The sequence below is a fragment of the Amycolatopsis acidiphila genome, assembly GCF_021391495.1.
Classification (GTDB): Bacteria; Actinomycetota; Actinomycetes; order Mycobacteriales; family Pseudonocardiaceae; genus Amycolatopsis_E; species Amycolatopsis_E acidiphila.
On the sequence record NZ_CP090063.1, the window covers coordinates 1 to 113,134 of the forward strand.

The 113,134-nt window shown below is 70.3% G+C and carries 106 protein-coding genes and 4 tRNA genes (1 of these 110 cut by a window edge); 67 read left to right on the forward strand and 43 right to left on the reverse strand.

What is annotated here, in order from left to right:
- The 9 genes from dnaA (at position 1) to LWP59_RS00045 (ending at position 11,890) form a co-directional block, all read left to right on the forward strand.
- Positions 1-1,599, forward strand: a complete 1,599-nt coding sequence (gene dnaA / locus LWP59_RS00005; RefSeq protein ID WP_191334788.1) for a chromosomal replication initiator protein DnaA — start codon at positions 1-3, stop codon at positions 1,597-1,599.
- A 793-nt stretch (positions 1,600-2,392) separates the two neighbouring features.
- Entirely contained in the window at positions 2,393-3,526 is a 1,134-nt protein-coding gene (gene dnaN / locus LWP59_RS00010) for a DNA polymerase III subunit beta (protein WP_144637340.1), read from the forward strand.
- Between the two features lie 31 nt (positions 3,527-3,557).
- Positions 3,558-4,448 (forward strand): phosphogluconate dehydrogenase (NAD(+)-dependent, decarboxylating), encoded by an 891-nt coding sequence (gnd, locus tag LWP59_RS00015; protein WP_144637338.1) that lies wholly within the window; start codon positions 3,558-3,560, stop codon positions 4,446-4,448.
- A gap of 11 nt (positions 4,449-4,459) precedes the next feature.
- Positions 4,460-5,614, forward strand: a complete 1,155-nt coding sequence (gene recF / locus LWP59_RS00020; RefSeq protein ID WP_144637336.1) for a DNA replication/repair protein RecF — start codon at positions 4,460-4,462, stop codon at positions 5,612-5,614.
- Between the two features lie 100 nt (positions 5,615-5,714).
- Positions 5,715-6,353 carry a DciA family protein gene (locus LWP59_RS00025; protein WP_373299413.1) on the forward strand — a complete coding sequence of 213 codons (639 nt, stop codon included), beginning with the start codon at positions 5,715-5,717 and terminating at the stop codon, positions 6,351-6,353.
- 181 nt (positions 6,354-6,534) lie between these two features.
- A complete protein-coding gene (gyrB, locus tag LWP59_RS00030; RefSeq protein WP_144637334.1) occupies positions 6,535-8,499 on the forward strand; it encodes a DNA topoisomerase (ATP-hydrolyzing) subunit B in 1,965 nt (654 codons plus the stop codon).
- Positions 8,500-8,542: 43 nt separating this feature from the next.
- Positions 8,543-11,071, forward strand: a complete 2,529-nt coding sequence (gyrA, locus tag LWP59_RS00035) for a DNA gyrase subunit A (protein WP_144637332.1) — start codon at positions 8,543-8,545, stop codon at positions 11,069-11,071.
- A 9-nt stretch (positions 11,072-11,080) separates the two neighbouring features.
- Positions 11,081-11,785: a DUF3566 domain-containing protein gene (locus LWP59_RS00040; RefSeq protein WP_144637330.1), complete on the forward strand. Its 705-nt coding sequence runs from the start codon at positions 11,081-11,083 to the stop codon at positions 11,783-11,785.
- 31 nt (positions 11,786-11,816) lie between these two features.
- Positions 11,817-11,890: transfer RNA gene (locus tag LWP59_RS00045), tRNA-Ile, on the forward strand.
- 108 nt (positions 11,891-11,998) lie between these two features.
- Here LWP59_RS00045 and LWP59_RS00050 read toward each other — a convergent pair.
- Positions 11,999-13,033, reverse strand: a complete 1,035-nt coding sequence (locus tag LWP59_RS00050; RefSeq protein ID WP_144637327.1) for a MerR family transcriptional regulator — start codon at positions 13,031-13,033, stop codon at positions 11,999-12,001.
- Positions 13,034-13,290: 257 nt separating this feature from the next.
- On the opposite strand from LWP59_RS00050, the gene LWP59_RS00055 reads away from it, so the two are divergent.
- From LWP59_RS00055 to LWP59_RS00070, 4 genes are all read left to right on the forward strand, one after another.
- Positions 13,291-13,479, forward strand: coding sequence for a DLW-39 family protein (locus LWP59_RS00055; protein ID WP_144637325.1), 189 nt, complete (start codon positions 13,291-13,293; stop codon positions 13,477-13,479).
- A gap of 27 nt (positions 13,480-13,506) precedes the next feature.
- Positions 13,507-13,579: transfer RNA gene (locus tag LWP59_RS00060), tRNA-Ala, on the forward strand.
- 44 nt (positions 13,580-13,623) lie between these two features.
- Positions 13,624-14,130 carry a DinB family protein gene (locus LWP59_RS00065; RefSeq protein WP_186383191.1) on the forward strand — a complete coding sequence of 169 codons (507 nt, stop codon included), beginning with the start codon at positions 13,624-13,626 and terminating at the stop codon, positions 14,128-14,130.
- Between the two features lie 26 nt (positions 14,131-14,156).
- The gene (locus LWP59_RS00070; RefSeq protein ID WP_144637378.1) at positions 14,157-14,981 is read left to right on the forward strand and encodes a spermidine synthase; all 825 of its coding nucleotides are present in this window, start codon (positions 14,157-14,159) and stop codon (positions 14,979-14,981) included.
- Here LWP59_RS00070 and LWP59_RS00075 read toward each other — a convergent pair.
- Positions 14,978-15,925 carry a pyridoxal-phosphate dependent enzyme gene (locus LWP59_RS00075; RefSeq protein ID WP_144637323.1) on the reverse strand — a complete coding sequence of 316 codons (948 nt, stop codon included), beginning with the start codon at positions 15,923-15,925 and terminating at the stop codon, positions 14,978-14,980. The two genes, LWP59_RS00070 and LWP59_RS00075, sit on opposite strands and share 4 nt — an antisense overlap.
- A 54-nt stretch (positions 15,926-15,979) precedes the next feature.
- On the opposite strand from LWP59_RS00075, the gene LWP59_RS00080 reads away from it, so the two are divergent.
- Positions 15,980-16,501: a DUF2020 domain-containing protein gene (locus tag LWP59_RS00080; protein WP_144637321.1), complete on the forward strand. Its 522-nt coding sequence runs from the start codon at positions 15,980-15,982 to the stop codon at positions 16,499-16,501.
- Between the two features lie 135 nt (positions 16,502-16,636).
- Positions 16,637-17,089 (forward strand): DUF6918 family protein, encoded by a 453-nt coding sequence (locus LWP59_RS00085; RefSeq protein ID WP_144637319.1) that lies wholly within the window; start codon positions 16,637-16,639, stop codon positions 17,087-17,089.
- A gap of 61 nt (positions 17,090-17,150) precedes the next feature.
- Here LWP59_RS00085 and LWP59_RS00090 read toward each other — a convergent pair whose 3' ends face one another.
- Complete coding sequence (locus LWP59_RS00090) at positions 17,151-17,780, reverse strand: hypothetical protein (protein WP_144637317.1); 630 nt, start codon at positions 17,778-17,780, stop codon at positions 17,151-17,153.
- Between the two features lie 89 nt (positions 17,781-17,869).
- Between LWP59_RS00090 and LWP59_RS00095 the strand changes: the two genes are divergently transcribed.
- Both LWP59_RS00095 and LWP59_RS00100 read left to right on the forward strand, forming a co-directional pair.
- Positions 17,870-18,424, forward strand: coding sequence for a peptidylprolyl isomerase (locus LWP59_RS00095; RefSeq protein WP_144637315.1), 555 nt, complete (start codon positions 17,870-17,872; stop codon positions 18,422-18,424).
- A gap of 172 nt (positions 18,425-18,596) precedes the next feature.
- Positions 18,597-19,403, forward strand: coding sequence for a rhomboid family intramembrane serine protease (locus LWP59_RS00100; RefSeq protein WP_308431694.1), 807 nt, complete (start codon positions 18,597-18,599; stop codon positions 19,401-19,403).
- Here LWP59_RS00100 and LWP59_RS00105 read toward each other — a convergent pair.
- Complete coding sequence (locus LWP59_RS00105) at positions 19,392-19,796, reverse strand: PH domain-containing protein (RefSeq protein WP_186383190.1); 405 nt, start codon at positions 19,794-19,796, stop codon at positions 19,392-19,394. The genes LWP59_RS00100 and LWP59_RS00105 overlap by 12 nt on opposite strands.
- Positions 19,797-19,882: 86 nt before the next feature.
- Positions 19,883-20,149, reverse strand: a complete 267-nt coding sequence (crgA, locus tag LWP59_RS00110) for a cell division protein CrgA (RefSeq protein WP_144637311.1) — start codon at positions 20,147-20,149, stop codon at positions 19,883-19,885.
- A gap of 106 nt (positions 20,150-20,255) precedes the next feature.
- Here crgA and LWP59_RS00115 point away from each other — a divergent pair, with 106 nt between their 5' ends.
- Entirely contained in the window at positions 20,256-21,092 is an 837-nt protein-coding gene (locus LWP59_RS00115) for a class E sortase (RefSeq protein ID WP_144637309.1), read from the forward strand.
- Positions 21,093-21,248, forward strand: coding sequence for a hypothetical protein (locus LWP59_RS00120; RefSeq protein ID WP_186383189.1), 156 nt, complete (start codon positions 21,093-21,095; stop codon positions 21,246-21,248).
- Here LWP59_RS00120 and LWP59_RS00125 read toward each other — a convergent pair.
- On the reverse strand, positions 21,241-22,560 hold the full coding sequence (locus LWP59_RS00125; protein WP_144637374.1) for an FAD-dependent oxidoreductase: 1,320 nt from the start codon (positions 22,558-22,560) through the stop codon (positions 21,241-21,243). The genes LWP59_RS00120 and LWP59_RS00125 overlap by 8 nt on opposite strands.
- A 112-nt stretch (positions 22,561-22,672) precedes the next feature.
- Between LWP59_RS00125 and LWP59_RS00130 the strand changes: the two genes are divergently transcribed.
- From LWP59_RS00130 to LWP59_RS00140, 3 genes are read left to right on the forward strand one after another with little or no spacing between them, the layout of a single operon-like run.
- Positions 22,673-23,314 (forward strand): aminodeoxychorismate/anthranilate synthase component II, encoded by a 642-nt coding sequence (locus LWP59_RS00130; RefSeq protein ID WP_144637307.1) that lies wholly within the window; start codon positions 22,673-22,675, stop codon positions 23,312-23,314.
- A gap of 5 nt (positions 23,315-23,319) precedes the next feature.
- Positions 23,320-24,096 carry an ATP-binding cassette domain-containing protein gene (locus LWP59_RS00135; protein ID WP_144637371.1) on the forward strand — a complete coding sequence of 259 codons (777 nt, stop codon included), beginning with the start codon at positions 23,320-23,322 and terminating at the stop codon, positions 24,094-24,096.
- Entirely contained in the window at positions 24,093-24,728 is a 636-nt protein-coding gene (locus LWP59_RS00140; RefSeq protein WP_144637305.1) for a hypothetical protein, read from the forward strand. Before LWP59_RS00135 ends, LWP59_RS00140 begins: the two co-directional genes overlap by 4 nt.
- Positions 24,729-24,821: 93 nt before the next feature.
- Here the strand turns inward: LWP59_RS00140 and pknB are convergent, their stop codons facing one another.
- The 7 genes from pknB to LWP59_RS00175 all read right to left on the reverse strand — a co-directional run bounded on the left by pknB (position 24,822) and on the right by LWP59_RS00175 (position 34,234).
- Entirely contained in the window at positions 24,822-26,819 is a 1,998-nt protein-coding gene (gene pknB, locus LWP59_RS00145; protein WP_144637303.1) for a Stk1 family PASTA domain-containing Ser/Thr kinase, read from the reverse strand.
- Positions 26,820-26,856: 37 nt separating this feature from the next.
- Complete coding sequence (locus tag LWP59_RS00150; RefSeq protein ID WP_144637301.1) at positions 26,857-28,017, reverse strand: serine/threonine-protein kinase; 1,161 nt, start codon at positions 28,015-28,017, stop codon at positions 26,857-26,859.
- A 3-nt stretch (positions 28,018-28,020) separates the two neighbouring features.
- Positions 28,021-29,490: a peptidoglycan D,D-transpeptidase FtsI family protein gene (locus tag LWP59_RS00155; protein ID WP_144637299.1), complete on the reverse strand. Its 1,470-nt coding sequence runs from the start codon at positions 29,488-29,490 to the stop codon at positions 28,021-28,023.
- Complete coding sequence (locus LWP59_RS00160) at positions 29,487-30,977, reverse strand: FtsW/RodA/SpoVE family cell cycle protein (RefSeq protein ID WP_144637297.1); 1,491 nt, start codon at positions 30,975-30,977, stop codon at positions 29,487-29,489. The genes LWP59_RS00155 and LWP59_RS00160 overlap by 4 nt, the downstream gene beginning before the upstream one ends.
- The gene (locus LWP59_RS00165) at positions 30,977-32,332 is read right to left on the reverse strand and encodes a PP2C family protein-serine/threonine phosphatase (protein ID WP_144637295.1); all 1,356 of its coding nucleotides are present in this window, start codon (positions 32,330-32,332) and stop codon (positions 30,977-30,979) included. Before LWP59_RS00165 ends, LWP59_RS00160 begins: the two co-directional genes overlap by 1 nt.
- The gene (locus tag LWP59_RS00170) at positions 32,329-32,796 is read right to left on the reverse strand and encodes an FHA domain-containing protein FhaB/FipA (protein WP_144637293.1); all 468 of its coding nucleotides are present in this window, start codon (positions 32,794-32,796) and stop codon (positions 32,329-32,331) included. Before LWP59_RS00170 ends, LWP59_RS00165 begins: the two co-directional genes overlap by 4 nt.
- Positions 32,797-32,989: 193 nt before the next feature.
- Entirely contained in the window at positions 32,990-34,234 is a 1,245-nt protein-coding gene (locus LWP59_RS00175) for a DUF3662 and FHA domain-containing protein (RefSeq protein ID WP_144637291.1), read from the reverse strand.
- Between the two features lie 130 nt (positions 34,235-34,364).
- Between LWP59_RS00175 and LWP59_RS00180 the strand changes: the two genes are divergently transcribed.
- Positions 34,365-34,447, forward strand: a tRNA-Leu gene (locus LWP59_RS00180).
- Between the two features lie 49 nt (positions 34,448-34,496).
- Here the strand turns inward: LWP59_RS00180 and LWP59_RS00185 are convergent.
- The gene (locus tag LWP59_RS00185; RefSeq protein ID WP_144637289.1) at positions 34,497-35,393 is read right to left on the reverse strand and encodes a serine/threonine dehydratase; all 897 of its coding nucleotides are present in this window, start codon (positions 35,391-35,393) and stop codon (positions 34,497-34,499) included.
- A 74-nt stretch (positions 35,394-35,467) separates the two neighbouring features.
- On the opposite strand from LWP59_RS00185, the gene LWP59_RS00190 reads away from it, so the two are divergent.
- Positions 35,468-36,367, forward strand: a complete 900-nt coding sequence (locus tag LWP59_RS00190) for a LysR family transcriptional regulator (protein ID WP_144637287.1) — start codon at positions 35,468-35,470, stop codon at positions 36,365-36,367.
- Here LWP59_RS00190 and LWP59_RS00195 read toward each other — a convergent pair.
- Positions 36,364-36,738: an FKBP-type peptidyl-prolyl cis-trans isomerase gene (locus LWP59_RS00195; RefSeq protein WP_144637285.1), complete on the reverse strand. Its 375-nt coding sequence runs from the start codon at positions 36,736-36,738 to the stop codon at positions 36,364-36,366. The two genes, LWP59_RS00190 and LWP59_RS00195, sit on opposite strands and share 4 nt — an antisense overlap.
- 79 nt (positions 36,739-36,817) lie before the next feature.
- Between LWP59_RS00195 and LWP59_RS00200 the strand changes: the two genes are divergently transcribed.
- The 10 genes from LWP59_RS00200 to LWP59_RS00245 are packed head-to-tail and all read left to right on the forward strand — an operon-like array spanning position 36,818 to position 48,071.
- A complete protein-coding gene (locus LWP59_RS00200) occupies positions 36,818-37,864 on the forward strand; it encodes a trans-sulfuration enzyme family protein (protein WP_144637283.1) in 1,047 nt (348 codons plus the stop codon).
- A 32-nt stretch (positions 37,865-37,896) separates the two neighbouring features.
- A complete protein-coding gene (locus tag LWP59_RS00205) occupies positions 37,897-39,378 on the forward strand; it encodes an ABC transporter substrate-binding protein (RefSeq protein ID WP_186383188.1) in 1,482 nt (493 codons plus the stop codon).
- Entirely contained in the window at positions 39,375-40,319 is a 945-nt protein-coding gene (locus LWP59_RS00210) for an ABC transporter permease (RefSeq protein ID WP_186383187.1), read from the forward strand. The genes LWP59_RS00205 and LWP59_RS00210 overlap by 4 nt, the downstream gene beginning before the upstream one ends.
- Complete coding sequence (locus LWP59_RS00215; protein WP_144637281.1) at positions 40,316-41,122, forward strand: ABC transporter permease; 807 nt, start codon at positions 40,316-40,318, stop codon at positions 41,120-41,122. The genes LWP59_RS00210 and LWP59_RS00215 overlap by 4 nt, the downstream gene beginning before the upstream one ends.
- Positions 41,119-41,877 carry an ABC transporter ATP-binding protein gene (locus LWP59_RS00220; RefSeq protein WP_144637279.1) on the forward strand — a complete coding sequence of 253 codons (759 nt, stop codon included), beginning with the start codon at positions 41,119-41,121 and terminating at the stop codon, positions 41,875-41,877. Before LWP59_RS00215 ends, LWP59_RS00220 begins: the two co-directional genes overlap by 4 nt.
- Entirely contained in the window at positions 41,874-42,635 is a 762-nt protein-coding gene (locus LWP59_RS00225; RefSeq protein WP_144637277.1) for an ABC transporter ATP-binding protein, read from the forward strand. Before LWP59_RS00220 ends, LWP59_RS00225 begins: the two co-directional genes overlap by 4 nt.
- The gene (locus LWP59_RS00230) at positions 42,635-44,062 is read left to right on the forward strand and encodes an aldehyde dehydrogenase family protein (protein ID WP_144637270.1); all 1,428 of its coding nucleotides are present in this window, start codon (positions 42,635-42,637) and stop codon (positions 44,060-44,062) included. The genes LWP59_RS00225 and LWP59_RS00230 overlap by 1 nt, the downstream gene beginning before the upstream one ends.
- Positions 44,063-44,073: 11 nt before the next feature.
- Complete coding sequence (locus LWP59_RS00235) at positions 44,074-44,826, forward strand: SDR family NAD(P)-dependent oxidoreductase (RefSeq protein ID WP_144637365.1); 753 nt, start codon at positions 44,074-44,076, stop codon at positions 44,824-44,826.
- A 12-nt stretch (positions 44,827-44,838) separates the two neighbouring features.
- Positions 44,839-46,206 carry an amidase gene (locus LWP59_RS00240; RefSeq protein WP_144637268.1) on the forward strand — a complete coding sequence of 456 codons (1,368 nt, stop codon included), beginning with the start codon at positions 44,839-44,841 and terminating at the stop codon, positions 46,204-46,206.
- 29 nt (positions 46,207-46,235) lie between these two features.
- The gene (locus LWP59_RS00245) at positions 46,236-48,071 is read left to right on the forward strand and encodes a hypothetical protein (protein WP_144637266.1); all 1,836 of its coding nucleotides are present in this window, start codon (positions 46,236-46,238) and stop codon (positions 48,069-48,071) included.
- Positions 48,072-48,075: 4 nt separating this feature from the next.
- Here LWP59_RS00245 and LWP59_RS00250 read toward each other — a convergent pair whose 3' ends face one another.
- Positions 48,076-48,924 carry an HpcH/HpaI aldolase/citrate lyase family protein gene (locus LWP59_RS00250; RefSeq protein WP_267903755.1) on the reverse strand — a complete coding sequence of 283 codons (849 nt, stop codon included), beginning with the start codon at positions 48,922-48,924 and terminating at the stop codon, positions 48,076-48,078.
- Positions 48,921-49,991, reverse strand: a complete 1,071-nt coding sequence (locus LWP59_RS00255; RefSeq protein WP_144637264.1) for an HpcH/HpaI aldolase/citrate lyase family protein — start codon at positions 49,989-49,991, stop codon at positions 48,921-48,923. Before LWP59_RS00255 ends, LWP59_RS00250 begins: the two co-directional genes overlap by 4 nt.
- Positions 49,992-50,363: 372 nt before the next feature.
- Between LWP59_RS00255 and LWP59_RS00260 the strand changes: the two genes are divergently transcribed.
- Entirely contained in the window at positions 50,364-51,002 is a 639-nt protein-coding gene (locus tag LWP59_RS00260; protein ID WP_144637262.1) for a hypothetical protein, read from the forward strand.
- A gap of 21 nt (positions 51,003-51,023) precedes the next feature.
- A complete protein-coding gene (locus LWP59_RS00265) occupies positions 51,024-51,674 on the forward strand; it encodes an NAD(P)H-binding protein (RefSeq protein WP_144637260.1) in 651 nt (216 codons plus the stop codon).
- Here the strand turns inward: LWP59_RS00265 and LWP59_RS00270 are convergent.
- Positions 51,671-52,963 (reverse strand): D-arabinono-1,4-lactone oxidase, encoded by a 1,293-nt coding sequence (locus LWP59_RS00270; protein WP_144637258.1) that lies wholly within the window; start codon positions 52,961-52,963, stop codon positions 51,671-51,673. The genes LWP59_RS00265 and LWP59_RS00270 overlap by 4 nt on opposite strands.
- 83 nt (positions 52,964-53,046) lie before the next feature.
- Between LWP59_RS00270 and LWP59_RS00275 the strand changes: the two genes are divergently transcribed.
- Positions 53,047-54,234, forward strand: a complete 1,188-nt coding sequence (locus LWP59_RS00275) for an amino acid deaminase/aldolase (RefSeq protein ID WP_144637256.1) — start codon at positions 53,047-53,049, stop codon at positions 54,232-54,234.
- 41 nt (positions 54,235-54,275) lie between these two features.
- On the opposite strand, the gene LWP59_RS00280 is transcribed toward LWP59_RS00275, so the two are convergent.
- The gene (locus LWP59_RS00280; protein ID WP_186383186.1) at positions 54,276-54,896 is read right to left on the reverse strand and encodes a TetR/AcrR family transcriptional regulator; all 621 of its coding nucleotides are present in this window, start codon (positions 54,894-54,896) and stop codon (positions 54,276-54,278) included.
- Between the two features lie 121 nt (positions 54,897-55,017).
- Between LWP59_RS00280 and LWP59_RS00285 the strand changes: the two genes are divergently transcribed.
- Together LWP59_RS00285 and LWP59_RS00290 are read left to right on the forward strand one after the other, a co-directional pair.
- On the forward strand, positions 55,018-56,286 hold the full coding sequence (locus LWP59_RS00285) for a GH1 family beta-glucosidase (protein WP_144637254.1): 1,269 nt from the start codon (positions 55,018-55,020) through the stop codon (positions 56,284-56,286).
- Complete coding sequence (locus LWP59_RS00290) at positions 56,283-57,530, forward strand: MFS transporter (protein WP_144637252.1); 1,248 nt, start codon at positions 56,283-56,285, stop codon at positions 57,528-57,530. Before LWP59_RS00285 ends, LWP59_RS00290 begins: the two co-directional genes overlap by 4 nt.
- Positions 57,531-57,847: 317 nt before the next feature.
- Here the strand turns inward: LWP59_RS00290 and LWP59_RS00295 are convergent, their stop codons facing one another.
- Complete coding sequence (locus tag LWP59_RS00295; protein ID WP_144637250.1) at positions 57,848-58,258, reverse strand: hypothetical protein; 411 nt, start codon at positions 58,256-58,258, stop codon at positions 57,848-57,850.
- 10 nt (positions 58,259-58,268) lie between these two features.
- On the reverse strand, positions 58,269-58,598 hold the full coding sequence (locus LWP59_RS00300; RefSeq protein WP_144637248.1) for a hypothetical protein: 330 nt from the start codon (positions 58,596-58,598) through the stop codon (positions 58,269-58,271).
- A gap of 288 nt (positions 58,599-58,886) precedes the next feature.
- Here LWP59_RS00300 and LWP59_RS00305 point away from each other — a divergent pair, with 288 nt between their 5' ends.
- Together LWP59_RS00305 and LWP59_RS00310 are read left to right on the forward strand one after the other, a co-directional pair.
- The gene (locus LWP59_RS00305; protein WP_144637246.1) at positions 58,887-60,269 is read left to right on the forward strand and encodes a helix-turn-helix transcriptional regulator; all 1,383 of its coding nucleotides are present in this window, start codon (positions 58,887-58,889) and stop codon (positions 60,267-60,269) included.
- 28 nt (positions 60,270-60,297) lie between these two features.
- Positions 60,298-61,200, forward strand: coding sequence for a phosphotransferase enzyme family protein (locus LWP59_RS00310; protein ID WP_144637244.1), 903 nt, complete (start codon positions 60,298-60,300; stop codon positions 61,198-61,200).
- A 150-nt stretch (positions 61,201-61,350) separates the two neighbouring features.
- Here LWP59_RS00310 and LWP59_RS00315 read toward each other — a convergent pair whose 3' ends face one another.
- From LWP59_RS00315 to LWP59_RS00330, 4 genes are all read right to left on the reverse strand, one after another.
- Entirely contained in the window at positions 61,351-62,373 is a 1,023-nt protein-coding gene (locus LWP59_RS00315) for a copper resistance D family protein (RefSeq protein WP_144637242.1), read from the reverse strand.
- Entirely contained in the window at positions 62,370-62,906 is a 537-nt protein-coding gene (locus tag LWP59_RS00320) for a copper resistance CopC family protein (RefSeq protein ID WP_144637240.1), read from the reverse strand. The genes LWP59_RS00315 and LWP59_RS00320 overlap by 4 nt, the downstream gene beginning before the upstream one ends.
- Positions 62,907-63,641: a YcnI family copper-binding membrane protein gene (locus LWP59_RS00325; protein ID WP_144637238.1), complete on the reverse strand. Its 735-nt coding sequence runs from the start codon at positions 63,639-63,641 to the stop codon at positions 62,907-62,909.
- A 69-nt stretch (positions 63,642-63,710) separates the two neighbouring features.
- Positions 63,711-64,235, reverse strand: a complete 525-nt coding sequence (locus tag LWP59_RS00330; RefSeq protein WP_308431693.1) for a hypothetical protein — start codon at positions 64,233-64,235, stop codon at positions 63,711-63,713.
- A 267-nt stretch (positions 64,236-64,502) separates the two neighbouring features.
- Here LWP59_RS00330 and LWP59_RS00335 point away from each other — a divergent pair, with 267 nt between their 5' ends.
- The 4 genes from LWP59_RS00335 to LWP59_RS00350 are packed head-to-tail and all read left to right on the forward strand — an operon-like array spanning position 64,503 to position 68,062.
- Positions 64,503-65,150 carry an ABC transporter permease gene (locus LWP59_RS00335; protein ID WP_144637354.1) on the forward strand — a complete coding sequence of 216 codons (648 nt, stop codon included), beginning with the start codon at positions 64,503-64,505 and terminating at the stop codon, positions 65,148-65,150.
- The gene (locus tag LWP59_RS00340) at positions 65,137-66,330 is read left to right on the forward strand and encodes an ATP-binding cassette domain-containing protein (RefSeq protein ID WP_186383185.1); all 1,194 of its coding nucleotides are present in this window, start codon (positions 65,137-65,139) and stop codon (positions 66,328-66,330) included. The genes LWP59_RS00335 and LWP59_RS00340 overlap by 14 nt, the downstream gene beginning before the upstream one ends.
- Positions 66,327-67,103 (forward strand): ABC transporter permease, encoded by a 777-nt coding sequence (locus LWP59_RS00345; protein WP_144637236.1) that lies wholly within the window; start codon positions 66,327-66,329, stop codon positions 67,101-67,103. Before LWP59_RS00340 ends, LWP59_RS00345 begins: the two co-directional genes overlap by 4 nt.
- On the forward strand, positions 67,100-68,062 hold the full coding sequence (locus LWP59_RS00350; protein ID WP_144637234.1) for a glycine betaine ABC transporter substrate-binding protein: 963 nt from the start codon (positions 67,100-67,102) through the stop codon (positions 68,060-68,062). The genes LWP59_RS00345 and LWP59_RS00350 overlap by 4 nt, the downstream gene beginning before the upstream one ends.
- A gap of 6 nt (positions 68,063-68,068) precedes the next feature.
- On the opposite strand, the gene LWP59_RS00355 is transcribed toward LWP59_RS00350, so the two are convergent.
- Positions 68,069-68,533, reverse strand: a complete 465-nt coding sequence (locus tag LWP59_RS00355) for a DUF6474 family protein (RefSeq protein WP_144637232.1) — start codon at positions 68,531-68,533, stop codon at positions 68,069-68,071.
- 83 nt (positions 68,534-68,616) lie between these two features.
- On the opposite strand from LWP59_RS00355, the gene LWP59_RS00360 reads away from it, so the two are divergent.
- Complete coding sequence (locus tag LWP59_RS00360) at positions 68,617-70,248, forward strand: TM0106 family RecB-like putative nuclease (RefSeq protein ID WP_144637230.1); 1,632 nt, start codon at positions 68,617-68,619, stop codon at positions 70,246-70,248.
- Here LWP59_RS00360 and LWP59_RS00365 read toward each other — a convergent pair.
- Positions 70,245-71,003, reverse strand: coding sequence for an SDR family NAD(P)-dependent oxidoreductase (locus LWP59_RS00365; protein WP_144637228.1), 759 nt, complete (start codon positions 71,001-71,003; stop codon positions 70,245-70,247). The two genes, LWP59_RS00360 and LWP59_RS00365, sit on opposite strands and share 4 nt — an antisense overlap.
- Positions 71,004-71,157: 154 nt before the next feature.
- Between LWP59_RS00365 and LWP59_RS00370 the strand changes: the two genes are divergently transcribed.
- Positions 71,158-72,456, forward strand: a complete 1,299-nt coding sequence (locus LWP59_RS00370) for a UDP-glucose dehydrogenase family protein (protein ID WP_144637226.1) — start codon at positions 71,158-71,160, stop codon at positions 72,454-72,456.
- Here the strand turns inward: LWP59_RS00370 and LWP59_RS00375 are convergent.
- From LWP59_RS00375 to LWP59_RS00385, 3 genes are read right to left on the reverse strand one after another with little or no spacing between them, the layout of a single operon-like run.
- Positions 72,453-73,328, reverse strand: coding sequence for a VOC family protein (locus LWP59_RS00375; RefSeq protein WP_144637224.1), 876 nt, complete (start codon positions 73,326-73,328; stop codon positions 72,453-72,455). The genes LWP59_RS00370 and LWP59_RS00375 overlap by 4 nt on opposite strands.
- Entirely contained in the window at positions 73,321-73,839 is a 519-nt protein-coding gene (locus tag LWP59_RS00380; RefSeq protein ID WP_144637222.1) for an RNA polymerase sigma factor, read from the reverse strand. The genes LWP59_RS00375 and LWP59_RS00380 overlap by 8 nt, the downstream gene beginning before the upstream one ends.
- A gap of 53 nt (positions 73,840-73,892) precedes the next feature.
- The gene (locus LWP59_RS00385) at positions 73,893-74,324 is read right to left on the reverse strand and encodes an MFS transporter (RefSeq protein WP_144637220.1); all 432 of its coding nucleotides are present in this window, start codon (positions 74,322-74,324) and stop codon (positions 73,893-73,895) included.
- A 97-nt stretch (positions 74,325-74,421) separates the two neighbouring features.
- Between LWP59_RS00385 and LWP59_RS00390 the strand changes: the two genes are divergently transcribed.
- The 3 genes from LWP59_RS00390 to LWP59_RS00400 all read left to right on the forward strand — a co-directional run bounded on the left by LWP59_RS00390 (position 74,422) and on the right by LWP59_RS00400 (position 77,071).
- Positions 74,422-75,240: a helix-turn-helix transcriptional regulator gene (locus LWP59_RS00390; RefSeq protein ID WP_144637218.1), complete on the forward strand. Its 819-nt coding sequence runs from the start codon at positions 74,422-74,424 to the stop codon at positions 75,238-75,240.
- A 110-nt stretch (positions 75,241-75,350) separates the two neighbouring features.
- On the forward strand, positions 75,351-76,409 hold the full coding sequence (locus tag LWP59_RS00395) for a sensor histidine kinase (RefSeq protein WP_144637352.1): 1,059 nt from the start codon (positions 75,351-75,353) through the stop codon (positions 76,407-76,409).
- Positions 76,406-77,071 (forward strand): response regulator, encoded by a 666-nt coding sequence (locus LWP59_RS00400; protein ID WP_144637216.1) that lies wholly within the window; start codon positions 76,406-76,408, stop codon positions 77,069-77,071. Before LWP59_RS00395 ends, LWP59_RS00400 begins: the two co-directional genes overlap by 4 nt.
- A gap of 162 nt (positions 77,072-77,233) precedes the next feature.
- Here the strand turns inward: LWP59_RS00400 and LWP59_RS00405 are convergent, their stop codons facing one another.
- The 10 genes from LWP59_RS00405 to pdhA form a co-directional block, all read right to left on the reverse strand.
- A complete protein-coding gene (locus LWP59_RS00405; protein WP_144637214.1) occupies positions 77,234-78,526 on the reverse strand; it encodes an acyltransferase family protein in 1,293 nt (430 codons plus the stop codon).
- 76 nt (positions 78,527-78,602) lie between these two features.
- Positions 78,603-82,322, reverse strand: a complete 3,720-nt coding sequence (locus tag LWP59_RS00410; RefSeq protein WP_144637212.1) for an FkbM family methyltransferase — start codon at positions 82,320-82,322, stop codon at positions 78,603-78,605.
- Positions 82,315-83,475, reverse strand: coding sequence for a hypothetical protein (locus LWP59_RS00415; RefSeq protein ID WP_229857360.1), 1,161 nt, complete (start codon positions 83,473-83,475; stop codon positions 82,315-82,317). The genes LWP59_RS00410 and LWP59_RS00415 overlap by 8 nt, the downstream gene beginning before the upstream one ends.
- A gap of 143 nt (positions 83,476-83,618) precedes the next feature.
- Complete coding sequence (locus tag LWP59_RS00420) at positions 83,619-84,695, reverse strand: hypothetical protein (RefSeq protein WP_144637210.1); 1,077 nt, start codon at positions 84,693-84,695, stop codon at positions 83,619-83,621.
- 66 nt (positions 84,696-84,761) lie between these two features.
- Positions 84,762-85,577 (reverse strand): DUF72 domain-containing protein, encoded by an 816-nt coding sequence (locus tag LWP59_RS00425; protein WP_222425499.1) that lies wholly within the window; start codon positions 85,575-85,577, stop codon positions 84,762-84,764.
- 34 nt (positions 85,578-85,611) lie between these two features.
- A complete protein-coding gene (locus LWP59_RS00430) occupies positions 85,612-87,570 on the reverse strand; it encodes an ABC transporter ATP-binding protein (protein ID WP_144637348.1) in 1,959 nt (652 codons plus the stop codon).
- Positions 87,570-88,118, reverse strand: coding sequence for a TetR/AcrR family transcriptional regulator (locus tag LWP59_RS00435; protein WP_144637346.1), 549 nt, complete (start codon positions 88,116-88,118; stop codon positions 87,570-87,572). The genes LWP59_RS00430 and LWP59_RS00435 overlap by 1 nt, the downstream gene beginning before the upstream one ends.
- A 121-nt stretch (positions 88,119-88,239) precedes the next feature.
- Positions 88,240-89,490 carry a dihydrolipoamide acetyltransferase family protein gene (locus LWP59_RS00440; protein WP_144637206.1) on the reverse strand — a complete coding sequence of 417 codons (1,251 nt, stop codon included), beginning with the start codon at positions 89,488-89,490 and terminating at the stop codon, positions 88,240-88,242.
- A 3-nt stretch (positions 89,491-89,493) separates the two neighbouring features.
- Positions 89,494-90,522, reverse strand: a complete 1,029-nt coding sequence (locus LWP59_RS00445; protein ID WP_144637204.1) for an alpha-ketoacid dehydrogenase subunit beta — start codon at positions 90,520-90,522, stop codon at positions 89,494-89,496.
- Positions 90,522-91,730 (reverse strand): pyruvate dehydrogenase (acetyl-transferring) E1 component subunit alpha, encoded by a 1,209-nt coding sequence (pdhA, locus tag LWP59_RS00450; RefSeq protein ID WP_144637202.1) that lies wholly within the window; start codon positions 91,728-91,730, stop codon positions 90,522-90,524. Before pdhA ends, LWP59_RS00445 begins: the two co-directional genes overlap by 1 nt.
- Positions 91,731-92,100: 370 nt before the next feature.
- On the opposite strand from pdhA, the gene LWP59_RS00455 reads away from it, so the two are divergent.
- The 4 genes from LWP59_RS00455 to LWP59_RS00470 all read left to right on the forward strand — a co-directional run bounded on the left by LWP59_RS00455 (position 92,101) and on the right by LWP59_RS00470 (position 96,316).
- A complete protein-coding gene (locus tag LWP59_RS00455) occupies positions 92,101-93,519 on the forward strand; it encodes a M20/M25/M40 family metallo-hydrolase (RefSeq protein WP_186383184.1) in 1,419 nt (472 codons plus the stop codon).
- Positions 93,520-93,694: 175 nt separating this feature from the next.
- Positions 93,695-94,627 carry an ABC transporter substrate-binding protein gene (locus LWP59_RS00460; protein ID WP_229857358.1) on the forward strand — a complete coding sequence of 311 codons (933 nt, stop codon included), beginning with the start codon at positions 93,695-93,697 and terminating at the stop codon, positions 94,625-94,627.
- 4 nt (positions 94,628-94,631) lie between these two features.
- On the forward strand, positions 94,632-95,546 hold the full coding sequence (locus LWP59_RS00465) for an amino acid ABC transporter permease (RefSeq protein WP_144637196.1): 915 nt from the start codon (positions 94,632-94,634) through the stop codon (positions 95,544-95,546).
- Entirely contained in the window at positions 95,543-96,316 is a 774-nt protein-coding gene (locus tag LWP59_RS00470) for an amino acid ABC transporter ATP-binding protein (protein WP_144637194.1), read from the forward strand. Before LWP59_RS00465 ends, LWP59_RS00470 begins: the two co-directional genes overlap by 4 nt.
- Here LWP59_RS00470 and LWP59_RS00475 read toward each other — a convergent pair.
- On the reverse strand, positions 96,300-97,307 hold the full coding sequence (locus LWP59_RS00475) for a hypothetical protein (protein ID WP_144637192.1): 1,008 nt from the start codon (positions 97,305-97,307) through the stop codon (positions 96,300-96,302). The genes LWP59_RS00470 and LWP59_RS00475 overlap by 17 nt on opposite strands.
- Before the next feature lie 105 nt (positions 97,308-97,412).
- On the opposite strand from LWP59_RS00475, the gene LWP59_RS00480 reads away from it, so the two are divergent.
- Positions 97,413-99,749: an oxidoreductase gene (locus tag LWP59_RS00480; RefSeq protein ID WP_186383183.1), complete on the forward strand. Its 2,337-nt coding sequence runs from the start codon at positions 97,413-97,415 to the stop codon at positions 99,747-99,749.
- On the opposite strand, the gene LWP59_RS00485 is transcribed toward LWP59_RS00480, so the two are convergent.
- Complete coding sequence (locus LWP59_RS00485) at positions 99,667-100,728, reverse strand: alkaline phosphatase family protein (protein ID WP_144637190.1); 1,062 nt, start codon at positions 100,726-100,728, stop codon at positions 99,667-99,669. The genes LWP59_RS00480 and LWP59_RS00485 overlap by 83 nt on opposite strands.
- Before the next feature lie 236 nt (positions 100,729-100,964).
- Positions 100,965-101,037, reverse strand: a tRNA-Gly gene (locus tag LWP59_RS00490).
- 183 nt (positions 101,038-101,220) lie between these two features.
- Between LWP59_RS00490 and LWP59_RS00495 the strand changes: the two genes are divergently transcribed.
- The 12 genes from LWP59_RS00495 to LWP59_RS00550 form a co-directional block, all read left to right on the forward strand.
- Entirely contained in the window at positions 101,221-102,675 is a 1,455-nt protein-coding gene (locus tag LWP59_RS00495; protein ID WP_144637188.1) for a sigma-70 family RNA polymerase sigma factor, read from the forward strand.
- A gap of 90 nt (positions 102,676-102,765) precedes the next feature.
- Positions 102,766-103,206 carry a DUF983 domain-containing protein gene (locus LWP59_RS00500; RefSeq protein WP_144637186.1) on the forward strand — a complete coding sequence of 147 codons (441 nt, stop codon included), beginning with the start codon at positions 102,766-102,768 and terminating at the stop codon, positions 103,204-103,206.
- Positions 103,207-103,209: 3 nt separating this feature from the next.
- Positions 103,210-104,061 carry an Fpg/Nei family DNA glycosylase gene (locus LWP59_RS00505; protein ID WP_144637183.1) on the forward strand — a complete coding sequence of 284 codons (852 nt, stop codon included), beginning with the start codon at positions 103,210-103,212 and terminating at the stop codon, positions 104,059-104,061.
- Positions 104,062-104,226: 165 nt separating this feature from the next.
- Positions 104,227-105,501, forward strand: coding sequence for a GAF domain-containing sensor histidine kinase (locus LWP59_RS00510; protein ID WP_144637181.1), 1,275 nt, complete (start codon positions 104,227-104,229; stop codon positions 105,499-105,501).
- Positions 105,502-105,511: 10 nt separating this feature from the next.
- Positions 105,512-106,354: a S49 family peptidase gene (locus LWP59_RS00515; protein ID WP_144637179.1), complete on the forward strand. Its 843-nt coding sequence runs from the start codon at positions 105,512-105,514 to the stop codon at positions 106,352-106,354.
- Between the two features lie 48 nt (positions 106,355-106,402).
- Positions 106,403-107,230 (forward strand): LytR/AlgR family response regulator transcription factor, encoded by an 828-nt coding sequence (locus LWP59_RS00520; RefSeq protein WP_144637177.1) that lies wholly within the window; start codon positions 106,403-106,405, stop codon positions 107,228-107,230.
- Positions 107,227-107,730, forward strand: coding sequence for a hypothetical protein (locus LWP59_RS00525; protein WP_144637175.1), 504 nt, complete (start codon positions 107,227-107,229; stop codon positions 107,728-107,730). The genes LWP59_RS00520 and LWP59_RS00525 overlap by 4 nt, the downstream gene beginning before the upstream one ends.
- A gap of 213 nt (positions 107,731-107,943) precedes the next feature.
- The gene (locus tag LWP59_RS00530; protein ID WP_144637173.1) at positions 107,944-109,725 is read left to right on the forward strand and encodes a sodium/solute symporter; all 1,782 of its coding nucleotides are present in this window, start codon (positions 107,944-107,946) and stop codon (positions 109,723-109,725) included.
- Positions 109,726-109,975: 250 nt separating this feature from the next.
- On the forward strand, positions 109,976-110,356 hold the full coding sequence (locus LWP59_RS00535) for a DUF485 domain-containing protein (protein WP_144637171.1): 381 nt from the start codon (positions 109,976-109,978) through the stop codon (positions 110,354-110,356).
- On the forward strand, positions 110,353-111,969 hold the full coding sequence (locus LWP59_RS00540; protein ID WP_144637169.1) for a solute symporter family protein: 1,617 nt from the start codon (positions 110,353-110,355) through the stop codon (positions 111,967-111,969). The genes LWP59_RS00535 and LWP59_RS00540 overlap by 4 nt, the downstream gene beginning before the upstream one ends.
- A 53-nt stretch (positions 111,970-112,022) precedes the next feature.
- Entirely contained in the window at positions 112,023-112,370 is a 348-nt protein-coding gene (locus tag LWP59_RS00545; protein ID WP_144637167.1) for a rhodanese-like domain-containing protein, read from the forward strand.
- 5 nt (positions 112,371-112,375) lie between these two features.
- Positions 112,376-113,134, forward strand: the 5' portion of a protein-coding gene (locus tag LWP59_RS00550) for a DUF4328 domain-containing protein (RefSeq protein ID WP_144637165.1). The gene runs 153 nt beyond the window's last position; only the first 759 of its 912 coding nucleotides appear in the window; the start codon lies at positions 112,376-112,378; its stop codon lies beyond the right edge, outside the window.

Sequence of the window (113,134 nt, forward strand, 5' to 3'; positions counted from 1 at the left end):
GTGTCCGAGCACCAGATGAACCTGGGTGTCGTCTGGGAGCAGGTGGTCCGCGAACTGTCGGACGGCACGCTCTCCCCCCAACAGCGCGCGTGGATGCGCGTCACCCGTCCGATCGGCCTGCTCGACGGCACCGCGCTGCTCGCCGCGCCCAGTGACTTCGCCAAGGAAGCCATCGAGCGCGCGCTGCGCGAGCCGATCACCCACGCGCTGTCCCGCCGGCTCGGCCGGCCCGTGTCGCTCGCGGTCAAGGTCGACACCACCGAGGTCGCCCCGCCGCCACCCCAGTACGCCCCCTCACCCGCGCGAGTGGAAAACGTCGCCGCCGAGGCGCCGGCCCGCCCGCCGGTGATGCCGCCGCTGGACGACGGCATGCTGCCGCCCATGCGCCGCGGGCGCGTGCAGGCCGAGCCGAGCAAGCCCGTCCTCGCCGCCGAAGACGACGGGGACGAAGAGGTCGACGAGGAGGGCGAGGCGCTCGCGGCGGCGCACGAGATCTGGCCCATGTTCTCCGGCCAGCCGATCGCAGGGCAGCCCTACACGGCGCCCGCGCAACCGCAGACCTCCAAAACGCGCTTGAACGAGAAGTACACCTTCGACACGTTCGTCATCGGCGCCTCGAACCGGTTCGCGCACGCGGCCGCCTTCGCCGTCGCGGAAGCGCCGTCCCGCGCGTACAACCCCTTGTTCATCTGGGGCGAGTCCGGGCTCGGCAAGACACACCTGCTGCACGCGGTCGGGCACTACGCCCAGCGGCTGTTCCCCGGCATGCGCGTGCGCTACGTGTCGACCGAGGAGTTCACCAACGACTTCATCAACTCCCTGCGCGACGACCGCAAGGTGGCGTTCCAGCGTCGCTACCGCGACATCGACATCCTGCTCGTCGACGACATCCAGTTCCTGGAAGGCAAGGAAGGAACTCAGGAGGAGTTCTTCCACACCTTCAACACGCTGCACAACGCGAACAAGCAGATCGTGGTCTCCTCCGACCGGCCGCCCAAGCGGCTGGAGACACTGGAAGACCGGCTGCGCACGCGGTTCGAGTGGGGACTGATCACCGACATCCAGCCGCCGGAGCTCGAGACGCGGATCGCGATCCTCCGCAAGAAGGCCGCGCAGGATCGGCTCGCCGTGCCCGGAGAGGTGCTGGAGTTCATCGCCTCGCGGGTCGAGGCGAACATCCGCGAGCTCGAGGGCGCGCTCATCCGCGTCACCGCGTTCGCGTCGCTGAACCAGCAACCGGTCGACGTCGGGCTGGCGGAGATCGTGCTGCGCGACCTGATCCCGGATTCGCAGGCGCCGGAGATCAGCGCGCCGACGATCATGGCGGCCACGGCCGAGTTCTTCGACGTGACGATCGACGACCTGTGCGGCCCCGGGAAGACGAAGGCGCTCGCCACCGCCCGGCAGATCGCCATGTACCTGTGCCGCGAGCTGACGGACATGTCGCTGCCGAAGATCGGGCAGACGTTCGGCGGCCGCGACCACACCACGGTCATGCACGCGGACAAGAAGATCCGCAAGGAAATGGCCGAGCGCCGGCGGATCTACGACCAGGTGCAGGAACTGACCTTCCGCATCAAGCAGCGCGCCCGCCAGTAGGCGCGCACCTCCTCTATTTAGGACAGTCGAAGCGGCGTGCCACGGCACGCCGCTTCTTGCTGTGCGCGTCCTCTCCTGCTGTGCGCGTCCTCCTTGCCACCCGGCGGGATCGCCCGCTGTCCATCTAGGACAGTGCCGGCGGGCGCACCGCGTCATAGCGCGTTTCCCCGCGCGTCACAGGGGTATCCGAGGCGCCACAGCTTGTGACCCCGATAACGGACGCGCATCGAAAATCGATCACGGTCGCTCACAGGAGTGAAGTCGGGACCACCGCGGTCCTGTGCGGTGGCTGGGTACAAACCAGCCCACAGCTGGGGAAGAAAGTGTGGACAACTGTGGATGCCTGTGGACGGATTGTGAGCCGCCCGAAGTTGTCCACGGATCGCCGAAACTGTCCACCGCCGCGCACCCCCAGATGTCCACATGCCGCCGCGCCGTGGGACCTGCGACGACACTGGTTGTCCCCACAACCCACAGCCCCTATTACTGTTACTGCCCTTGTTCTTCTCAAGAAGATCTTCTAAAGCAAAAACAGGCGGCTGTGGAGTTGGGGACAAGCGACGAGATCCGATCGTCTTGTCGACAAGTCGATGGCCTGCCCCGAATGACGCCGGGCGGGGTCACGTTCTAACGTGGGTATCCACACCCAAGCCCGCACGTCGTTGGTGACATCGGCTCCGGGCTCCACCACACTGCGAGATCCCTGGTCAACGCGCTGCGCACCGCGCGTCCAGGGCCGTTTGTCGATCTTCTCGAGCCCAAGCCGTGGCTCGGCTGTCGAAAGGATGGGCGCATGAAGATCCGCGTCGAGCGAGACGGGCTGGCCGACGCCGTCGCTTGGGTGGCCCGCAGCCTGCCGTCGAGGCCACCCGTCCCGGTACTGGGCGGGGTGCTGCTCGACGCCGGTTCCGACGGGACGACCGACGCGCTGACCGTGTCCGGGTTCGACTACGAGGTGTCGGCCACGGTCGGCGTCCCCGCGACGATCGCCGACGGTGGGCGCCTGCTCGTGTCCGGACGGCTACTCGCCGACATCACCAAGGCGCTGCCCGCCCAGCCGGTCGAGATCTTCGTCGACGGCGCCCGCGCCTCGATCACGTGTGGCAACGCCCGGTTCTCCCTGCCGACCATGCCGGTCGAGGACTACCCCGCGTTGCCGGCCCAGCCCGCCCTCGCCGGCGAGGTCGCGGGCGACGCGTTCGGCCAGGCGGTCACCCAGGTCGCCGTCGCCGCGGGCAAGGACGACACCCTGCCGATGCTGACCGGCATGCGGCTGGAGATCTCCGGCAACTCGCTCACCCTCGTCGCCACCGACCGGTTTCGGCTCGCCATGCGCGAGTTCACCTGGGAGCCGGCCGAGGGGCTCGCCGACGCCGCCGTCCTCGTCCCGGCCCGCACGCTCGCCGAAGCCGCGAAGTCGCTCGGCGCGAGCGGCTCGAAGGTCGCGCTGAGCCTCGCCAGCGGCGAGGGCCTGCTCGGTCTCGCCGGCTCCGGTCGCTACACCACCTCCCGGCTCCTCGACGCCGAGTTCCCGCCGTACCGCCAGCTGCTGCCCGCGCAGCACACCTCCCGCGCGGTGATCGACGTCGCGCCGCTGTCCGAGGCGATCAAGCGCGTGTCCCTCGTCGCCGAGCGGGGTACCCAGGTCCGGCTGGAGTTCGCGGACGGTTCACTGCGGCTGTCCGCTGGTGGTGACGACGAGGGCAGTGCCGAGGAGGAGCTGCCGGTGGACTACGAAGGCGAACCGGTGACGATCGCGTTCAACCCGGGCTACCTCGTCGACGGCCTCGGCGTCCTGCACGCCGACCGAGCGGAGCTGACCTTCACCACCCCCAACCGCCCGGCCTTGATCAAGCCGGCGGACGAGCAGGGCCAGGTCGTTCCTGGTTACCTCTACCTGTTGATGCCGGTCCGCCTACCCGGCTGATCGGAAACGAGCGATAAAAGGGGATTTTTCGATGGTGCAGCTGGGACTCGTCGGCCTCGGCAAGATGGGCTTCAACATGCGCGAACGGCTGCGGGCCGCCGGGCACGAGGTGGTCGGCTACGACCGCAACGAGGCCGTGAGCGACTCCTCCTCGCTCGCGGACATGGTGTCCAAGCTCGCGGCACCGCGGATGGTGTGGATCATGGTCCCGGCCGGCGGCCCGACCCGGGACACCGTCGACGAGCTCGGCGAGCTGCTGTCCGAGGGCGACCTCGTGATCGACGGCGGCAACTCGAAGTTCACCGACGACAAGCGCAACGGCGAGGTGCTGGCCGCGAAGAAGATCGGCTACCTCGACTGTGGGGTGTCGGGTGGCATCTGGGGCAAGGAAAACGGGTACGGCCTGATGGTCGGCGGCGCCGCCGGGGACGTCGAGCGCGCGATGCCGATCTTCGACGCGCTGCGCCCGGACGGCCCGCGCGAGGAAGGCTTCTCGCACGCGGGCTCCGTCGGTGCCGGCCACTACGCGAAGATGATCCACAACGGCATCGAGTACGGCATCATGCAGGCGTACGCCGAGGGCTTCGAGCTGATGGAAGCCGCGAAGGTGATCGACGACGTGCCGGCCGTGATCAAGGGCTGGCAGCGCGGCACCGTCGTCCGGTCCTGGCTGCTCGACCTGCTCGTCCGCGCGCTGGACGAGGACCCGGAGCTCGACGACCTCGAAGGCTACGTCGAGGACTCGGGCGAAGGCCGTTGGACGCTCGAGGAAGCGATCAACAACGCCGTGCCCGCGCCGGTGATCTCGGCCGCGCTGTTCGCCCGGTTCTCCTCGCGGCAGAAGGACTCCGCCGCGATGCGGGCCGTCGCCGCGCTGCGCAACCAGTTCGGCGGACACGCGGTCAAGAAGGTCGGTCAGTAAGTAGGCGCACGTTGTACCTCCGTCATCTCCAGGTCACCGACTTCCGTTCGTGGGAGCTCGCCGACCTGCCGTTGACGCCGGGGCCGACCGTGCTGGTCGGCCCCAACGGACGGGGCAAGACCAACCTGCTGGAGGCGATCGGGTACCTGGCGACCCTCGGTTCGCACCGGGTCGCGACCGACGCGCCGCTGGTGCGGCACGGTTGTGAGCGTGCCCTGGTCCGGGCGGCCGTGGTCAACGACGACCGCGAGCTGACCATCGAACTGGAGATCACGCCGGGCAAGGCGAACCGCGCCCGGGTCAACCGCGGCGCGGTCGGCAAGCCGCGCGACATCCTCGGGATCCTGCGCACCGTGCTGTTCTCCCCGGAGGATCTGGCGCTGGTCCGTGGCGATCCCGGCGAGCGGCGGCGGTTCCTCGACGAGCTGTTGGTGCTGCGCGCGCCGCGGTGGGCAGGAGTGCGCTCGGACTACGAACGTGTGCTGCGGCAACGCAACGCATTGCTGAAGACGGCGGGCAGGAGAAAAGGAACACGCGACGATCCCTACGCGCTCTCGACCCTCGAGGTGTGGGACAACCACCTCGCGACGGCCGGCGCGCAACTGCTCGCGGCGCGGCTGGACCTGGTGGCCGACCTCGGTCCGCACACCTCCGCCGCGTACGCGGGGGTCGCGCCGGACTCGCGGCCGGCGACGATTTCCTACCGGTCCAGCCTGGGCGACGCACTGCCCGCCGGATACGGCAGACCGGACGGTGAACGAGCCGATCCGGACAAACTGACCGGTATCCTGGTGGCAGCGCTCGCCGACGCCCGGCAGGCCGAGCTCGAACGGGGGGTGAGCCTGGTCGGCCCGCACCGTGACGAGCTGGAACTGGTCCTCGGTGCGGCGCCTGCCAAGGGGTACGCCAGCCACGGGGAGTCGTGGTCGTTCGCGCTCGCGTTGCGGCTCGGCTCCTACGAGCTGTTGCGCAGTGAGAACGGAGAGCCGGTACTGCTGCTGGACGACGTGTTCGCGGAGCTCGACCGGCGCCGTCGTGCCCGGCTCGCGGAGGTGGCGGCCGCCGCCGAACAGGTGTTGATCACCGCCGCGGTGGACGAGGACGTGCCCGCAGAGCTATCGGGAACCCGCTTCACGGTCTCGAACGGGGAGGTCAACCTTGCGTGACGAGGATGCGGCAAGATCACCTCGGGCACCGCGAGTGACCGGCGCCACACAATTTACCCACCGATCTGGGGACAACTCTGTGGATAGTGTGGATAACACGGTGAACGAGTCATCGCCGCGGGTGAGCAAGCGGCCGAACGAGTCAGCTGCCGGGACACGAGCGGGGGGTCGCCCGGCAGAGGAGACCATATCCGCGACACAGAGTGACGCGACAACTGGGCCGAACGAGAACGCGCCCGGCCGCGATCTCGCGCGGCAGGCCCTGGCAGCCGCCCGCGCGAAGGCCGAGGCACGGGGTGTCGAGCCCGGCGTCCGCAAGCGTACGGCGGGCCAGTTCGGCCAGAACCCGCGGCGTCGCCGGTGGTCCGGGCCAGGCTCCGACGCGCGCGACCCGCAACCGCTCGGCCGCCTGATGTCGCGGCTGGCGACGGATCGTGGCTGGTCACAGCGTCTCGCGGACGGTCAGGTCTTCGGTCAGTGGGCGAAGCTGGTCGGCGAAGAGGTCGCCGAGCACGCCCAGCCGGTCTCGCTCAAGGACGGCGAGCTCACCGTCCGCGCCAGCTCCACGGCCTGGGCCACCCAGCTCCGGCTCCTCCAGGGGCAGCTCCTCACCAAGATCGCCGCCGCGGTCGGGCACGGCGTGGTCAAGCGCATGCGCATCCACGGGCCCACCGCGCCGAGTTGGCGCAAGGGCCTGCGGCACGTTTCCGGACGCGGCCCCCGCGACACTTACGGCTGAGATCTGAACGCGCCGTGATGCCTCGGCATGACGCAGAGCCACCCCGGCACCCGTCCGGGTTCGAGTTCGTGGCTCTGTGAGGAAATCAGGGGTGTCCTTGCCGCATGTCAGCGCGAGTGGCCAAGTAGACTGTACGAGGGAGCGGGGGCCCCTTGGGCGAGACTGAGGAGAAAGCAGGCCTGTGGCAGCCAAGAACGATTACAACGCGTCCTCCATCACCGTGCTCGAGGGGCTCGAAGCCGTCCGGAAACGTCCCGGCATGTACATCGGCTCGACCGGTGAGCGCGGTCTGCACCATCTTATCTGGGAGGTCGTGGACAACTCGGTCGACGAGGCGATGGCCGGGTACGCGACCAGGGTCGACGTGACCCTGCTCGCGGACGGCGGTGTCCGGGTCGTCGACGACGGCCGTGGCATCCCGGTCGAGGAGCACCCGGTGCACAAGCGGTCCACCCTGGAGATCGTGCACACCGTGCTGCACGCCGGTGGCAAGTTCGACAGCGACTCCTACGCGGTGTCCGGCGGCCTGCACGGCGTCGGCGTCTCCGTGGTGAACGCGCTGTCCGCCGCACTCGACGTCGAGGTCTACCGCGACGGCAAGATGTGGCGCCAGCACTACGACCACTCCGAGCCGGGCGAGCTGATCGAGGTCGGCCCGACCGACAAGAGGGGCACCACCACCACGTTCTGGGCAGACCCGGACATCTTCGAGACCACCACGTACAACGCCGAGACCGTCGCCCGTCGCCTGCAGGAGATGGCCTTCCTCAACAAGGGCCTGTCCATCACCCTGCGGGACGAGCGGGTCTCCGAGGCGGACGCCGAGACCGATGTCGACGGCCAGCAGGCCAGGGTGAAGGACCGTACCTACCACTACCCGGGCGGGCTCGAGGACTTCGTCAAGCACATCAACGGCAGCAAGGACCCGATCCACCCCAGCGTGATCTCCTTCGACGCCAAGGGTGAAGGCCTCGAGGTCGAGGTCGCGATGCAGTGGAACAACTCCTTCACCCCGTCGGTGCACACCTTCGCGAACACGATCAACACGCACGAGGGCGGCACGCACGAAGAAGGCTTCCGCGCCGCGCTCACCCGCGTCGTCAATGCGTACGCGCGCGACAAGAAGCTGCTGAAGGACAAGGACGAGAACCTCTCCGGTGAGGACGTGCGCGAGGGGCTCGCCGCGATCGTGTCCATCAAGCTCGCCGAGCCGCAGTTCGAGGGCCAGACCAAGACCAAGCTGGGCAACAGCGAGGCGAAGACGTTCGTGCAGACCAAGACGAACGAGTGGCTGGCCGACTGGTTCGAGCGCAACCCCACCGAGGCCAAGACGATCATCAACAAGTCGGTCGCGAGCGCGCAGGCGCGGATGGCCGCGCGGCGCGCGCGGGACCTGGTGCGCCGCAAGGGCGCGATGGACATCGGCGGCCTGCCGGGCAAGCTCAAGGACTGCCAGTCCACCAACCCGGAGGAGTGCGAGCTCTACATCGTCGAGGGTGACTCCGCCGGCGGTTCCGCCAAGGAGGGCCGCGAGTCGCGGTTCCAGGCGATCCTGCCGATCCGCGGCAAGATCATCAACGTGGAGAAGGCCCGGATCGACCGGGTGCTGAAGAACAACGAGGTCCAGGCGCTGATCACCGCGCTGGGCACCGGCATTCACGACGACTTCGACCTGTCCAAGCTGCGCTACCACAAGATCGTGCTGATGGCCGACGCCGACGTGGACGGCCAGCACATCCGCACGCTGCTGCTGACGCTGCTGTTCCGGTTCATGAAGCCGCTCATCGAGCACGGCCACGTGTACCTCGCGCAGCCGCCGCTGTACAAGATCAAGTGGCCGCGGGCGGAACCGGAGTACGCCTACTCCGACAAGGAGCGCGACGGCCTGATCGCCGCCGGCGCCGAGGCCGGCCGCAGGCTGCCGAAGGACGACGCGATTCAGCGCTACAAGGGTCTCGGCGAGATGAACGCCGAGGAGCTGTGGGAGACCACCATGGACCCGGCGCACCGGCTGCTGCTGCAGGTGACCCTCGACGACGCCGCCGCGGCGGACGAGCTCTTCAGTGTGCTGATGGGTGAGGACGTGGAAGCCCGCCGCTCGTTCATCACCCGCAACGCCAAGGACGTCCGTTTCCTCGACGTGTAGTCGCAAAACGCTCTACCAGCACTGTCCATACGAGAAGGACCCCATGACGGAAACCTTGCCGCCGGATCACGACCGTACTGAACCGGTCGACATCCAGCACGAGATGCAGCGCTCCTACATCGACTACGCGATGAGCGTGATCGTGTCGCGAGCACTGCCGGACGTGCGCGATGGCCTCAAGCCGGTGCACCGGCGCGTGCTGTACTCCATGTACGACTCGGGTTTCCGGCCGGAACGCGGGTACAACAAGTGCTCGCGCGTGGTCGGCGACGTCATGGGCAACTACCACCCGCACGGTGACTCGGCGATCTACGACGCCCTCGTGCGCCTGGCCCAGCCGTGGGCGCTGCGGTACCCGCTCATCGACGGGCAGGGCAACTTCGGCTCGCCGGGCAACGACCCCGCGGCGGCCATGCGGTACACCGAATCCCGGCTCGCTCCGCTGGCGATGGAGATGCTGCGGGAGATCGACGAGGACACCGTCGACTTCTCCGACAACTACGACGGCCGCACCCAGGAGCCGGACGTCCTGCCCGCCCGCATTCCCAACCTGCTGGTCAACGGCACGTCGGGCATCGCGGTCGGCATGGCGACCAACATCCCGCCGCACAACCTGCGGGAAGTCTCGGAGGGCGTCGTCTGGGCGCTGGAGAACTGGGAGGCCACCGACGACGAGCTGCTCGCGGCGCTACTGCAGCGGATCAAGGGCCCGGACTTCCCGACGAAGGGGCTGATCCTGGGCACGTCCGGGATCGAGGATGCCTACCGCACCGGCCGTGGCTCGGTGCGCATGCGCGCGGTCGTCGAGGTCGACGAGGACGTCAAGGGCCGCACGATCCTGGTCGTCACCGAGCTGCCGTACCAGGTCAACCCGGACAACCTGGTGGAGAACATCGCCGCGCTGGTGCGCGACGGCAAGCTCACCGGCATCTCCGACATCGCCGACGAGTCCAACAGTCGCCGCGGCATGCGGATCGTGGTCACGCTCAAGCGGGACGCGGTCGCGAAGGTCGTGCTGAACAACCTCTACAAGCACACCCAGCTGCAGTACAACTTCGGCGTCAACATGCTGGCGCTGGTCGACGGCGTGCCGCGCACGCTGCGGCTCGACCAGGTCGTGCGGCACTACGTCAAGCACCAGGTCGAGGTCATCGTCCGGCGCACCCGGTTCCGGCTGCGCAAGGCCGAGGAGCGGGCCCACATCCTGCGTGGTCTGGTCAAGGCGCTGGACATGCTCGACGAGGTCATCGCCCTGATCCGGCGGTCGCCGACCGTCGACGAGGCGCGCACCGGCCTGATCGAACTGCTGGAGATCGACGAGATCCAGGCCACCGCGATCCTGGACATGCAGCTGCGCCGCCTCGCCGCACTGGAGCGCCAGAAGATCGTCGACGAGCTGGCCAAGATCGAGCTCGAGATCGCCGACCTCAAGGACATCCTCGAGAAGCCCGAGCGGCAGCGGCAGATCATCAAGGACGAGCTGACCGAGATCGTCGAGAAGTTCGGCGACGACCGGCGCACCCAGATCATCCCGTTCGACGGCGACGTGTCGGTCGAGGACCTGATCGCGGTCGAGGACGTGGTGGTCACCATCACGCGCACCGGCTACGCCAAGCGGACGAAGACCGATCTGTACCGGTCGCAGAAGCGCGGCGGCAAGGGCGTGCAGGGCGCGGCGCTCAAGCAGGACGACATCGTGCAGCACTTCTTCGTGTGCTCGACGCACGACTGGATCCTGTTCTTCACCAACAAGGGCCGGGTCTACCGCGCGAAGGCGTACGAGCTGCCCGAAGCCAACCGCAGCGCGCGCGGGCAGCACGTCGCGAACCTGCTGGCGTTCCAGCCGGACGAGACGATCGCCCAGGTCATCGAGATCCAGAACTACGAGGTCGCGCCGTACCTCGTGCTCGCCACGAAGAAGGGCCTGGTCAAGAAGACCAAGCTGACCGACTTCGACTCCAACCGCTCGGGCGGACTGATCGGCGTCAACCTGCGCGAAGGCGACGAACTGGTCGGAGCCGTGCTCGCCGGCCCCGAGGACGACCTGTTGCTGGTCTCCGCTGAGGGGCAGTCGATCCGGTTCCACGCCACCGACGAGGCACTGCGCCCGATGGGCCGCGCCACTTCGGGCGTGCTCGGCATGCGCTTCAACGAAGGCGACGAGCTGCTCGCGCTCAACGTCGCCGTGCCCGACAAGTTCCTGCTGGTCGCGACCGACGGCGGGTATGCGAAGCGGACGCCGATCGAGGACTACCCGGTGCAGGGCCGCGGCGGCAAGGGGGTGTTGACCATCCAGCACGACCGGAAACGTGGCAGGCTGGTGGCCGCACTCATCGTCGACGCTGATGACGAGTTGTACGCCATCACCTCCAGCGGCGGGGTCATCAGGACCGCGGCCGGGCAGGTGCGCAAGGCAGGCCGGCAGACGAAGGGTGTGCGGCTGATCAACCTCGGGGAGGGCACTACCCTGCTCGCGGTGGCACGCAACGCGGACGAGCCCTCAGACGTCGGTAATGGTGAAGGCAACGGAGACGAGACCGAAGCGCAGGCCGAGCAGCCTGACGCCGGGTAAGGACTACTAGTGACTTCCCCCGAGAACGCGGAACCGCCCACGGTCGCCGAGGACAAGGCGACGCCGCCGTGGCAGCGGCTGAGCAAGGAGAGCGGCAACGGCACCGCGGACGGCCCGACACAGTGGCTGCCGACAGGCCGGACCGGGGAAAATGTGCTTCACTCGGAAAGCGCTGCCGGTGACCAGACGGTGGTCAGCGGCAGCGCGGCGGGCAGCCTGTTCGGCCCGCCGGGCGAGGCGCGGGAGGACGCACTGGCTGGGCTGAGGGGGCAGGAGACCGTGTCGGTGCCGGGCCCCGGGACCAAGGGGCGTGGCACGCCGAGCGCGTTGCGCCGCCCCGGCCGTGGCCCGCGTCGCGCGAGCCTCCAGGTCAAGCGGTTCGACCCGTGGTCCGTGCTGAAGCTGTCGCTCGTGCTCGGCGTCGCGATGTTCTTCGTCTGGCTGGTCGCGGTCGGCGTGCTGTACACGGTGCTCGACGGCATGGGCGTGTGGGACAAGCTGAACGGCACGTACTCGTCGCTGGTCTCCGGCGAGGGCGGCAGCGCCCCGTCGGACCCGCTCATCAGCGCGGGCCGCGTGTTCGGCATCGCCGCCATCCTCGGTGCGATCAACATCGTGCTGCTCTCGGCACTGGCCACGGTGAGCGCGTTCATCTACAACGTGTCCGCCGACCTGGCCGGCGGCCTGGAGGTCACCCTGTCGGAACGGGAGTAGAGGGCATCCTGTAGTCTTTTCCTCGTTCCCGGGGCCCATAGCTCAGGCGGTTAGAGCGCTTCGCTGATAACGAAGAGGTCGGAGGTTCAAGTCCTCCTGGGCCCACCGAACGCAAGAGGGCGGTTGACCTGCTGGTCAACCGCCCTCTTGCGTGCCTACTGACCACACGTCGATCCGGTTCGTGGCAAGGCATCTCGGGATCCGAGCCTGAGCTCAGGCCACGTCCGCGACGATGCACGCGACGTTGTCGGCGCCACCGTTGTGGTTCGCACGCTCGACCAGCTCGTGCACGGCTTCGGCGGGGTCGGCGATGTCGGTCATCACCTGGCGAAGCGCCTCGAGGGTGACCGCGGTGTGGAGACCGTCCGAGCAGAGCAGATAGCGGTCGCCCGGTTCGGCGTCGCGTAGCTCGACGTCCGGCTCGGCGGCGTTATCGCCGTGAAGTGCTTTCACCAGCAAGGCGCGCTGTGGATGCGAAGCGGCTTCTTCCGGCGTGAGGCGGCCTTCGTCGACCATCGACTGCACGAGCGTGTGGTCCTGGGTGATCTGGAACAGCTTGCCGTCGCGCAGCAGGTAGACCCGCGAGTCGCCGATGTGCACGAGCGCCAGCTGTGAGCCGGACCAGAGCAGGGCGGTGAGCGTGGTGCCCACGTCCGCGCCCAGTTCCCGGACCGCCACCCCGGCTCGCTCGACCGCGTCCGACAACACGTTGAGCAGGTCGCCCGCGGGGACGGTCGAGTCCAGGGGCTTGAGTGCGTCGATCGCGACGGAACTGGCGAGGCGGTCGCCCGGCCCGAACCCGTCGGCGACGGCGAGCAGACGGGATCCCGCGTAGGCCACGTCCTGGTTCGACGCGCGGACGAGACCGCGGTCGGAGCGGACGGCGTAGCGAATGTTCAGTGACGACATGTGTTCTTCCTTCCTCTGCAACTGGTCGATGAGGAAGGAAGCCAGCTTCGCCCGCGACCGGAAGTCCGCCTCGACCTCTCGCCAGTACGCGGCGACTTCCCCGGCGGCCGCCGAGCCGTCGAGTTCGCAGACCGTCTTGATCCTCGCGAGCGGCATGCCCAGCCGTCGGAGCCAGGCGATCAACCGGGCGCGGTCGAGCTGTTCCGGCGCGTAGAAGCGGTAACCGGAAAAGGGGTCCACGGACACCGGCTGCAGCAGTCCGAGCTCGTCGTACAACCGCAACGCCTTCGGCGACAGGCGGGCAGCCCGCGCGAACGCACCGATGGTCAACAGTCCCATGCTCGCCCTCCTCATGCCGACACCGTGCGGCTTCCCCCGAGGTCAAGGTCAAGCATGGTTCCACGTGGAACGGCCAGGGCCGACGGGGAACTCCGCCGCGACGGCCCTGGCCGTGAACCGTGGCCGACGAACGCCGGGCGACCTGCTGCGCCCTCCTCGTTCGTCGTCTTCAGTCGGCTACCCAGCCCTCCGGATCCCTATTCGTCCGGTCCGGTAGCATCTTGGGGTCAGCGGAAACGTCGAAAAAGGGGCTTCAGGTGAAGAAGCTGTTGGCGCTCGCGGTTGTCGCGGGTGGTGTGCTGTTCGTCATCAAGCGCAACAAGGACGCCAAGGCCGAAGCCGACCTGTGGCGGGAGGCCACCGCTCCGACGGGCAAGCCGCTGGGTGCCGTCTCGACGAACGGCACCGCCCCGGCGCGTGCCGCCGGCGCAGGCCAGAACAACTGAACCTCCGCGCGGGTTCGCCCGCGCCCCGGGGCTGTAGCTCAATTGGTAGAGCGCTGCTTTTGCAAGGCAGAGGTCAGGGGTTCGATTCCCCTCAGCTCCACACTCGCATCGTGGTTCTCGATCTCCTTTCCGTAGGATCACCCCGTGACCTGGACCGCCCCTGAGACCGAGTTCGCCGGCGGATCGACCGCGGCGGACGAACGCACGATGCTGGCGGGGTATCTCGCCTGGCATCGCAGCGTCCTGCTCCAGAAGTGCGCGGGCCTGACAGGCGAGCAGCTCGCCCAGCGCACCGTGCCGCCGTCGACGTTGTCCCTGCTCGGGCTGATCCGCCATATGGCCAAGGTCGAGCGCATCTGGTTCCGCGAGCGGTTCGCAGGCGAACCGGTGGAACGGCTGCACCCCGGCACCGACGTCGACTTCGACGAGCTCGACCCGTCGAGGGCGCGCGAGGAATACGAGCGGCTGGTCGAGGAGGTCCGCCTCGCGGACAAGATCCTCGCGGACGCCTCGCTGGAGGACACCTTCACCCACAACGGCGAGGTGTTCTCGGTGCGTTTCCTCCACCTGCACATGCTCCAGGAGTACGCCCGGCACAACGGCCACGCCGACCTGCTGCGCGAGCGCACCGACGGAGCCACCGGAGCTTGAGCAAACGCCGCAGGCAGCACGCTCCGATGCCCGGCGAGTACCCGGTGCGCTTCGGCACCGCGGAACTGCTCGCCGACGCCGACCATCCCGGCGGCTGGCAGCTGAGCGTCGACGGAACCCCACAGTCCTATGTGGACCTGGACGACCCGACGCATCTCGAGTTCGAGTACGTGCGGCGCATGGGCGACGTGATCGACTGTTTCGGCGCCGGCCGGGAACCATTGGTGGCACTGCATCTCGGCGGCGCCGGCTGCACCCTTCCGCGCTACATCGCGGCCACCCGCCCGGGTTCGCGGCAACTGGTGTTCGATGCCGACGGACCGCTCATCGAACTCGTGCGGGAGCAGCTCGACCTGCGCAGCGTGCCGCAGCTACGCGTGCGGATCTCCGACGGTCGCGCCGGTCTCGCCACCCGGCACGACGACAGCGCGGACCTCGTGATCACGGACGTTTTCAAACAGGCCAGCATGTCCAGCGACGTCGCGACCCTCGAGTTCACCACCGATGTCGCGCGGGTGCTGCGTCCGCCCGGCAGCTACCTCCTCAACGTCGCCGACGGGCCGGGTCTCTTGTTCACGCGCCGCGTCGTCGCCACCCTCGCCGCGGTCTTTCCGCACGTGCTCCTGCTCGCCGAGCCGGGGGTGCTGCGCGGCCGCCGTTTCGGCAACGTCGTGCTTGCCGCTTCGGCCGTCGAGCTGCCCGCCCAGGCCGTCACCGGACGTGCCGCATCCGCCGCGTTCCCGGCGCGCTGCCTGGCCGGTGACGACCTGAAATCCTTCTACGGCAAGGCAAAACCCCTCACCGACGCCGATCGGGTGAGCGCGCCGCTGCCCCCGCCGAACGCTTTCTAGCCCAGCAGTTCGCGGAAACGGTCCGCCGAGACGTTGCCGCCCGAAATGATGAGACCGACGCGCTTGCCGGGCGCCCGCACCCGGCCGGTCAGCAACGCGGCGGCGACCGTGGCCCCGCTCGGCTCGACGACCAGCTTCATCCGGTCGAACAGGAACCGCATGGCGTCGCGGATCTCGTCGTCGGTCACGGTCACGACCTCGGAGACCAGCTTGTGGTTGATCGCGAACGTCTGCTCGCCCGGCTCGTTCACCGCGAGGCCATCGGCGATCGTGCGCGGGACGTCGATGCGCACCCGACGGCCCTCCGCGAACGAGCGCTGGTGGTCGTTGCCCGCGGCGGGCTCCACGCCGATGATCTGGACGTCCGGGTGCAACGAGCTGGCCGCGACCGCCGTGCCAGCCATCAGCCCGCCGCCACCGAGGGGCGCCAGCAGCACGTCCACCGGCCCCGCCTCCTCCAGGAACTCGAGCGCAGCGGTGCCCTGCCCGGCCATGATGTCCGGGTGTTCGTACGGCGGGATGTTCGAATATCCGTACTGCGCGGCGAGTTCCGCCGCGAGCGCCGTCCGGTCCGCGGTGTAGCGGTCGAACCGGCGGACCTCCGCGCCGTAGCCGATTACGGCGTCCACTTTGGACTGCGGAGCGTCCTCGGGCATCAGGATGGTCGCCTTGGTGCCCAGCAGCGAGGCGGCGAGCGCCACCGCCTGCGCGTGGTTGCCCGAGGAGTACGTGCACACCCCGCGCCCCAGCTGCTCGCCGGACAGCTGCGACAGCGCGTTGTACGCGCCACGGAACTTGAACGCGCCCGTGCGCTGGAAGTTCTCGCACTTGAGCAGCACCTGGGCGCCGACCCGGGAGTCGAGCGTGTGGGAGGTGACGATCGGCGTCCGGTGCGCCTTTCCGGCGAGCCGACCGGCCGCCGCGCGGATGTCCTCGAGATTCACTCAGACAGTATGTCGAATACCCAGACTGTTTGTCGACATGGTTACTGTCGGGGCATGCGCCGACTCGTGCTCGCTCTCGCGACCGTCGCCGTGGTCGCGACCGGCTGCTCCCAGCAGTCCCCGGCACCTTCGCCCAGCACGCCGCCCGCGACCTCCACGGCCGCGCAGCCGCCGCCCGACCCGCAGCCGACCGGGCCCGGCCCGTGCCCGTACCTCGCGACCTCGTTCGTCGCCGACGCGAACGGCCAGCACGTGTCGAAGGTTCAGACCTCCGCGGACAAACCGCACCCGGCGTGCTTCTTCTACGCACTCACCGGAAAGCTGCAGCTGACCGTCCAGGTCTACGTCGGGGATGCGGCCGTCGCCAAGACGCTGGTGAACAAGGCGGCTCCACTGAACAGCAGTAATCCCGCCAGCAGCCCCGCCGGCTGGCAGGGCGGATACGAGCCGACGGACGCCGGCGCGGTGTACGCGGTGGGCAAGGGCGGCGCCGCGGTCGTGGTCAGCACGAACCAGAAGCAGACGGTCAAGGCGAGAACCGTTGCCGAGCAAACGATTTCGGCGCTCGGCCTGTAAACCCCGGGTGCTGAAGGCGCAAGTCGATCTTGTACTACGCTGACCCCCACCTGTGGCCGGGGAGGACCAGCCGCCATCGGCGCGCAACGGGCCGCAGCTATCCGTGTACCTCGAAGTGAAGAAGGACATACACCCGTGGCTGACACCCTCAAGGAAATCCTGCTCGACTCCAGCAGGCGTCCGGCCGTCGTGGCGGACCTGGAGACCCTCGTCGACGCTGAGGTCTCGGACAAGGGCGGCGTTTCCGGTGCCGTCATCAAGACCGGTTTCGCCGCGGTCAAGAAGATCAAGCCGGGCATCATCGGCTCCGCGGTCGACAGCCTCCTGGACGAGTTCACCGGTACCCTCGAGCCGTTCTACGCGGACTTCAAGGGCCAGGGCGGCGGCGACTTCGGCGCCTACCTGTCGGGTCGCGGCGACGCGGCTGCCGACGCACTGCTCGGCGTGACCGACGCCCGCGCGGAGAAGAGCAGCCGGGACAGCATCAAGAAGGTCTACTCGAAGCTGCGTCCGAACGGCAAGAAGAACGTCGAGGAAGCGCTTCCCCGGCTGGGCCAGCTGATCGACAAGCACGCCGCCACCGCCTGAGTGGCAGACAAACCGTGAGGCCGTCTCCGGGACTTCCCGGAGACGGCCTCATCGGTTCGCACTAGCTCTTCTTCTGTGCCGGAGACGGCGCCGAGGCCTGGCCGTTCGTGGCCGGCTTCGGGTCCGCCGGGGTCGGCGTCGCACGCGGCGGCTCGGTCGCCACCGGCGGCTCCTGCTTGGGCCGCAGCGCGTAGGCGGCACCAGCCGCCACCAGCCCGATCCCCAGCAGCCACGGCCAGCGGCGACGCTTGCGCTCGCCCTTCGCGGCGGTCCTGGCTTCGATGACCGCGGCCTTGAACTCCTTCTTCGCGGCCTTGAAGTCGCGCTTGCCCTTGCGCTTCGAGTCGCCGGCCGCCTTCGCGGCCTTGATGGCGGCCTTGCGGGCCTTCCGGCCCGGCGCACGCATCTCGGCGAGCCGCGCGGCCGCCTCCTTGCGCGCTTCCGCGCTGGCCTTCGCGAGCTCCTTGCGCGTCTGCCCCGACTTCTTGGCAAGCTCCTTGCGAGCCTTGCGGCCCCGCTTCGCAGCCTCCTTGCGAACCTCTTCGGTGTTCTCGGCGAGCAGTTGCTCGGCCGCCTGCGCGGCGCGCGCGGTCGCTCCTGCGCCCACCTTGCCGGCCTCGACGGCACGGTCACGCAGGCCCAGCAAGCCGGTCTTGACCGACTCACCGACCGAGTCTGCGGCTCGGGTCATGGCCTTCACCTCGTCAATCGTTGGGTTTACCGTTGTTTCCCTGTTATCTATCCTGCCCGTTTCCGCCGGATCCCGCTGCGGATGGCACGATGAGGCGCGTGACTGAGAGCAATGAATCCCTCGTTGGTGCGAAGGTCAAGGCCGTGCTGCACACCAACCAAGGCGACATCCGGCTGAACCTCTTTCCTGATCACGCGCCCAAGACCGTGGCGAACTTCGTGGGCCTCGCCGAAGGGACGAAAGATTACACCCAGCCCAACGCCAAGGGCGAGAAGTCTGGTCCGTTCTACGACGGCTCGATCTTCCACCGCGTCATCTCCGGTTTCATGCTGCAGGGCGGCGACCCGACCGGCACCGGACGGGGCGGCCCGGGCTACCGCTTCGGTGATGAGTTCCACCCCGAGCTGCAGTTCAATCGTCCGTACCTGCTCGCGATGGCGAACGCGGGGCCGGGCACGAACGGCTCGCAGTTCTTCATCACCGTCGCGCCGACCACCCACCTCAACTTCAAGCACACGATCTTCGGCGAGGTCGCGGACCAGGACTCGCAGAACGTCGTCGACACGATCGCCAACACGGCGACCGGGGTGGCCGACCGGCCGCTCTCCGATGTCGTGATCGAGAAGGTCGACATCGAGCGCTGACACCCGCGGGTATCTCGGAGGCTAGCCTGGAAGCACTGTGAACCAGCCTCCATCACCGCACACACCACCGGCGGCGCTACCTGGCTGCTGGTGGCATCCCAGCCGACAGACCGGGCTGAGCTGCACCCGTTGTGGCCGGCCTGCCTGCCCGGACTGCCTGCGTGAGGCAGCTGTGGGCGCACAGTGCATCGACTGTGTGCAGGCCGGTCGCCGGCAGGGCGCCGGCAGGCGGCAGGACCGCCCGACGGGGTCCGGTGCGCGCACGATCGCCGGCGCGCGGCTGTCCAACCGCCTGGTGGCCACCCCGGCCCTCATCGCGCTCAACGTGCTGGTCTACGCGATCACCGCGGTCGAGGCCAGGGACCCGATGAACAACCAGATCTCGGAACTGTTCCGTGCCTGGGTGCTGTGGCCGCTGGGCATCGCCGGCGGCGAGTGGTGGCGCCTGTTCACCGCCGGCTTCCTGCACTACGGGCCCATCCACCTCGCGGTGAACATGTTCTCGCTCTGGATCATCGGCCGCGAGATGGAGGTGCTGCTCGGCAAGGCCCGGTTCGTCGCCCTGTACGTGGTCTCGCTGCTGGGCGGCAGCGTGCTGGTCTACATGTTCAGCGCCACGAACGGCCCGACAGCCGGCGCCTCGGGCGCGATCTACGGCCTGCTCGGCGGCGTCCTCGTCGCGGTGCTGCGGCTGAAGCTGAACCCGGCGCCCGCGATCGGCACCATCGTGCTGAACCTGATCATCACGGTCTCGTTGCCCAACATCTCGCTGTTCGGGCACCTCGGCGGCCTGGTCGTCGGGGCGGCGGGCACGGCGGCGATGGTCTACGCCCCGGCGAAGAACCGCGTGGCCTGGCAGGTGGGCGCCCTCGTCGTGCTGGTGGTGGCGCTGCTCGCGGTGTACGTCTACCGGGACTCGCTGCTGGCGAGCGTGGCGTGCAGTGGTTCCGGGGCCCAGCTGCGCTGCTCAGGGTCGTAACGCGCTGAGGGTGTCCAGCACGTCCAGCGGATCGGCGCCGAGCTCGAGCCAGCCGAACACGAACAGCTGCTCGCCGGCGGAGATCTCCAGCGTCTTGCTGTCGCGTCCCATCCGTTTGGTGCTGCGCAGCGAGGTGTGCGCCTCCGGCCAGCTGAACCGCTGCTCGCCGTGCAGGGTCCGCACGCGCAGGCCGTCGATGTCCGCCGTCAGCCGGGGCCGGACCAGCAGGCCGTGCGCGGACAGCACGGCGAGCACGACGGTGACGACGCCGAAGAACACCTCGCCGAGCTTGTCGTCGTAGAGGAAGACGCCGGCCAGTGCGACGAGCGCGCCGAGGAGCCCGACCGCGACGAGTGCGGGTCGGGGAGCCCAGCTCGCCGAGGAGTTATCCACAGGGGTTATCCACAATGGGGATGAGTCACATCGGTGTAATTCGCTGTCAATCGGCCGTTCGGAGTATTCCGGTGAACTTCGTCGACCTAGCGCCACTTCATCGTCATCAGCAGACCGGAGATCATGAGTGCGAAACCGATCGCGAAGTTCCAGTTGCCCAGATCGGCCATGAACCCGATCTTGTCGCCTGCGATGTAGTTGACCACCAGCCAGACCAGTCCGACCAGCATGAGACCGAACATGACGATCTTGTAAATCGGGTGCGACGGCCCCGCGGCGCGCACCTTGACCGGCGTGCGCCGGTCGGTGGGCGGCGTGTACGCCGTCTTCTTGCGGACCTTGGACTTGGGCATCGGAACCTCGCGTACTTGGATGACTCGCCGGCGATGCGCGGCTCTTGGCGCGCAACCACCTCCAGCACCACACGTTAACGTAAGCGAGCACTCGAGAGGAGCGTGCGTGGCGATCCTGGAAGCACCGGCGCCGAAGACGCCGCGCGGGCGTGGCGCCAAGACCGTCCGGACGGTCGGTGAACTGCTGATCACGGCCGGTCTGGTCGTGTTGCTGTTCGTCGTCTACGAGCTCTACGTCACCGACCTCTTCTCGGCGCAGAAGCAGGCCAGCGCGGCCGCAGGTCTGGACCAGGACTGGTCGCAGGGCCGGGAGCTGCAGTCCGAACTGGTCGACGGCAAGGCGTTCGCGAAGCTCTACATCCCCGGCTTCGGCGCCGACTACCACTTCACCATCCAGGAGGGCACCGACGCGGCGGCGCTGGAAGTCGGCCCCGGGCACTACAAGGGCACCGCGCTGCCGGGCGAGCCCGGCGACTTCGCGGTCGCGGGGCACCGGGTCGGCAAGGGCGCCCCGTTCAACGACCTGGACCTGCTGAGCTCGTGTGATGCGATCGTCGTCGAGACCCAGACCGACTTCTTCGTCTACCGGGTCCTGCCGCACGCGGACGAGATCGCGGGCTGGGCGACGGGCAAGGGCAAGCAGCCGCAGTGCGCGAAGGTGAGCACCCTGCGCACCGACGCCCCCGGCGGCGGCCCGTACGGGCAGACCGTCGGGCGCGAGGTGGTCAGCCCCAACCAGGGCGACGTCGTGGCGCCGGTGCCACACCAGCCGGCCGACGTGCTGCCGGCGGCGCAGCAGGTGGCGCTGCTCACGCTCACCACCTGCCACCCGCAGTTCTCGGACAAGCAGCGCCTGATCGTGCACGCGGTGCTGACCAACCAGTTCCCGAAGACGCCGGGCGCCACCTACGCCCAGCTGCTGCAGGCGATCGGGGAGGCGTAGATGTACGCGTGGATCTGGCGTCACCTGCCGGGACCGGCCGGTGCGAAGCTGCTGCTCGCGATCGTGCTGGTCCTGGCGGTGGTGGCGCTGCTGTTGTTCGTGGTCTTCCCCTGGCTGGACCCGATGCTGCCGTTCAACCAGGTGTCGGTCAACTAGACCTGGAGACGCGCAGCATCTCCTCGCGCTCGACGACCTTGACTCGCTCGCGGCCCTGCGGCTCGCCGAGGGAGCGCTCGTGGGCGTCGAGCAGACCCCAGCCTTCCCAGGTGGTGAACGGGACGCCGCGGTCGGCCAGGAAGCCGAGGATCGCGTCCGGGTCGTCGTGCTTCGGCCGCTCGAGCGAGTCCGCGTCCGCCAGCAGGTTGGCGACCGTTTCGGCCGCGTCGCCCTTGGTGTGCCCGATCAGGCCCACCGGTCCGCGCTTGATCCAGCCGGTCACGTACACGCCGGGGACCTGGTCGTCGTCGATGTCCAGCACCCGGCCGCCCGCGTTCGGCACGGTGCCGCTCGCGTGGTCGAACGGGATTTCGGCCAACGGCGAGGACAGGTAGCCGACCGCGCGGTAGACGGCCTGCACGTCCCAGTCGTGGAACTCGCCGGTGCCGCGGACGTTGCCGTCCCCGGTCAGCTCGGTGCGCTCGGTGCGCAGGCCGGTGACCCGGTCCGCGCCGAGCACCTCGGCCGGTGAGTGGAAGAAGTGCAGGTGCAGCCGCTTCGGCCGGTCGCCCTGGTCGCGGATCGCCCACTCCTGCAACGTCTTCACGACCATGTCGGCCTGCTTGGACGAACGCAGCACCGCGACGCTTGCCTCGTCGAACTCGATGTCCTCCGGGTCGACGATGACCTCGACGTTCGGCGAGTGGTCCAGCTCCCGCAGCTCCAGCGGGGTGAACTTGGCCTGCGCCGGGCCGCGACGGCCGAAGACGTGCACGTCGGTGACCGGGCTGGCCTTGAGGCCCGCGTAGACGTTCGGCGGGATGTCGGTGGTCAGCAGCTCGTCGGCTGTCTTGGCCAGGATGCGGGCCACGTCGAGGGCGACGTTGCCGACGCCGAGCACGGCGACGCTGGTGGCTTCCAGCGGCCAGCTGCGCGGCACGTCGGGGTGGCCGTCGTACCAGGACACGAAGTCGGCGGCGCCGAAGCTGCCGGGCAGGTCGACGCCGGGGATCTCGAGTGCGCGGTCGCTGGTCGCGCCGGTGGCGAAGACGACCGCGTCGTAGAACTCGCGCAGGTCGTCGAGCTTGACGTCGGTGCCGTAGTCGATGTTGCCGAGGAGCCGGATGCCGGGCTTGTCGAGGACCTTGTGCAGGGCGGTCACGATGCCCTTGATGCGCGGGTGGTCCGGTGCCACGCCGTAGCGGATGAGACCGAACGGCGCCGGCATGCGTTCGAAGAGATCGACGCTGACCTCGGCGTCGGACTTGTCGAGGAGGTCGGCGGCGTAGATGCCGGCCGGACCGGCGCCCACGATCGCGATACGAAGAGTTCGGCTCACTCCTCCACGGTAAAGTGAGGTGACCCTAACAAGCACTGTGATGTGGCGTACGGTCCAGCATCCGGACCTCGGTAGGGTGGGTTACATGCGAGTACTCGTCGTCGACAACTACGACAGCTTCGTCTACAACCTCGTGCAGTACCTGGCGCAGCTCGGCGCCGACTGCACGGTGTGGCGCAACGACGTCGTGGACCTCGAGCGCGTCGGCGAGTTCGACGGGGTGCTGGTCTCGCCGGGGCCGGGCACACCCGAACGCGCCGGTCAGAGCATCGACGTCGTGCGCAGGTGTGCCGAGAGCGAGACCCCGGTGCTCGGGGTGTGCCTCGGGCACCAGGCGATCGGCGTCGCCTGGGGGGCGACGGTCGGCCGGGCGCCCGAGCTGCTGCACGGCAAGACCAGCCAGGTGCACCACGAGGGCGAGGGCGTGCTGGCCGGACTGCCCGACCCGTTCACCGCGACCCGCTACCACTCGCTGACCGTGCTGCCGGAGACGATCCCGGCCGAGTTCGAGGTCACCGCGCGTACCGAGTCGGGCGTCGTGATGGGGATGCGGCACCGCGAGCTGCCGGTCGAGGGCGTGCAGTTCCACCCCGAGTCCGTGCTGACGCAGCGTGGGCACCGGATGCTGGCGAACTGGATGGGCGCCGCGGGCCACCCGGTCGAAGAGTCCACTGTGGACAACCTGGTGCGCCAGGTGGAGGCCCTGCAGAAGGCCGCGATTGCGTGACAGCGCTGGTCCGGCTCCTCGGGGTCGGTAAGCGCTACGGCCGGGGGCGACCGGTGCTCACCGGTGTCGACCTGGAGATCCCGCGTGGGCGCGTTGTCGGTGTCGTGGGCACCAACGGGTCCGGGAAGTCCACCTTGCTGCGCATCCTCGCCAGGGTGTCGGAGCCTTCCGCGGGCACGGTCGAAGGCACGCCGTCGATCGGTTACGTGCCGGACCGGTTTCCCGCGTCGACGAGGATGACCGCGGTCGGGTACCTGCGGCATCTCGGCCGGATCAGCGGAGTGTCCGATGTAGACTCCCGCGCGGCCGCGCTGCTCGGCCGGCTCGCGCTGGCCGGCGGTCCGCGCGCGCCGATCCGGCAGCTCTCGAAGGGCAACGCGCAGAAGGTCGGCCTGGCACAGGCGTTGCTGACCGATCCGGACCTACTGGTGCTCGACGAACCGTGGTCCGGCCTCGATCCGGCCGCGCACGGCGTGCTGGGCGAGCTGATCGCGCAGACCCGCGACCGTGGGGCGAGCGTGGTGTTCACCGCCCACGACGAGGAGCTCGCGCAGCAACACGCGACGCAGGTCTACCGGATGACCGAAGGCGTGCTGCGTGTTTCCGCCGGCGGGCCGATGGTGCGGATCGTGCTGCGGGGTTCGGGTGACGTGCCGTGGCGGACAGAGCTGGTATCGCGGGACGGCGCGCAGGTCGAGCTCGTGGTCCCGGCCGACCGCGTCGACAAGGTGCTGCTCGACGCGTTGCAGCGCGGCTGGTCGGTGCTGGGAGTAACCCGGTGATCCGCTACCAGCTGGCCCTGCTCGGACATTCGCAGCGGTGGCTGCCGCCGTCGTTCGCGTTCCTGGTGCTGCTCGCGATCCTGTACACCGACCCGGACGCGCCGATCCTGCCGGAGCTCGCGGTGAGCACGGGTGCCGTGACGGTCGCGGCGAGCTGGCTCACGATCGCTCTGGTCGACGCCGAAGACCCGGTGCAGCGGCTCATCACGAGGGTGCACGCCCGGCGGCTGTCGACCGTGCTCGGTGGGGTGGTGGTGTCGGTACTGATTTGCTGCGCGGTGCTGACGGCAGTCTCGCTGGTGTGGTCCTCGATCCGGCACGGCGGCGACCCGGCCGGCGTGCTCGGGATCGGCGTGCTCGCGCACCTGGCCGGCGCGTGCACCGGGGTCGCGATCGGGCTGCTGTGCTCGCGACTCCTGGTGACACGCATCGGCTACACGGTTCTCGCCGCCCCGGCGGCGCTCGTGGTGGTGTTGTTGCTCCGGTGGGTGCCGCTGCTCAACCCGATGCTGCGCGCGATGTCCTCGGGCACGCCCGCGACAGGCGCGGTGGTGGTCGGCGTGGTGACGTCGGCGGTACTGCTGAGCGTCAGCGCCGTCGTCGTCGGCCTGCTCTTCCGCCGCCGAAGCTGAGCTCGATCCCGGCGCGGGCGGCATACCCCGGACAGAGGTGAGGCCAGGCTCCCGGCTCGGGAAACCTGGCCTCACCTCAGTGCCACGCGCGGGTCAGGGCCCGGGGATGATGCCGTGGCTGGACGACGTGGCCGTCGGGCTGGTGCTGTTGCCGCCGCCTCCGCCGTTGGTTTCGCCGACGAAGATCGTGATGGTCTGGTTCTTCGTGATCTGGACGCCCGCGCTCGGCGACGTCCGGGTCACCAGGCCTTCCTGGTCGCTGTCGAACACCCGATCCGCCTGGTAGTTGAGCTGGCCGTCCCAGCCCGCCTGCTGCAGCCGCGCCTGCGCCTGGTCCTGGGTCAGGCCACGCAGGTCCGGCATGGCGATCTGCTGCAGCGACCCGTCCGACACGTACACCGTCACCGTGCTGCCCTCGGGCTGCAGCCCGGCGTTCGGCTTCTGGTTGATCACCGTGCCCGCGGGCTCGGCCGACGCCTGGGTCTGCTTGGCCACCGTGAACCCGGCGCCCTTCAGCCCGGCCTCGGCCTCGCTGAACTGCTTGCCCGTGTAGTCGGTGACGTTGACCATGTTCTTGGTCTTGCCGACGCTGATGGTCACCGTCGTGCCCTCGTCGACCGTCGTGCTCGGGGCGACGCTCTGCTTCACGACCTTGCCGTACTGGTTCGGGTCGCTGACGTCGACCTGCGGCTGGTTCGGATCGACGTACAGCCCGACCGCCGCGAGCGCCGCCTTCGCGTCGTCCGGGGTCTTGCCCGACAGGTCCGGCACCTGGACCTTGGCGGGCGCGGCACCGACGCTCAGCTTGATCTCCGTCGAGGTGGTCACCGTCGCGCCGGCCGCCGGATCGGTGGACAGCGCTTTGCCGACGTCGTCGGGATTGTTGCAGGCCGGCTGCCCGGTCTGCAGCATCTTGCACGACACCGGCACGATCGTGACCTTGGTGAAGCCCTTGTTGCGCAGGGTGTCCACCGCGGTGTTCTGGACCTGGCTTCGCACGTCGGGCACCTGCGCCGACGTCGGCTTGGTGTCGAACGCGCCCGCGAGCCACATGATGAACGCGACCAGTGCGAGGCCGATGACCGTGAAGATCACCGCGGTCCACGCCCGGCGTCGCCGCCGGCGGGCCGGGTCCTCCTCGCCGTAGGCGTCACCGTACTCCTCGTAGTCGCCCGCGTGCCCGGGCGGGCCACCGCCGTTCATCACCTGGGTGCGCTCGTCGGCGGTCATCACCATCGGCGCGGACGGCCGCTGCCCGGACAGCACGCGCACCATGTCCGACCGCATCTCCGCGGCCGACTGGTACCGGTTCGCCGGGCCCTTGGCCAGCGCCTTCAGCACGATCGCGTCCAGCTCCGGCGAGACCGCCGGGTTCACCGTCGACGGCGCCTTCGGGTCCTCCCGGACGTGCTGGTACGCCACGGCGACCGGGGAGTCGCCGGTGAACGGTGGCTCGCCCGTGATGAGCTCGTAGAGCACACAGCCCGCCGCGTAGACGTCCGAACGCGCGTCGACGCCCTCGCCGCGGGCCTGCTCCGGGGAGAGGTACTGGGCGGTGCCGATCACCGCGGCGGTCTGCGTCATCGCGGCCTGGCCGTCGTGCATCGCGCGCGCGATGCCGAAGTCCATGACCTTGACCGCACCGTGGTTGGTGATCATCACGTTCGCCGGCTTCACATCCCGGTGCACGATGCCGTGCCGGTGCGAGAAGTCGAGCGCGGCGCAGACGTCGGCCATGACCTCCATGGCCCGCTTCTGCGACATCGGACCCTCGGTCTTGACGATGTCGCGCAGCGTCCGCCCGCTGACGAACTCCATCACGATGTAGGGCAGCGGACCGTACTCGGTCTGCGTCTCGCCGGTGTCGTAGACGGCGACGATCGCCGGGTGGTTCAGGGCGGCCGCGTTCTGCGCCTCGCGCCGGAAACGCTCCTGGAACTGCGGGTCGCGGGCCAGGTCGGCACGAAGGATCTTCACCGCGACCTCGCGCCCGAGACGGATGTCGGTGCCGTGGTGGACCTCGGACATGCCGCCGTAGCCGAGCGTGTCGCCCAGTTCGTAGCGGTTGGAGAGCAGTCGGGGTGCGCTCATCGGAGAAAGCCTGTCCATTCCGTCCAAGGTGTACTCATCATGCCCCGTAGGTCGTAACTTCAGTGGGAGGCGGCTGCTCCCGGCCGGGTACCAGGTCCGTGGTGCCGATCCGCCCCGGTTGCGACGGGTCGTCCGGCGGGCTGAGCAGCCGCGGCAGGATCAGCACCGCCGCGACGACGAGTCCCACCAGCACCACCACGAGCACCACCCACAGCGCTGTCAGGTTCCGCCGCCGGGGGATCGGCATCGGCAGCACCCCGCTGGGGTGCACCATCGGCGGCGGCGTCACCGGCTGCAGCACCGGATGCGAGATCGGCCCGACCGGGTTCGGCACGTACTGCGGGACCAGGCCGGAGGGCGCCGGGAGCGGGTGGCCGGACCGGACGGCGGCCACCGCGTTCGCGAACTCGCCGCCGTTGCGGTAGCGCTGCCGCGGGTCCTTCACCAGCGTCGCCTCGATCAGGGCCCGCACCCCGGGCGGCACGTCCGGCGGCAGCGGCGGCGGCAGGTCGCGGATGTGCATCATCGCGACCGTCACCGAGTGCTCCGACAGGAACGGCCGGTGCCCGCTGAGACATTCGTAACCGCACACGGCGAGCGAGTAGACGTCGCTCGTCGGTTCGGCGTCGTGGCCGAGGGCCTGCTCCGGCGCGATGTAGTGCGCCGTGCCCATGACCATGCCGGACCTCGTCACCGGAGCCGCGTGCGCCGCCTTCGCGATGCCGAAGTCGGTGATCTTGACCGTGTTGGTGGGCGTGACCAGGACGTTGCCGGGCTTGATGTCGCGGTGCACCAGGCCACGTTCGTGCGCGGCCTGCAGTGCCCGGCCCGCCTGCTCGAGGATGTCCAGCACCCGGTCGGCGGCGAGCCGGCCTTCTCGCGCGAGGATGCCGGCCAGTGGCTCGCCCTCGACGAACTCCATGACCAGATACGCGATCGAGATCTCGTCCGCGACGCTCTCACCGTAGTCGTGCACGGCGGCGATCCCGGGGTGGTTCAGCGAGGCCGTCGTCCGTGCCTCGGTGCGGAAGCGGTGCAGGAACTCCGCGTCACCGGAGAGCTCCGCCTTGAGCACCTTCACCGCGACGATGCGGTCCAACCGGGTGTCGCTGGCCTGCCAGACCTCGCCCATGCCCCCGACGGCGATCCGGCTGACCAAACGGTAGCGCTCGGCTACCAGCTGACCCGTGGACAGCATTCGCTACCCACCTCCGAGCTGGGCGTTGATCGCGGCCCGGCCGATCTCCGCGGCCACGGTGCCGCCGGTGGCCTCCAGGCCCCGGTTACCGCCGGACTCCACGATCACCGCCACCGCGATCTGCGGGTCGTCGGCCGGCGCGAACGCGGTGTACCAGGCGTGCGGCGGGGTGTTCTTCGGGTCGTTGCCGTGCTCGGCGGTGCCGGTCTTGGAGGCGATCTTGACGTTCGGCTTCTTCCCGCCACCCTTGGTGTTGTCCTCCGACGCCTCCATCATCTGCTTGAGGATCTCGGCGTTGGCCGAGGACAGCGCGGGGGTGCCGGTGAGCTCCTCCGGCGTGAAGCCCTCGAGGTCGGACAGGTCGGGCGCGAGCAGCTTCTTGATCAGCTGCGGCTTCATCGCCATACCGCCGTTGGCGACGGTCGCGGAGAGCAGGCAGTCCTGCAGCGGGGTGATCCGGACGTCCCGCTGGCCGATGCCGCTCTGGTACAGCGCGGCGGTCGAGTCCAGCGCGCCGAGGCTCGAGGGGGCGACCTTGGTCGGGATGGCCAGGTCGGTCTGCCCGATGCCGAAGTTCGCCGCGGTCTGCCGCAGCTTGTCGGCGCCCAGCTGCCCCGCGAACGTCGCGAACGGGACGTTGCACGAGTGCGCGAGCGCCTGCTCGAAGGTGTTGCCGGGGCAGGTCTCGCCGCCGTAGTTCTCCAGCGTGGTGCTCGTGCCGGGCAGCAGGACGTTCGGCGCGTTGCTCACCGGCGTGTCCGGGGTGGCGCCGTTCTGCAGCTCGGCGGAGGCGACGACCAGCTTGAACGTCGAGCCCGGCGGGTAGGTCTCCGAGATCGCCCGGTTCAGCATCGGGTTCTTCGGGTCGTCGGTGAACTGCTTCCAGGCGTTCCCCTGGTCCGTGCCGTCGTGTGAGGCCAGCGCGTTCGGGTCGTACGACGGCGTCGACACCATCGCCAGGATCTCGCCGGTCTTCGGGTTCATCGCGACGACAGCGCCGGTGTACCCCTTGGCCATCATCGCGTTGTAGGCCGCCTGCTGGACCGCCGGGTTGATGGTCAGCTGCACGTTGCCGCCACGCGGGTCGCGGCCGGTCACCATGTCCGACAGGCGGCGCACGAACAGCCGCGGGTCCGAGCCGGTGAGGATGTCGTCCTCCGACCGCTCCAGACCGGCCGAGCCGTAGCGCACCGAGTAGTAGCCGGTGACCGGCGCGTACATCGGGCCGTTGAGGTAGCGGCGCTTGAACTTGAACTTGTCGTTCGTCGGCTGGACGTCGGCGATCACCTGGCCGTTGAACTGGGACACGAAGCTGCCGCGCTGGCGGGAGTACTCGTCCAGCAGCACTCGCTGGTTGCGCGAGTCGGTCCGGTAGCTGTCGGCCTTCACCACCTGGATGTAGGTGACGTTGGCCAGCAGGAGCACCACCATGACGATCATGGCGATGCCGACGCGGCGCATCGGTTTGTTCATCGGGCACCCTCCGCTTCAGGGCCGGCGGGCGGCCGGTTGACCAGCACTGTGCCGGCCTCCGCGATCGGTGCCTGCTGCTGCGGCGCCTTCGGGCGCGGCTTCGTGGCCGGGCGCCGCGCGGCGTCGGAGATGCGCAGCAGCAACGCCACCAGGATGTAGTTCGCCAGCAGCGACGAGCCACCGTAGGACAGGAACGGCGTCGTGATGCCGGTCATCGGGATCAGCTTGGTGACCCCGCCGACGATCACGAACACCTGCATCACGATCGAGAAGGACAGCCCGCAGCCGAGCAGCTTGCCGAACGTGTCGCGCACGGCGAGCGCGCTGCGCATGCCGCGGGTGGCGAGGATCAGGTACACCATCAGGATCGCGCCGAGGCCGACGAAGCCGAGCTCCTCGCCGAGCCCGGCGGTGATGAAGTCGGTGTTGGCCTCGGGCACGATGTCCGGCCGCCCGGCGCCGAGACCCGTGCCGCCGACGCCACCGGTGCCGAGGCCGAACAGCCCTTGCGCGATCTGGTAGCCGCCACCCGGGTCCAGGTAGGTGGCCAGCGGGTCGATCCAGTTCGCCACCCGCTGCTGCACGTGCGTGAACAGCTTGAAGGCGATGAAGCAGCCCACCACGAAGAAGCCGAGGCCGGTGACCACCCAGACCGCGCGCTCGGTGGCGATGTAGATCAGCACCAGCACGATCGCGAAGAACAGCAGCGAGGTTCCCAGGTCCTTCTCGAACACCAGGACTAGCAGGCAGACGGCCGCGGCGATCAGCAGCGGGCCGAGGTCGCGAGCGCGCGGCAGCTCGACCCCGAAGACCTTCTTGCCCGCGATCATGAACAGGTCGCGCTTGGCCACCAGGAACGTGGCGAAGAAGATCATCAGCAGGATCTTCGCGAACTCGCCGGGCTGGATCGAGAAGAACGGCAGCTTGATCCAGACCTTCGCGCCGTTGACCTCGGACAGCGAGCTGGGCAGGATCGCGGGCAGCGCCAGCGCGGCGATGCCGACCAGCCCGCACGTGTAGCCGTAGCGGGTGAGCGTCCGGTGGTCCTTGACCAGGATCAGCACGGCGAGGAACAGCGCCAGCGCGAGTGCGGTGAACAACACCTGCTTGGGCGCGGCGGAGCTGTAGTCGTCACCGCTCTGGGTCGCCCGCTCCGCCAGCGCCAGGTCGATCCGGTAGATCATCACCAGACCGATGCCGTTGAGCAGCGCGACACAGGGCAGGATCAGCGGGTCCGCGTACGGCGCCCACCGGCGTACCGCCAGATGCGCCACCGCGAACAGGGCGAGATAGGCAAGGCCGTACCAGATGATGGAGAAGGACAGCTCCTGCTCCTGGTTGGCCTGCACCAGCACGAACGCGCAGGTGACGATCAGTGCGGCGAAACCGAGCATGGCCAGCTCGGTACCCCGCCGCGTCGGCAGCTCCCGCTGCGGGTTGCTCTGGTAGATCGCGGCTGAGGAGTCGGGCAACGCGGGCTGGCTCATCAACCACCGCCGCCCGGCGGGAACGAGGTCGTCTGGCAGTCCGCCCCCGTCTGCCCGCTCGCGGACGTCGTCGGGGACGAGGAGGTGCTCTGCTGCTGCGGGTCGGCCGGGCTCGTGGGCTGCGTGCTGCAGTCCTTGAGCGTCTTGTACCGCAGGAAGTTGTTGATGTAGTCGCGCGCGGCCTGCAGGGTGTCCTTCTTGACGCCGTTGCGCACCGCGCTCTGCGCGTCCTGCTGCAGCTGCGGCACGGTCAGCACGTCGCACATCGAGCCGCCCGGCGGGCACGAGCCCTCCGCCTGCTGGTGCAGCTGGATACCCAGGATGCTGCCCGGCACCCCGCGGAAGATGGCGACCTCGTTGTTGGTGCCCTCGCCCACGTAGTACTGGCTCAGCACGAAGTACCGGGTGGCGATGCCGCCCGCGGCGAGCAGCACGAGCACGAGCACGATGCCGACGAACCAGCGCCAGCGCTTGCGGCGCTTGGCCTTCGGGTTCTCCTCGAACGGCTCGGTCAGCTGAGGGGGCGGTGGCGGGGGTGCGGTGAGCGCCCGCGCGCGGGCCGCCGGTGAGTCGCCCTGGTGGTACTCGTCACTGCCGTCGCCTGCCGCGCCGCCCACGATCGGGGCGTCGTCGCCGAAGTCGACGTCGACCACGTCGGCGACGATCACCGTGACGTTGTCGGTGCCGCCGCCCTTGAGCGCCAGCTCGATCATCCGGTCCGCGCAGTCCTGCGGATCCGGGATCTGGATCGCCTCGGCGAGGGTCTCGTCGCTCACCATCCCGGACAACCCGTCCGAGCAGAGCAGGTAGCGGTCGCCGGCGCGGGCCTCGCGCACGGTCAGGCTCGGCTCGACCTCGTGCCCGGTGAGCGCTTTCAGCAGCAGCGAGCGCTGGGGGTGGGTCGCGGCCTGGTCGGCGGTGATCCGGCCCTGCTCGAGCAGCTCGTTGACGAAGCTGTCGTCGCGGGTGATCTGCGCGAACTGGCTGTTGCGGAACAGGTACGCACGCGAGTCGCCGACGTGCACCATGCCCATCCGCGAGCCGGAGAACAGCATCGCGGTCAGCGTGGTGCCCATGCCGTCGAGGTCGGGATCGTTCGCGACCAGCTCGGAGATCGCCGCGTTGCCGCCGCCGACAGCCTCTCTCAGCTGGGACAGCAGATCGTCGCCCGGCTCGTCGTCGTCGAGCGGAGCGAGGGAGGCGATGACCACTTTGCTGGCTACCTCACCCGCGGCATGGCCACCCATGCCGTCGGCGAGTGCGAGCAGGCGGGGTCCGGCGTACACCGAGTCCTGGTTGCTGGAACGCACCAGGCCACGGTCGCTGCGGGCCGCGTAGCGAAGGACGAGTGTCATGGGCGAAGCTCGATCACCGTCTTGCCGATCCGGATGGGGACACCGAGTGGAACTCGGAGGGGTGCAGTGACCTTAGCCCGGTCGAGGTAAGTCCCGTTTGTGGATCCCAGATCTTCCACGTACCAGTCCGGGCCGCGCAGCGAGATGCGCGCGTGGCGGGTCGACGCGTAGTCGTCGTCCAGCACCAGCGTCGAGTCGTCGGCCCGGCCGATCGTGATCGGCCTGCCGTCGAGTGCGATCCGGGTCCCGGCCAGCACACCGTGGGTCACGATGAGCTGGCGGGGAGTCTTGCCCGACCCTTTGGGCCGGTTGTTGTCCTTGCCCCGCCGCAGGCCGGGGATCGCCACTTTCAGCCCGGAGGCCGCGTACAGATCGGACCGCACCACGCGGAGTGCGGCCAGCACGAACAACCAGAGCAGGATAAGAAAGCCCACCCTGGTGAGTTGAACGACCAGCTCTGGCACCTGTTGTGTCAGCTCCCGCCTCTGTGCTCCCGCCCGTGACACCGGTGCGCCACGGGGCCCCGCCGGGGTAATTCTGCGGGACAGGGGATACCAGCTTCCCAGCGGCTACGCCAACCGGAACAGGCAGGTGGTTCTGACAGGTCCGCGGCGCGTCAGCGCTTCCGTTGAGGTGGTGGGGAAGCGGCCGGCCCAGTCAGCCCTGCGTACGGAAAACCAGCGACGAGTGCCCGACGCGGATGACGTCTCCGTCGGCCAGCTGCCAGGTCTGCACCGGGGTGCCGTTGACCGTGGTGCCGTTCGTGGAGCCGATGTCCGCCAGCGTCGCGCTCTGGCCGTCCCAGGTGATCTCCAGGTGGCGACGGGAGACGCCGGTGTCGGGCAGCCGGAAGTCCGCGTCCTGGCCGCGACCGACAACGTTGCCACCCTGCTTGAGCGAGTAGTTGCGGTTCGACCCGTCGTCGAGCTGCAGCGTCGCCGCCAGCTGACGGTTGCCGCCCTGGACCGCGGGCGGGGCGTAGCCCTGCTGGGCGTACGGGTCCGGCGTGCCCTGCGGCGGCGCGTAGCCACCCTGGGGCTGGCCGCCGTAGCCGCCGCCCTGGTCGTAGCCGGGCTGGGGCTGGCCGTAGCCGCCGCCCTGCTCGTAGCCGGGCTGGGGCTGGCCGTAGCCGGGCTGACCGTAGCCGCCGCCCTGCTCGTAACCGCCCTGCTCGTAACCGGGCTGGCCGCCGTAGCCGGGCTGGCCGCCGTAACCGCCGCCCTGCTCGTAGCCGGGCTGGGGCTGGCCGTAGCCGCCCTGGTCGTAACCACCCTGCTGGCCGCCATAGCCGCCCTGCTCGTAGCCGGGCTGCTGGCCGTAACCACCCTGGTCGTACCCCTGCTGGCCGCCGTAGCCGCCCTGGTCGTACCCGGGTTGTCCCTGCTGTCCGTAGCCGTACTGACCGCCATGCTGGCCGTACGGGTCACCCTGGTCGTATTGGCCGTAGCCGGGGGGCTGGCTCATTGCTGGGTCTCCTGCGTTGCTGGGTCGAGCTGGCCGTCCTGGACCCGGGCCGCCACTCGCGCTGACGTCCGGATCGACGGATGAACGGATCTTGAATTGTCCAGTATGCAGCGCCTCGTTGCGCGCGAGCGAGACTACGACGTCACCATAGGTGTCCCAGCCGTGCTCGGCGAGATGCTGTCCCACCGCTTCCGCGAGCACCCCGGTGACGCGCTGTTCGTCGCCGGCCATGCGGTCGTGATCCGCCCGGCCCAACGAGACCACGTAGTGGTTCGGGGCAAGCAGCCTACCGCCGGCCAGCTCACGGACGTTGTCCTCGCTCTCCCGCTCCAGGGCTTGCGCCACCTCCTGGGTGACGACATTGCCTCCGAACATCCGCGCGAAGGTGTTGCCAACCAGGCTTTCCAGGCGTCGATCAAACCGTTCAACGCGGCCCACCGGGACTCCTGGCCTCCTTCACGCGTGTGCTTTCGCACCCGATCCTATCGGCATCGGGGGCCTTCGACACGGCCCCGGGGGAAACCGTCCGGAACGCCCTGATACAGTTTCCTGGCTGTCGCGGTTACTCGGGCGAGTGGCGGAATGGCAGACGCGCACGGTTCAGGTCCGTGTGTCCGAAAGGACGTGAGGGTTCAACTCCCTCCTCGCCCACCTCGATGAGGGCCCCGGTTCCGACCGGGGCCCTTTCTCGTGGGGCTCATCACATCGACGGGGTCCAGTCCGCGTTCGCACCGCAGAGCACCAGGCAGGGCAGCTCGCCGGAGACGTGGCCCGCGAGCCAGGCGGCGAACGGGGTCGCGGCGGCCGGCTCCACCGCCAGCCGGAACTCGTGCCACAGTAGGTCCCGCGCGGCGAGGATCTCCTCGTCGCCGACCAGGACCGAGCGAACCGGATGGCTGGTCAGGACCTCGAACGGCACGTCGCCGACGCGGGTCGCGCCCAGTGCGGACGACGCGACCGAATTCACTTCCGCGTCCACCGGGTGCCCGGCCGCCAGTGCCTGGTTCAGGCAACAGCAGTGCTGCGGCTCGGCCGCGACCGTCTGCCGTCCGCCGGAGCCCAGCGCGATACCCGCCGCGAGACCGCCACCGCCCACCGCGACCGCGATGACGTCGGTCTCCGGCACGTCTTCGACGATCTCCGCCGCCACCGTGCCCTGGCCGGCGATCACCGTGCGGTCGTTGTACGCCTCGACATACCGGGCGTTCGTCATCTCGTGCGCGGCCGCGGCGGCCTCCGCGTAGGTCGTGCCCACGCGGACGAGGCGGGCGCCGACCTCTTCGATCCGGCGCGCCTTGCTCTCCGGGATCGACACCGGCGCGTACACGGTCGCGGGCAGGCCGAGGATCGACGCGGCCGTCGCCACACCGATGCCGTGGTTGCCCCCGGAGGCGGTGACGACCTGATCCGGGCGCGGCCCGCTGAGCAGGGCGTTGAGCGCGCCCCGCAGCTTGAACGAGCCCGTCCGCTGCAACTGCTCCAGCTTGAGCACCAGCGGCCTGCCGTCGAACTCGGTGCGCAGGACCGGGGTGTGGCGGACGTAACGGCGGATCCGCTCGGCGGCGGCGGTGACCTCGGCGGAGAGGGTGGCTGTCATATCCCTACTGTGCGCGCGACGGGCAATTAGCTGTTAGCGCCTTCCCCTAAGCCGAGTTAAGCGATACTTATGGCGTGCTCTCCGCCGAACGCCTGCGTGTGCTGGTCGAGGTCGCCCATGCCGGTTCGATCGCGACGGCCGCCCGCCGGATGGGCTTCACGCCGTCCGCCCTGTCGCAGCAGCTGTCCCGGCTCGAACGCGAGGTGGGCTGCGCATTGCTGGAGCGGCGGCCGACCGGGGCTTCGCTCACGGCGGCGGGCCGGACGCTGGTCGGCCACGGCGAGATCGTCGCGGGCGAGCTGCGCGCGGCCGAACAGGCGCTCGCCGAGCTGCGGCGACAGCCGGCGGCGGAGCTGGGCATCGGCACCTTCGCCACCGCGGGCCAGGTTCTCGTGCCGCCGGCGCTCCGGGCGTTCCGCGCGGCACATCCGCGCACCCGGCTGCGGCTGGTCGACCTCGAACCCCCCGACGGCTACGACCTGGTCGTCGCGGGGGAGCTGGACCTGCTGATCACCCACCGCTATCCGGGGGTCCGGCTGCCGCCGTCGCGGGGCCTGGCCCGCCGGGCGCTGCTGTCCGACCGGCTCCGGCTGGTCCTGCCCGGGGACCATCCGCTCGCCACCGCGCGGCAGATCCGGTTCGACGACCTCGCGGGGGAGGACTGGATCTCCGGGGACGCCCAGGCGCCCAGCCGGATCTGCCTGGACAGCCTCATCGCGGAGACAGGCGTCGAACCGCGGGTGGCCTACGAGACACGCGACTACGCGGCGATCCTCGCGCTGGTGCGGGCCGGTCTCGGTGTCGCGTTCGTACCGGAGAGCCTGCTCGGCACCGCCGCCCGCGACCGGATCGTGGTGCGGGACCTGCCCGGGCGGCGGCCGGTGCGCGAGGTGCTCACCGTGCATCGCGAACGGCCTCCCGCGCAGGTCACGACCATGGTGACGCTGCTGCGGGAGGCCGGCGACGCGCGCTAGCCGACCTCGACGAGGTCGACCACGAAGATCAGGGTCTCGTTGGGCTTGATCACGCCGCCCGCGCCGCGCTCGCCGTAGGCCAGCTGCGGCGGGATGACCAGCTTGCGCCGGCCGCCGACCTTCATACCCTGCACGCCCTGATCCCAGCCTGGGATGACGTGGCCCTGGCCGAGCGGGAAGCGCAGCGGCTGCCCGCGGTTCCAGGACGCGTCGAACTCCTCGCCCGTGGAGTGCGAGACCCCGACGTAGTGCACGGACACGACCTTGCCCGCGGTCGCCTCGGGGCCTTCGCCGACGGTCACGTCGAGCACCTCGAGATCGGCGGGCGGCGGCCCGTCGGGGCGGTCCACCTCGGGCTTCTGCAATGCCATGGTCACTCCTCGTTTTCCGGTCGCTGCACCGTATCGACCCTATGCCCGGGTCGCACCCCGGCGGCTTAGGCTGGGCTGCATGAACGACTGGTCACCACGTACCCGTGCGGTCGCCGCGGGCCGTCCGAGTGGGCCGGGCGAGCCGCTGAACACGCCGATCGTGGCGACCAGCACGTACGTCGCCGGTGGCGGCTTCACCTACGCGCGCGAGAGCGGCACGCCGACCTGGGTCGCGCTGGAGGACGCCGTCGGCGCGCTCGAAGGCGGCCACGCGACGGCGTTCGCGTCCGGGATCGGGGCCATCGCGGCGGCGTTCGAGCTGTTCCCCATCGGCGCCGAGGTCGCCGTGCCCACGTTCTCCTACTCCGGCACCCGCGGGTTGCTCCAGCACGCCGAGAAGCAGGGCCGGTTCAAGGTCCGGCAGCTCGACCCGGAGGACACCCCGGCCTGGCAGGCCGCGGCCGACGAGGTGGACGTGCTGTGGATCGAGTCGCCGACGAACCCGACGCTGCACCTGATCGACATCGCACCGCTCACCGGTCGTCGCGCGAAGGTCGTCGTGGACAACACCTTCGCCACCCCGCTCGCGCAGCAGCCGCTCGCGCTGGGCGCGGACATCGTCGTGCACAGCGCGACCAAGCTCATCGGCGGGCACAGCGACCTGCTGCTCGGCATCACCATCGCCGCGGACGAGACGCTCGCGCAGGAGCTTCGCGACGCCCGCACCCGCAATGGCGCGACGCCGGGCGCGCTGGAGGCGTGGCTCGCGCTGCGGGGGCTGCGCACGATGCCGGTGCGGCTGGCCGAGCAGTCGAAGACCGCCGCGCTGCTGGCCGAGCGGTTGTCCGCGCACGAAGCCGTGACGAGGGTCAGCTATCCCGGACAGGGCATGATGATCGCCTTCGAGCTGGCCGACGCCCCGGCGGCGGAGCGGTTCATCGCCGGGCTGGAGCTGATCGTGCACGCGACCAGCCTCGGCGGCGTGGAAAGCCTGGTCGAGCGGCGTGGGATGTACGCGCTCGAGACGCACGTGCCGCCGGGCCTGATCCGGTTCAGCGTCGGGCTCGAAGATCCCGAGGATCTGTGGCGGGACCTGGCGAGGGCGCTCGGTCAGCCCTCGTCTTGACCTTGTTCGCGCCCGGGTGCGAGCCTGCGTGGGTGAGGGTCCGGAACGGCGCGTTGGCGCTTGTGCTGCTGGTGCTGGCCGGCTGTTCGGCGGGCTCCACCGCTTCGGTGAGCACCGGTCCGGACACGTTGTCCGTCGGGTTCGCCGCCGAGCCGGAGAACTTCGACTTCACCCGCACCGACGGCGCCGCCATCCCGCAGGCCCTGCTCTACAACGTCTACGAGGGCCTGGTGAAGCTCGACGCCGACGGGAAGATCGTGCCGCTGCTGGCGAAGTCGTGGACGATCAGCCCGGACCGCACCAGCTACGACTTCCAGCTGCAGCCCGGCGTGAAGTTCAGCGATGGCGCACCCTTCACGGCCGCGGACGTGAAGTTCTCCATCGACCGGGTCAAGACCGCGTGGACGATCTCGATCAAGTCCAAAATGGATGTCGTCGACCACGTGGACGTCGTCGACCCGCTGCACGTCCGCGTCGTGCTGAAGAAACCCAGCAACGGCTGGCTGTTCGACATGACCAGCCGGGTCGGCGCGATGTTCAGCCCCACCGGGATCGCCGATCTGGCGAACAAACCCGTCGGCACCGGCCCGTACGTGGTGGCGGAGCGCCGGCGCGGGGACTCGATCATCCTGCGGCAGAACACCGCGTACTGGGGCGCGAAACCGGCGTACAAGACGGTGGTGCTCAAGTACATCAAGGACCCGACTGCGCTCAACAACGCCTTGCTGAGCAATGGGATCGACGTCATCTCCACGATCACCGCGCCCGACTCGATCCCGCAGTTCGAGACCGACAACCGGTTCACCGTCCTGCAGGGCACCACGAACAGCGAGGTGGTGCTGTCGTTCAACGGCGACCGCGCACCGCTGAACGACGTCCGCGTGCGGCAGGCGCTCACGCTCGCGATCGACCGCAAGGCACTGCTGGCGACGGCGTGGGCGAACCGCGGCACCCTGATCGGCAGCATGGTCCCGCCGACGGACCCCTGGTACGAGGACCTGTCCGGCTACTACCCGTACGACCCGGCGAAGGCCAAGGCGCTGCTCGCCCAGGCGGGGCAGCCGAACCTGTCGCTGCGGCTGCGCATCCCCAACCTGTCCTACGCCGTGTCCGCCGCGCAGGTGGTCGCTTCGGACCTCGCCGACATCGGGGTGCGGGTGAGCATCGAGCCGCTCGACTTCCCCGCGGTGTGGCTCAAGCAGGTGTTCACCGACCACGACTTCGACATGTCGATCGTGCAGCACGTCGAAGCGCGGGACATCACCACGTTCGGCGCCCCGACGTACTACTGGGGCTACCACAACCCGCGGGTCCAGCAGTTGCTCGCGAAAGCCGATGCCGGCACCCCGCAGGAGCAGGTCGAGGACATGAAGCAGGTGGCCAGGACGATCACGGCCGACGCGGCCGCCGACTGGCTGTTCCTGTTCCCGAACGTCGTGGTGGCGAAGAAGAAGGTGCACGGACTCGCGCGGAACCAGGTCAGCGAGTCCTTCGATCTCACGGGGCTGTCATGACCGCCCTGTTGCGCCGGACGGCGATCCTCGTCGTCAGCGTGTTCGTCGCGTCGACCATCGTGTTCGCCTTCATGGCCGTGCTGCCCGGTGACCCGGCGCAGGTCGCGCTCGGGGTGAACACGACCCCGGAGCTGCTCGCGCGGACGCGGCACGACTTCGGGCTCGACCGCCCGCTGGTCACGCAGTACCTCAGCTGGATGGGCGGGGTGCTGCACGGCGACTTCGGGCGCTCCTACGTCACCGGCGAGGCGATCGGGCCGCAGCTGGTCGACCGGCTCGGCGTGACGCTGTGGCTCGTCGGGGCCGGGATGCTGGTCGCGCTCGTGCTCGCGATCCCGTTCGGCACGCTCGCCGCGACCTGGCACCGGCGCGCGTCCGGTGCGGCGATCTCCGGGCTTTCGCAGCTGGGGGTCGCGGTGCCCGCGTTCCTCGCCGGAATCCTGCTGGTGCAGGTGTTCGCGGTGCAGCTGCGCTGGTTGCCCTCGGGCGGCTGGACGCCACCGGACCAGAACGCGGGCGAGTTCGTGCGCGGGCTGATCCTGCCCGCGCTGTCGCTGGGCATCGTGCAGGCCGCGGTGCTCACCCGCTACGTCCGCTCGGCGGTGCTCGACACCCTCAACCAGGACTACCTGCGCACCGCGCGGTCGAAGGGGTTGCGGCCGTATCCCGCGTTGCTGCGCCACGGGCTGCGCAACGCCGCGGTACCCGTCGTGACGGTGCTGGGCCTGCAGCTCACGACGCTGCTGATCGGTGCGGTGGTGGTCGAGCGGGTGTTCGTGCTGCCGGGGCTGGGCAGCATGCTGCTGGACTCGGTGTCCTCGCGGGATCTGCTGACCGTGCAGGGGATCGTGCTGGTGCTGGTGGTCGCGGTGCTGCTGGTCAACTACCTCGTCGACGTGCTGTACGTCGTGATCGACCCCAGGTTGCGGGTGCGGCGATGAACCGGAACCTCTGGCTCGGGTCGGTGCTGGTCGGGCTCGTCGTGCTCGCGGCGCTCGTGTCGTTCGTCTGGACGCCCCACGACCCGCTGAAGGTGGACGCCGCCGTCCGGCTGACGGGGCCGAGCGGTGACTACTGGCTGGGCACCGACAAGTTCGGCCGGGACGTCCTCTCGCAGATCATGGTCGGCGCGCGGACGACGTTGTACGTCGGGGTGATCGCAGTCGGGGTCGCGGCCGTCATCGGGACCCCGCTGGGCATCCTGGCCGGGATGTCGAAGCGCTGGCTGGGCGAGTTCGTCATGCGCGTCAACGATCTCGTGCTCGCGTTTCCCGCGCTGCTGCTGGCGATCATGTTCGGCGCGGTGTTCGGGGCGAGCACGGTGACCGCGATGATCGCGATCGGCATCGCGACGATCCCGTCCTTCGCGCGCATCGCGCGGTCGGGGACGCTGCAGGTGATGAGCACCGAGTACGTGCTGGCCGCGCGCTCGGGCGGGCGGTCGCGGCCGTTCATCGCGCGCCGGCACGTGCTGCCGAACATCGCCGGGCTCGTGACCGTGCAGTGCTCGGTGTCGTTCGCGATCGCCGTGCTCGCCGAGGCCGCGCTGTCGTTCCTCGGCTTCGGCACCCGGCCGCCGACGCCGTCCTGGGGGCGGATGCTGCAGGAGTCGCAGGAGCTGCTGACCGTGCAGCCGCGGCTGGCTCTGGTGCCCGGCATCGCGATCGCCGTCGCCGTGCTCGGGTTCAACATCCTCGGCGATGGGCTGCGGGACCGCTTCGACCCGCGACTGGAGCGCCGATGATCAAGGTCGAGGGGTTGTCGGTGTTCGCCGGGGACACGCCGCTGGTCCAGGACGTGTCGTTCGAGGTCGGGGCGGGCGAGCGGGTCGGGCTGATCGGCGAGTCGGGCTCGGGCAAGTCGCTCACGGCGTCGGCGGTGATGGGCCTGCTGCCGGAGGAGCTGCGGGCGACCGGGTCGGTTCGGTTCCACGGGAAACAACTGCTTTCCGCCGGCGAGCGCGAGCTGTCGCGGCTGCGCGGAAACGACCTGGCCATGGTGTTCCAGGAGCCGATGTCGGCGCTCAACCCGCTGATGCGGGTCGGTCGGCAAGTCGCCGAGTCGATTCGGCTGCACACCGCGAAGTCGAGGCGCGCCGCCGCCCGGGTCGCGCAGGAGCTGCTGGAGTCGGTCCAGCTGCCCGACGTCCACCGCGCCTATCCGCACCAGCTCTCGGGCGGGCAGCGTCAGCGCGTGCTGCTGGTGATCGCGCTCGCGAACGACCCCGCGCTGCTGATCTGCGACGAGCCGACGACGGCGCTCGACGTCACGGTCCAGGCCCAGGTGCTGGACCTCGTCCTGGCCGGGGTCGCGGAGCGCGCCGCCGCGCTGTTGTTCATCACGCATGACCTCGCCGTGGTCGCCCGCGTGTGCGAGCGGGTGCTGGTGATGTTGGAAGGGCGCATCGTGGAGGAAGGCACCACCCGCGAGGTGCTGACGAACCCTCGGCACGAATACACCCGGCGGCTGCTGAAGGCGTCCGACCTGGAGGCGGCATGACTCTCATCGAGCTGCGTGACGTGCACCGGCGGTACGACCGGGCGCACGCGCTGCGCGGTGTCTCGCTGAGCGTCGGGGCCGGTCAGCGCTTCGGCATCGTCGGCGAGTCCGGCTCCGGGAAGTCGACGATGGTGCGCCTGCTCGCCGGGCTCGACCGGCCGACCTCCGGCGAGATCCTGTTCCAGGGCAAGCGGATCGACACCCTGCCCGAGCGCGGGCTCGGCTTCCTGCGGGCGGCGCTGCAGGTCGTGTTCCAGGATCCGATGGGCTCGCTCGACCCGCGGATGCGCGTGCGGGACATCATCTGCGAACCGCTCGGCCGCATCGACCCCGCCCGCGTCGCCGAGCTGCTGGACGCCGTCGGCCTGCCGTCGAACAGCGCTGACCGGTACCCGCACCAGTTCTCCGGCGGGCAGCGGCAGCGGATCTCGATCGCTCGCGCGCTCGCGCCGCGGCCGAGCGTGCTGGTCGCGGACGAGCCGGTCAGCGCGCTGGACGTGTCCGTGCGCAAGCAGATCCTCGACCTGCTGACCGATCTCGTCGCACGCTTCGAGCTGACGCTCGTGTTCGTCTCGCACGACCTCGGGGTGGTCCGCCGCGTCTGCGACACCGTCGCGGTGATGCGGCGCGGCGAGATCGTGGAACGCGGCGCGGTCGCCGACGTCTACGACGCGCCGCAGCACCCGTACACCCGTGAACTGATCGCGGCGGCGCCCAACCTGCGTGCCGAACTCGCCCGACTGCAGGGAGGACAGTGATGTTCGATCCCTATCCCGCCGGTCTGCCCATCGGGCCGGGCTGGGTGTCCACACCGGACACCCAGGAGATCGAATTCCCCTACGACGGCAGTCCCGTCGCCGAAGCACCGCTCGGCACGCCGGAGCTCGCCCGGCGCGCGCTCGACGAAGCCGTCGCGGTCCGCAAGGAGGTCGCGGCGCTGCCGGCGTGGGTACGGCGGGACATCCTGCTGGACGTGCACCGAGCCCTGACGGAGTGGCGCGAGGAGTTCGAGGGCCTGCTGGTCGCCGAGACCGGGAAACCGCTGTGCGACTGCCGGGTCGAGGTCGCGTGCACGCTCGTCACCTGGCAGGCCGCGGCCGAGGAGGTCGGCCGGATCCACGGCGAGACGGTGCCGCTGGACCTCGCGCCCTCCGGCGACGGGCTCACCGGGTTCTGGAAGCGCAAGCCGATCGGCGTGGTCGTGGGCATCGCCGGGTTCAACTACCCGCTGCTGCTGGCCTCGCACAAGATCGCACCCGCGATCGCCGCCGGCTGCCCGGTGATCGTCAAGCCGGCGCCGCAGACGCCGCTCGCCACGCTGTGGCTCGTCCATCTCGTGCGTGCAGCCGCCGCGATCCCGTCGATGGTGCAGCTGGTGACCGGGGACGCGGAGGTCGGCTCGACGCTGGTGACCGACCGCCGGGTCGGTGCGGTGTCGTTCACCGGCTCGGCCGCGGTCGGGCACCGGATCGCCAAGGACGCGGCGCCGACCAAGACGTTGCTGGAGCTGGGCTCGAACGCCGCGCTCGTCGTCGCCGAGGACGCGGATCTGGGCGCCGCCGCGGATGCCGTGCTGCGTGGCGGTTTCTACGCCTCCGGGCAGGCCTGCATCTCGGTGCAGCGCGTTCTCGCGGTCGAGTCGGTCGCGGACGAGCTGACCGAACGTGTGCTGGCGCGGCTCGGCGAGGTCGTAGCCGGTGACCCGCGTGACGAGAAGACGAGGGTGTCGGCGCTGATCGACGAGCGCTCGACGAAACGGGTGCTGGACTGGATCGCCGACGCGGTCGCCGCGGGCGCGAAGGTGGCCGCCGGCGGGCACGAGCAGGCGGGGGTCGTCCGCCCGACCGTGCTCACCGAGGTGCCGGACGGGGTGGCCTGCTGGGACGAGGAGATCTTCGGCCCGGTCGTCTGCGTACGGCGGGTGTCTGATGTGGACGCCGCGTTCGAGCAGGTCAACGTCTCCCGGTACGGCCTGCACGCGAGCGTCTTCACGCGTTCGCTCGCGACGGCGTTCCGGGCGATCGACGAGCTGGAGGTCGGTGGGGTGGTGGTCAACGAGGTGCCCGGGTTCCGTTCGGACACGATGCCGTACGGCGGGGTCAAGGACTCCGGGATCGGTCGCGAGGGGCCGCGGTTCGCGATCGACGAGCTGACGGTGACGCGGATGGCGGTGCTGCGCCGATGAAAGACGTGGCCGTGAACTACGAGCGGCTCTTCCGGCTCGACGGCAAGCAGGCGGTCGTACTGGGCGCGGGCAGCGGGATCGGCCGCGAGTCCGCGCGGGCGCTCGCCGCACACGGCGCCGAGGTGGTCAGCGCCGACCGGGACCTGGCCGCGGCGAAGGAAACCGGCGGCCAGGCGTACGAGATCGACCTGCTCCAACCGGGCGCCGCCGAGCGGGCGGCGAAGGAGCTGGGCGAGCTCGACATCGTCGTGCTGACCGCCGCGACGAACGTGCGCAAACGCTTGCTGGACTACACCCGCGACGAGTTCGACCGGGTGCTCGCGCTCAACCTCGGGGCGTCCTTCGACGTCGTGCGCGCGTTCGGCGCGGGCATGGTCGAGCGCGGCCGCGGCAGCATCATCGGCTTCTCCTCGATCCGCGGCACCACCGTCGAGCCGGGCCAGGGGCCGTACGCGGCCACGAAGGCCGGGCTCGTCCAGCTGTTCCGGACGGCCGCGGCGGAGTTCGGCCCGTCCGGCGTCCGGGTCAACGCGATCGCGCCCGGCGTGGTGGAAACCCCGCTCACCGCCCAGATCAAGGCCAGTCCCGACTGGTACGCGGCGTACGCGGGCAAAAGCGCGCTCGGCCGGTGGGCGCGTGCCGAAGAGCTGGCCGGTGCGGTCGTGTACCTCGCCTCGGACGCCGCGAGCTTCGTCACCGGCGCCGTCCTGGCCGTGGACGGCGGCTGGACGGCGATCGACGGCCGTTACACGCCACCGGAGTAGTAGGAGGGTCTCGTGTACCAGAGTGCGACCGAGTTGCTGGAGGAGTACCGCGCCGGACGGCTGTCGCCGGTCGAAGCGACCGAAGCCGTGCTGAGCCGGATCGACCGGCTCGAACCGGAGCTGCACGCCCTCTACGCCTACGAACCCGAGCAGGCCCGGGCCGCGGCGAAGGCGTCGGAGCAACGGTGGCGCTCCGGCGAGGCGGGCGCGCTCGACGGGATTCCGTTGACGCTCAAGGAGAACATCGCGACCAGGGGCACGCCGGTCCCGCTGGGCACCGCGGCCACCGAGCTGACCCCCGCGCCCGCCGACGCCCCGGCCGCCGCCCGCGTCCGCGAAGCAGGCGGGGTACTGCTGGCCAAGACCACGATGCCCGACTACGGGATGCTCACCTCGGGCCTGTCGAGCTTCCACAACGCGGCCCGCAACCCCTGGGACCTCAGCCGGACGCCCGGCGGTTCGAGCGCGGGCGCGGCGGCGGCCGCCGCGGCGGGCTACGGACCGCTGCACGTCGGTACCGACATCGGCGGCTCGATCCGGTTGCCCGCGGGCTGGTGCGGTCTGGTCGGCTTCAAGCCCAGCTTCGGCCGGGTGCCGGTCGACCCGCCCTACATCGGCCGCGTCGCGGGCCCGTTGACCAGGACCGTCGCCGACACCGCGCTGCTGATGAGCGTCCTGTCCCGGCCCGACTCGCGCGACCACATGAGCCTTCCGCCCAGCGAGCTGCCGTGGGCCGACCTCGGCTGCGAGGTCGCGGGCCTGCGGATCGGCCTTCAGCTCGACCCCGGGGCCGGGCTCGACGTCGAACCCGAGATCCGGGCCGCCGTCGGCGAAGCGGCGCGGCTGCTGGAGGCGGCGGGCGCGACCGTCGAACCGCTCGCCCCGTTCCTCACCCGCGAGATGCTCGACGGCCTCGACACGTTCTGGCGGGTGCGGGCGTGGTGCGACATCAGCTCGCTGCCGGCCGATCGGCGCGCGAAAGTCCTGCCCTATATCGCCGAATGGGCCGAGGGCGGCGCCGACGTCTCGGGAGCCGCGGCCTACCGCGGCTTTTCGCAGATCGACGTGATGAGCGTCGCCGCCGTGCGCGCCACCGCACCGTTCGACTTCGTCCTGTCGCCGACCTGCCCGGTCTCCGCGCCGGCCGCGGACTGGGCGTCCCCGACCAACGACCCACAGCGCCCGTTCGAGCACATTCCGTTCACCGTGCCGTACAACATGTCCGGCCAGCCGGCGGTGTCGGTCAACTGCGGTCACACCGGCGACGGGCTGCCGATCGGCCTGCAGATCGCGGGACGGCGGTTCGACGACCTCGGCGTGCTCCGGCTCGCTGCAGCATTCGAAGTAATTCGGGGTCCGCAGCGCGCTCTCCAGGTGTAATCGGCCGCGGAACTTGAGACCATCGTCTCATGCGCATGGTCTACACCGGAGCGGATGAAGAGGACTTCATCGACGCTCGTCAGCGCCTGCTCGTCGAGCTCGACGCGTGGTCGCAGATGCGGCAGCGGATGATCGATCCCGTGGTCGCCGGCGCCATGCTCGACTACCGCTTCGAGCGGGACGGGCTGCTCGGCCGGTGGAGCCGCGAGGTCCTGCGCGGTGCGCTGCTGACGTGGTTCCCGCGCAAGGTCGTGCTGCTGGATCCGCACTCCTCCGCGGTGCTGACCACGGTCCAGGCGCTGCTGGACTTCTTCGACGACGCCGACCTGTTCGACGAGCACAGCGAACCGCCGTCGGTGCTGCGGTCGTTCGTGCGCGGGATCGCGGACCGGTTCGACGAGGCGATGAAGGAGCCGTCGAACTTCGGGCTCGCCAAGTTCTGGGCCGTCGCGATGGCTGAGCACGGCGTCGACCCGCTCGACGAGACCGAGGCGCAGGAGTTCATCGACCGCGTGCAGCAGGGCGAGGTCGAGGTCGACCAGGACCTGCTGCACGAGATCGCGTACCGGCACTACGAGGGCGACCCGGAAGTCGAGCCGCTGGAGCCGACCCCGGTGTTCGCGCTCGCGCCCGAGGAGGACCTGGCCGGAGAGGCCGCCGGCCTGCCGGTCCTGTGGCGGCTCAAGCGGTTCGTCGGGTGGGTGGGGGACGGGCGCGAGCTCGCGCCCAAGGGCAGGCTCACCGAGGCCGACGCACGCGACATCGCCGGGCGCCTCGGCGAGCCCGATCCGGCGAGCCTGGTCTCGCTGGCCAAGACGGCGGGGCTCGTGCGGGTGCTGAAGGGGAGACTGGTGCGGGTCAAGCGCGCGGAGCCGTTGCTCGCCGACCCGCTCACCCTGTGGCGAGCGTCGGTGCCGCACGTGCTCGCCGGTCGCGACGAGCCGCTGCGCCGCCGGTCCGCCGACCGGCACCTGGCCTACGAGCTGCTCGAGTCCGTACAGGCCGACAACGACTGCGCGACGATCCCCATGCTCGTCGAGATCCTGGACGACCTCGGCGAGGTGAACTGGCGCTGCACCGACGCGACGCCGGTGCTGCGGGTGCTGGACCAGCTGGCCGAGTACGGGCTCGTCGAGGTGGCCCCGGCGACCGAGGAGCACTACGAGGACCTGATCGACTTCGCGGGCGTCGAGTCCGTCGAGGAGGTGCCGGAGGAGGAGCGGCAGGTCGTCCGGATGCTTCCGCTCGGCGCGCGGGCGATGTACGACGCGCGCGTGCAGGCGGGCGTCCCGACGCTGACGCTCGAGGATCTGGCCACCGAGACGGCCGAAGTGTTCTTCGCCCGCGTCGGGCCGTTGTCGCAGGAGGCGTTCGAGGAGGGCGCCCGGCTGTGGCTGCAGGCACGGCGACCGGAACGCGCGATCGCCGAGCTGATCGGCCTGGCCGAGCGCACCGACGACTTCGAGCACCGGATGCTCGCCTTCCAGCTGCTCTCGGAGTACGGCGAGCCGGGGGTGACCGCGATCGCGGGCCTGCGTGAGCACTCCGCCGCCGGGCCTGCCGCGCTCAGCTGGCTGCTCGACGCCGGGTTGATCGACCAGAGTGAGGTCAGCGGGCGCGAGCGGACGTACAGCATGGTCGATGTGCTGGCCGCCGGCATCAGGTCCGCGGGCCGGAAGAAGGCGCTGGAGGAGTTCGCCGCCCAGCCGCGCCCGGCGCAGCTGCTGTTCCTCGCCGACGCGACGATCTGCGGCCACCCCCGCACCCGCGAGGTCCTCGAGTCCATGGTCGTCGCGCATCCGGACCGGATGGTCTCCAACGCGGCACGCAAGGCACTGGACTGGCTCCACGAACCCGAGGACTGACGCTTCAGGCGCCGATCGCCTCGGCGAGCGCGAGGATCCGCTGCGCGTTGTCCACGTGCAGGTTCTCGATCATCCGGCCGTCGACGGTCACCACGCCGCGGCCCTCTGCCCTGGCCTCCTCGAACGCCGCGATGATCTTGCGCGCCTGCTCGATCTCGGCCTCCGACGGCGCGAACACCCGGTTGCACGGCTCGATCTGCCCGGGGTGGATGAGCGTCTTGCCGTCGAAGCCGAACTGCCTGCCCTGCAGGCACTCCGCCTCGAAGCCCTCGACGTCCTTCACGTCGTTGTAGACGCCGTCGAGGATGACCTTGCCGGTCGCCCGCGCGGCGAGCAGGCACAGCGAAAGGCCGCCGAGCAGCGGCGCGCGGCCCGGCACGGACTCGGCGTGCAGCTCCTTCGCCAGGTCGTTGGTGCCCATGACGAGTACGGTCAGCCGCTCGCTCGCCGCCGCGATCTCCTCCGCGTGCAACATCGCCACCGGCGTCTCGACCATCGCCCAGATCTTCGTCGTGTCGGGCGCGCCGCCGAGTTCGAGCGCGCGCTCGATGTTGTGCACGTCGCGCGCCGAGTTCACCTTGGGCACGACGACCGCGGCGGGGCCGGCCTGCGCCGCCGCCCGCAGGTCCGCGTCGTGCCATTCGGTCTCCAGGCCGTTGAGGCGGATCGTCACCTCGCGGTCGCCGTACTCGCCGACCATGCCGCACACCCGTTCACGCGCGGCCTCCTTCGCGTCCGGCGCGACGGCGTCCTCCAGGTCGAGGATCAGCGCGTCCGCGGCCAGACCCTTCGCCTTCTCCAGGGCGCGTTCGTTCGCGCCGGGCATGTACAGCGCGGAGCGTCGGGGCTTCACTGCTGGACCTCCTTGGTCGCCTCGTCGTACGCCTCTTTCAGCTCGGGGTCGCGCTCGGCGAGCGCGTCGGCCAGTTCGGCCACCACCCGGCACTGCTTGAACGAGGCGTCGTCCTGCATCTTTCCGTCGATCATCACCGCGCCCGTGCCGTCGCCCATCGCGGCGATCACGCGCCTGGCCCACGCGACGTCCTTCGGGTCGGGCGAGAACACCCGCTTCGCGATGTCGATCTGCACCGGGTGCAGCGACCACGTGCCGACGCAGCCGAGCAGGAACGCGTTGCGGAACTGGTCCTCGCAGGCCACGACGTCCCGGATGTCCCCGAACGGCCCGTAGTACGGCAGGATCCCGTGCATCACGCAGGCGTCCACCATGCGCGCGACCGTGTAGTGCCACAGGTCCTGCTGGTAGGTGGTGCGCCCTTCGTGCAGGTCCTCGCCGACGGGGTCGGTGCGCACGAGGTAGCCGGGGTGCCCGCCGCCGACCCGGGTGGTCTTCATCCGCCTGCTCGCGGCGAGGTCTGCCGGGCCCAGCGAGATGCCCTGCATCCGCGGGCTGGCACCGGCGATCTCCTCGACGTTCGCGACCCCGCTCGCGGTCTCCAGGATCGCGTGCACCAGCAGCGGCCGCCGCAGTCCCGCGCGGGCTTCGAGCTGGGCGAGCAACCGGTCGACGTAGTGGATGTCCTGTGCGCCTTCGACCTTCGGCACCATGATCACGTCGAGCTTGTCGCCGATCTCGGTGACGAGCGTGGTGAGGTCGTCGAGGACCCACGGCGAGTCGAGGCTGTTGACCCGGGTCCACAGCTGGGTCGCGCCGAAGTCGTTGGCCTTGGCGATCGACACCAGGCCCGCGCGCGCGGCCTCCTTGCGGTCGGCGCGGACGGCGTCCTCCAGGTTGCCCAGCAGGACGTCCACCTTCTTCGCCAGGTCCGGCACCTTGGCGGCCATCTTCTCGTTGCCAGGGTCGAAGAAATGGATCATCCTCGACGGCAACGCGGGAATCTCCCGGACCGGGTCCGGGGCCCCGACCGCGAGCGGCGCGAAGAAGTCCTTCGGCGAGCGCATCGATCCTCCATCGCTGTTGGTAACCGGCGAGTAACTTTAACCTCGAACCGGCGGGAACCGCTGCGGTCAAGCTCACCTCCAAGGGGACAACCGCTGTCCACAGTGGAGAAATGGACAGGATTGCTCCATTCGGCGGTACGGAAATCCCCTCGGTGACGCCGTTCGACTGGCCATCACCCGTTCGGTCGCAGGGTCGGGCTGAAGTCCGATTACCGCTTATCGACCGGTCACCGACCGTCGGGCGCCGCCGATCGCAGCTGGTTGGCCAACACGAAGACCTCCGGCCGGAGCCCTGGTACTCAAGTCATGTGCCTCTTTTCACGAGGGGGAAGCGGCACGTAAGACGAAGCAGGGACAAGAGGAGGCGGACTCGTGGCGGTTACACCAGGGCACACCGGCGATGCGGTGGTGGCCGGCGGAACCCGGTCATTTCCCACCCGGGTGGTCCCGCCCGTCGAGCTTCCGGCGAGCACGTCCTACCTGGCCGGCATGGCCGCCGCGCAGCTGGGCTGGAAGGGCGTCGTGCTGCCCGAGGTGACGGTCCTCGGCCGCCGCGTGTGCGTGGTCGCGCGGCTGCGCACCGACGTGCACGCCGAGCGGATCGCCTGCGGGATCGGCCCGGTCGCCGACCGCACGACCGTCGCCACCTGGACGTGGCCCGAGTTCGCGGGCACCGCCCCCACCCCCGCGGCGGAGATCGTCGGCGTGCTCGCCGTCGCCCGGCACTGGCGCACCGGAATGGCCGCGACCGTGCCGTTCGCCCGCTACGGCGAGGCCGCCATGGTGCTGCCGTCCTCGGCGGTGCTGTCCAAGGACTACGTCGACAACTGCCTGCCGCGCGCCCGGTCGTACGGCCTGTCCGTCGTGTCCGCCGACGCCGACGCGACTGTCGCGCTCGACCTGTCCGACCGGCGCGAGCGCACCCTCCTCCCGCAGGACGCGGTGTCCCGCTGGATGAACGAGATGGTGTACGAGCAGCTGCTGGCGTCCTACGACCTGCCGGTGGCCTGACCGGGGCCTAGTGTTGCTGACATGCGAGTCGTGATCGCCGGAGGGCACGGGAACATCGCACTGCGCCTGGCGCGGCAGCTGGCCGCGAACGGCGATCAGGCGGTGGGCATCATCCGCAACCCCGCGCACGCGGCGGATCTGCGGGACTCCAGCGCCGAGCCGGTCGTGCTGGACCTGGAGAGCGCCACCACCGACGAGGTGGCGGAAGCGCTCAGGGGTGCCGACGCCGCCGTGTTCGCGGCAGGCGCGGGCCCAGGCAGCGGAACGGCGCGGAAGGACACTGTGGACCGCGGCGCGGCCGCCCTCTTCGGCGCGGCGGCCGAGCTGGCCGGCGTCCGCCGGCACGTGCAGATCGGCTCGATGGGCGTGGGCCGCCCGCCGCGCCCGGGCACGGACGAGGTGTTCGCCGCGTACCTGCGGGCGAAGGAAGCCGCCGAGGAGGACCTGCGCAACCGGGACCTCGACTGGACGATCCTGCGCCCCGGCCGTCTCACCGACGATCCCGCCACGGGTGAGGTCCACCTGGCCGACTCCGTCGACTACGGCGAGATCTCCCGCGAGGACGTCGCCTCGGTGATAGTCGCGATCCTCGAAGAAGGGCGGACGTTCCGCCGCACGCTCGAAGTGGTCGGCGGCAACACGCCGATCGCCGAGGCGGTCGCCCGGATCTAGCCGAGCACGCGGTCGAGATACGGATTGCCGAAAACGCCCGCTGGGTCCACTTCCCCGCGCACGCGGACGAAATCGTCGAAATGCGGGTACAGCTTCCGCAGTGCCGGCGCGTCGAGGTCGTGCATCTTCCCCCAGTGCGGCCGCCCGCCGACCTCCGCGCCGATCGCCGCGAAGCCCGCGAAGTACTCCCGGTACGGCATCCCGACGAACTGGTGGATCGCGATGTAGGCCGAATCCCGGCCCTGCGCGGTGGAAAGCCAGATGTCGTCCGCCGCGGCGACGCGGACCTCGACCGGGAACGCGACCGGATCCGCCAGCCGCGGGACGAGCGCTCGCAGCTCGGAGAGCACGTGGTGCACGGCCTCCCGCGGCACCGCGAACTCCGACTCGAGGAACCGGACTCCCCGGTGCGTCACGAAAACCCGATGCGAGTCGTCGCAGTAGTCGCGCGCCGACAGCACCGCCGAGGCGAACCTGCCCAGCGGCCGCACCAGCCGCGGTGCCGTGCGGCCGATCCGGCACAGGGTGCCGAACGCGACGTTCTCCATGATCTCGTAGTCGACGAACTGCCGGACCCGGCTGAGCGGCCTGCGCCCGGTGCCGGTCCGGTTGTTCCGCTTGACCAGCGCGTTCCGTCCATAGGGGAACCAGTAGAACTCGAAGTGGTCGTTCTCGGCGGCGAACTCGTCGAACCCCGCCAGCACCTGCGCCAGCGGCTCCGGCCGTTCCTGCGCGGACAACACGAAGGACGGTTCGCACTGCAGCGTCACCTGCGTGATCACCCCGAGCGCACCGAGCCCGACGCGGGCGGCGTCGAACAGCTCCGGCCGCTCCTGCGCGGAACACGTCACCACCGAACCGTCCGCGAGCACGAGCTCCAGTTGCGTGATCTGCGTGGCCAGCCCGCCGAGGCGCGCGCCGGTGCCGTGCGTGCCGGTCGAGATCGCGCCCGCGATCGTCTGGGCGTCGATGTCACCGAGGTTGGTCATCGCGAGGCCGAGTGCGTCGAGTTCGGCGTTGAGCCGCCGCAGGGTCGTGCCCGACCGGACGGTGACGCGATGGTTCCCGGCGTCCATGGCGGTGATGCCGGCCCACTCGTTCAGGTCGATCGCGTCGGATTCGGCCACCGCGATCGGGGTGAAGGAGTGCCCGGACCCGCGAGGGCGGATCCGCCGGCCGTCGGCGGCGGCAGTGGCCACGACCTCGGCGATCTCGGCCGCGCTGCGTGGCGTGTGCACGCGTTGGGGGTGGGCGGTCGCGGTGCCCGCCCAGTTCGTCCACCGGTTCATCGCTTGCCCGTTCGTGTCGGAATGGGAAGAACGTAAGTGAAAGATATTCGCTTTTCAAGGTCTGTTGTCGTACCGTACTTCGCATGACCACGCCGAGCGCGGCCGCGTACGACCAGGCCACGAAGGATCTCGAGCCGCCGCTGGCCGTCGTCGACCTCGCCGCGTTCGACGCCAACGCCGAGGACCTCGTCCGCCGCGCGAACGGGACGCCCATCCGGCTGGTGAGCAAGTCGGTCCGCTGCCGGTACCTCATCGAGCGTGCGCTGGCGAAGCCCGGGTTCGCCGGCCTGATGTGCTACTCGCTGGCCGAGGCGCTGTGGCACGTCGAGCAGGGCACGAGCGACGACATCCTCGTCGCGTACCCGACCGTCGACCACGCGGCGCTGCACCGGCTCGCCGCCGACGAACGCGCCCGGACCACGGTCACGATCATGGTCGACTCGCCCGAGCACCTCGACGTCGTGGACGCGGCGGCCGGGCACGAGCACGCCGACATCCGCGTCTGCCTCGAACTGGACGCGTCGTGGCGGCCGCTCGGCCTGGTGCACGTCGGGACCCGCCGCTCGCCGGTGTTCTCCGTGCGCCAGGCCGCCGAACTCGCCCGGACGATCGTGGCGCGCAAGGGTTTCCGGCTCGCCGGGCTGATGGCCTACGAGGGACAGATCGCCGGTTTCCCGGACGCGACGGGTTCGCGGACCGACCCCGTGGTCCGGTGGATGCAGCGGCGGTCCGCCCGGGAGCTGGCGCGCCGCCGGGCCGAGGCGGTGCGCGTGGTGCGGGAGATCGCCGAGCTGGAGTTCGTCAACGGCGGCGGGTCGGGCAGCATCGAGACGACGAGCGCCGAGGACGCGGTGACCGAGGTCGCCGTCGGTTCCGGGCTGATCGGCTCGACCCTCTTCGACGGCTACACGCGGTTCCACCCGCGGCCTGCCGCGCTGTTCGCGCTCCCAGTTGTCCACAAGCCCACCCGTAGTATCGCCACCCTCTTCGCGGGCGGATATATAGCGTCCGGGCCCCCCTCGGCGTCCCGGTTGCCATCGCCGTACCTGCCTGCTGGGCTGAAGCTGCTCCCGATCGAGGGAGCGGGCGAGGTGCAGACGCCGGTACGCGGAAAAGTGGCCCGTGACCTGCGGTTGGGCGACCGCGTGTGGCTCCGGCACGCGAAGGCCGGGGAGCTCGCCGAGCGGTTCACGCACTACCACATCGTGGTGGACGGGCGGGTCGAGCGGACCGTCCCGACCTACCGTGGCGAGCGGCAGAGTTTCGGCTAGCGGGAAGTCCACATATCCACAGGCCTGTGGACAACTGGGGACTACTCGCCGAGCCTGCTCGCGAGGTACAGCTTGATCACGTGCTTGGTCTCGTCGACGATCTCCTGGTCGCCCTGCGGGTCGCGGTGGAAGGCGAACTTCAGCAGCGCGTCGGCCATCTCGATGGCCACCGCGATCGCGAGCGACAACTGCTCGCCAGGAGTGTCGATGTACTTGCGGACGAGCTCGGTCAGCGAGTCCGCGATGACCTTGTTGTTGTCGCGGCTCTCGTCCAGCAGCTGACGGTCCACGACGTCGCCGAAGTGCACCTTGGCGAAACCCGGCACCGACCGGTGCATGTCCAGGTAGATGTCGAGGATCGAGTCGACGACGTCCCACCAGTGCGACGGGTCCTCGCCGGCCAGCCGCTCGTTGGTCGAGGCCACGAACCGGTCGAGGTTGCGCTGGGTCAGTGCCTGCACGACGGCGCGCTTGTCGGGGAAGAACTGGTACAGCGAGCCGACGGCGACCCCGGCCCGCTTCGCGATCAGCGTGGTGGTCAACGCGTCGTAGCCGACCTCGTCGATCAGCTGTGCGCTGGCGTCGAGCATCTGCTCGACGCGCTTGGCACTGCGCTGCTGCACGGGCCGCCGGCGCAATGGGGTCGCCTGGGTGTCCGACACGTTGTGCTCCTCCTGGTGCTGCTGAACTGCGACTTTAGCGCGGCGAGACGCTTCCCCCCGGTCGAGGGAACGGCTATTGTATGAGAACTTTTCATGTTTCCTGGGCGAAAGGCGCGCGCCAGTGGAAAACTTGATCTTCCCGCCGGACTTCCTCTGGGGAGTGTCTACCTCAGCGTTCCAGATCGAGGGCGCACCGCGCGAGGACGGCCGGGGACCGTCCATTTGGGACGATTTCGGCACCGAGCGGGCCGGGGAGGCGACCGACCACTACCACCGGTACCGCGAGGACGTCGCTTTGCTGGCCGAGCTCGGCGTCGGCGCCTACCGGATGTCGTTCGCCTGGCCGCGGATCCAGCCCGAGGGCAGCGGAAAGCCGAACCAGGCCGGGCTCGCGTTCTACGACCGCCTGCTCGACGAGGTCTGCGCGGCCGGGATCGCGCCGGTCGGCACCGTCTACCACTGGGACACCCCGCTCGCGCTCGAAGACGCGGGCGGCTGGCTGATCAGGGACACCGCGCAGCGGTTCGCCGAGTACGCCGCGATCCTCGGCGAGCGTTTCGCCGATCGGGTGAAGATGTGGATTCCGCTCAACGAGCCGATGGTCACGACCGTCTACGGCTATGCGGTCGCCGAGTACGCGCCGGGCAGGACGCTGCTGCTCGACGCGATCCCGACCGCGCATCACCAGCACCTCGCGCACGGCCTGGCGGTGCAGGCGCTGCGCGCCGCGGGTGCGGAGAGCGTCGGCACGGCGAACCACCATTCCCCGGTCTGGCCCGCGAGCGGCAGCGAAGCCGATCAGGCGGCCGCCGACTGGCTGGACGCGCTGCTCAACGGCCTGTTCGCCGACCCGGTGCTGACCGGCCGATATCCGGACGAACTGACCCCGTACCTGCCGGCGACCGCCGCCGACGACCTGCCCGTCATCGCGCAGCCGCTCGACTTCTACGGCGTCAACTACTACGAACCACAGTGTGCCGCCGCGCCGGGAGAGGGCAACCCGTTGCCGTTCGAGCTGCGCCCGATCGAGGGATTTCCCCGCACGAGCAACGATTCCCCGATCGTGCCGGATGCCTTGCGGGAACTGCTCATCCGCTTCGCGCAGCGGTACGACCTGCCCCCGGTGTACATCACCGAAAACGGTTGCAGCTTCGACGGCGTGCACGACCCCGAGCGCATCGACTTCCTGACGCGGCACCTGGCGGCGCTGCGGGCGGCGATGGACGCCGGCGTGGACGTGCGCGGGTACTTCGTCTGGTCACTGCTCGACAATTTCGAGTGGTCGAAGGGCTACGCTCCCCGCTTCGGTCTCGTGCACGTCGACTACGGGACCCAGCTCCGCACGCCCAAGGACTCCTTCGCCTGGTACCGGAAACTGGTGAGCCGATGACCGACACCGATCTGCCCGCGGCGCTGGCCGAACCCGTCACCCGCGTCCGCGGCGGCTGGACGAGCCTGCTGTTCGTCGCGAACATCGGTCTCTGGCTGGGGATCTACGCACCGATCCAGGTGCTGCTGCCCGAGCAGGCGGAGCTGCTCGACTCGGCGAACAAGGAGCTCGTGTTCGGCGTGGTCACCGGGGTCGGCGCGGTGGTTTCGCTGTTCGCGAACCCGCTGGTGGGGCTCGCCTCGGACCGGACGAGGTCCCGCTTTGGCCGCCGGCATCCGTGGACGCTGCTCGGCGCGGTGGTCGGGGCGCTCGGGCTGGTCGTGCTGGCGCTGGCGGGCGACGTTGTCGCGATGACCATCGGCTGGTGCGTGGTGCAGGCCGGGCTCAACGGAATGCTCGCGACGCTGACCTCGGCGGTGCCCGACCGGGTGCCGGTGGAGCAGCGCGCGCAGATCGGCGGGCTGGTCGGGATCAGCCAGATGCTGGGCACGGTGCTCGGCGCGGTGGTGGTGACCGTGCTGGTCACGAGCCTGCCGGGCGGTTACCTGGCTTGCGCGGTGGTGGTGGTGCTGGGCGCGCTCGCGTTCGTGCTGCGGACGCCGGACCTGTCGTTGCCGCGCGGCTGGCGGCCGTCGAACCGGTGGCGGGAGGTGCTGGCGGAGCTGTGGGTCTCGCCGCGGGCGCACCCGGACTTCGCGTGGGCCTGGGGCTGTCACTTCCTGATCAACCTCGGCAACGCGCTCGGCACGTTCTACCTGCTGTTCTTCCTCAAGGACGCGGTCCACTACCCGGACCCGGACACCGGGCTGCTGATCATGATGGGCCTGTACGGCGCCGCGTTGATCGTCGGCGGCCTGACAGTCGGGTGGCTTTCGGACCGCTCGGGTCGGCGGAAGCCGTACGTCTGGCTGGCGGTCCTGGTGATGGCGGCCGCGGCCTTCGTGCTGACCGGCTGGCAGACCTGGCCTGCCGCGCTGGTCGCGTCCCCGCTGCTGGGCGTCGGGTTCGGCGCGTACTGGGCGGTGGCGCTGGCGATCCTGACCCAGGTGCTCCCGGCCGCGCAGGACCGCGCCAAGGACCTGGGCGTGGTGAACATCGCGAACCTGCTGCCCCAGGTGATCGCCCCCCTCGCGGCGACGGTGATCCTTGCCAACCTGGGCGGCTACCCGGCGCTCTTCGCCGCCGCGGGAATCGCGACGCTGGCAGCGGGAGCGCTGATCACCGGGGTGCGGAGCGTGCGCTAGCGCCTTCGGTGCCGCTGGTCGAAAAGCATCGCGCCCCAGCGCTCGCCAACGCGAGGAACTCGCACCGTGGGGGTTGGGGGCTCGGCCCCCAAAAATCATCCGGCCCGCGGGACCTGCGAAGCGAGCGAGTAGGGATGGGCCCGCGGGCCGGTACCGGTCGGGGGAGGGGAGTGCAACGGCACCGGCCCGCGGAGAATGCGGGGTCGCAAGGTGTGATCTGCAAAATCACATCGAGCGACCATGTTGATCAACATAGCGTCGGAGGGGACTGTCCGCTAGAGAGTGGAGCTAAGTTTTCGCGATTAATCGACCAAAGGTCAGTGCGCTGCGACCTGCGGTATAAGCGCGTGACGGCCCGTGGTCTCGGCCTGGGTCGGCTTGGCCGCCGCCCGGTTCTGGTTCGGCACCGTCGGCACCGTCCGGCGCCCGGAGCGGCGCAGGTCCTGCTGCGGGGCGAGGCCGCCGGCGACCAGGTGCTCGTGCGCGACCTGCCAGACCGAGCAGGGCGCCTTGCAGCGGTGCCAGCGGGTCGAGCAGGTGGGGCAGTCGCCGCGCTCGTCGGGCTCGTGCGCCAAGAGCATGGCGCGCCAGCCTTCGGTCAGCCGGGGCAGCTCGGAGCGGGCCACGGAGACCAGCGAGTCGGTGTCAGCACGGGTGGCGAGGTCGGCGAGCATGTCGAGGCGTTCCCATACCGCATTGCGGAGGACCTGCCCAAGGATCTGATCCACGAAAACCCACTTACCTTTCCGTCAGCTTCGCAGCTTCGTTGAGCGCCGCCCGCAGTTGGCCCAGCTGGCCCGCGGTCAGTCGCGCCGTCTCCCCGGGCGGCCCCACCAGCACCACCTGGCCGTCCTGGACGAGCACCGTCACACAACGTTCCCGATTGATCATGTCGCCGCACTGCACGCGCCACACCAGCTGGCCGCTCTCGTACCGGCGCACCTGAGCGGCACGTGGGTCCGTGACGGCCGGGACCGCCGAGCGGGCCGCCGTCCTCATCGGCCCGACGTGGTGGTGGTGGGCCTGGGCGGTCGCACGTGCTGCCGGGATCGAGTCCATGAACTCCACCGCGTCAACTCCGCTCTGTCGGGTCGGGCTTCCTGTCGTGCTTGTCGTTGCTCTGTGTGATCGCGGGGTGTGCCCGCTCGCTCACGGAGAACTGAGAACTAGATTGCGATGAACCAGAGCGGAAGAGAAGCCGAACCGGCGTCACAGCGGCGACCGGCCCGCGTTCCACGGTGAACGGTCGGGATAGTTCGCCCGGGCTGATCAGGCTCGGCAAAAGGGCCTTTCGCGCGGTTGAATGAGAGTGCCTACGCTGCGAATCGACGCCCGAGGTGACGGTGAGGGGGCGCAATGGACGCCAGTAACGCTGCGGATGCCCGGCAGGGCCACCCGATCAGCTCTGATGTCTGGGACAAGCGGGAGATGCGGGAAGCGCTGGCCGCGCGGGAGATCAGCGCGGTCTATCGCAACCTCCGCAAGGAGGGCATCTCCCAGCGCCAGATCGCCGCGCTCACCGGCCAGTCACAGTCCGAGGTCTCGGAGATCCTCAAGGGACGGCAGGTCATGGCCTATGACGTGCTCGCCAGGATCGCCGACGGGCTGGGGGTCCCCCGTGGATACATGGGCCTCGCCTACGACGAGGCCACCGAGATTCAGGTCGTCGGCGCCGCCGACGAGCAGCAGGCTGAGGAGGACGAGTCCGTGAAACGGCGGAACTTCCTCGCGCATGCCGCCCAGGTCACGATGGGGGCGGCGGTCTTCGGATCGTCTCCCCAGGCATGGGGGGCGAGCCCCGCGAGGACGCCGGCACCTGGGCACATCGGGATGACCGACGTGCGCCAGGTGGAGGCAGCGACGAGAGCGCTGCGGGCACTCGATTACCAGTACGGCGGCGGGTTCTGCCGCGACGCCGTGGTCGCGCAGCTGTCCTGGGGACAGCAGATGCTGGACTCCTCGGCGACCACCCCGGTCAAGTCCAGACTGTTCGTGGCGCTCGCCGACCTGCACAGCCTTGCCGGCTGGACGTCGTTCGACACCGGGCTGATGGACTCCGCGCGCGGGCATTTCGCGAACGCACTGGAGCTGGCCAAACAGGGCGACAACAACCCGCTGGTGGCGAACATCCTGTACCGGATGGGCCGCGTCTACCTGCACCAGGAGGCGCCGAACGACGCGCTGAAGCTGTTCCAGCTCGGACAGATCGCCGCGCAGGAGTCCGGCTCCGAGCTCGCCATCGCCGTGCTCGCGGCGAACCAGGCGTGGGCCTACGCGATGATGCAGAACGAGGACCAGGCGCTGAAGCTGCTGGGCCTCGCCAAGGACGAGTTCGCCAGGGCGAACCTCGCCGAGGCGGAGGACTGGGTGAAGTTCTTCAACGAGACCGACGTCTACGCGATGATCGGCACCGTGCACACGGTGCTCGCGCGCAACGTGGACCAGAAGCACACCAAGTACGCGATCCCGGCGCTGACCAGGGCGATCGACGCCTACGGCGAGGACATGCAGCGCAGCAAGACCTTCAACCTGAGTGCGCTCGCGACCAACCACCTGCTCGAAGGCGACATCGACCACGGTGCCCGGGTCGGCCGGGCCGCGCTCGACGCGGCCGAAGGACTCAAGTCGGCGCGCATCAAGGACCGGATGGAGCCACTCAAGGAAGAGGCGGAGAAGCGGAAGAACAACCCGGACGCGCGTGACCTCGCCGAGCGTCTCGGCCTCTTCTTCGCCGCCTGAACCTGCCGCGAAAGGTGGGTGCACGACCATGCCTGCCGCGACCCTCGATGGCCGCTTCACCAGGGAAAAGCTGGCTGAAGCGCTGACCGGCGCCGCCGCGCTGCTCGGGCTCGACCCGAGCGGCGCGCGGCTGCTGCGGTTCACCAACAACGCCGTCTACCAGCTGGCGGGCGCGCCCGTCGTGCTGCGCATCGTCGGCTCCCGTGCGCTGCGGCACCGGGCGGACCGGGCCGTCGCCGTGGCGCGGCACTTCGAACGCCACGACATCCCCGCGATCCGCCTGCTCCCCGGCGTCGACCAGCCGCTTTCCGTCGGCGAGCACGTCGTCACGGCGTGGGTGCACGTGCCGCCCACCGGTCGGCGCGCCACCGCGAAGGACCTCGGCCGGCTCCTCCGGCGCGTGCACGAGCTGCCCGCGCCGGACGGCGTCGGCGAGTGGGACCCGCTGGGCGACGTGCGGGCGCGGATCGCGGACGCCGAGGAGCTGCAGGCCGCTGACCGGCGGTTTCTCCTCCACCGGTGCGTCGAGGTGGCCGCCGCGCTGGACGACCTCGAGTACCCGCTGCCCCGCGGGCTGATCCACGGCGACGCGCACCCCGGCAACGTGATCGTCGGCCCGGACGGGCCGGTGCTGTGCGACTTCGACTCCTCGTGCGTCGGCCCGCCGGAATGGGACCTGACCCCGCTGGCGGTCGGCCGCGAGCGGTTCGCCGACCCCGCGGGCCGGTACCGGATGCTCGCCGATGTCTACGGCTTCGACGTCACCGCCTGGGACGGGTTTCCCGTGCTCAGGGAGGCCAGGGAGCTCAAGCTGACCACGAGCGTGCTGCCGATCCTGCGCAGCCATCCGGAGGTCCGCGCCGAGCTGCGCCGCCGGCTGACCGATCTGCGGACCGGGCGCACCGGCGACCCATGGGCGCGCTACCGCTGACCACCGGGTGAGATCGCGCGGTGACATTCGCCGATCGCAAGTGACCGTTCGTCGAGTGTGCAAATGCACGTGCACTGAGTAATAAATTCGGCTCAGCTAGTCACCCTGAACGGTCTAATTGCCACTCGCGAGGTGCAAGTTGCGGCTACGTCAGGTTACCGGCGCCCGGGTCAGGACCACGGCGAAACCGAAAGCCAGGCCCATCACCGTCAACTCCAGGCTCGCCCACGCGGCGAGTGCCGTCCGCTCGTGCCGGACGATCCGCGGCATCAGCCGCCAGCGCAGGTTCGCGCCGAGGACGCCGATCCCGATCGCGCACAGCAGCTTGAGCAGCACCAGCCGCCCGTACGCGGTGGTGAACAACGCAGGCCAGAAGGCGATTGTCGGGTTGACCAGGAGCTCGACGGCCGCGTTGAACAGGCCGGTCACCACCGAGAGCACCAGGCAGAGCGTGGCGAGCTTGGAGAACCTGGGCAGCGCGTGGGCGAGCAGCGTCCGGTTACCGAGCAGCAGCACGGCCATCGCGCCGAGCCCGCCGGTCCAGGCGACGGCGCTCATCACGTGCAGTTCCATCGAGATCATCGTGTAGTCGTGGTAGTTCCAGTTCGACGCGTGCCCGGTCACCGGCAGTGGCAGCAGCGCGAACAGGCCCAGCCCGACCCGCACCTCGGCGGGCACCTTCTCGCCGTGCCGCACGGCGAGCACGCCGAGCCCGGCGTGCGCCAGCGCGAGCACGGCGACGACGAGCAGCGCCTTGCCCGCGCCGATCTGCCCGACGTAGCTCCAGATGTCGTCGAAGCTGATCGTCCTCGCCTTGGGCTGGAACTCCGCGGTCTGCAGCACGAGCGTGACCAGTGCCGTGGCCGCCCACACCAGCGCGCTCGCCACGGCGGCGGGCCGCGCCAGCGCGAGCACCGGTTCGGTCAGCTTCGGCCGGTCGTAACCGACGAGCACCGACAGCAGGCCGAGCCCGATGGTGGTCACGGCCGCCAGGTCGAGCAGCACGCGCACCACCGGGATGGCGACCGAGACCACCTCGCTCACGTCGGTCACGCCCGGCACGGGGGTGGTCGTGGTCAGCGCGACCCCGACCAGCACCCCGGCCAGCGCCGCCGCGACCGCGGCGACGAGCGTCGAGTACCGCACGGGCGAGGTGGTCCCGGCCTTCGTCACGGCCTCTTCTCCCGGCCCGTCCGCAGTGCGAGCGTCAGCCCGATCGCCAGCAGGACGACCGCGCCCAAGATCCACACCCAGACCGGGACGCCGCCGCCGCCCGAACCACTGTCGGACTGGGTGGCGGCGCCGGTGGCCGCCCCGGCCGTGGCCGGGGTGCCGTTGCCGGCCTTGGTGAGGGTGAACGTGTACTCGCCCTCGACCGGGTGCCCGTCCGCGGACAGGATCCGGTAGCCGACCGTGTAGGTCCCGGCGGGACCGAGCGGCCGCACGGCGGCGGTGATCACATTGCTGTTGATCTCCACCGCGCCCTCGGCCCACTGCGACTTGTCCGGTCCGACGACCGAGATCTGGTTGATGTCACCGCCCTGGACCGGGGCGTCGAAGGTGAGCGTGATCTTGGCGGGCCCGGTCTCGAGCGAGGCGCCCTTGCCCGGGTCGGTCGAGATCAGCACGTTGTGGGCGAGCGCCGGGGTGGCCGTGCCGATCATGGCCGCCACCGTCAGCGCCAGCACCGCGAGTGCCTTGCGCATCTACTTCGCCGCCTTGCGGCCGCGCAGGACAGCGCCGCCGCCGATGCCGAGCCCGAGCGCGCCGACGACCAGCCCGGCGCCGCCGAGCCAGCGTGCCGTGCTGTCGGTCGAGCCGGCGGTCGCGGAGTCACCGGTGGTCGACGCGCTCATGGTGTGCGCGTCGTGCCCGGTCCCGGTCGACGCGGCGGCGAGCTGCACGGTCGGTGCCGGGTGCTCCGGCTCCGCGCCGCCGTTCTCCACCTGGTCCCAGTTCACGACCTGGCCGTCGTCGTAGGTCTGGATCGCGGGCAGCACCAATTCGTCGACATTGGACGGCAGAGTGGACGCGGAGATCTCGAACTCCTGGAACTCGGCGTCGCCCTTGGCGATCCCCGAGCCGGGCTGCGCGGTGAAGACGATCTTCGTGACCGGGTTGGTCACGTCGAGGTTCTTGCCGTCCTTCACCGGGGCGGGCAGCGGGGTCTTCACGACCTGGGCCGTCCAGCCCGGCACCGGCTTGTAGCGCACGGTGCTGATCGCGTACTCCGGCTTGAAGTCGACCTCGACCTTGTTCGTGCCGGCGTCCTCCTCCTCGTTGGGCACGCGGAAGACGATGGTGCCGCTGCCGCCCTTCTGCGGCTCGCTGCCGTAGATGTTCGCGGTCACGTGCGCGGACGCGACGCCCGCACCGAGAAGCCCGGCGACACCGAACGTGGCGGCCAGGACGGACGCGCGCAGGGCGTGGTTTTTCGACATGGAAGTTCCTGCTCCTGAACATGAGTACTGGACCGGCGCGGGGAGAGCGCCGGGTTGACGGGGGAAGGTTCAGGAGCAGGGCGGCGGGCCGCGCCGCCGGTGCACGCGCCGCAGCAGCACCGAGAGCGTCGGCGTGTCCGCCGCGGGCGTGACGGGGATCAGGACGGGAGCGCCTGCGACGGGTGCCGGCCGCCATACGACGGGCAGCAGGAGCCACAGGCCGGCGACCGCGAGCCGCGCCATCGACTCGGCGTGCGCGAGCAGGACCGCGGTGAGCACGGTCGCCACCGCGTGCGCGAGGTACATCTCCGGCCGCGGTGAGGTCATGTGCCCCATCAGCTCGGTGAGTACGAGGTGCATCGCCGTCTGCGCGACCCCGAGCACGGCCAGCACGCCGAGCGGGCCCTTCGTCTTCTCGGCGAGCGCCGCCCCCATCCAGCCGATGAGGACGGTGAGCAACAGGGTCAGCGCGGTGTCGGGCATGCCGCCGCCGGCGAGCGCGTGCGCGGTGATCGCGAGCCCGGCCGAGGACAGCGCGAGCAGTCCGCCACGCAGCCCGCGTGACACAGCGTGCTGTCGAGGGGCTCTGCTCACCCGCCCAGCGTAGGAGACCGTTCGGTGGGTTCACACGCCCGTCTCATGTGGTGAACGCAACGTTGGCACGGAACGTGAAAATTTGTGAAGAAAGGTTATGTTCCCTGGTCAGAGGCCATCCGATCAGGTGATCAACACCGTTGCGGGCCCTTCCGGAGGGTGGCCGAAGTTGCCCATTAACAAGGAATGAGGAACGGTGATCAGGCCATTGACCGGCTTCTCCGTTCTTCCGAACGGGTGAACATGACCGGGAGGGAGCCGCACCGCGTGAACCTGTTCGACTACGTTGCGGACCGGTGGAGCAGACTTTCGCTGCAAGCCTGGCTGCATGTCAGCGAAGTCGTGCAAGCCACCATCGTCGCCGCGGTGATCGGGGTGCTGATCGGCGTCGCGGTGTACCGCAGCCCGATCGGCTCGGCCCTCGCCACCGCGCTGGCCAGCACGATCCTCACCATCCCGTCCTTCGCGCTGATCGGTCTGCTGATCCCGATCGTCGGGCTCGGCGTCGCGCCGAGCGTCATCCCACTCGTTGTCTATGCCCTGTTGCCGATCGTGCGAAACACGATCGTCGGACTGTCCGGGGTGGACCCGGCGGTGACCGACGCGGCCAAGGGCATCGGCATGAACCGCTTCGGCGTGCTCACCCGCGTCGAGCTGCGGCTGGCCTGGCCCGCCATCCTCGCCGGGATGCGCGTCGCCACCCAGATGCTGATGGGCATCGCGGTGATCGCTGCCTACGCGAAGGGGCCCGGCCTCGGCTCCGAGGTGTTCTCCGGGCTGACGCGCGCGGGCAGCGCGAACGCCACCAACCAGGCGCTCACCGGCACGATCGGCGTGGTCATCCTCGCGCTGATCCTCGACGGCATCTACGTCATCATCGCCCGTTTCACCGTTCCGAGGGGTGTCCGTGTCTGAAACGATCGAAACCACATCCGGCGTCGAGGAAGGCGCCGGCAATGCTGTCTCCGGCGTGGAGATCCAGCTGGAGCACGTGACGAAGCGGTACCCGGGCACGCGGCAGCCCGCGGTCGAGGACGTCACGATGACCATCCCGGCCGGGAAGATCGTGATCCTGGTCGGCCCCTCGGGCTGCGGCAAGACGACCACGATGCGGATGATCAACCGGCTGATCGAGCCGACCTCGGGCCGGATCACCATCGGCGGTGAGGACGCGCTGAGCCTCAACCCGGACCGGCTGCGCCGCAAGGTCGGCTACGCGATCCAGCAGGCCGGGCTGTTCCCGCACTTCACGGTCGCGCAGAACATCGCCGTCGTGCCGGGGCTGCTCGGCTGGGACAAGAAGAAGGTCGGCAACCGGGTCGAGGAGATGATGGACCTGGTCGGGCTCGACCCGAAGCAGTTCCACGACCGCTACCCGCGCCAGCTCTCCGGCGGTCAGCAGCAGCGCGTCGGGGTGGCACGGGCGCTCGCGGCGGACCCCCCGGTGCTGCTGATGGACGAGCCGTTCGGCGCGGTGGACCCGATCACCCGCGGCAACCTCCAGGACGAGCTGCTGCGGCTGCAGTCCGAACTGCACAAGACGATCGTGTTCGTCACGCACGACTTCGACGAGGCCGTGAAGCTCGGCGACAAGATCGCGGTGCTCGGCGACCAGTCGAAGATCCTGCAGTACGACACCCCGGACGCGATCCTCGCGAACCCCGCCGACGACACGGTCGCCGGGTTCGTCGGCGCCGGCGCCTCGCTCAAGCAGCTCACGCTGCTGCGCGTGCGCGACGTCGAGCTCAGGACCGACGCGGTGACCGCGACCTACGGCGAGTCGCCCGAGGACCTGCGCCAGAAGCTGACAGAGCAGCGCAAGACCTACGCTCTGATCCTCGACGAGCGCAAGCGCCCGGTCCGCTGGGCGCACGTCCGCGACCTGCGCGCCGCGACCTCGTTGGCCACGGTCGGCAGGCCGCTCGGCGACCTGGTCAGCCTGCAGTCCACGCTGCAGGACGCGCTCGAGGCGATGCTCGTCGAGGGCGGCGGGGTGCCGGTCACCGGTCAGCGCGGCGAGTACGCGGGCATGATCGAGCTGGACACGGTGATGGCGACGATCCAGCGCCTGCGCGAGGAGCACGCCGAATCATGACCACCACCGTAGACACCGGTTTCTCGACCGAGTCCGGCTCGCGGCGCGCGGAACGCGGCCGGTTCATCGCCCAGCCGCTCGCCGTGGTCGTCATCGTCGGCGCGGTGCTGATCTGGGCGCTGAACCGGGACAACGACGCGATCGAGGCCACGAACCTCAACATCTCCACCCTGCTCGCCGACACCTGGGCGCACCTGCTGATCACCATCGCGGTCGCGGCGATCGTCGTCGTGGTCGCGGTACCGCTGGGCATGCTGCTGACCCGCAGGTGGGCCCGCCGGTTCGCGCCGGTGTTCCTGACCATCGCGAACATCGGTCAGGCCGCGCCGGCGCTCGGCATGATCGTGTTGTTCTTCCTCTGGACCAGCTGGGAAGGCTTCTGGTGCGCGGTGCTGCCGCTGGCCTTCTACTCGCTGCTTCCGGTGCTGCGCAACACGATCGTCGGCATCGAGGCGGTCGACCCGGCGCTCACCGACGCCGGTCGCGGCATCGGGATGTCCGGGGCCGGCGTGCTCTGGCGTATTGAAATGCCGTTGGCCGTGCCGCTCATCCTGGCCGGCCTGCGGACCGCGCTCGTCCTCGCCGTCGGGACCGCGACGCTGGCGTTCTTCGTCGACGGTGGCGGGCTCGGCGAGCTGATCGACACCGGGTACAAGCTCAACCGGGTCCCGGTGCTGATCACCGGCGCGGTGCTCGCGGTCGGCCTGGCACTGCTGGTCGACTGGGTCGGCGCGGTGCTCGAGGAGGTTTTCGGACCGAGGGGGCTCAAGTGAAGCATCGTCTGAAGGCGCTGCTGGGTGTCGTGTTGCTGGCTTCGTCGCTGACCGCCTGTGGTCTGGACGTCAACGCGGCCCTGCCGTACAAGGTGCAGCCGGGCTCGATCCGGCCGGTGCCGAGCCTCGAGGGGCTGAGCGTGACGGTGGGGTCGAAGGACTTCACCGAGAACATCATCCTGGCCTACCTGGCGGAACTCGCGCTGTCGGCGGCGGGCGCGGACGTCACGGACCTGTCGAACATCAGCGGCTCCAACAGCGCACGGCAGGCGCTGCTCAACGGGCAGATCGACATGTCGTGGGAGTACACCGGCACCGCCTGGATCTCCTACCAGGGCAACACCCAGCCGATCCCGGACGAGCAGCGGCAGTTCGACGCGGTCAAGGCGGCCGACGAGAAGCAGAACGGCATCACCTGGCTCGACTACTCGCCGCTGAACGACACGTATGCCTTCGGCACCAAGGAGTCCTACGCCGCCGCGCACAACCTCAAGACCAATTCGGACATGACCGCGTTCCTCAAGCAACACCCCGACCAGGCGGTGTTCTGCGTGGAGACCGAGTTCGCGAGCCGGCAGGACGGCATGCCCGGGGTGCAGAAGGTCTACGGGTTCCCGACGTCGAACGTCAAGACGTTCGGCACCGGCGCGATCTACTCGGCGGTCGCGAGCGGCAGCTGCAACTTCGGTGAGATCTTCACGACCGACGGCCGGATCGCGGGACTGAACCTGCGCGTGCTGGACGACGACAAGAAGTTCTTCCCGCAGTACAACGCGTCGGTGACGATGAAGCAGTCCTTCCTGGAGGCGCATCCGGCGCTCGCGAACGTGCTCGTGCCGGTCGGCAAGGCGATGGACAACAAGCAGATGATCGAGCTCTGCAAGCAGGTCGACGTCGACGGCAAGGACGCCGGTGAGGTCGCCCGGGACTGGATGATCTCCAAGGGCTTCATCAAGTGACCGGGGTCAGACACCCAGTCGCTTGAGGATCTGCCCCTCGAGTCGCTCCAGTTCGGCGCCCACCGCCTGGTGCGCGGCTTTGCGGCGGGACGCGGGCATGCGTTCCGCCGCCCGGACCGCGGCGGTCAGCTGGTGCAGGGTCGAGCGGGCGTCGGCGCCGAACTTGACGTCCTCGTTGCTCGCGCGCGGGGCTTCGATCAGCTCCGTGACAGCCTCCGACACCCCGGCGATGCGGGCGAGCAGCCCGGCGCCCCGACCGGTGAACTCGGGCAGCCGCTCGACGGGCACGCCCAGCTTGCGGGCCTGGTACCGGTCGTAGGCCTCGCGCGCGGCGCCGGCCGCGCGCACCGCGACGGGCGCCAGCACCGGCAACACCGCCGGCACGACGACCTTGGCCACGGAGACCGCGTTGCGGGCCTTCTTCGGCGTCAAACCCTTACCGGCGGACTCGGCGGTCTTCTTGCGTGCCATGGGATGAACTTACTGGTCGTGCCAAGTCCGGGCACGCCGGACGCGCGTCAGTTCTGTCGGAGGGTGCTTCTACAGTGGTTGATGTGGAAACAGAGGTGCTTCTCGATGCCGGGGCGGTGAGCCGCTGCCGGCGCCGGGTGCATCTCGAGGCCGACCCGTCGATGCGTGGCACCCGGCTCGCCCCGCCGGATCCGGCCGCCGAGCAGCGCATCGCCGACGCGGCCACGCACCGGATGGAGATCCGGCGGCGGCTGGTCGAGGCCATCCCCGGCGCCTGGGTGACGGTGCCGCGTGAACTGCCCGCCGACGAACGAGCCCGCATCACCGAGCAGGCGCTGGCCGACGGCGCCGGCTACATCTGGGGCGCGCTGCTGCCCGCCGATCGTCATGGCCACCGCCGTGGCGGCGCCGAGCTGCTCGTCCGCGCCGAAGGCGGGTACCTGCCGCTGCTCGTCGTGCGGCACCGCATCACCGACCCGGGCACCGGCGCGGTGACGACGGCGCCGACGGATCTCGACCCCGCGCACGCCCTCGTCGACGAGCAGCGCAAGGTCCGTTCGCAGGCGCGTGACCAGCTACGGCTCGCGCACCTGCGCCGGATGCTGGAGACACTGGGCCTCGCGGCGCAGCGGCCGCTCGGCGGGGTCATCGGCCTGGACGCCGACGTGGTGCTGTGGCACGACCTCGCCGCCCCCACCTGGCCCGGCGGCCGCAGCGCGCTCGCCGAGTACGACAGCCGCTTCGCCGACCGGGTCGCCGTCGCGCGGGCCGCGGCCACCGGCGGTCCGGCGCTGGCCGAACCGTCGCGGATCCTGGAGTGCCGCACCTGCCCCTGGTGGCCGACGTGCGAGGCGGAGCTGCGCGCGGTCCGGGACGTGAGCCTGGTCGTGCGCGGTGAGGACGCGGTGGAGCTGCGGCGCGCGGGTGTGTCCACGGTGGACAAGCTGGCGGCGCTGGACCCGGCCGACGAGCCGCCGATCGTCTGGACCTCCGGCACGTTCGCCGACGCCGTCGCGCTGGCCCGCGCCTGGCTCGCGGACCTCACCGTCGTGCGCCGGGTGCGCGAGGTGGCCGTCCCGCGCGGGGACGTCGAGGTCGACGTGGACATGGAGAGCTTCGGCGAGTCGGGCGCGTACCTGTGGGGCTGCCTGCTGTCCGGCGCGGACATCGGCATGACGCAGGGCTACCGCTCGTTCGTCACCTGGGACCCACTGCCGACGGTGGACGAGGCGCGGTCGTTCGCCCAGTTCTGGGCGTGGCTGTGCGAGGTGCGCGCCCGCACCGCCGCAGCCGGGCTGACCTTCCGCGCGTACTGCTACAACGCGATGGCCGAGAACCGCTGGCTGTTCGGCTCGGTGGAGCGCTTCGGCGGTCTCGACGGCATCCCCGGCAAGGGCGAGGTCCAGTCCTTTGTGGACTCCGACGAGTGGGTGGACCTGTTCCGCGGGGTGTCGGACCAGTTCCTGTGCGCCCGCGGCAAGGGGCTGAAGGTGGTCGCCCCGGTGGCCGGGTTCAGCTGGCGGGACCCGGAGGCGAGCGGCGAGGCGTCGATGCGCTGGTACCGCGACGCCGTCGGCATGGACGGCGCCGAGCCGGACGCCGGCCAGCGCGAACGCCTCCTGCGCTACAACGAGGACGACGTCCGCGCCACCCGCGTCCTGCGGGCCTGGATGTCCGGCCCGGCCAACGAGATCCCGTACATGGGCGACCTCTAGCGGGGCGCCATCCGGATCGAGCCGTCCATCCGGATGACCTCGCCGTTGAGGTAGTCGTGCTCGACGATGTCCACCGCCAGCTGCGCGTACTCGTCCGGGCGCGCCAGCCGCTTCGGGAACGGCACGCTCGCCGCCAGTCCCGCGCGGAACTCCTCGCTGACCGTGGCCAGCATCGGGGTGTCGACGATGCCGGGCGCGATCGTCGCCACCCGGATGCCGTGGGACGCGAGGTCGCGCGCGGCGGGCAGGGTCATCCCGACCACCCCGCCCTTCGAGGCGGAGTAGGCGATCTGCCCGATCTGCCCGTCGAACGCCGCGACCGAGGCGGTGTTCACGATGACGCCGCGCGCGTCGTCCGCCAGCGGCTCGGTCTTCGCGATCGCCTCGGCGGCCAGGGTGACGACGTTGAACGTGCCGATCAGGTTGACCTCGATGACTTTGCGGAACAGGTTGAGGTCGTGCGTGCCCTTCTTCGACAGGATGCGCGCGGACGGGCCGATGCCCGCGCAGTTCACCACGGTCCGCAGCGGCACGCCGGATCCGGCGGCCTGCTCGACCGCCGAGGCCACCTGCTCGGGGTCGGTCACGTCGGTCTCGACGTAGGTCACGCCGTCCACCTTCGGCGCTTTTTCGATCCCGCCCGCGAGATCGAGCGCGAACACCCGCGCCCCCTTCGCCGCGAGGGCCTGCGCGGTCGCCCCGCCGAGGCCGGAGGCACCCCCGGTGACGATCGCCGCCGTGTCCGTGATCCGCATTTCGTTCCCCTCTCACCTGGGCCGCACTGCCGGATGTCAGGTTAACGGCCGTTCGCACGCCCGCGGGGTGGCCCTCCTCACCCGTAGCGCGGAGTATTCGGGGCCGACCCCTGCAGTTAGCGCGGTCGTCAACTCCGGATGTCACCTTCGCAGCATGGGCTCAGCTCGGATCGTCGTCATCGGCACCGGATACGTCGGCCTCACCACCGGGGCCTGCCTCGCCGGCCTCGGTCACCAGGTCACCTGCGTGGACGTCGACGAGATGAAGGTCGCCAGACTCGCGGCCGGCCGGGTGGACATCCTCGAACCCGGGCTCGAAGAGCTGGTCTCCCGCGGCCTCGCCACCGGCCGGCTGGGCTTCGTCGTCGGCTCGCGCCGCGCCGTCGCCGATGCGCAGGCCGTGTTCCTGTGCGTGCCGACCCCGATGGGCGCGGGCGGCGCCGCCGACCTGCGTGCGGTCGAAGCCGTCATCGACGAGATCTCCGGCACCCTGCCCGCGGGATGTGCCGTGGTCACCAAGTCGACCGTCCCCGTCGGCACCGCCCAGCGCATCCGCGGCCTGCTCGGCCGCGCGGACGTGCCGGTCGTCGCGAACCCGGAGTTCCTGCGCGAGGGCACCGCGGTCGCCGACTTCCTCAACCCGGACCGGATCGTGGTCGGCTCGGACGACGAGCCCACCGCGCGCTGGGTCGCCGAGCTCTACGCCGATCTCGCCGCGCCGAGTGTGGTCACCGACGCGGCGAGCGCCGAGCTGGTGAAGTACGCGGCGAACTGCTTCCTCGCGATGAAACTGTCCTATGTGAACGCGGTCGCGGAGCTGTGCGAACGCCTCGGCGCGGACATCGAGTCCGTCACCGACGGGATGGGCTACGACCGCCGCATCGGCCGCTCGTTCCTCAAGCCCGGGCCGGGCTGGGGCGGCTCGTGCCTGCCCAAGGACACGCACGCGCTGGTCCAGGTCGCCGAGTCCGTCGGCTTCGACTTCTCCCTGCTGTCCGCCGCCATCGGCGAGAACATCGCCCAGCGGGACCGGATCGTCGCGAAGATCGCCGGTGCCGTCGGCGGCAGCCTCGCCGGCGCGCGGATCGGCGTGCTCGGGCTCGCGTTCAAGGCGGGCACCAACGACCTGCGCGACTCGCCGGCCTTGTCGGTGACCGCGATGCTGGCCGCGCACGGCGCCGAGGTGACCGCCTACGACCCTGCGGTCGGCGGCGATCTCCCCGGCATGCGCATCGTGGACGACCCGTACCAGACGGCCAAGGGCGCGGACGCGATCGTGGTCCTGACCGAGTGGGCCGAGTTCCGCAACCTCGACTGGACCTACATCGCCGACCTGATGCACGGCGACGCGGTCGTCGACACGCGGAACCTCCTCGACCCGAAGGTCGTGCTGGCCACCGGCCTGACCTGGCTCGGTCTCGGCCGCCCGCGCGCCCGCGTCCTGGCCCGTTAGGGCTGCTGGAGCAGGTAGAACTCGATGCCCTGGTTGTCCACGCAGTCCGCGGACCGGCCGTAGGGGTTCTGCTCCACTTCACCGGCCCGGCCGCCCATCTCGCGTACGCGGGCGAGTGCGGCTTCGATGTCGTCGACCGCGTACATCAGCTTCCAGCCGACCTGCCGTCCCGGCCCGCCCCACAACCCGCCGAACAGGCCGTTGCCCTCGAAACCCCAGGCGGTTTCGGTGCTGCCGGGCGAGAACTGCCAGCCGAGCACCCGACCGTAGAACGCCTTGGCCGCTTCGTCGTCGGGCACCTGGAAGGTGAAGTACACGGCTTCGCCGTGTCGTGCGCCGGTCCCGGTGGCCGTGCGCGGCGGAGCCTGCGAGATCAGCCACCGCTGGCCGAACGGGTCGCGGATCGCGCCGCTCACGCCGTGCCCGGTGTCGGCCACCGGCCGCAGCAACTCGGCACCGCGGGCCACCGCGCGCTCGACGGCATCCTCCACATCGGACAGTTCAATGCGGATGGACGCGCCGCCCGGCGACGCGACGTGGCCGATGTCCTCGAACTCGTCGGCCAGCATCAGCACGGCGTCGCCGATCGCCAGCTCCGCGTGCCCGATCCGGCCGTCGGGCATCACGATCGGCTCGGCCCGGCGGGTCGCGCCGAACACCTCGACGTAGAACTCCAGTGCCCGCCGTGCGTCGGGCACGGCCAGATACGGGGTCAGGGAATGCAGTTCGGCCCGTGCGGGCGACTCGGTACTGGTCATCTCTCCTCCATTCAGGACGGCACGCTGCAACCTCTCGCGTAGTTCGGCGGCGAACCGCGGATCGGGGTCGGCCGGGCGCACCGGCCGGCGGAGGGCGTCGAACGGATCAGTCATCACGGCCCTCCTTCTCCCGGTAGACGACGCGGAACGCGGCTCTGGCCCGTACCAGCAAGGCCTCCGTCGCGTGCACGGTCCGGCCCAGCAGCCGCGCGACCTCCGGCACCGCGAGGCCGTCGAGGTAGCGCAGGGTCAGCGCGGCCCGGTGGTGCGCGCCGAGTTCGGCGAGCACCTGCCTGGCGAGCAACGCGTCGAGCTCCTCGTCCCACGGGTCCACGGTCTCGGCCTCGTGCGCCAGCCGCAGCCCTCGCTCCTCCCGCTCGCGCCGCCGCCAGTGGTCGACCAGCTTGTGCCGGGCGACCCCGATGAGCCACGGCGTGCTCACCGGCGGCGCCCCCGCGTTCCGACAGGCGGTGACCGCACCGAGGAACGTCTCCGAAGTCAGCTCCTCGGCGACCACACGGCTCCCGCAGCGGGACAGCAGGTACCCGTAGACCTCCGGCAGCGCGTCCTCGTAGAGGTCGAGCAGCGCGAAGGCCGGGTCCGGTCGTACCCGCGGTTCGCTCACATCCCCATCGTCGTCCGGGGAGCCGGTTCTCCGACGGGTCGGCGCGAACTTTTTCAGCCGCGTGGGTCGGGCAGCCGCCGGGCCGCGAGCGCGACCAGCGCCGTCATGGCCGCCTGGACCAGCAGCACCGTGACCAGTGCGGTCGCCATCCCGGTCGTGCTCAGCGCGGCGAACAGGGTGCCGAGCGCCGCCACGCCGAGCACCGGCGAGGTCTGCTGAGTCGTCGTCAGCATCCCGCTGCCGACCCCGGCACTGCCCGCGGGCACCCGCGACAGGATCACCCGGAACAGCGTCGGCGCGGCCAGCCCCTGTCCGGCGCCGGTGACGAGCATGCCGGGTGCCAGGTCCAGGACATCGAGGTTCGGCCAGGCCGCCGGCACCGTCACCACCAGCGTCAGCAGGCCGAGCAGTTGCACGGACAACCCGAGGGGCACCACCCGGTGCCCGTGCCGGCTGACCAGCCGGCTGCTGAGCAGCGAGGCCACCAGGAACGCGACGGCCGCCGGGGTCAGCGCGAGCCCGGAGCCTGGTACCAGGTGTGCTTCATCCAGGTATTCGGACTACCTGGTACCAGCCTCCGCGGTGTGTGACAGTGGCGGCATCACCACCGCCGTGCGCCCGTCCGCAGACGTCGTCCGCCGCCGCGAGCGGATCGCGCCCGAGCAGCTCGGCCTGCCGGGTCGCCGGACCCCTGGCCTGCGGCGCGAGGAGGTCGCGCAGCTCGCCGGGGTCGGGGTCACCTGGTACACCTGGCTCGAACAGGGCCGCGACATCAACGCCTCCGAGCAGGTGCTGCAGGCCATCGCGAACACCCTGGGGTTCGACCCGTACGAGCGGGCGCACCTGTTCACGCTCGCCGGCGTGCCGGAGCCGGTGTCCGAACAGGAGTGCAAGGCGGTCACTCCGGAGATCCACGCGATGCTCGAAAAACTCGAGCCGTACCCGGCCGCGGTGTACAACGCCCGCACCGACATCCTCGCCTACAACCGCGCCTTCAACTGGCTGCTCGACATCGACCGGCTGCCGTTCGAGGAGCGGAACTCGGTGCTGCAGTGCTTCACCAACCCAGAGTGGCGGACGCGGCTGAAGGACTGGGACGACAGCGTGCCGCGGGCGGTCGCGCAGCTGCGCGCGATGATGGCCGAGCACGTCAGCGAGCCCGCCTGGAAGCAGCTGGTCAAGCGGCTGCGCCGGGAGTCGCCGGAGTTCGACGCGCTGTGGAACCGGCACGAGGTGCAGCCGATGCGCAACCTCACCAAGCGGATCGTGCGCCCGCAGGCCGGGCTGCTGTCGTTCAACTACACGCACCTGTGGTTCGGCCGCCACTCCGAGACCCGGATGACCACCCACGTGCCGGCGGACGAGGAGACCGAGCGGAAGCTGCGGCGGTACTGGTCGTAGCCGCGAAAGCCGCTTTCGGACGGACGCGCGGCGGGTTCGGGTGCCGTAGCTTCACAGGCGTGTGGCGAGTGAACCGGCATGTGGGCGACGTGCTGCTGACGGTCGTGCCGATGGCGTTCGTGCTCGGTGCGACGACGGCGGCCGCGCACTTCCAGCCGGGCGGCCACCGGCTCGACGCGCCAGGCTACGCCTGGCTCGCCGCGGCCGCGCTGCCGTTGCTGTTCGTGCGCCGGTTTCCGCTGCCGGTGTTCCTCGTCTGCTACGGCGCCGTCCTCGCGTACTACTGGTCGGACTACCCGAGCGGCCCGGCGCTGCTGCTGCCGACGATCGCGCTGTTCACCCTGACCCACCGCCGTGGCCCGCTGTTCGCCGGTGTCGCGGGGGTGGTCGCGCTGGCCGTCGCGGCCGTGGTGAGCCTGGCGACCGGCGGCACGGTGGTGGCGGACGCACGGGCGGCACTGCTCGTCGTGTGGCTCGCCGCGGTGCTCGGCATCGGCACGGCGGCGCGCAACCGGGCGGCAGCGATCCGGGCCGCCCGCGAGCGGGCGGCGGAGCACCAGTACCGGATGACCGAGCAGGAGCGGTTGCGGATCGCCCGCGAGGTGCACGACGTGGTGGCGCACAGCCTCGCGATGATCAACGTGCAGGCGGGGGTCGCCGCGCACGTGGCGGACCGGCGCCCCGAGCAGGCCGTCGAGGCGCTGCTGGCGATCAAGGAGGCGAGCGCCTCCGCGCTGGCCGACCTGCGGGCGACGGTCGCCGTGCTGCGGTCCGGGCAGGGCCTCGGCCCCGCGCCGAGCCTGCGTCAGCTGGGCGAGCTGGTCGAGCACGCACGCGCGACCGGGCTGACCGTGCGGGTGCACGGCTCGCCGGGCGAGCTGCCCGCCCCGCTCGACGGCGCCGCCTACCGGATCCTGCAGGAGTCGCTGACCAACGTCGTCCGGCACGCCCGCGAGGCGTCCGAAGTGGACGTCTCATTCGGACGGTCCAACGGCTCGTTCTCCATGCGGGTCAAGGACAACGGCCGCGACACCGGCCCGCCAACGGCGGGTAACGGCCTGCGCGGGATGTCCGAGCGGGCCGCCGCCCTCGGCGGGACGGTGCGGGCGCAGCGCGCCGATGACGGCTTCGAAGTCCGGGCGGAACTGCCCGTGGAGGAGGACCGATGACGATCCGGGTGGTGCTCGCCGACGACCAGGCTCTGGTCCGGGCGGGATTCCGGGTGCTGCTCGAGACCGAGGACGGCTTCGAGGTGTGCGGCGAAGCACGCGACGGTGGGGAGGCGGTCGAGCTGGTCCGGCGACACCGCCCGGACGTCGTGGTGATGGACATCCGTATGCCCGGTGTCGACGGCCTCGAAGCGACCCGCCGGATCACCGCCGACGAGGACCTGAAGGCCGTGAAGGTGCTGGTCCTGACGACGTTCGACATCGACGAGTACGTCTACGACGCGTTGCGCGCCGGGGCCAGCGGGTTCCTGCTGAAGGACACCGAACCGGTGGAGCTGCTGCGTGCGCTGCGCGTCATCGCCGACGGCGAGTCCCTGCTCGCCCCGACGGTCACCCGGCGGCTGATCGCGGAGTTCGTCGGCCGCCCGGAGAACCGGCGTGTCGACAGCGGCGCCGTCCGGCAGATCACCGAGCGGGAGCGCGAGGTGCTGGCGCTGGTCGCGGGCGGGCTGTCCAACGACGAGATCGCCGCGCACCTGGTGATCTCGACGGCCACCGCCCGCACCCACGTCAGCCGCGTCATGACGAAGGTCGGCGCCCGTGACCGGGCACAGCTGGTGGTGCTGGCCTACGAATCCGGCCTGGTCACGCCGGGCAAGTAGCTACTTGCCGCCGCGCAGCCCGGCCACGAGCCGCACCAGGAACACGACGGCCACCACGACGACGAACGCGATCTGAAGCCACATCCCGGGCCCCCTTCCGCACCCGATGCTCACCCTGAAAGGCGCACACCCGGGGGACGAGGTTGCTCGACACGGCCTATCTCACCTGTTGGGGGTAACACGGCGGGGCGCCGCGTGCCGGCCCGGCGGCTGGCGGCGGACGACCGGCCGCATCACCACCGTCCGCTCCGCATCGGCCGGCGCCGGCTGCGGGCGACGGCGAGGTTCGGTCCTCGGCAGCTCGATGGTGATCTCCGCGCTGACCGGAATCGGTTCCGGCTTGGGCTGCGACCCGTGCGACAACCGGCGCGCCAGCGTGTGGCTCGGGCGCTCGACGTACCGGTAGCTCAGTTCGACCACCCCGAACACCGCGGCGATCGCCAGCACCAGCGCGATCGGGAACGGCACCGCCGGGCGCATCAGGTCCAGCAGCACGAACGCCACCAGCGAATGCAGCAGGTAGATGGAGTAGCTGCGTTCCGACAGCGCCGTCCAGAACCGGCGCTGGCGCAGCTTCGGCTCCGCGAACATGCCCATCAGGAAGCACAGCACCGCGAAGGCCAGCGCCAGGTTGTACGAGCTGTCGATGCGGCCGACGTTGATGATGTCGCCGAGCACGTAGAGGGCCCAGGCGACACCGCCGAACACGCCACCGGCCCACAACGGGATCCGCTTCGACGTGGTCGCCCACACGATCTGCCCGATGATGGGGATCGCGAGGTAGGAGACGTTCACGGCGAAGAGGAAGTACGACGCGGAGAACTGCCTGGCGCTCATCAGCACGACGAAGATGAAGGTCAGCTCGATCGAGATCGCCAGCCACACCGAGCGGCGCAGCACCGGCAGCAGTGCGATCAGCACGACGTAGAACAGGACCTCGACGATCATCGACCAGGCGACCGGCAGCAGCACCACCTGCGGGGTGAGCAGGTAGTTGACCAGCGTGCTGTTGGTCAGCACCGTCAGCGGGGTCAGCGTCTGCGGCTGCCCGGTCGACGGGGGATGCAGGTGCGCCAGCAGCGCGAGCGTGGTCAGCAGGACCACGAAGACGATCGGGACGTAGACCCGGATCAGCCGGTTGACCGAGAACCGCTGCATGCCCTGCCGCAGCGCGATCGGCGTCACCACGAACCCGCTGACCAGGAAGAAGAACGGGACGGCGACCTCGCCGATGCCCTGCTTGGCCATGTGCATCGGGTCGCTGCTGAGCGCCTCGAGGAAGTCGACGTACGGCGCCTTCTCGCCCTTGGTCTGGATCCACTCGTGGGCGAGATGGCTGTAGAAGACGAGCAGGGCACCCAGCGCGCGCCCGACGTCGATGAAGACGATCCGGGTCTTCTTCGGGGTCTGGGACGTCAGCGCTGCGGAGGGCGTGGTCTCGGCCAGTGCCCTCACCCCCCAGCTCGTTCCCGGCTCCTTACCCCTCTGGGAGTGTAACCAAGAACCGTGGGTCTTTTTCGTGCTCGCCGTATCAGGGGTGGGCGGGTACCTGCGGATCGAGCCAGAGCGTGCTGAACTCCTTCTCGTTCCGGCGCGCCCTCGTGATCAGCTCGGCGTCGCCGCGCTCCCGCTGGTCGGCGCCGTCCTCACCCACCTCGACCAGGCGATAGCCCAGCTCCCGGTACCCGGCGAGGACCGCGGCGGGGTCGTCCCCGAGCTCCTCGATCGCGTTCGGGCAGAACTCGCACACCACGTGCGGGCGGTCCCGGCGCAACGTGCCCGCGAGCCCGGCCAGCGCGCGGTGGTCGCGGCCCTGGAGGTCGACCTTGATCAGCGCGACCGGCTGGGCGGTCACCTCGGCCACCTCGTCCAGCCGCAGCGCGCGGACCTCGATGCCCGGCCCGTCGGCACTGACCCGGTTGTCGCCGCTGTTGCCCTCGGACGCCTGGGCGAGCCGTACCGTGCTCTCGCTGTCCCACGCCGCGGCCTCGAGCACCGTCGTCAGTTCCGCTGCCGCGGCCGGCAGGTTGACGCGCAGGTTCCGGCGCAGGTACTCCGCGTTGACCGGATGGGCCTCCACCGCGATCACGCGGGTCAGTTCCGGGCACGAGCGCAGCAGCCGCAGCGTGTGGTACCCGACGTGGGCGCCGATGTCGAGGATCGCGCCGGGCCGGGCCGTGGCCAGCCGCGCCATCAGCTCGGCTTCGCTGTCCTCCCAGGACCGGTGGAACGCGATCCACGGCAGCATGACCTCGTCGACGGGCATCAGCAATGCGCCCACGTCGCACGGCACCACGTCGGCGCCGCTGGGTACCGGGGCGTGTGCCAGCCGGGCCGCGTCCCGCATCGCGCGCATGTCCACCGACACCCGACGCAGGGCGGCTTCGTCCTGGTCGAGCCGCTGGTCCCGGGCCTCGAACATGTGGTGCGTCGAGACGTTGGCCGCCTGCAGCTCGGCGGTGAAACCGTCGGCGAGCTTCGCCACGTCGGCTTCCAGGTTGCGCACCGACAGCTCGGTGTCCGGCGTCTGGGCCCGCAGGGCCGCGAGCGAGGACTCCAGCGAGTTCAGCCGCTTGTCGACCGACCCCTTCACGGCCTCGATGCGCTCGCTGACCCGGCGGCCTGTCTCGGCCGCGCGCCGCGCGTCGTCGAGCCGCGCTTCGATCGACTCCAGCCGCGCGAGCAGCCGCTGCGCGGTGTCCTCGGTGCCGTCCAGCAGGGCGCCCATCACCCGCCGCTGGTGCACGTCGTAGTGGTCGATCGCGCGGAGCACGGCCTTGCGCATCGCCGGTGCCAGCGGAATGCGGGCGGGCGCCTCGGCCTCGGGCCGCCAGCGCAGGGCTTCGGCCGCCGCCCGGACCGGTGCCAGCGGATGCTCCGGCGGGTGCGGCTGTGCCGCGTGCCTGCTCTGCCACGTCCGGTATGCCGTCTCCAGCTCCGCGCGCATCCACTCCGCGGCGGCGGCCATCGAGCGGGTGCGCAGGATGTGCTCCCGGGCCTCGCGGCCGCGCCGGGCCGCTTCCGCGGGATCATCGGCGACCTGGCGCATCGCGGCCGCGGCCGCGTCGAGGTCGGGATCGGCCCAGCTCGACTCCGCCTCGTACGGCTCGCAGTTCTTGCCGACCTGAACCAGCCGGTACGGGATCGGCCAGCCGGTGTTCGCGTCGAGGAACTCCGTGGTGCTCGAGTAGTCGGTGGAGATGACCGGCATCGCCCGGGCCATCGCCTCGGCGACCGTCAGCCCGAAGCCCTCGCTGCGGTGCAGGGAGACGTAACAGGTGCTGCGCTCGTACAGCTCGTGCAGCTCGTCGAGGCTGAGGTAGCGCTCCAGCAGCTCGATCCGGTCGTCGCCCGCGACCGCGGCCCGCAGCCGCTCCGCCTCGACCGGGCGCCGCTCGCTGTTGATCGTCTTGATCGTGAGGCGGACGTCCTCGCGGCCGGGGAACGCCTTCTGGAACGCGGTGACCGTGCCCCAGGGGTTCTTGCGCTGGGCGATGCTGTTGAAGTCGAACGCGAACAGGAACCGCACCGGGTCGCCGGGCCCGCGCTCGGCACGTGCCGGTTCACCGGGGTCGCGCACCGGCACCGGGATCGTCTTGACCGGGATGGGCGAGTGCTTCGCGAACGCGGTGCGGCAGAAGTCGCTGACCGTCCACACCTCGTCGAGCAGCCCGAATGCCTCGTGCTGCCAGGCAGGGAAGTCCTCCAGCTCCCACGCCCACAGCCCGATCCGGTACCGCTCGTGGCCCACCTCGCGGTGGCTGCCCAGCAGCGGCTTGGTCATGTCGGCGTTCACCGCGAGCACGCTGATCGGGAAGCGCGGGTCGCCGACCGTCGCGGGGCGGTCGATTCCCGTGCGGTTGAGCACCGAACGCTCCTCGAGGACCGAGACCACGGGGATGCCTGCCGTCTCGATCGCCTCGTGCACGATCCGGCCCATCTCGCCGACCCCGAGCTCGGCGGTCAGGTAGCCGAGCAGGTTCACGCCGAACTCGTCGACGGGCGGCCGGGGCGCGCTCGGCTGCCCGGGCACCGCCCACTGCGCCAGCTCGCCCTCGCTGATGCCGGAGGTCACGCACCACGCGCGGAAGCCTTCGGCGTTGGTGCCCGTCGGGTCGGGGAACGCGGCGCGCAGGTCGACCCGCGCCGCCCAGACCGCGAGCGTCATCCGGTTCAGCCCGGCCGCCGCCTGCGCCTCGTCGCCCGGCTCGGCCAGCCACGTCCGCAGCGCTTCGCCGCCGTCCTGGCCGTACGCGTGCGGCGGCAGCGGCTTGTTCTTGCGCTCGGCCTTGATCCAGGCCTTGCGGAACGCGCGCCGCGCGAGCTTCGGCAACGGCATTCCGTCGCCGAAGCCCAGGAAGCCGTACGGCACCGCTTCGAGCGTCTCGGCGTAGCCCTCCGCGCGCAGCGCCGCACCGTAGGCGTCGCACAGGTCGCGCAGGTCGGGGTTCGCCGAGAGCATGACCCGCGGTTTGCGCGGGCAGTACATGGTGAGCAGCCACGGCTGTTCCGGCCGGTAGCCGCTGAAGTGGAAGAAGCGCAGCGCGGCACCGCCCGCGGTGAGCCCGCCGTCGGCGCCCCGGCGCAGCGGCCGGTCGTGCAGGTTCCAGTAGGCGACGTTGAAGCCGGGGTCGCGCAGCACGTGGTGGGGGAACAGCGCAGGCACGTTGTCCACCCACCGCTGGTCGGTGAACAGCTGCCGCTCCGGTGCGACGATCGCGTCGTGCTTGAGGCGTTCGGCCCAGAAGTCCAGGAACTCCCCGGAGCCGGGGCCGACGCCGATGAAGCCGAGGTTGAAGATCCCGGCGCCCATGATCACGGCCTCGTCGGGCTCGTAGCCGTCCCGCGGCAGCGGGGAGAGCACGTGCGGGGTGAGCACGATGCCGTGCGCCAGCGCCAGCTCCGCGACCTCCGGCATCGGCGCGAACACCTGGATGTCGGGGTCGAGGTAGATCGCCACGTCGTACTCGCGGCGCAGTTCGCGCAGCAGGTACGGCTTGACCGACGTGGCCAGCTCGGTGACCGAGTACGCCGTCGCCATCCGCAGGTAGTCGTCCTCGGGGATGCCGAACGCGTCCCAGCCGACCACCCGGAACCCGCCCTGCTCGGCCGGTTCGTCGTGGGCGTCGATCACCGCGATCACGAAGTCGTTGCCGGGGTGCTGTGTCAGGTACGACCGGGCCAGCACCTTCGCCGCGGGCAGGTAGTTGCGCGCGACGATCGTGCACGCGGTGACCCGGACGTCAGCCATTGGCGGGCAGGACCTTCAGCTGCGAGTTCAGGATCGAGGTGAAGTCGGTCTGCGCGGTCTGCGCGTTGGGGTTGCTCACCTCGATGCGGACCACCACGTTCTGGTGCGCGTAGTGGGCGCGCACCTGGGCCGGGTTGCCGCCCTTGGCGTCGATCGACGACGCGAGCACGCCGTCGGGCACGTCCACGACGCGGGTGCCGCCGTTGCGGATCTGGATCGCCAGCAGGTCGCCGGCCGCCTTCTGAGCGGCCTGCGGGTCGCTGACCGTGGTGAGCAGCATCAGCACGCGGCTGCCGTCAGGGAGCCTGCGGGCGACGAACTTGGTGTCCCCGGCGCCCGCCGTCTGGTACGCCGACAACTCGTTCGACGTCAGGTAGTTCAGCGCCGGGATCTGGGAGAAGCTCTTGATCCGGTCGAAGTTCTCGACGGTGCCCGGCAGCTGCGCCACCGCCATCGGGTCCGGCGGGGTCTGGCTGCTCGGCGCGGCCTGCGTGGTCGTCGTCTGGCCGCCGCCGCTGGCGGAGGTGCTGCTCCTGCCCCACAGCATGTAGGCGCCGAACGCGATACCGGCCAGCACCACGACCGCGGCGACGATGGCGCCGATCTTCGCGCCGTTGCCCTTCTTGGGCTTGTTGTCGAAGGACTCCGGGCCCTGCTGGATCCAGCCGGGGTCACCGCTCGGCGTGAGCGGCGGAAGGTCGCCGCCACCCCACGGCGGGCTCTGGTCGGAGTCCGGGGCGTTCCACGGCGGCGGGGTCTGCGGGAAGCCGCCGGGCGGCGAGACGGGGCCGGCCTGCGGGAAGCCGCCGGGCGGGGAGTAGGGCACCTGCTGCTGCTGCGGCGGGGCCACGTACTCGGTGCGGGCCGCCTCGGGCGGCTGCGCGGGCTGTTGCTGCTGCCACTGCGGCACCGCCTGGGTGCGCTCGGCGCTGTTGTCCTGTGGCGGCGCGGGCTGCGGGGTGCCTTGCGGCGGGCTGATCGGCGCGATCACCTGCGTCGAGTCCGCGCTGCCGGGCTGCTGGGCCGGCTGCGCGTCCGGCTGCCCGACGGCGGACGACAGCACCTGGTCACGTCGCACCCGGTAGTCGTCCGCGGACAGTCGGCCGGACGCAAGCTCCTCGTCCAGCTTGCGCAGCTCCTCCTGCCAAGACACCAGAAGCCCCCTATCTGTTGGCTTGACGGCGTACGGTCGGCCGCCACGACCCCACGTGTATAGCGACCAGCACATTGTGCACGGCAGCGGCCTTGTCCGGCCTCGCGGGTCGTATTGTTATCTCCATACCGGTATCGGGTGTTTCAGCTCGCCGGAAAGGCGTCGGTGACCTGCGTGCGGATCTGTTCGAGCCGGGTGCGCAGCAGTCCGGGATCGCCCGTCAGCGGCTGCGAGACGCCCATCCCCACGGCCAGGCTGCCCGACGAGTACCACAGCGCGCCGACCCGGCCCTGCGGGTTGCTGCCGGTGTACATCAGGTCGGCGTTCGCCGGGCCCAGTGCCATCGGGGCGAAGCCGGTGTCGGCGAGGTTCTTGCGCAACCCGTCGGCGAGCGCGGCCGCCTGCGTGGCCGAGGAAGCCGGGACGACGAGCACCATCGTCCCGTTCGGACTGTTCGCCGGATCGGAGGCGGCGCGGTAGATGACCTCCTGCGCGCCGGCCGCCCGCATCAGGTCCGCGTCCGCCTGGGTGACCAGTTTCAGCTCGAGCGCCTTGTCGACGGGCATCGTCGAGTTGTCGGGGTTCGCGGCGCCGGGCAGCGTCGGCAGCTTCGCCTCCGCGCGCTCGGCGGCGTCGGCCGGGCTCAGCGCCGGGGCCGAGCCGTTCGTGGCGCCCGAGGAGGTGCCGCCGCGCGCGCCGAGGAACCAGGTCGCGCCGACGATCATCGCGAGCACCAGGAACACGCCGAGCGCCAGGAACAGCCACGTCGGCCTGCGCCGGGCCGGGCGCACCGGGCGGGTGGGCAGCGCCGGCACCTGGTCGCGCGGCGGGGGCGCCGGCGCCAGGCCCGGCAGGGTGGCCGGGCCGATGGCGCGCGTGATCACCGTCGGGGCGTCGTGGATCGTCGGATAGCGGATGGAGTCGGTGGGGCGCTCGTCGGCCGGGCTGGGCGCGCTCGTCGGCCGGTCGGTCGAGAGCAGGGAGGCGGACCAGCTCGGCGCCGCGGCCGGGGCGGGCACTTCGGGCGGCGGCGCGGTGGGCCAGGCGGGCGCGGTTTCGAGGGGTTGCGCCGGCACGAGCGGGGACGCCACCGGGGAGGGCGCGAAGCCACCGGACGCCGCCGCCAGCAGCTCCTCCCGCTGCTTGCGGTGCTGGTGCAGACTGACCTCGCCGGTGGCCAGCTTCGCATCCAGACGGCGCAGCTCGTCCTGCCAACTCATCCGGGCTCCTCGGGTCTGTCTGTGGCCTTACGGTAGCGCCATGGAGTGAATCTTGGCGCCGGCGAGTCAGAACAGGGTGAGCGGTCCGGTCGGGGTCGGCTCCGGGAGCGGTTCGACGCCGGGGAGACGGGCCCGCACCTGCTCGTGGAAGCGGCGCGCGAGGTCCAGCGCGCGGGCGTTGTCCGGGGTGTGCACGAAGATCGTCGGCGAGCGGCCCTCGCGCAACCAGCCGACGACCGTGTCGAGCCAGTGCGCCCAGCCCTCGACCGTCCGCGCGTCGTCGTCGCGGCCGAGGTAGCGGACGACGGGGTGCGCGGTCAGTGCCCGCGACCGGCGGGGCAGACGCGGCTTCTTCTGCCACGCCTCCTCTTCCGCGGCGCCGACCGGCGCGTCGGCGAACAGCACCGTGGTGTCGAACAGCACCCACTCGGCACCGACCTCGCCGAGCACCCGCTCCAGCCGCCCCGCCCATCGCGGGTCCTCGAAGAACACCGGGTGGCGGACCTCGACGGCCGTCCGGTGGGTGCGCGGAAGGCGGCGCAGGAAGGCGGCCAGCGCGCCGAGGTCGGTGGGGCCGAAGGACGCGGGTAGCTGGACCCACAGCGCGTGCACCCGTTCCCCGAGGGGCTCGATCGCGTCCAGGAAGCCCCGGACGAGCTCGGCGACGTCGCCGAGCCGGCGTTCGTGCGTGATCGGCTTCGGCAGTTTGAGCAGGAAGCGGAACTCCGGCGGGGTCTGCTCCACCCACGACGCGACCGTCCTCGCGGCCGGGGTGGCGTAGAACGTCGTGTTGCCCTCCACCGCGTTGCACCGGCTCGCGTACGAGCGGAGGCGCTCCCGGGGCGGCAGCTCCCGCCCCGGCCAGGCCGGGTGGGTCCACATCGCACAGCCGACGTGCACCTGCATGGCTGGGAGGCTACCCAACCGGATCGTCCAGATAGGCCGCCGCCTGGAGGGTGAACAGGTCCGCGTAGTCCCCGCCGAGGCGCATCAGCTCCTCGTGCGTGCCGTGCTCGGCGAGCTTGCCGTGGTCGAGCAACATGATCTTCTCCGCCTGCCGCACCGTCGAGAACCGGTGCGAGATGTACAGCGTGGTGCGGCCCGCCGCCAGCGCCCGCAGGCGGGCGAACAGGTCGTGCTCAGCCTGCGCGTCCAGCGCCGAGGTCGGCTCGTCGAGGATCAGGATCGGCGCGTCGCGCATGAACGCCCGCGCCAGCGCGACCTTCTGCCACTCACCGCCGGAGAGGCTGACGCCCTGGTCGAACCACCGCCCGAGCGGGCTGTCGTACCCCTTCGGCAGCCGCTCGATGCGCTCCGCCGCGCCCGCCCGCTGCGCGGAGTCGACGATCCGTGCCCGGTCCGCCAAACCGGACAGCTCGCCGAGGCCGATGTTCTCCGCCGCCGTGCCCTGGTACGTCACGTAGTCCTGGAACATCGCGCTGATCTGGGTCCGCAGCTCGTCCGGGTCGAACTCGCGGATGTCCACGCCGTCGAGCAGGATCCGCCCGCCGGTCGGGTCGTAGAGCCGGCACAGCAGCTTGATCAGCGTCGACTTCCCCGCCCCGTTGCGGCCGACGACGGCCACGGTCTCGCCGGGGCGGATCTCGAAGCTGACGCTGTCGAGCGCGGCTTCGCCGGAGCCGGGGTAGGTGAACGAGACCTCCTCGAACTCGACGTGCCCGCGCACCTTCTCCGGCAGTGGCCGCGGCCGTGCCGGGGCGGCGATCTGCGGCTGCGTGCCGAGGAACTGGTAGAGCGTGTCGAGGTACAGGTTGTTCTCGTACATCCCGGAGAACCCGGTGAACAGGCCCTGCACCGCGGACTGCACAGCGGTCGCGGCGCTCGTGTACAGGGCGAGATCGCCGATCGTGAGCCGCCCGCGCACCGCCTCCATCGCGATGTACAGCGCGATCCCCGAACCCGCCGCGGTCGACAGGAAGCTCCACGCCGTGCCGACCAGGTTCCGCGTCGTGGTCAGCTTCCGCTCGCGGGCGTAGTAGGTCTGGCCCAGGCGCAGGAACCGGTCGGTCAGGTACCGGCCGAGCCCGAAGAGCTTCGTCTCCTTGGCGTAGGTGTCCGTGGTGACCAGCGACGAGAGGTAGTCCATCCGCCGCCGGATCGGGGAGACGTACAGCGCCAGCATGAAGGCCCGCGAGCCGTACTTCGACTGCGAGATGAACGCCGGGATCGGCGCGAGCAGCGCGACGACCGCCAGCAGCGGGCTCACCGCGATCAGCAGCGCGACCATGCTCGCGAAGGTGATGCCGGTGCGCACGAGGCCGAGCGCCGAGGTCATCATCGACACCGGCCGCGCGGGTGCCTCCTGCGAGGCCTGGCGCAGCAGGTCGTAGGACTCGGAACCCTCGAAGAACGCGAGGTCGAGCTTCGCCGCGTGTGCCATCACCTGGTGCCGGATCGCCAGCGTCATCCGCTCCTGCAGCAGCTGCTGCGCCACGTTCGTCAGCGCCGTGCTGACCGCCGTGAACGTGAAGACCCCCAGCTGGAAGGCGGTGATCTGGACGATCCGCCCGGTCGTGCCGTGTCCCTGCACGGCCGCGACTACCGCGTCCAGCAGCAGCTTCGCCACGTATGCGGTGACCGTCGGGGTCAGCCCGCTGACCAAAGTGGACAGTGCGATGAGGATGGTCATCGCGGGGCTGGCCTGCCAGGTCAGCCTGATCACCTTGGGCAGGCCGCGGACGGTGCCGGCGGCCGACGTGCGCAGCCGGTACAGCCGGGCGCGCAGGTCCTTCGGCTCGTCCGCGGGTTTCGGGTCGGGGATCTCGATGGGACCGGTGAGGCCGCTGTCCGGGACGGTGCTGCTCGCCTGCCGCAGCCGTCGTCGCAGGCCGACCGGCTGCCCGCCGCCGTGCATCACCTGGCGGTCACCGCCCCGTGCAGGAACACGTCGACGAGCTCGCCGACGTCGAGCGCGTGCTGGTCGTCCCTGGCCCGACTGAGCAGCAGGGACAGGAAGATCCTGGCCAGCTTTTCCGGTGACAGGCGCAACTTGCCGCGCTCGGGCTCGAACAGCTCGGCGACCGCGGTGCGCATCGCCACGAACGATGCCTGCCGATCGCCCGGCTTCCCGCGGCGGCGCATGCCGGAGGTCTGCATCGCGCCCGCGATCGCGCCGATGCGTTCGAGGTGTGCGGAGAGCACGTCGGCGGCTTCGGTGAGCCGCTGCGCCAGCGGCTGGTCGAGCGGGATCTCTGCGATCAGCTCGAGCATCCCGTCCGGGCGCAGCGCCTCGAACACGCACGCCTCGACGAGCTCGTCCTTGTCCTTGAACGCGCGGAAGATCGTGCCCTCGCCGATCCCGGCCGTGCGGGCGATCTGCGCGGTGGTGACCGCGGCGCCGTGCTCGACGATCAGCGGCAGTACCGCCCGCACGATCATCTTGCGCCGCTCCTCGGGACTCATCCCCGGCGCGCGCCGCCTGGTCTCGCTGGGTGTCATGCGGCCCAGTGTGCGGAGTGAGTGCTCACTCCGTCAAGTGAACAACGAAGAACCGGCCCTCCACCAGGGGAGAGCCGGTTTCCGCTCAGTACGTGATCGCCATCGCGGGATCGGCCAGCAACGCGCCGACGTCGGCGAGGAACTGCGAACCCTGCTGACCGTCGACCAGGCGGTGGTCGAAGCTCAGCGCCAGCTGCAGCACCTTCCGGACGGCCAGTTCGCCGTCCACGACCCACGGCATGTCCTTGATCGCGCCGAAGGCCAGGATCGCCGACTCGCCGGGGTTGATGATCGGTGTGCCGGTGTCGACGCCGAACACGCCGACGTTGGTGATCGTGATCGTCCCGTTCACCATGTCCGCGGGCGGGGTCCTGCCCTCGCGCGCGGTCGCGGTCAGCTGGTCGAGCGCCGCCGCCAGCTCCGGCAGGGACATCGCGTCCGCGTCGCGGATCTTCGGCACCACGAGCCCCCGCGGGGTCGCCGCGGCGATCCCGAGGTGCACGTAGTCCTTGTAGACGATCTCGCCTGCCGCCTCGTCCCAGGCCGCGTTGACGTCCGGGGTTCGTTTGGCGGCAAGGCAAACCGCCTTCGCGGCGAACGCCAGCGGGGTGAGCTTCACGCCCGCGAACGACGGGTGCTTCTTCAGCCGCTCCCGTAGCTCCATCATCGGCGTGACGTCGATGGTCAGGAACTCCGTGACGTGCGGGGCGCTGAACGCGCTCGCCACCATCGCCTGCGCGGTCGCCTTGCGGACGCCCTTGATCGGCACCCGCCGCTCGCGCGCACCGGTGGCGACCGGGGCGGGAGCGGCGGCAGGTGCCGGTGCGGCCGCCCGCTCGACGTCCTCCCGGGTGATCACGCCGTCGACCGAACCGGCCAGCGCTGTCAGGTCGACGCCGAGTTCCTTGGCGAGCTTGCGCACCGGTGGCTTGGCCAGCGGCACATAGCCTCCCTTGACCGCGGGGACGGCCTTGGGAGCCTCGCGACGGGCGCGGCGCTTGGCGGTGACCGTCTTGGAGCCGTAGCCGACGAGCGGCTTCATCTCCTCCTCGGCCGCGGGGGCGGAGCCGTTGACCGAGCCGCCGCCGGCCGGGTTCACGTCGATGGTGAGGATCGGCGCGCCGACCTCCACCGTCTGCCCGGCCTCGACGAGGATCTCGGTGATCTTGCCCGCCCACGGGATGGGCAGCTCGACGGCGGCCTTCGCGGTCTCGACCTCGACCACGATCTGGTTGACCGTCACCTCGTCGCCGGGCTGGACGCGCACGCCGAGGATCTCGGCCTCGGTGAGGCCTTCGGCGGTGTCGGCGAGCAGGAACTGTTTGAGCTCAGGCACCGCTCACCATCCCAGCGAGCGGTCGACGGCGTGCAGCACCCGGTCCAGGTCCGGCAGGAAGTGTTCCTCCAGTTTGGACGGTGGGTACGGGGTGTCGAAGCCGGTCACCCGCAGCACGGGCGCCTCGAGCGAGTAGAAGCACTCCTGCTGGACGCGGGCGGCGATCTCGGAGCTGATCGACGACTCCGCCGACGCCTCGCTCACCGAGATGAGCCGGCCGGTGCGGCGCACGGACTCGAACACCGGGCCGAGGTCCAGCGGCGAGAGCGTGCGCAGGTCGATGACCTCCAGCGAGCGGCCTTCCTCCTGCGCGGCTGCCGCGGCGTCCAGGCACACCTTCACCGACGGCCCGTACGCGACCAGCGTCGCGTCGGTGCCCTCGCGCAGGACCCGGGACGCGAACAGCGGCCCCGGCGTCGTCGAAGTGTCCACTTCGGACTTCAGCTGTCCGTTGTGGTACAGCCGCTTGGGCTCGAAGAACAGCACCGGGTCGTCCGAGGCGATCGCCTGCTGGATCATCCAGTACGCGTCGGCCGGGTTCGAGCACGAGACGACCTTCAGCCCGGGGATGTGCGCGAAGAGCGACTCCGGCGACTCCGAGTGGTGCTCGACCGCGCCGATCCCGCCGCCGTAGGGCACCCGCACCACGACGGGCACCTTGATCCTGCCCTGCGTGCGGTAGTGCAGTTTGGCGAGCTGGCTGGAGATCTGGTCGAACCCGGGGAAGATGAACCCCTCGAACTGGATCTCGCACACCGGCCGGAACCCGCGCACGGCGAGGCCGACCGCGGTGCCGATGATGCCGGACTCGGCCAGCGGCGTGTCGAGCACGCGCTGCTCGCCGAAGTCCTTCTGCAGCCCGTCGGTGATGCGGAAGACGCCGCCGAGCTTGCCGACGTCCTCCCCGAGGATGAGGACCTTGTCGTCGGCCTCCATCGCGGCGCGCAGGCCCAGGTTCAGGGCCTTGCCGATGGTCAGCGTCTGCACGGCGGACACGGACTCGTCCTGGCGGGACTTCACCGGGGCGGCCATCAGCGCTCACCCGCCGTCGCGAAACCGGACAGGTACGCCAGATACTCCTCGCGCTGGGCGTCCAGTGCCGCCGACGGCTCCGCGTAGACGTTCGCGAACACCCGCTCCGGCGGCGGTTCGGGCATGTTGAACGTGAACTCGCGCAGGTCGGCGGCGAACTGGTCGGCCTCGGCCTGGATCCGGTCGAAGTACGGCTGGTCCGCGTGCCCGTTGCGGGCGAGGTACGCGCGGACGCGCTCGATCGGGTCCTTGAGCTTCCACGCCTCGAGTTCGTCGGAGAGCCGGTAGCGCGTCGGGTCGTCGGTCGTGGTGTGCGCGTCCATCCGGTAGGTGAAGGCCTCGATCAGCACCGGGCCGTTGCCGTGGCGGCACTCGTCGAGCGCCCAGCGGGTGACCGCGAGGCAGGCGAGCACGTCGTTGCCGTCGACGCGGATGCCGGGGAAGCCGTAGCCGCGGGCGCGCTGGTACAGCGGCAGGCGGGACTGGCGCTCGGTCGGCTCCGAGATGGCCCACTGGTTGTTCTGGCAGAAGAAGACCAGCGGCGCGTCGTACACCGCGGACCACACGAAGCCCTCGTGCACGTCGCCCTGGCTGGTGGCGCCGTCGCCGAAGTAGACGATCGTCGCCTCCCCGTCTTCGTCACCGACCTTCCCCTCGAACTTCTGGCCCATCGCGTAGCCGGTGGCGTTGAGGACCTGGTTGCCGATGACGATCGTGTACGGGTGGAAGCCGTGGGCCTTGAAGTCCCAGTTGCCGTGGTCGGTGCAGCGGAAGATGCCCATCAGCTCGCGGAAGTCGATGCCGCGCGCGTAGGCGACGCCGTGTTCGCGATAGCTGGGGAAGGCCATGTCCTGCTTGCGCAGCGCGCGGCCCGAGCCGATCTGCGCGGCCTCCTGGCCCAGCAGCGGGACCCAGATGCCGAGCTGGCCTTGGCGCTGCATGGCGTTGGCCTCGCGGTCGGCCCGGCGGACCAGCACCATGTCGCGGTAGAGCCCGCGCAGTGCCTCGCCGTCGATGTCCGCGACGTAGCGGTCGAACTGGGGTGAGGCGACTCGTTCGCCTTCGGGCGTGAGCAGCTGGGTCAGCTCAGCGCCGCCTTCGGTCGTTGCTCGCAATCCCGCGATCACCTGCTCCGGGGACGGTTGTGCCGCTCGTGCGGCCGGTCCTTCGCCGGGCTCCGGGTGCGTCCACTGTTCTGGGGACGACATGCGCGTGCTCTCCTCGATGTCGTGCCGCGGAGCCACTTGTGGCGGCTTCGGCGGCGGCGCCGGCGGCCACCTGCGCATTCGGGTCCGAAGCGCTCGGGCAGCCGTCGGCCGTGACGGCTTACGCGGTCATCCTGGCACGAACGGGCGCACCGAGGTCAGTACCGACGCCTGATTTGTTGCTGAGAAAGGTGTGCTGAGCTGCGAAAACACTAGGAAGACCGACGATCAGGCCGCCGAAAGTCGGTCTTGCACACGGGGCGTGAGCAGCCGGTTGGCGCCGGTGCCCACGGCGTCCTGCCCGTTCGGGCGCGCCCGCGGTGGGCCTGTCGTGACCTGTGCCACAGCCGGGCCGGGCTGGCAGAATGGCCGCGTGGAGCAGACAACCGTGCGTGAAACCGTGTCCAGGCTGTGGGAGACCGAGGTCGTGCCGAGCCTGTCGGGGCTGGTGCGGATTCCCGCCCTGTCCCAGGCCTTCGACCCGGACTGGGCCGCGAACGGGCATCTCGCCGCCGCCGTCGACCACGTGCGCGGCTGGATCGCCGAGCGGCAGCTGCCCGGCGTCACGCTGGACGTGGTGCGGCTCGAAGGCAGGAGCCCGGTGCTGCTCGTCGACGTGCCCGCGACGCCCGGCGCGGAGGACCGCGGCACGGTGCTGCTCTACGGCCATCTGGACAAGCAGCCGCCGGTGGGTGGCTGGGCCGAGGGGCTGGGCCCGTGGAAGCCGGTCGTGCGGGATGACAAGCTGTTCGGCCGCGGCTCGGCTGACGACGGGTACGCGGCGTACGCGGCGACGACAGCGCTCGAAGCCGTGCACGCGGCGGGCGGGCAGCACGCGCGGTCGGTGGTCCTGCTCGAGACCGGTGAGGAGTCCGGCAGCCCGGACCTGCCGGCGTACCTGGAGCACCTCTCCGCCCGGCTGGGCGAGGTGTCGCTGGTGATCTGCCTCGACTCCGGCGGCAACGACTACGAGCGGCTGTGGCTGACCTCGAGCCTGCGGGGCCTGGCGCAGGTGCACGTGACGGTGCGGGTGCTGCGGTCGGCACAGCACTCGGGACTGGCCAGTGGCATCGTCCCCAGCTCGTTCCGCGTGCTGCGGCAGCTGCTCGACCGCATCGAGGACGCGGAGACCGGCGAGCTCAAGCCGGCCGAGCTGAACGTGCGCATCCCCGAGAACCGGCTCGCCGAGACCCGCGCGACGGCCGCGGTCGCGCCGGGCGCGATGAGGAAGGCGTTCCCCCTTGTCGAGGGCATGCGCCCGGTCTCGGACGACGAGGTCGAGCTGATGCTGAACAACAGCTGGCGGCCGACGCTGTCGGTCATCGGCGCGGCGGGCTTCCCCGAGCCCGCGAACGCCGGCAACGTGCTGCGCGAGGCGACCACCCTCGCGCTGAGCTTCCGCCTGCCGCCGACGGCGGACTCGGCGGCGGCGCTGAACGCGGTGGAGAAGGCCTTGACCACGGACGTCCCCTACGGCGCGACGGTCGAGTTGTCGGGCGTCGAGCACGCCGGCGGCTGGAACGCCCCGGACGCGGCGCCGTGGCTGTCGGCGGTGCTGGAGAAGGTGAGCACGGAGGTCTTCGGCGCGCCGTGGCGCAGCGTCGGCCTCGGCGGGTCGATCCCGTTCATGGGGCTGCTGGCGGAGAAGTACCCGCAGGCGCAGTTCCTGGTCACCGGCGCCCTCGGCCCGGACTCGAACGCCCACGTCCCGGACGAGTGGCTGCACCTGGGCCAGGCGCGCCGCATCACCGAGACGGTGGCCCACACCCTGGACGCCCATGCCAGGGGCTGACGCCGCCGTGGCTCCCTGTTCCACGCGCCGCATCCCAGCCGCGTTACCCGGGTGTTACCACCCGGTTGCCCACGTCGTCGACATCACGCCGTGACCTCCCTGGTGCTGCGGATAGCCCCATCCGGATGGCAGGATGCGTGGACTCGCACGGTATGACCTACTAGGAGTGACGAAAGTGGCGCGTGCAACACACATCAAGGCGCTTGTCCTGCTGCCGGCCTTCGCGCTGGCCGGGCTGACCATGGCCTGCGGCGCGGGCGGCAACGGCTCCGGTGGGACCCAGCCCAGTGCCAGCGCCTCCGCGGCGGCACCGCTGCCGACCGAGACCAAGGACGACAAGCTCGCCGCCATGGTGCCCACCGCGATCAGTGCGGACGGCAAGATCGTGGTCGGCCAGGACCAGAGCTACGCGCCCAACGAGTTCGTCGACGAGAGTGGCAAGGTCGTCGGCTTCGACGTCGACCTCGGCAACGCGATCGCCCAGAAGCTGGGGCTGACCGCCGAGTACCAGAACGCGGCCTTCTCCGGCATCCTCGCCGGTGTCGGCTCCGGGCAGTACGAGCTGGCCATGTCCTCCTTCACCATCAACTCAGAGCGGCTGCAGACCGTCGACATGGTGTCCTACTACAGCGCCGGCACCTCGTTGGCCGTGCCGAAGGGCAACCCGGACAAGATCACCCTCGACGACCTGTGCGGTAAGAACATCGCCGTGCAGCAGGGCACCGTCCAGGTCGACGACCTGACCAAGCGGTCGGGGGAGTGCACCGCCGCGGGCAAGCCGGCCATCAACATGCAGCAGTTCCAGGCGCAGACCGACGTGAACCTGCAGGTCCAGACCAGGCGCAGCCAGGCGATGCTGGCCGACTCGCCGGTCATCGACTACGCGGTGAAGCAGACCGGCGGCGCGGTCGAGATCGTCGGCCAGCCCTATGACAGCGCTCCCTACGGCATCGCACTGAAGAAGGGCCAGGGCACCTACGCGCAGGCGGTCCAGGGCGCGGTGCAGGCGATCATCGACGACGGCACCTACGACAAGATCCTGGCCAAGTGGGGCCTCAACACCGCCGGTGCGATCAAGAAGGCGGACCTCAACCCGGCTGTCAGCTGATCTCATGACCGAAACCGAAAACCGGACGAAGGCCGAGGACATCCGCGCGGTCCCGGTGCGCCACTACGGGCGCTGGGTCGCGGGGGTGATCATCGCGTTCGTCGCGTTCATCGTCATCCGCAGCGTGGTCACCAACGCCAACATGCAGTGGCCCGTCGTCGGGGACTACCTGTTCAACGACCGGGTCATGCGGGGCCTGACGAACACGCTCCTCCTGACCGCGATCTCGATGGTCATCGGTGTGGTGGGTGGAGTCCTGCTCGCGGTGATGCGGATGTCCCCCAACCCGCTCGCCTCGGGCGCGGCCGGCGTCTACATCTGGCTGTTCCGCGGCACGCCGCTGATCACCCAGCTGGTGTTCTGGAACTTCCTCGGGCTGTTCTACCCGCGGCTCGGGCTCGGCATCCCGTTCGGGCCCGAGTTCATCAGCTCCGACACCAATCCGCTGATCACCCAGCTCACCGCCTCACTGCTCGGGCTCGGGCTGAACGAGGCGGCGTACATGGCCGAGATCGTCCGCGGCGGCCTGCTCTCCGTGGACGACGGGCAGCGCGAGGCGGCGTCGGCGCTGGGCATGTCGCGATCGAGGACGCTGCGGCGGATCATCCTGCCGCAGGCGATGCGGGTGATCATCCCGCCGACCGGCAACGAGACCATCGCGATGCTCAAGACGACCTCGCTGGTGGTCGTCATCGGCTACTACGAGCTGATGTTGTCGGTGCAACAGATCTACGCCCAGAACTACAAGATCGCGCCGCTGCTCATCGTCGCGGCACTGTGGTACCTGTTCATGACCTCGGTGCTGACGTTGATCCAGATGCAGATCGAGAAGCACTTCGCCCGCGGTACCTCGCGAGCGGTACCGGAGAAGGGCTGGATGTCCCGGCTGGTCGGGTTCGGCGGAGGTGTCGCCCGATGACACCCATCGTGCAGGCCCAGGGCATCCACAAGCGGTTCGGCAGGCTCGAGGTGCTCAAGGGCATCGACTTCGAGGTCGCCGAGGGCGAGGTCGCCTGCCTGATCGGCCCGTCCGGCTCGGGCAAGTCGACGCTCCTGCGGTGCATCAACCACCTGGAGAAGATCAACGCCGGACGGCTGTTCGTGAACGGTCACCTCGTCGGCTACCGCCAGCGCGGTGAGAAGCTGTACGAGCTGCGCGACAGCGAGATCGCCATGCAGCGCAAGGACATCGGCATGGTGTTCCAGCGCTTCAACCTGTTCCCGCACATGACCGCGCTGGAGAACGTGACCGAGGCGCCGGTCCAGGTCCGCGGCGAGAGCAAGGCGAAGGCGCGGGAGCGCGGCCGCGAGCTGCTGGAGCGGGTGGGCCTCGCGGACAAGGAGAAGTCCTATCCCGGGCAGCTCTCCGGCGGGCAGCAGCAGCGGGTCGCGATCGCGCGGGCGCTGGCGATGGAGCCGAAGCTGATGCTGTTCGACGAGCCGACCTCGGCGCTGGACCCGGAGCTGGTGGGTGACGTGCTCGGCGTCATGCGGCAGCTCGCGGCGGACGGCATGACCATGATCGTCGTGACGCACGAGATGCAGTTCGCGCGCGAGGTCGCGGACAAGGTGCTGTTCATGGACGAGGGCGTGGTGGTCGAGGAGGGCCCGCCGGACCAGGTCATCGCCGAGCCCCGGCACGAGCGGACGCGCGGTTTCCTGGCACGGGTGCTCAACCCGAACGCCTGACGTCGTAGGTGGACGGTGCCACCCGGACCAGCCGGTTGGTGGCGTTGAGCGCGTTGCGCAGGCCTTCGCGGGTGATGCGGCGGGTGAGCCGGGCGCGGATCTCGTCGAGGTGCAGCGGCCGGCCCTCGCTCTCGATGAGCCGGATGGCGTTTTCCGTGCTCGACCCGCCGGGCTCCGCATAGGGCTCGAGATGCCAGGCTTCGAGCGCGAACGTGCTCGGCGCGACGCGGACGAAGCGGCCGTCGGCGTTGAGGCGGTTGTACAGCGGGCCGCGGCTGTACTGCCGGTCCATGCGCTGCAGCAGCTCGTCGAGGTGCAGCGGCGCACCGGCCTGTGCCAGCAGGTCGGCGGCGGTGTCGGTCGCGGTCGGCCCGCGGGTGGTGCGCTTGCCGGCCGAGATCCGCTCGACGACCCGGTGCAGCGTGCGCCGCGGCTGGTGCAGCTCGACCGGCGAGACGCGGTACCCGCAGTGCGCGAGCCACGCGATCTGTTCGTCGTCGGCGAGCTTGAAGCCGCGGGCCACCAACGCCTCCGCCGGCGACTCGGCCCGCAGCGCCTCGCCGAGCGCGGTGACGGCCTCCTTGGTCGTGGCCACCGCGGTCAGGAAATCCGGCACGGCGGCCCAGCTGTGGTCCACCTCGAACACGCCACCGAAGCGGGCGAGCACGCGCCAGGCCGAGACGTTCGGGCTGATCACGGGATAGTCCAGCGCCGGATGCCGCTCCAGCAGCCGCGCCAGTGGCAGCACCGGGGCGACCTCCGCACGCAGCCGCTCGGCCCATTCGCCGAGCGCGCCGCCGCGAGCGAGTGCGGCCCTGACCCGTTCCTCGAAGCCGGTCTCGATCGCGTTGCGCTGCTCGGGCGCGGGCAGGTACTGACCGAACCAGCGGTAGGCGTTCTCCTCGTCGGCCCAGAGCCGGCGCCGCAGTGTGGCCAGCTCCCCGTAGGTCACCGAGTCGGTGACCTCCCTCAGCTCCGCGAGGGCTTCCATCTCTTCGACGATAGCCGCGAACCCCGGTCGGCTCAGCGAAACTGCCCTACCGGAGTAACGCGAGCACTAAGGTCGGATCGAGCGGACGGAAAGGGGAGCGCGCGGATGGCGGCAGGCCAGGCAGGACCGGAACGCGAGCTGCCGCCGCTGGACCCGTTCGCCGGGGTGCCGGACGCCCGCTACCACCTGCCCGCGACGGAGTTGCTCCGCCCACTGCTGGAGCCGGGCAGCGGCGGGTTGCTGCGGTGGCGCAGGCAGGCGAGCAACGCGCCCATCGTGCCGGTGGAGAACGTGTACGTGACCGGCAAGCTGGACCTGCGTGGCGCGGACCTCGACTGCCTGTTCCGGTTCGAGAACTGCCGGTTCGAGCACGCGCCGGACGTGCGCGAGGCGAAGCTGCTCGGCCTGGTGTTCCGGCGCTGCTGGCTGCCCGGGCTCAAGGCACGAAACCTTCGCAGCCGCAACGACGTCCGCCTCATCCGCAGTGTCGTGCAGCCGTTCCCGGGCGGCACGGACGACGGCGAGACGGCGGTCCAGCGCGGCGACACCAGGGAACGCGGCGTGCCGGACGCGGCGATCAACCTGACCGACGCGGTGGTCGAGGGTTCGCTGGTGCTGACCCGCACCCGCATCGCGACCTCGTTCGGCCGCGCCTTGCAGGCCGACCGGCTCAAGATCGGCGGCGCGCTGCTGGCGTACCGGCTCAAGGCCGACGGCGCGGTCCGGGTGCCGGGCATGTGGACCGGCGGTAACGTCAACTTCTCCGGTGCCACGCTGCGCAATCCCGGGGGGTTCGCGCTCGACGCGAACGGGGTGCACATCGGCGGCAGCCTGCTGTGCGAAGTGGACAACTTCGGTGCGGCCGAGCAGCGCCAGCCGTTCACCGCGCGCGGCGTGCTGCACCTGCCGAGCGCACGCGTCGACGGCGACATCGTGTTCCGCGCCGCCGACCTGGCGAGCCCCCAGCGTGGCCCGATCGCCGTGGAGGCCTGGGACTCCAGCGATCCCTACGTGGACCCGTGGCCGGCGCTGGTCGCCGACCGGATGCGCGTCGAGGGCAACGTCGAGCTGTCCGACGGGTTGTCCGCGGTGGGCACGCTGCGCATGATCAACACGCGGATCGGCGGCACGCTGCGGCTCGCGCGGGCGCGGATCAAGGTCACCCGCGGCAAGGTCGAGCCGTTCTACGACAGGGCACTGCACCTGGACGGCAGCGAGATCGACGGCGACCTCGAGGCGACCGGCCTGCGCGTGCCCTCGGGCCAGCTGCGGCTGGCGGACGTGCGCGTGGGCGGGAACGTGCTGGCCGCGCGGGCGCATCTGCAACACGCCGGCCGTGACGTGTTCTCCGCGCGGCGGATGAAGGTGGCCGGGAACCTGCACCTGACCGACGCGACGCTGGAGGGCACTCTCCGGCTGCAGGGCACGGAGGTCGGCGGCAGCATCGAGCTGTACGGCACGGACGTCAGCGCGCCGACGGTGCGCGAGCAGACGAGCTACTCGGTGGACCTGCGCACGGTCCGGGCCGGGCGCAACATCAGCCTCACCAGGTCCCGGGACAGGCATTTCCGCGCCACCGGCGGGGTCAACATGGACGGCGCGAGCGCGGCTCGGCGGATCGACCTGACCGGTGCCGAGTTCGACTCCGTCGCCGGGCACGACATCGCGCTCGACGCGAGCGACCTGACCTCCGACGAGCTGATGCTCAACCCGGGAAAGCCCGCGCGTGGCCGGATCCTGTTGCGGCACGCGCATTGCCGCACCCTCGATGACAACGACGCGTTCTGGGAGACCCAGGGCGGGATCGAGCTGGAGGACTTCCGGTACGACGTGCTGCACCGTCCGATCGAGATGAAGAACGACCGCGCGGTGAACACCCGGATCGACCAGCTGCGGACCGCGATGGCGGGATACCGACCGGGCCCGTACGACCAGCTGGCCGCGATGCTGCGCTCGAGCGGCAACGAGGAGCACGCGGACACGGTGTTGTTCCGCAAGCAGCAGTACCGGTACGAGGCGCTCGCGCAGGGCTACCGGGTGTTCGGGCCCGGCGTGCGGCTGTGGAGCTGGTTGCAGCGCTGGATGGTCGGCTACGGCTATCGCCCGGTCCGGGCGCTGGGTTGGCTGATCGGGCTGCTCGTCGTCGGCAGCCTGTACTTCTGGCTCGGCCACGACTCGTGCGTGACCGACCCGGTGCGCTACATGGTCGCCGGTCCGCGGTGCGCGATCGACCAGCAGGAGACCGGCCTGCAGTGGAACCCGGTGCTGTACACGGCGGACCTGCTGGTGCCGATCGTCGACTTCGGCAACAAGACCCGCTGGTACATGCACGGGATGGACAAGTGGGTGAGCGACGGCTTCATCGCCGCGGGCTGGATCCTCGCGACCACCGTGGCCGCGGGTGCCGGCCGGATGATCCGGCGCGACACCCCCGGCAGGTAGCTAGCGCGGGAGCTTCGGCCTTGCCGTCGTTGAACCGGAAGGCCGAGGTCAGGTCGCCGAAGGTCCGGCGGCGCCAGTCGGAGATGTTGCCCACCTTGACCCCGGTGACGCGCTCGAGGAAGCGCAACTGTGAGGTGTGGTCGAAGTTCTCGCTGCACACCCAGCCGCCGGCGGTCCACGGCGAGATGACGATGGCGGGCACCCGGAAGCCGCCGCCGACCCACAGGCCGTTGCCCTTGGTGCCGCCGGGGGAGGTGCCGTTGACGAACTCGTCCGGCGTGCCCGCGGGCGGGATCGGCGGGACGACGTGGTCGAACAGGCCGTCGTTCTCGTCGTAGCTGAGGATGAACGCCGCGAAGTTCTCCAGCATGTTGCAGCCGTAGGTGTCGTCCTGCTCGTAGACCTTCCAGCTCACCCCGGCCTCGGTGAGGCGCTCGGCGTAGGTCTTCCAGGTGTAGCCGCCCGCGGGGGCGGTGTTCTGCAGGATGGGGCCGCCGTTCTCGCTGTTGGGGTCGACGGTGCCGGTCCTCCACATCATGCGGTTGGGCCAGGTGGGGCCGAGCACCGAGCAGAAGTAGGAGTCGCAGATGGTGAACGACTCGGCGAGCGCGAACTGGAACGGCAGGTCGGCGCGGGTGTGGTAGCCCATCACGTATGGGCCGTTCTTGCCGTCGGCCTTGCGGTGCGCCGGCAGCCAGTTGTCCATCTTGCCGCCGTTGAGCGAGTCGTGCTGGACCTGGCAGGCGTGTGAGGTGGAGGGGATCTTTTGGGCGTTGGTGGCGTGGGTGTCGAGGCGGAACGGCAGCGCGTAGCCCGCGGGGTTCTGGGGGTCGGGCTGGTAGAAGACGGACTTGCCGTCGGGGAGCCGCTGTGCGCGCGGGTCGTTGAACCCGCGGACGCCGGAGAGGGTGCCGAAGTAGTGGTCGAAGGACCGGTTTTCCTGCATCAGCAGGACCACCACGTGTTCGATATCGCGCAACGACCCGCGCTTCGGCGCCGAGTAGACGACGTCGAGTGACCTCAGGCATTCAAGCCTCCAAGGAAACGGAAAGAACCCCCACCGCCCGATGCAACGCAACAACGCCACGCCACCACCGCAGGGGGGTCCAGGGGGGCGAAGCCCACCCTGGCGGGGGCCCGGGGGTTCGACCCCGGAACAAACGGCGCAGGGGCCCCGGCTCGCGCTTTCCGCAAGCACAAGGGCCCCAGCAACTGAGCGGACGACGGGATTCGAACCCGCGACCCTCACCTTGGCAAGGTGATGCGCTACCAGCTGCGCTACGTCCGCACGCCCCGTTAACCGGTGCTCGCTCACCCTATACCCTGCCGCTTGGGGGTGTGACAGGCACCCGGTCGGAGGTAACTCTGTCACTCCCGGAGTACAAGGGGTGACGGCAAGCGTTTCGCTCCGTATGGTGTCCCCATTCAACCGAACGGGTTAGTCCCGCCCCGGGGAGGAGGTGCCTGCCGAATGACGGAAGAAGCAACGGTACCGGAGCAACGCACGGTATCGGCCGATGAGCAGGCACTTCTGCGTCGCCTCCGGGCAGGCGAGGACAGCGCGTTCAGCGAGTTGTTCGAGCTGCATTCGGGTGCCGTGCGGCGGCTGGCACGGGGCATCGCGAGCGACTCCTCCGAGGCCGAGGACATCACCGCCGAGACCTTCTTCCGCGTGCTCCAGGCGTTGCGCCGCGGCGCGGGCCCGCGCGACCACATCCGCGCCTACCTGCTCACCGTCGCCCGCCGCGTTTCGTGGGAGTGGCACGGGGCGCGCCGCGACGTCCCGGTCACCGACGACGAGCTGACCCATCGCGCCGGTGCCGGCGCGGACGCGCACGCGCGCACGGCCGAGCACACCTTGATCGCGACCGCCTTCACGAGCCTGCCGGAGCGCTGGCGCACGGTGCTGTGGCAGACCGAGGTCGAGGGCGAGCAGCCCGCGGTCGTCGCCCCGCACTTCGGGCTGAGCGCGAACGCGACGGCGGCGTTGGCGAGACGGGCCCGCCAGGGGCTGCGCGCGGCGTACCTGCAGGCGCACCTGGCGATGAACCGCACTCCGGACGTCAGTTGCCGGGGGGTGGTCGAAAAGCTGGGCGGGTACACCGCCGGCAGTGTCACCGGGTCGGAGGCGACCCGGATCCGCACGCACCTGCTCGGCTGCGCCTCCTGCCGGTCGATGCACGCGGAGCTGCGGGACGTCTGTTCCTCGCTGCGGGCGCATGCCGGGGTGCTGGCGCTGCTGGTGCCGTCCACGGCGGCGGTCGCCGGGTCGGGCAGCGGGACGCTGGCCACCGTGAAGGGCCTGTTGCTGTCGAAGCTGAAGATCGGGATCGCGCTGGCGTCCACGGCGGCGGCCGGAGTGGTCGGCGTGGCGGTCGGGCCGGCGATGCTGGACTCGAACCACTCGCAGACCGTCGGGCTGCCGCAGGGCGGGGTCGAACTGAGGATCGCGCCGACGCAGCCGTCGCTGCTGAGCTCGCCGCCGCAGGAGCCGGTGCCGCCGGGCGAGGCGACCCTGCACCTGCCGGGCCGCGCCTCGTCCGTGCCGCGTGACGCCGGGCAGGGCGCGCCGCTGGGCACCGCGGGCCAGGACGCGCCACCGCCGGCGGCACCGCCGCAGCAGTCCGGCCAGAACGCTCCGGGGACCTCGTCGAGCCTCGGCACGCGTGACGACCTCGACACGACGACCTACTCGACGGAGTCCTCCGGCACGAAGAAGCCGGGCAAGGGCAACCACGGGTCGAAGCAGAACAAGGTCAAGTCCTCGAGCGCGCGCTCGGACACCCCGAGCGGTGACAGCGCGCGCTCGGACACCACGGGGACCGACGACGCGACGACGACCGGCACGACCCCGGCGACCACCGAGTCCGGTGTGACGCTCTTCTGGTGGCTGTTCGGCCCCGACTCGGGTGACGCCACCCGTTGATCTTGGTGCGGACCTCGCGCCCCGGGGTCCGGCCACGCTACCGTTGAGCACGCTCAGGAACGACGGAGCGTGTCCGGGAGGCCACGAAAGATGAACCGCCGGGTGCAGGGGCTGGACGGCCGGGACTGGATCGTCCGGGCGCAGATGGAGTGGCGCCGCCCCGCCACCGTGGAGGACTTCGAGCACGACGTGGCGGGCAGCCCTGCCTCGGGCGTCGCGATGTTGTCCGTGACCCTCCTGCTCGCGGTTATCCTGGTGGCCTGGCTACCCGATGGGGTCGTGGTACCGGCCTGGGTGGTCTGGGGCCTGCTGCTGATCGCGCTGTTCTTCCCACTGCGGTGGGTGCTGAACAGGCCGTGGGGCCTGGTCGCGGAGACCGACGGGGATCCGATGGGCGAGCACCCGCCGGAGCGCTGGGTCGGCGTCGTGACCGGGATGTTCCGGGTGCGTGGTGAAGTCACCAAGGTCGCCAAGACCATCCAGCGTGAAGGCCTGCCGGACTTCGACGGCCCCTTGCATCCGATGGAGTGACCGATGCCCGAGTTACCCGAGGTCGAGGCGCTCGCGTACCACCTGCGTGAGCACGCGGTCGGCCGGACGGTGACGCGGGTCGACGTGGCGTCGTTCGGCGTGCTCAAGACCGTGACCCCGCAGTGGACCGAGCTGCACGGGCGCACGGTGACCGGGGCCGGGCGGCACGGCAAGCACCTCGATCTGGACTGCGACGGCATCCACCTCGTGGTGCACCTGGCCCGCGCGGGCTGGCTGCGCTGGTCGGACTCCCTCTCGCCGACGCCGCCGAAGCCCGGCCGGGGGCCGTTGGCGCTGCGGGTGCACCTGGCCGGCCCCGGCTTCGACCTCACCGAGGCGGGCACCAAGAAGGGCCTCGCGGTGTGGATCGTCCGCGACCCGGAGGAGGTGCCGAGCATCGCGCGCCTCGGCCCGGACGCGCTGGAGCTGACCCGGGAGAAGCTGGGCGAGCTGTTCGCCGGCCGCACGGAACGGCTCAAGACCGCACTGACGGACCAGTCGCTGATCGCCGGGATCGGCAACGCGTACTCCGACGAGATCATGCACACCGCGAAGCTCTCGCCGTACTCGACGCCGGGAAAGCTCTCCGAAGAAGCGCTGGACCGGTTGTCCGACGCGATGCACGAGGTGCTCACCGGTGCGGTCGCACGGTCCGTTGGCCAGCACGCGGCGCGGCTCAAGGGCGAGAAGCGGTCGGGGCTGCGGGTGCACGCGCGGGCCGGACTGCCCTGCCCGGTGTGCGGCGACACCGTGCGGGAGATCTCGTTCGCGGACAAGGCCTTCCAGTACTGCGCGACCTGTCAGACGGGTGGCAAGCCGCTCGCGGACCGCAGGCTGTCGCGGCTGCTCAAGTAGCGTTGCGTAGGTGCCTTTTTCACCCGTTCATCGTCTAATTGCGACACTCGGTTGGCCGATACGGCGGCGTTCTCGCTTTGGGTAAGGTCGCTCCTACCCCAGGGTGTTGGTATCTACACAGAAAGTGGGCTGGAAGCCTTGCACCCGGCTGAGCGAGCGCAGAGCATGGACGCCGTGTCCGACTTGCCGATCGCGCAGATCGTCCCGTGGACCGTCGCGGGCCTGCTGCTGATCGCCGTGATCGTGTTGCTGCTCCGCGCGCGCAAACCGAGCAGCTTCGTGGACGACGCCGTGCTCGAAGCCGTCTACCACATGTCGAAGGCCACTCCGGACCTGCGCGAGGGCTTCGACCAGGTCGCCGCGGACCGGATCACCTCGCAGCTGCTCGAACTGCTCAAGTGCGTCTCGGTCGGGATCACCGACTCGGAGGGCACCCTCGCGTCCTGGGACGGCGAGGCCAACGACCACTACATGGACCTCACGCCGTCGATCGGGATGGCGATCCGCAAGCACCGGCGCGAGGTCGTCAACCACGACGACGTGCCGTGCGACCACCGCGGCACCTGCAAGATGAGGACCGCGGTGATCGTGCCGCTGATCGTCGAGGGCGAGATCGAGGCCGTGCTGATCGTGGTCGGCCGCACCAAGGGCAAGCGGCTCGTGCAGATGGCCGACGCGGTCGCCCAGTTCGTCTGCACCCAGTTCGAGCTGGCCCGGCTCGACGAGTCGAAGCTGCAGCTGCAGCAGGCCGAGATCAAGGCACTGCGCGCGCAGATCTCGCCGCACTTCATCTACAACGCGCTCAACACGATCTCCTCGCTGATCCGCACGGACCCGGAGGAGGCCCGGGAGCTGCTGCAGGAGTTCGCCGACTTCACCCGGTACTCGTTCCGCACCTCGGGCATGTTCACCTCGCTCGCGGACGAGCTGCGCAACATCGACCGGTACCTGACCATCGAGCGCGCGCGCTTCGGCGGCAGGCTCGAGGTGCGGCTCAAGATCGCGCCCGAGGTGCTGTCGGTCGTGGTGCCGTTCCTGATCATCCAGCCGCTCGTGGAGAACGCGGTCCAGCACGGGCTGGCGAACAAGCCCAGCGGCGGCATGGTCACCGTGACCGCACAGGACTACGGCACCGAGGCGCTGATCAGCGTCGAGGACGACGGCATCGGGATGGACCCGGCGCGGCTGGCGGACCTGCGCAACTCGCACCGCACCGGCGCGCACGTCGGGCTCGGCAACATCAACGCGCGGATGCGGCAGCTGTTCGGCGACGAGTACGCGCTGATGGTCGAGACCGCTCCCGGGGCGGGGATGAAGGTCACCCTGCGGGTGCCGAAGTTCGCCCCCGGCGTGCGCACCGAGCTGCCGGACTACACGGCCTCGGTGCCACCGCAGACCGCCCGCAACTCCTCGCCTGCACACGCGCGGAAAGGCACGTAACCTCGCGGCCATGACCAGCATGACCGACAAGTTGACGAGCCGGATCCCGGGCATCGACCGGGGCGATCGGACCGACGTGGTCGCGGTCGTAAAGCTGCACGGCGTCATCACGCCGACCCCGTCGCCGCTCGCCCGCGGCAGCATCAACCTCGCGGCGGTCGAGTCGGCGCTGACCAGGGCGTTCGACCACGACCGGCTCAAGGCCGTCGCGCTGCTGATCAACTCGCCCGGCGGCGCGCCAACGCAGTCGGGCCTGGTCGCGGAACGGATCCGGCAGCTGGCCGCGAAGAAGAAGGACGTGCCGGTGCTGGCGTTCTGCGAGGACGTCGCCGCGTCGGGCGGGTACTGGCTGGCCTGCGCGGCGGACGAGATCTACGCGCACCGGACGTCGCTGGTGGGCTCGATCGGCGTGATCAGCGGCGGTTTCGGCTTCGCGGGGCTGCTCGACCGGTTCGGCATCGAGCGGCGGCTGCACACCGCGGGGGAGAACAAGTCGCGCCTTGACCCGTTCAGCCCGGAGAAGCCCGAAGACGTCGAGTGGCTGGAGAAGATGCACGCCCAGCTGCACGAACTGTTCGTGAGCTGGGTCAAGGAGCGGCGCGGGGACAAGCTGTCGCCGACCGAGGACCTGTTCACCGGCGACGTCTGGCTCGGTGAGAAGGCGAAGGAACTGGGCCTGATCGACGGCGTCGGCAACCTGCGCGAGCTGATCGCGCAGCGGTTCCCCGCCGCGGAGATCAAGATGGCCGAACCGAAGAAGCCGTTGCTCGCGCGGCTCGGCGTCGGCGCGCCCGCGGCGGCGATCTTGGACGCGGTGACACAGAAAGCAATGTGGAGCCGCTACGGGTTGTAATGCGTTCGCCCGAGCGCGGTATGGACAGCAGGCTTCGTACTGGGCAGGATGCGAACCACTGTGAGTGCGCATAATGAAACGCGGCGATTGGTTGTGCTCGCCGTGGACGACGAACCCCACGGGCTGAACCTCCTCGTCGAGAGCCTGCAGTCGAATCGGCACATCGGCCGGGTCTTCACCGCCGTCGATGCGTCGGAAGCGCTGCGGCTGCTCGCCTCCGACGACGAGGAACTGCGGCAGCGCAAGGAGCGCGGCCTGCCGACGATCGACGCGGTGTTCGCCGACCTGCAGATGCCGGGGCTGTCCGGGATGGAGATGGCGCGGGTGTTCTCCGCGCTGAACCCGGCGCCGGTGCTGGTGTTCGTCACCGGGCACGCCTCCGAGGCGGTGAACGCGTTCGACCTCGGCGCGGTCGACTACCTGCTGAAACCGTGCAACCAGAGCCGGCTGGACCGGGCCGTCGAACGGGTGCTGGACAAGCTGAGCACGGTGCCGGCCGTGGGCGGTCCCACGGGCGCGGCGGCGCCTGCCAAACCGGACGACGACGAGGTGATCCCGGTCGAGCTGGCCGGCACGACCAAGCTGGTTCCGCGCTCGACGGTGCGGTGGGTCGAGGCGCAGGGCGACTACGCGCGGCTGTTCACCACCGACGGCAACAGCCACCTGGTCCGGATCCCGCTGACCCAGCTCGAGGAACGCTGGGAGAAGGCGGGCTTCGTGCGCATCCACCGATCGTTCCTGGTCGCGCTCAACCTGATCACCGAGCTGCGGATGGGCCAGGGCGGCTACCAGGTCGTGATCGGCAACGACGAGAAGCTGCTGCCGGTGTCGCGGCGGCACACGCGTGAGCTCAAGGATCGCCTGACCGGCCGATGAACGACGACATCTACCGCCATGTGGAGGGGGTCCGGGAACCGGATCCCACCCTCGGCAAGACCCGTGGCAGGCACGAGCCGGCGACGGTCGAGCGGGTGCCGCCCGCGCCGGTGGAGTCGCAGCCCGAGCAGCCGGCGAAACCGCCCAAGCGGCAACGGGTCGTGCTGGCCGACCCGCGCTCACGCTCGACGCCGACCCTACGGGCGCGCGTCGAGCTGGAAGAGCAGACGAGCTGGGGCACGCTGCTGGTCGACGATCTGGTCAAGCGCCAGCTGCGGGCGGGGCTCGCGCTCGCCGGGCTAGTGCTGGTGGTGCTCGGCGGGCTGCCGCTGGCCTTCTACCTGTCGTCGGACTTCGCGGGCGTGCACGTGGTGGGCGTGCCGCTGGCCTGGCTGCTACTGGGCGTGCTGCCGTTTCCGCTGCTCCTGCTGGCCGGCCTCGCCTACAACCGGCTCGCCGAGCGCCACGAACGCGACTTCGTCGACATGATCGAGAACTAGCCAGTGAAGTGGCTTGCGTGCCGGTGCGGGTGGCGGAACCTGAGGTGGCCCCTCGCTGTGGGATCGCCTCCTCATGAGTGACCAACTCACCACGTCGGCGCTGTCCTCGCGAGGAGCCACCTCAGAACCCGCGGCGGCGCAGGCTGCGTGCCGACAGCAAGCGGCTGCCGCCGCTTATGTGTGCGGCCGAGCACTGGTGCAACACTGTTCGCCGTGCAGCTGAACCCGTGGGCGCTGACCGGCATCGTGCTGGTCGCCGCGATGACCTTCTACCTCGGTCATCGCTCGTCGCGGTTCGCCAGCTCCACGCACGACTTCCTGGTCGCGCGCCGCACGGTGCGCTCGCGCCGCAACGCCGCCGCCATCTCGGGCGAGTACCTCTCGGCCGCGTCGTTCCTCGGCGTCGCCGGGATCGTGCTCAAGGAGGGCGCCGACGGGCTGTGGTACCCCATCGGCTTCACCGCGGGCTACCTCGCGCTGATGCTCTTCGTCGCGGCACCGCTGCGGCGCTCGGGCGCCTACACGCTGCCGGACTTCATCGAGGCGCGGCTCGGTTCGGTCGCGCTTCGCCGCTGTGCCACGGCTTTCGTGGTCGTGATCGGCATCCTCTACACGGTGCCGCAGCTGCAGGGCGCGGGGCTCGCGCTGACCACCGTGCTGCCGGTGCCCTGGTGGTTCGGCGCGCTCGCGGTGACCGTGCTGGTCGCGGGCAACGTGCTCGCCGGCGGCATGCGCGCGATCACGGTGGTCCAGGCATTCCAGTACTGGCTCAAGCTGTTCGCGCTCGCCGTGCCCGCGTTCGTGCTGTGCGCGGTGTTCGTGAGCGGCGGACACAGCGGGCCGGCCGGCGCGCTCGGCTCGCCCGCGCCACCGACGTTTCCGGCGGACACGACGGTGAAGATCGAGACGGACGTCGGCCTGCGGGTGACCATGGTGACCCCGGTGCGGGTGCGCAAGCCGGGCGAGACCGAGGACCGGACAGTGGTCTGGGCCAAGGGCGCGACCGAGCAGGTGGCCAAGGGCACCGAGCTGCGGTTCGCCGCCGGGACGTCGGTACCGGTGGTCACCGAAGCGCTCTCGGCCAACTCCGACTGGCTGCGGCCCGGCAGCACCGGGCTGTCCGACCTGCTGCAGACGTATTCGCTGATCCTCGCGACCTTCCTCGGCACCATGGGCCTGCCGCACGTGCTCGTCCGCTTCTACACCAACCCCGACGGCAAGGCCGCGCGCCGGACCGCGGTGCACGTCCTGCTGCTGCTCGGGCTGTTCTACCTGTTCCCGACGCTGCTCGGCGCCATGTCGCGGATGTACGTGCCGGAGCTGCTGGTCACCGGGCAGACCGACGCCGCGGTGCTCCGGCTGCCGCAGGCGGTGCTGCCCGGGGTGGCCGGGCAGATCCTCACCGGCGTGATCATGGCCGGCGCGTTCGCCGCGTTTCTGTCCACCTCGTCGGGACTGCTGGTGAGCGTGGCGGGCGTCGTGTCGACCGACCTGTTCAAGGGCAAGGTGCGCGATTTCCGCTGGGCCACGGGAATCGTCGCCGTCATTCCCGCGGGGCTCGCGCTGACCATGCGCTCGACCGACCTGTCGCTGAGCGTCGGGATGTCCTTCGCGCTGGCGGCGTCGACGTTCTCCCCGATCCTCGTCCTCGGCATCTGGTGGCGCGGGCTGACCTGGCCGGGCGCGATGACCGGGATGATCGTCGGCGGCGGGCTGGTGGTGTCGGCACTGGTGGTCAACACCGTCTCCGGCTACACCGGCAACTGGGCGCCCTGGCTCGCCGACCAGCCTGCGCTGATAACGGTGCCGACGGCGTTCGCGGTGACGGTGCTGGTCAGCCTCGCCACCCGGGCCGGCCGGCCGGCCGACGTCAACGCCGTGATGCTGCGGCTGCACGCGCCCGACCCGCTGGGTTTCATGCGGGACCGCGCCGTCGCCCGGTTCGGGCAGATCGAGAATCGCGGTCGTACGGGCAAGGGGCGGCACCGCAAGTAGCCGTCCGGGTACTTAGTGTTGGTTTCACCCTTTTGGCGGTTACTTTGCACTCCGTTGAGACAGCCTTGGAAGGCGCGTCACTCGTAGAGTGCGCAAAGCGGTCACCGTTGCTGAAACGCGACACGATCTCGGTCTACCTTGAGTAATCTCTTTCACTCAAAAGGATTAACAACATAGCTCCGCTTTAAGGGCAAGATCTACCGCAGCCATCGACCGGAAGAGGTAGAGACATGGAGAGTGAGGTCGTCCCGTGAGCACCACCGACCAGGGCCTAGACGAAGGGACGGGCCCGGGCAGCGACTGGAAACAGGTGCAGGAGAGTCCGGACTTCGTCCAGTTGCGGCACCGGCTCCGCACCTTCGTCTTCCCGATGACGGTCCTCTTCCTGGCTTGGTACCTGCTGTACGTCCTGCTCGCGGACTACGCGAGCGGCTTCATGAAGACCAAGATCGCCGGAAACTTCAACGTCGGCCTGCTCATCGGTCTGTTGCAGTTCGTGTCCACGTTCGTGATCACCGCGCTGTACGTCCGGTACGCCAACCGGAAGCTCGACCCGCTCTCGGACAAGATCCGCGGCGAGGTCGAGGGCGACAAGATCGAGACCACGACGGCCGAAGGAGACGCCGAGTGAAGACACTCGCCGCGGGCGTCGAGGGCAGCAACCCGACGCTCAACATCATCATTTTCGCGGTCTTCGTCGCGATCACCCTGGTGATCGTGTTCTGGGCGAGCCGCAACACCAAGACGGCCTCGGACTACTACGCCGCGGGCCGCGCGTTCACCGGTCCCCAGAACGGCATCGCCATCTCCGGCGACTACCTGTCGGCGGCCTCGTTCCTCGGCATCGCCGGCGCGATCGCGGTCAACGGCTACGACGGCTTCCTCTACTCGATCGGGTTCCTGGTCGCGTGGCTGGTCGCCCTGCTGCTGGTCGCCGAGCTGCTGCGCAACACGGGCAAGTTCACCATGGGCGACGTGCTCGCCTTCCGGATGCGGCAGCGTCCGGTGCGGGCGGCGGCCGCGGTGTCGACGCTGATCGTGTCGATCTTCTACCTGCTCGCGCAGATGACCGGCGCCGGTGGCCTGGTCAACCTGCTGCTCGGCGTGCAGGGCAACGTCGGCCAGGACATCGTCATCGCCGTGGTCGGCGTGATCATGGTGCTGTACGTGCTGATCGGCGGGATGAAGGGCACGACCTGGGTGCAGATCATCAAGGCCGCGCTGCTGATCGTCGGCGCGCTCGCGATGACCATCTGGGTGCTCGGCAAGTACGGGTTCAACTTCTCGAGCCTGCTGCAGCACGCCGTGGACAAGGCGGGCGGCGGCGCGAAGGGCGAGGCGCTGCTCGGGCCTGGCAAGCAGTACGGCAAGACCGGCACCTCGAAGCTGGACTTCCTGTCGCTGGGCATCGCGCTGGTGCTGGGCACGGCAGGCCTGCCGCACGTGCTGATGCGCTTCTACACGGTGCCGACCGCCAAGGACGCCCGGAAGTCCGTGGTCTGGGCGATCGTGCTGATCGGCGTGTTCTACCTGTTCACCCTGGTGCTCGGCTACGGCGCCGGCGCACTGGTGGGCGCGGACACGATCAGCAAGGCGCCCGGCACGACGAACGCGGCGGCCCCGCTGCTCGCGCTCGAGCTCGGCGGACCGGTGCTGCTCGGGTTCATCGCCGCGGTCGCGTTCGCGACGATCCTGGCCGTGGTCGCCGGGCTCACGATCACCGCGTCGGCGTCGTTCGCGCACGACGTCTACGCCAACGTGATCAAGAAGGGCAAGGTGGACAGCAAGAACGCCGAGGTCCGCGTCGCCCGGTTCACCGCGCTGGTGATCGGTGCGATCGCGATCGTCGGCGGCATCCTCGCCAAGAGCCAGAACGTCGCGTTCCTGGTGGCGCTGGCCTTCGCGGTGGCGGCGTCGGCGAACCTGCCGACGCTGCTGTACTCGCTGTTCTGGAAGCGGTTCAACACCCGCGGCGCGCTGTTCAGCATCTACGGTGGCCTGGTCGTCACCATCGTGCTGATCGTCTTCTCGCCCGCGGTGTCCGGTGAGACCACCTCGATGATCAAGGGTGCGGACTTCGCCTGGTTCCCGCTGTCCAACCCGGGCCTGGTGTCCATCCCGGTCTCGTTCTTCCTCGGCTGGCTCGGCACGGTCCTGTCGAAGGAGACGAACGACGACAAGTACGCCGAGATGGAGGTTCGCTCGCTGACCGGCGCCCATGCCGAGAAGGCAACGGTGCATTAGCGCCAGATCCGAGCTCACGTGCACGGAACGGAGGCGCGTGGGAAACTGAACGGGTGAATCCGGCTCAGCTTCCCACCGCCTCCGTCTCCGAACTCCCCGCCAACGACGTCACGCTGCTCGACGTGCGGGAGGACGACGAGTGGGCCGCCGGGCACGCCCCCGGCGCGGTCCACATCCCGCTGGGCGAGCTGCCCGCCCGCGTCGAGGAGCTCGCGAAGCTGCCCGACGACAAGCCCGTCTACGTCGTGTGCCGCTCCGGCGGCCGCTCCGCGCGTGCGACGGCCTGGCTCAACGCCAGCGGCTGGGACGCGGTGAACGTCGCCGGCGGCATGAAGTCCTGGCACACCGAGGGCCGGCCCGTGGTGGGCGAACACCCGGACACGCCGCCGGAGATCCTCTAGCCCCCATGCAACCCGGCCGCTACAACTTCCGCCCGCGGGTGCGGTGGGTCGCGTCCCCGCCACCCGGCGCACTGCCGCCGCGCCGCGCCCGGCCGGTCGAGCGCTACACCGGCCCGCCCGCCTATCCCGTGCCGCCGCGCTGGGGGTTCCCGAACCTGACCTGGCGCGAGCCGACGCTGGTGCCGGGCATGCCGTCGAGCTATCCGCTGCCGGTGGAACGGGTGCGGCTGCTCTCCCGCAACGCGGTCACGATCCTGTGGTTCCTCGCCGGGCTCGCGCTCGTCGGCGCGGTGGCCGAGTTCTGGCGGTACGCGCTACTGGTGATCAGCCGGAACTCCGCGCTGGACACCGACGTCGTGGCGATGTCGGACGCGCTGGAGATCATCGCCTCCCTGCTGACGGTCGTGTTCGGGTTGCTCGGCATCGCCTCGGTGCTGTGGTGGCTGCTGATCGCCCGCCAGGCCGCGGCGGACGAGAACGGTCACGAGCCACCGCGCTCGGCGTGCCAGGTGCTGGTCGGCACGCTCGTGCCAGGGCTGAACCTGGTGCTGGCCGGCTCGATCCTCGCCGAGCTGGAGCACGCGATCCTGCGCCGCCCGGTGGCCCGGCGGCCCGAGCCCTCGCGGCTGGTGCTCACATGGTGGGCGGCCTGGGTGCTCGACGCCGTGCTGATGATCGTGGTGATCATCTGGCGGTTCCGCGACGGCGTGCAGGCGCAGGCCGACGCGGTGTTCCTCAGCGGGCTGCTCGACACCTCGGCGGCC

Bases quoted from the DNA above. Each gene is read 5' to 3' on its own strand.
- dnaN (WP_144637340.1), top strand. From the start codon at position 2,393: ATGAAGATCCGCGTCGAGCGAGACGGGCTGGCCGACGCCGTCGCTTGG.
- gnd (WP_144637338.1), top strand. From the start codon at position 3,558: ATGGTGCAGCTGGGACTCGTCGGCCTCGGCAAGATGGGCTTCAACATG.
- gyrA (WP_144637332.1), top strand. From the start codon at position 8,543: ATGACGGAAACCTTGCCGCCGGATCACGACCGTACTGAACCGGTCGAC.
- LWP59_RS00050 (WP_144637327.1), bottom strand. From the start codon at position 13,033: ATGGGACTGTTGACCATCGGTGCGTTCGCGCGGGCTGCCCGCCTGTCG.
- LWP59_RS00070 (WP_144637378.1), top strand. From the start codon at position 14,157: ATGCCCGGCGAGTACCCGGTGCGCTTCGGCACCGCGGAACTGCTCGCC.
- LWP59_RS00080 (WP_144637321.1), top strand. From the start codon at position 15,980: ATGCGCCGACTCGTGCTCGCTCTCGCGACCGTCGCCGTGGTCGCGACC.
- LWP59_RS00090 (WP_144637317.1), bottom strand. From the start codon at position 17,780: ATGACCCGAGCCGCAGACTCGGTCGGTGAGTCGGTCAAGACCGGCTTG.
- LWP59_RS00095 (WP_144637315.1), top strand. From the start codon at position 17,870: ATGAGGCGCGTGACTGAGAGCAATGAATCCCTCGTTGGTGCGAAGGTC.
- crgA (WP_144637311.1), bottom strand. From the start codon at position 20,149: ATGCCCAAGTCCAAGGTCCGCAAGAAGACGGCGTACACGCCGCCCACC.
- LWP59_RS00120 (WP_186383189.1), top strand. From the start codon at position 21,093: ATGTACGCGTGGATCTGGCGTCACCTGCCGGGACCGGCCGGTGCGAAG.
- LWP59_RS00130 (WP_144637307.1), top strand. From the start codon at position 22,673: ATGCGAGTACTCGTCGTCGACAACTACGACAGCTTCGTCTACAACCTC.
- pknB (WP_144637303.1), bottom strand. From the start codon at position 26,819: ATGAGCGCACCCCGACTGCTCTCCAACCGCTACGAACTGGGCGACACG.
- LWP59_RS00150 (WP_144637301.1), bottom strand. From the start codon at position 28,017: ATGCTGTCCACGGGTCAGCTGGTAGCCGAGCGCTACCGTTTGGTCAGC.
- LWP59_RS00155 (WP_144637299.1), bottom strand. From the start codon at position 29,490: ATGAACAAACCGATGCGCCGCGTCGGCATCGCCATGATCGTCATGGTG.
- LWP59_RS00160 (WP_144637297.1), bottom strand. From the start codon at position 30,977: ATGAGCCAGCCCGCGTTGCCCGACTCCTCAGCCGCGATCTACCAGAGC.
- LWP59_RS00165 (WP_144637295.1), bottom strand. From the start codon at position 32,332: ATGACACTCGTCCTTCGCTACGCGGCCCGCAGCGACCGTGGCCTGGTG.
- LWP59_RS00185 (WP_144637289.1), bottom strand. From the start codon at position 35,393: ATGACAGCCACCCTCTCCGCCGAGGTCACCGCCGCCGCCGAGCGGATC.
- LWP59_RS00195 (WP_144637285.1), bottom strand. From the start codon at position 36,738: ATGGCATTGCAGAAGCCCGAGGTGGACCGCCCCGACGGGCCGCCGCCC.
- LWP59_RS00200 (WP_144637283.1), top strand. From the start codon at position 36,818: ATGAACGACTGGTCACCACGTACCCGTGCGGTCGCCGCGGGCCGTCCG.
- LWP59_RS00210 (WP_186383187.1), top strand. From the start codon at position 39,375: ATGACCGCCCTGTTGCGCCGGACGGCGATCCTCGTCGTCAGCGTGTTC.
- LWP59_RS00215 (WP_144637281.1), top strand. From the start codon at position 40,316: ATGAACCGGAACCTCTGGCTCGGGTCGGTGCTGGTCGGGCTCGTCGTG.
- LWP59_RS00220 (WP_144637279.1), top strand. From the start codon at position 41,119: ATGATCAAGGTCGAGGGGTTGTCGGTGTTCGCCGGGGACACGCCGCTG.
- LWP59_RS00225 (WP_144637277.1), top strand. From the start codon at position 41,874: ATGACTCTCATCGAGCTGCGTGACGTGCACCGGCGGTACGACCGGGCG.
- LWP59_RS00230 (WP_144637270.1), top strand. From the start codon at position 42,635: ATGTTCGATCCCTATCCCGCCGGTCTGCCCATCGGGCCGGGCTGGGTG.
- LWP59_RS00245 (WP_144637266.1), top strand. From the start codon at position 46,236: ATGCGCATGGTCTACACCGGAGCGGATGAAGAGGACTTCATCGACGCT.
- LWP59_RS00255 (WP_144637264.1), bottom strand. From the start codon at position 49,991: ATGCGCTCGCCGAAGGACTTCTTCGCGCCGCTCGCGGTCGGGGCCCCG.
- LWP59_RS00265 (WP_144637260.1), top strand. From the start codon at position 51,024: ATGCGAGTCGTGATCGCCGGAGGGCACGGGAACATCGCACTGCGCCTG.
- LWP59_RS00270 (WP_144637258.1), bottom strand. From the start codon at position 52,963: ATGAACCGGTGGACGAACTGGGCGGGCACCGCGACCGCCCACCCCCAA.
- LWP59_RS00275 (WP_144637256.1), top strand. From the start codon at position 53,047: ATGACCACGCCGAGCGCGGCCGCGTACGACCAGGCCACGAAGGATCTC.
- LWP59_RS00290 (WP_144637252.1), top strand. From the start codon at position 56,283: ATGACCGACACCGATCTGCCCGCGGCGCTGGCCGAACCCGTCACCCGC.
- LWP59_RS00305 (WP_144637246.1), top strand. From the start codon at position 58,887: ATGGACGCCAGTAACGCTGCGGATGCCCGGCAGGGCCACCCGATCAGC.
- LWP59_RS00310 (WP_144637244.1), top strand. From the start codon at position 60,298: ATGCCTGCCGCGACCCTCGATGGCCGCTTCACCAGGGAAAAGCTGGCT.
- LWP59_RS00320 (WP_144637240.1), bottom strand. From the start codon at position 62,906: ATGCGCAAGGCACTCGCGGTGCTGGCGCTGACGGTGGCGGCCATGATC.
- LWP59_RS00325 (WP_144637238.1), bottom strand. From the start codon at position 63,641: ATGTCGAAAAACCACGCCCTGCGCGCGTCCGTCCTGGCCGCCACGTTC.
- LWP59_RS00345 (WP_144637236.1), top strand. From the start codon at position 66,327: ATGACCACCACCGTAGACACCGGTTTCTCGACCGAGTCCGGCTCGCGG.
- LWP59_RS00355 (WP_144637232.1), bottom strand. From the start codon at position 68,533: ATGGCACGCAAGAAGACCGCCGAGTCCGCCGGTAAGGGTTTGACGCCG.
- LWP59_RS00365 (WP_144637228.1), bottom strand. From the start codon at position 71,003: ATGCGGATCACGGACACGGCGGCGATCGTCACCGGGGGTGCCTCCGGC.
- LWP59_RS00370 (WP_144637226.1), top strand. From the start codon at position 71,158: ATGGGCTCAGCTCGGATCGTCGTCATCGGCACCGGATACGTCGGCCTC.
- LWP59_RS00375 (WP_144637224.1), bottom strand. From the start codon at position 73,328: ATGACTGATCCGTTCGACGCCCTCCGCCGGCCGGTGCGCCCGGCCGAC.
- LWP59_RS00395 (WP_144637352.1), top strand. From the start codon at position 75,351: ATGGCGTTCGTGCTCGGTGCGACGACGGCGGCCGCGCACTTCCAGCCG.
- LWP59_RS00400 (WP_144637216.1), top strand. From the start codon at position 76,406: ATGACGATCCGGGTGGTGCTCGCCGACGACCAGGCTCTGGTCCGGGCG.
- LWP59_RS00410 (WP_144637212.1), bottom strand. From the start codon at position 82,322: ATGGCTGACGTCCGGGTCACCGCGTGCACGATCGTCGCGCGCAACTAC.
- LWP59_RS00420 (WP_144637210.1), bottom strand. From the start codon at position 84,695: ATGAGTTGGCAGGACGAGCTGCGCCGTCTGGATGCGAAGCTGGCCACC.
- LWP59_RS00425 (WP_222425499.1), bottom strand. From the start codon at position 85,577: ATGTGGACCCACCCGGCCTGGCCGGGGCGGGAGCTGCCGCCCCGGGAG.
- LWP59_RS00430 (WP_144637348.1), bottom strand. From the start codon at position 87,570: ATGCACGGCGGCGGGCAGCCGGTCGGCCTGCGACGACGGCTGCGGCAG.
- LWP59_RS00435 (WP_144637346.1), bottom strand. From the start codon at position 88,118: ATGAGTCCCGAGGAGCGGCGCAAGATGATCGTGCGGGCGGTACTGCCG.
- LWP59_RS00445 (WP_144637204.1), bottom strand. From the start codon at position 90,522: ATGGCCGCCCCGGTGAAGTCCCGCCAGGACGAGTCCGTGTCCGCCGTG.
- pdhA (WP_144637202.1), bottom strand. From the start codon at position 91,730: ATGTCGTCCCCAGAACAGTGGACGCACCCGGAGCCCGGCGAAGGACCG.
- LWP59_RS00465 (WP_144637196.1), top strand. From the start codon at position 94,632: ATGACCGAAACCGAAAACCGGACGAAGGCCGAGGACATCCGCGCGGTC.
- LWP59_RS00470 (WP_144637194.1), top strand. From the start codon at position 95,543: ATGACACCCATCGTGCAGGCCCAGGGCATCCACAAGCGGTTCGGCAGG.
- LWP59_RS00475 (WP_144637192.1), bottom strand. From the start codon at position 97,307: ATGGAAGCCCTCGCGGAGCTGAGGGAGGTCACCGACTCGGTGACCTAC.
- LWP59_RS00480 (WP_186383183.1), top strand. From the start codon at position 97,413: ATGGCGGCAGGCCAGGCAGGACCGGAACGCGAGCTGCCGCCGCTGGAC.
- LWP59_RS00495 (WP_144637188.1), top strand. From the start codon at position 101,221: ATGACGGAAGAAGCAACGGTACCGGAGCAACGCACGGTATCGGCCGAT.
- LWP59_RS00500 (WP_144637186.1), top strand. From the start codon at position 102,766: ATGAACCGCCGGGTGCAGGGGCTGGACGGCCGGGACTGGATCGTCCGG.
- LWP59_RS00505 (WP_144637183.1), top strand. From the start codon at position 103,210: ATGCCCGAGTTACCCGAGGTCGAGGCGCTCGCGTACCACCTGCGTGAG.
- LWP59_RS00510 (WP_144637181.1), top strand. From the start codon at position 104,227: ATGGACGCCGTGTCCGACTTGCCGATCGCGCAGATCGTCCCGTGGACC.
- LWP59_RS00515 (WP_144637179.1), top strand. From the start codon at position 105,512: ATGACCAGCATGACCGACAAGTTGACGAGCCGGATCCCGGGCATCGAC.
- LWP59_RS00520 (WP_144637177.1), top strand. From the start codon at position 106,403: ATGCGAACCACTGTGAGTGCGCATAATGAAACGCGGCGATTGGTTGTG.
- LWP59_RS00525 (WP_144637175.1), top strand. From the start codon at position 107,227: ATGAACGACGACATCTACCGCCATGTGGAGGGGGTCCGGGAACCGGAT.